This window comes from Pseudoalteromonas sp. AWH4_217 (genome assembly GCF_056161105.1).
The window spans coordinates 57672-173014 of the sequence record NZ_JBSWYM010000005.1 but is presented as its reverse complement, the minus strand read 5'-3'; the positions used below and the strand labels follow the sequence as shown (position 1 = coordinate 173014).

Here is a 115343-nt window from a genome sequence, read left to right as displayed (position 1 = left end):
TCTGAAGCATGGTTGCTGAACGGAAACCAGTACCGATTGAACCACGTAGTACCAGGTCATCAGTTGCGTTGTAACGTAAGCTCACCTTGTAAGTAACATCGCTTTCGTCATCGTTTTTGGTAATTTTCTGGACTGTCTGAGACTCGTCCTCTGGATCAATGTAGTGATTGTCATCAACACCACCAATCATATCGTAACGAATCGCTGCAGAAAGCATCAGATCTTCTAATACAGGTACCTGGAATTCAGTAAATGCACCGTATGTTGTACGCTCAAGGTCGAAAGTTGGATCGCCACCAGCACCCCAACGCTCATCTTTGGCGTTTTCAGCTGAAGGGATGTTTTCGTAACTATTTACGCGGTAATCAGCACCGTAACCGATGTACACTTCACCCGCTGGTAATTCAAATAGTGGTTGAGACGCGCGGAAATCCCAAGCAATTGAGCTGGTTTTCCAAGTCTGGTTAACATGACGCCATTTGCTTGCTTCAAGTGCAGCAAGACCTGCTTCACTCATTTTGTCTGGTGTTGCGAATACGTCGATAGTACCGTTAGCAATGTCGCCTACCCAGTTTGCATAGAAGTGACCGTCTGAGAAGCTCTCATCACGCTCTGCACCTGAGATAGCCAATGCTGTGCTGAAGTCAACGTTACCGAACAATACACCTTCAAGACCGAAAGATGAGTTGAACGTCGTCGTGTCATATGTTGATGTACGGTTGCCACCAGGCAGTGCACGCCAGCGCGCATATACTTCAGTAGCGTTCGCTTTTTGCTCATCAGTCAGGTGTGGCTCAACATACTTAGTATATGCTTCACCTGTAGTACCAATAGGGATTGGACCAGTTGGGTTTGGCGCGATACGAGCCGTCATTGTAAAGTCAGTGTAGCTCATTGTCGCGAAAGCTTTGATGTCTTCAGACAGGTCAAAGTTACCGTGAACCATGAATGAGGTACGCTCGCTCTCAGGAACGATTTCTAGCGTACTTGTGTAGTCAAACATACACTGGTCTGAACCTGGGTCCTTAGCATTATCTGCTGCACATGTACCGTGTTCAGACAAGTAAGGGTTGAAGAAGTAAGCAGGATCACCCTCACCAAACTCAACTTCAACGTTTGCTGGAATAGCGTTTGGAGAACCGTTGATAGAGAAATAGCTTTGACCTTCGTGAGCGAACTCTAACAGACCAGTTTTAGAAAAGTCACGGTCTTTTGAACGTAGCATTTCTTGAGTGTCATGAGAAACAGTGAATAGCAAGCTGTAGCCATCAGCGTCGTAATCGCCAAAGCCAGTTGTAAAGCTAACGTTGGTCGTCTCACCACCTTTACGAGGACGGTCAGTTCTTACAGAAACAGTTGACATGTCAACTTCGTCTTTCAGGATGAAGTTGATAACACCGGCGATAGCGTCAGAACCGTAGATAGCTGATGCACCGTCAGTCAGAACTTCAACGCGCTCAACGGCTGCAAGAGGGATACTGTTGATATCAACAGAGCTACCAGAGAATTGTGACGCAACACGACGACCGTTCAAAAGAACCAGCGTGTACTCTGAGCCCAGACCACGAAGTGACGCAGTTGCAGTACCTGCACCGCCACCACCAACAGATGAAGTAGGCGTAGTGAAGCCCTGCATCGAAGGAATTTGAGTAATCAAGTCAGGAACCGATGTTACACCAGTAGCCTTGATGTCTTCAGAGCTAATGATGTTTACAGGAAGTGCACCAGCAAGGTCAGTACCCTTGATGCTTGAACCTGTTACTTCGATTTTTTCAATCTTTTCTTCTGCTTCTTCAGCATTTACTGCAAAAGCTGTAGCAGAAGCCGCGCCGTACATCAGCGCTAAGCGGACCGCTTTCGTGATCTTGCTATTTAACATTTGTTTTCTCCCTGGCTTTAAATATTTCTTTAAAGCTTTGTTTTTATGTATTTTCTTACTTTTATATGGGTAACAAGTGAATGCACTTTTAGCCATATTGGTGAAACATACTAATCGCATGAAAAACAAAAGGTCAACAACCTTTTTCAAAATCGGAATAAAAACACCACGAAAAAAACAACAAAAACCTTAAATAACAAAAAGATACATTAAAAAAATTATCTTACACTTTATTTTACACTCAAACTGCCTCTTTTTTGAGCTAAAAGCAGCAGGATACATGGTGACAGGGTACCAATTTTATCTGCGTTTCGGGGTGTTCAGACTGAGGTTTTACGCCTTTTAACAAGTTAGCACTCAGAAACCTTGCACAGAGGACAATAGACCGCTCACTCGTCTCTTTGAAACAGTTAAATTATTGTTATAACTGCAATAGAAAATTTGTGCAATTCTACAAGTCCCTCGGTATTAGAAAGTGAACTGGCTATTTGTCACACAAATCCCACCTTCCATTCTCCCTGCATAAATCCGATTTTAGGTACGCTTTCATCAGATGCTTTCTCTTTTGTGCTCAGCACACATGAGCAAATTAGCCTTTCACTGTGACCTGTAACAACTCTTGCGCACAGAAAAATGATTGTTGCTTTAAGCGGTAACATTTCCTTGCTTCGATAGCACTTGTTGTTTAACGGCAAACTCTGTCGCCATTAAAAGCGAGACTTTGCTGAGTCAAATATCAATCTGAGGTACCAAGTCTGCCCTGGCGGGAGCAGGTTTTCAGAACCATCCACAGTGAAACTTTGTGGCCGTCATTAACTGGGTTTTCAAAGGGGTTAGTACATGAGTGTTGGTCGGTTGCGATATGGCTTTATACCACAAATCTGCTGACACACTTTCCGCCGGTATGGGTGTTTATTATCTGGGAACGACAGGCGACTGTCTTGATAAAATGCTCTGTGGTCAAACGTCGCAGTAATAAGCATTTTAACTACCCTAACTGTGCAGAAAAGAACATTTCGATGCATTTCGTGGTGTACAAAAAAATCCGACATCACTTCTGAAGTCGGATTTTTATATTTTAAGGCGCGCTTAAAACGCGCTCAGTTTCAATTCGCTGGTCAGCAAATTAGAAGCTGATGTTGTATCCTGCAAAGATTTCGCGACCAATGTGGCCTGCGTTGTATAGAGGATAATCTTCATAGAAGCCTTTGCTGTCATAAACAACGCCTTTGTCGAACAGGTTACGTGCGCCCAAAGTGAACGTACCGTATCCATCGCTGTAGTACTTCATGTTCAGGTTGTGCGTCACGTAAGTCGGTAATGTCCCCGAATATTCAACGATATGCTGCTTATCTGCACCAAGCACTTTAGTCTCGGTCGCATACGTGCTACCGATCACATCTGTTGTCCAGTTGATTGTATAGTTGTCAACGGCATAGTTTACTGTGAACTGAGAGCGGAACGCTGGCTGCTCAGGCGCTTTCTTAGCATCGCTTGTCGGACCAGAAAAATAGATATCCTCGCCCACTTCAGTCAGAATTGTTGTCACATTTCTGAATTTAAAGTCACCGTAAGCGGTTTCTAGCTTATAAGACACATCTACATCGAAGCCTTTACGCGACATATAGGCTCCATTATCGTATTGGGTATAGCCCTTTTCGATAGAACCGTCAGCGTTACGCACCAGTTTCACTTCAGGTCTGTCTGCAATAAACGCGTCGTAAGTACCCGCAGTCTGCAAGTCAACAAGGTCTTGAACTGTAACCAGGTCAATAACATTTTCAACTTCAAGCTCAAAGTAATCAACCTTAATTGATACATCTTCAAATCCAGAGTACACAACTCCCAAATTCATATAGCTTGACTCTTCAGGGCCCAGTTCCTTATTACCCTGGCGCAGCTCTTCATAGGCAGCTTCAGTACATTTAGCATCAGGCTTAATTTTCTTTTCGGCTTTCAGCTTGTCACAGAGTACATAGTCAATCGCACTTGGGTAACCAACAGAGTCTGCTGCGTTGATCTCTTTCAAAGAAGGGGCACGGAAGCCTTCTGAGTAAGAAGCTCGAAGTAAAAGATCATCAATTGGACGGTAGTCCAGCTTCACACTTGGGTTACCCTCGCCGCCAAAATCGCTGTAATCATCGTAGCGATATGCCGCGCTCAGAGTTAAGTTATCCAAGATTGGAAATGCCACTTCATAGAAAACTGCAGTGACATCACGCTCACCGGCACCTGAGCCACCAGCACTACCACCGATAAGACCAGCTTCGTTTTGTGCATCGTAACGAGAATTCAACGTCATATCGAAGAACTCACCACCAAAATAGTGAGCAATTGCGCCGCCTTCCAGTTCACCAAATTCGAAACCGATACCGGCAAACAGGTGGTCCAGCTCACTTTGGTTCTCTGTGTAAGTAGTGGCACGCATATTTGCGATACCTTTCTCAGAATCAAGTGGAATATTGTTTAACGTGTTATGAGACAAACCTGATTTACTCAGGTAGTAACGACCGGCATCACGATAGTCAAGCTTAGCCTTGTGATAAGACACTTCCCACTCAGCAGTGTCACCGAAAGAACCTTTCAGGCCCAACGTGTAGTCTTGCTGATAATCAGTGACTTCACCGTCACGGTTACCCAGCTGATACCAACGGAAGTAACCTTTTGTAACTTCGCCAGTCGGATTGTGCTCATTGTCAGCAGCCATGTCATTCCAGTTTGCAGCAGCTGGTGCATAGCGGCCAAATGAATCATTACGGCTGAACATAGCACGACCAAAAAGCTCAAGGTCATCAGTTAGTTCATATGTAATGCTCGCCATCGCAGAATCACGCTTTGTCGATGCCATGTTGGCAGAAACGTTAGCAAATGCATAACCACAAACCTGGCCGCCGCCAACACCACCTAATGCGCTACCTTGGTCAAGTACACCGACAAACCCATCGACATTTTTAGTCAGCTCATCACACTTAGGTGATGCAAGCATGCCATTAGGGCCTTTAATAGTGGCACCAGAATAGCTGATACCCACTGTCTCATCATAAATGGAGATCAGGCCATCGCCATTTGTATCTTCCATAGACGCCGCTGTGTAGCTACGGTCACGGTCAAAAATTGGGTTACGCTGCTGGTGGTCATAGACAAATGTAATGTTACCTCTGTCAGAACTTACGCCAAATGCCATTGACATTTGCTTAGAGTCTGCACCTTCTGCTTCAGGGCGGCCAACCTGGATATCAAAAGACACACCTTCAAAGTCTTTCTTCAGGATAACGTTGATAACGCCGGCAATCGCGTCAGAACCATAGATAGCTGAAGCGCCATCTTTGAGAATTTCGATACGCTCTACCGCCGCCATTGGGATTGAGCTCAGGTTAGCACCACCGCCATTTAGTGAAGGTGAACTACCCATACGCTTACCGTCGATCAGTACCAAAGTACGACCCGCGCCGGCACCCAGCAAGCTTACTGTTGACTGTGACTGACCGCTGCTACCAGAACTTGGGATAACAGAACCAAAGCTGTTAGAAGTCACGCTTTGCAGTGCTTCGGCAACAGAGACTCGGCCCTGACCTTCGAATTCAGCGGTAGAGATAACTTCAACCGGGCTTGCACCTTCCATGTCGACACGCTTGATACGCGAGCCTGTGATTTCAATGCGTTCTACTTTTTCGACACCGTCTTGTGCAGTGGCTGACTGTGCAATCACAGCCGTAGACGCAGCACCAAATGCCAGTGCTAAACGCACGGCCTTAGTTACTTTAGTGTTCAACATGTGTTTTCTCCCTGGGCTTACTCGTGGCGGTAAGCATGAGTATTGTTGGTATTTATAACGAGCTTGCTGAGTCTAATTTCAGCAGGCTCTGAATTTTCGCGACGGATACTAATCGCGACCTGTGTTAAGCGTCAAACCATCGCAACTTAACAGACAGGCACACCAAAAACACAATCAAAACCCAAGGATTTAACAGCCCTTTAAAGTTAATTACCACTCACTTCAAAATAAATGCATTTTTTAATTGAATTCACAAAAGGGTTGCTCACAAAAAATGCAAGGAGCAATGTCAGGAAATAAATGCAAGTCGCATTTTGGTTAATAAAAATATTTTAAAATTCAGTCTGTTCGCTGTTTTTTTATGCAAAAAATTTTAACCGAACAATCCATTTTCAAAAAAGTTAGTATGTGTTTACATTCAAATAAAGCTTTACCATTGGTGGGATTCTAACGGTGAGTGGCAAATAGACTGAAAAAAAGATTTGCTTACAAGCGGCTAAAGAACCGCTTGCACGCAATTACAAATCTGAGGACAGATCCAGCGTCCGCTGGCCATGTAACGTGATGGCCTCCAGATCGATATCCGGTAGCATTTGATAAATAGGTAAGATCTGTTTTTCTATATAATGACTGTAATCCGGGTTGACTAACGCTCCGCTTACCAGTTTAGGGCCAGACCTACTAATATAGTAAGCAACCTGGCTTCCTTTTGAGAGTGCCCTGTTGATACCCTGACTATGTGCCTCTTTTGCCGCCCTGACATGTGGCGGAATATTCTTAACGTAGGCATTAAGGGGCTTACCCAGACGTTTCTTATAGATGAGCTTGCTATCTGCCTGGCCACTGTTGATCAAGGCAATATACTGCTCCGTCACTGAAATCACATCCAGGCCATCAAACAGGGCCCTGATGACCGCCTGTTGGTACTCTTTCGCAATTTCAGTCCAGTCACTGCGCACCGTTTCCAGTCCTTTAAACACCAGTTCACTGCCCTGCTCTGTTTGAATTTGACCAACATAGCGTTTTTTAGACCCTGTTTCCTGACCCCGGATAGTTGGCATAAAGAAGGGGCTATAATGTGTTTCAAACTCAATTTCCAGATAATTTGGCAAATTGAAATGACACTCAATGTGTTTAGCCCAGCGCAGATTGATTTCCTTCATCAGACTTTTACCTAGTTGCTGACATTGGGCGGCAGACAAGCAGTCAGGCACACATACAAAGGTGGAATCCGTATCACCATAAATAACTTCATATCCCATCTCTTCAATCCAGCCTCGTGTGGTTTGCATAATCTCGTGACCACGCAGGGTAATAGAACTGGATAATCGAGGGTCGTAAAAACGGCAGCCCCGTGACCCCAGAACACCGTACAGGCTATTCATAATAATTTTGATGGCCTGCTGCAGCATTTTCTCGCCCCGGTCTTTGGCCTCCTGGCGTGCCTGCGCCAGCTGTGCGACTAATCTGGGTAGATGGTGCTGAGTGCGGGAAAAAGCCCCCTTATTAAAACCGGGGATAGCATCCTGAGGCGACTTGAGTCCTTCTATCAAACCCATAGGGTCGATATGAAAGGTGCGTATAATGGAGGGATAGAGGCTTTTGAAATCGAGTACCAATACATTTTGATACAACCCCGGCCGTGAATCCATCACATAGCCCCCAGGGCTGTCAAATGTCAGGCCATGCTCACCCAGATTAGGTGCAATGTACCCACTACGGTGCAATAGGGGCAGATATAAATTGGTGAATGCAGCCACTGATCCACCCATACGCTCCAGCTCCAAGCCCGTTAACTGTGTACGGGCGATAGCAAACTCCAGCAAAGACAGCTTAGTAAATATATCCCAGACCAGTACACAGTCCTGCAAGTTATAACTCGCCAGTGCCGGCTTATCCTTATGAAACAGGCGTATGATCGCGTCGAGCCTGTCGTCCTGTTCGATTAATTTACTTGTCCCCAGCACTTGCTGAGCGACATAAGCCAGCTTAAAGGTTTCAAAATGGTAGGTGGCATTTTTCATGGTATCTATACCATCCAGTACCACCCGACCTGCTATGAGTACCCGGGTAAAGTTCCCTTTCGATACTTGCATGGGGGTACCATCTCGCCCAAAACTCAGCGAGACACCCAACGCTTCAGCTCTTTCATTTAATACCGCACAGTCAAATTCAATGACGTTCCAACCGATGATCACATCCGGATCCATGCGGTTAACTTCCTCAACCAGAGCCTGCAATAATGACAACTCATCGGCAACCCAGCGCACATTTACTTCTGCGGTTTCTGGCTCGCCTATCATAATTACAAGTCGTTGTGACTCCGTGACCAGCCCAACAGAGAACAACACACCTTCCCCGCTGCATTCAATGTCCAGCGACAACATAGACAACTCAGGGACAAATTGCGGCGATGGTTTTAGCCGTGCTTGACGGATTTCTGTGTACCCTGCTTTTTTTACAGCATGGCCAGATATCCAGGCTCCTCCACGAATAAACCGCTCCATCAGGTACCTGTCGGCATGACGAATATCCGCCTCATACAGAATAATATGATCGGTCAGACTCTCTTTAATCTGATAGAAATCACTCAAAGTAGAGCAATATAAACCGGTAACCGGTGACTGGTCGAGGTGTTTGAGCGTTAACGGCTTAAATTCAACACCAGAGGTGACTGGGGCCAAACGGGAACGGGCTTTTTCAGCATCTGAAGTGCGGATAAACAACACCGCCTGCTGCGGCTCAGTGATCACTTTTAGCAAGCCTTGCGCAGATTTCAACCAGTAACATAAGTGCAATCGGTTGTTTAGATGGATCTGTTGCCGTGAAAGGATAAAGCCCTGATATACCGCTTGTGCCAAAGGGGATCCCCGCCTAGAATAGAATACCTGTAATTATATCCATACTTTTTTGCTTAAGCGATCCTACATGCTGTCAGATTCTCTAAAAAAAACCATACGTCAGGCGCACACCAACATTGCCGAACAACTCGAAGGCTTCCGCCCTCGCGCCGGACAAAACTATCTGGTTGCAGAAATCGCTAAAACATTGGGTGGTGACTATCACAAATCTCAACGTATCTGTGTGATTGAGGCAGGGACCGGTACGGGTAAGTCACTGGCATACTGCCTGGGGGCTCTGCCCATGGCACTGGCAAAAAAGAAAAAACTGATCATCTCAACTGCCACCGTTGCGCTACAGGAACAATTACTCAATAAAGAACTGCCCTTTTTTAAGGAACACTCCGGCCTCGATTTTAAATTTGATCTCGTTAAAGGTCGCCAGCGTTATATCTGTGTGCAAAAACTAATGGCTGCAGTGAGCGGTGAAGAAACGCAAATGTCTCTGATGCCGACAACCAGCTCACCTTTGTCAGCAATGGAACAGCGCTGCTTACAAGAACTGGCAAAAGCCTATCAGGATAAACGCTGGCAAGGTGACAGAGACAGTTGGGCCGATACCATCCCAGACAAAGTCTGGAACCTCATCGCCTGCGATAAACATGCTTGCCAACGACAGCTGAAGTCTCACAACTTATGTCCTTTTCACCTGGCCAGGCAGAAAATCGCACAAATGGATGTACTGGTGATCAACCATGCCCTTTTACTTGCCGATCTGGAACTCGGTGGCGGTACCATTTTGAGTGACCCGGAAGAGACCTTTTACGTTATCGATGAGGCCCACCATTTGCCGCATATTACCCGGGACTTCTCATCCGCAGCAGCAACAATTAAAGGTACGATAGAGTGGCTGGACAAACTGCTCAAGTTCAGCGGTAAAATGGCCAATGTCGTCGTGTCACAAAAAGCCATCGGGCAAAATTTCAAGCTCAATGACGCAGCCAATGATGCGGGCAAAGTACTCCGACAGGTCAGAGACATGCTGGATCAATCTGACTATAGCTACAACGATGATGATACCCATCGTTTTTTGCATGGCGAAGTGCCGGAGCAACTCAAAGAGCGCGCCAAAGACATCGCCGATGCCACTCAGGATGCACTGCGCGCACTGAGCAAAATGCATGATGCGTTGACCCTGGATGTTAACGACGGTGACGTCCAGAGCTTTATTGCCGATCCCATACTGGCAGAAAGCGGTCAGTATATTAATCGCCTCGAGCAGCTCAATAAATTATGGTTCAGCTATGCCACAAAAGGTGAAGGCACGCCGCATGCACGCTGGATAAAACGTCTGGACTACAAGCACCATCATGACTACCTATTGTGTGATTGTCCCATTGAAGTGGGGTTTTATCTAAAAGATAACCTTTGGCGCGAATGTGCCGGGGCCGTGTTATGTTCTGCCACGCTAAGTGCTATGGGTAACTTCGACCACTTTGCGCGAGAAAGCGGACTCAGCAACGAACCCGGTGTCAAATATATCAAAGCCGATTCTCCTTTTGATTATGCCAAACAAGCCAAGCTGCATATTCCACAGACCAAAACGGAACCTACAGACAAAGCCTTCAGTGATTATCTTGCAGAAGCGCTACCCGACTATCTGGACAAGGAAAAGGCTAACCTGGTGCTGTTTGCCTCCTACTGGCAAATGGATCACGTGGTTGCCAAGCTGCGCAAACAAAACTGGCAGATCCTGGTGCAGGGCGAACTGTCCAGAGAAGAGCTGCTCAAGCGCCACCGTGCCGCCATTGATTTAGGCGCGGGTAGTATTTTATTTGGTACTCAGAGTTTGTCTGAGGGGTTAGACTTGCCAGGCAAGTACCTGGAGAACCTGGTGATCACTAAGATCCCCTTTGCGGTTCCTACGTCACCAGTTGAAGAGGCACAGGCTGAATTCATTCAGTCTAAAGGAGGAAATCCATTTTTATCGATTACGGTGCCAGATGCTGCCAAGAAATTAGTCCAAAGCTGTGGTAGACTGCTGCGCAAAGAAACGGATTCTGGCCGCATCACCATACTCGACAGACGCCTGGTCACCAAACGATATGGCAAGGCGATGCTGGACACGCTGCCACCCTTTGCGAAACAAATAGACTGATCCATGCTCGAATTTGCTTTAGACCCAGCCACCTTGGCGTTGTTATGTACGGTTGCACTGGCCGCAGGATTCATTGATGCGATCGCCGGTGGTGGTGGTATGCTCACTGTACCCGCCCTGCTCACTGCGGGCCTGCCTCCACACATGGCATTGGGTACCAATAAGCTTGCAGCCAGCTTTGGTTCTTTGACAGCCAGCTTTACTTATTACAAAAAAAACCTCTTTAACCCGAGGTTTTGGGCAGCTTCCGTGCTTGCCACCGCCATTGGTGCTGCTCTGGGCACTTTATTGGTCGACTCACTCAGTATTGAGTTCCTGAATAAGCTTATTCCTGTCATTATTTTGCTGGTTGCTCTGTATAGCCTGTTTGGCAGAATGAGCCACAGTGATTCCATAGACTTACCCAAAAAAACCGCCGTACTCAAGGTCAAACAGTGGCTGCAAGGCCTGGCACTGGGATTTTTCGATGGCCTGGCGGGCCCAGGGACCGGCACTTTCTGGACCGCATCCAATGATATGCTTTATAAGATGAGCCTGCTGCTTAATTGCGGTCTTGCACGTTCGATGAATTTTGTTTCGAACTTTATTTCCCTGATCACTTTCGTTGCACTGGGTCATGTAAATTACCTACTGGGCCTGGCTATGGGTGCATTTTTAATGCTGGGTGCTTGGCTTGGGGCGCATTCAGCGATAAAGTTTGGTAGTCGGCTGATCAAACCCCTGTTTAATACTGTGGTGATTATTCTGACAGCAAAACTTATTTTTGAGGCCTATATGGTATGAGTCAGCCACTGGAGAAACTCAGGCTGCGCGTTGAAGAGTTGCAACATCACGCCCGGCAGTTTGATAACGCAAAATGGTTTGATAAAAACCGCTATATTCAGTCACAACCCAGCCTGTTTGACAGTCATGTGTTTCGTAGTAAAAGCCTCAAACTCAGCGACTATGTAGATGAAGTCAAAGAGGCACTGGCACATTTACCTCCGCAGTCGCAACGCCATGCGCTACAATATGCCGTAGAACACATAGGTGAACAGATTGAAGCCATCATTAAAGTGCTGAAATCAACCCCCGTGTGGGCGAAAGAAAACCGTTTCCAGCCCCATAAGAAGGCAAAAGTCTTTCGTCAGGCCGTCAAAAAGATCATGCAGCCTACCCATGAGCTGTATCAGGAATTGTCCCAAAACCATGAATTTGAAAGGCGCCTGCAAGAAATGATCTCGCTGCGTCAGGATCAGCTGATAAAAGCAACGCCAGAGCAGGCCAGTCAGCTTAATAAAGAAATTCTTGCGTTACATGGTCGGCTCGGGCGATGTCGCAAGGCCATCAGTGCCACTGAAGACAAAATCCAGCAAAAAGAAAAACAGACCCGCTTCTGATATGGAAAATTGCCTCTTTTATGTTGTTTTATCACCCTAGTTATAGTGACCTCTCTTTACCGCCAAGGCACAGGTTTCCGATTGAAAAATATCGTCTGCTTTATCAGCAGCTAACACAGACATCGTGTGCACAATGGCTTACGCAATCAAAGCGTATTGCCACACCTGAGCAACTCATGGTGTGTCATGATGCACATTACGTTGCACAGTTCCTCGATGGTACTTTATCGGCTAGTGCTATTAAACGCATGGGTTTTCCCTGGTCGCCGCAATTGGTTGAACGAACACTACGCTCCATCGGTACGACACTCGAAGCCACGGAGTTTGCGCTGAGCAGCGGATTTGCTGCCAACCTCAGCGGTGGCTATCATCATGCCTTCAGCGACAGAGCTGCCGGTTTTTGCATTTTCAACGATCTCGCCATTGCCGCCAGAACTCTTATCAAAAACGGACAGGCCGACACAGTATTACTGCTGGACTGTGACGTACACCAGGGTGATGGTAGTGCTGAGATCCTAAAATCAGACACGCAGATAATCACCTGCTCACTCCATTGTGAGCAGAACTTTCCCAAGCTGAAGCAAGCGTCCGACTACGACTTTGCCTTACCCACCGGCTGTTCAGATGACACTTACCTCACGACACTAGATGAAGCCCTGAATCTGTGTACTCGTCTTCATCAGCCAGACATCGTACTGTATAACGCAGGCGCAGACATTTACCATCGTGACGAGCTCGGGCATTTAGACATTAGTCTGGAAGGCGTATTGGCAAGGGATACTCAAGTATTGAACCATGCAAAGCAGCATCAAACTCCCCTGATGGCCGCACTTGGAGGTGGTTATCAGCGTAATATCAGCCGGCTTGTTGACGTTCACCAGCAACTCTTTATCGCGCTGCAGCACGTCTGGCCAGAACGCTTCAACACGCCCTCTGCACAATAAACTACCCACATAAAGTGGCATTTTGCAGGTTTTAAAATTGCTGGTAACATTAACCACAGAGGTGGTTTATGTTGTACAATTACAATAACTTCAAAATGGAGCACTACAATGAAACTTCATGATGATTTGCACAATTATTACGAGAAAATTGTGCTCGAAAACATTGAAGAACGAGGCCTTGACCATAAATACGATGAAGACGTGATGGCAGACCTGTGTTGTACCGCATTAAACCGTTTGCCAGCTCGTTACATTCGTTATGACGTAGACATGGAGTTTTACCTCCCAACCGACGAAAGAACGGAAATGGAAGCCAAAGTCAAAGAAGCCGTGGATTACGCACTGGCACAAATTGCGAAAAAGAAACAATTTCAACCATGACCCAAAAAACACTAGAAAGCGCACCTGAACACATCAAGCTCGCCGTAGACCTGATCATGTTACTCGAGCAAAACGAAGTACCCGCAGAGCAAGTGCTGGCGGCACTCGAGATAGTTCAGGCCGATTTCACAAAAAAACTGGATGCGGAAGTAAGTTAACTTTAAAAGAACAAAAAACTTCACATCACATTTACCCTTATGTCATATTGTCGCCTCACAATGACAACCCCTATGATGTAAGGAACGATTATGACAACAAACCATCCACGTGCTATTACCTTATTTGTCGCCACTACTTTATTAAGCGGTGGCGCGCTGGCCAATGATTTCGCCGCACTTGATCAAGCACTGCCTGACGGATATGTGATCAACGGTACAGAACCCGTGTTCGATTTTGACGGAGATGGCTGTCTGCCGAGCGCAGGGATAAGCCGGACCGGACAGCAAAATGCAGGACTTAAAACGTCGGGTAGTTTGGGTGGCAGTTGCAGAGACAGCCAGTTTTTAGCCACCTCAAATACCGTGCACCGTTATGCCTGCGCAGAGACGGGACAAGGTCGTTACTGTGGCCACTTTTATGCAATGTACTTCAAAAAGGATCAGGTGTTCCCTTATTTTGGAGGTGGCCACCGCCATGACTGGGAATATGCCGCAGTATGGACTAAAGACGGTCAGGTCACTCACGGCAGTTACAGTGCCCATGGTGATTTGTATACCAAACCGGCTAACGAATTACCCTTTGAAAATGGTCATCTGAAAATTGTCTACCACAAAGACGGCATTCTCACCCACGCATTTCGTTTTGCTAAATCAAATGAAGCGGCAGAGAATGGATATAATCGCTTTGTTACACCAGCAATCATCAGCTGGTACGAAATGTCCGGAGATGGCATAGATAATCAAGGATTGCGCGACAAGCTAAATCAATACGATTATGGCTCAGCGACCTTACCAGTAAAAGACAGTCGCTTTTTAACTAATCTTAACCGCTTCAAGCCCTCGGAATATCCTACTTTCACGACTGCAGACGTGTTAGCGGCACAGTAACCCTTTCTGTCAGCCCGCCTTAGTGCGGGCCTGCTCTGCTCAATTTTAAGCAGACTTCGCGAATGCCTCAGTGGATGTATGCAGCTTATACTGCGCAAAAAACCGACTATCTGATTCAGAGTCTTTCGGGCAAGCGAAATAAGCGACATCGTCGCGCACCGGCTCAGGCCGCTTATGTTGGCCATCTTCCCAGTACAGCACAGCGTGCTTCACCAGCTCTTCCAGATAAGTATGGTCCCAGCTATAGTGGCAGAATCCATGGTGATCAGATAAATAAGGGGCATAATCTGCACAACTCTCAATGCTAGTAATGCCGTTTTTATAATCAGCAAAGGCTTTTGCGTCTTCCTCAGCTGTGGCTGGATCAACAAAATAGGCGACATCACGCCGCGGTGGTAAGGCCTGTGGCAGACCAAACTTTTCTCTTACGGCCGAGCATTCAACCACAATCCAGGAAACAAAATGGGCACCAATCTGATGGTCCCACTTCAACGCAACAAACATCTCAACTCTCCTTCTAAGCTCAATTTATCTCGGTTAGATCGAAACCCTGCATGGCAAATGCGGGCATCCTCCAGAATGCGCGCGCAGCTTACCGGAAATTGTTGTCAAAAAGTAGTCAATTAATGAATTTTTTCATGACATTTTTTGCTGTGAACTGAGAAAAGAATGACCCAAACACCTGGGGTCCGGTGTACAGCTAGCTCGGTAATCAAATCACGGTCAATGACCTGATTGATGTCTAAAAAACAGCCAGGCTGTGACTTCAATTGGGTATTTAAACTGTGTCTGACTCTGTAAAATCGTTACAAGGTATTACAGCATGGTAAATCACCGCTAATATGTTGCTATTTGTCGTGATTTTCAAAAATACAGACTTACCTGCCGCTAGCAGTTTTTTGTCATTTCATTAAACTGCACAGTGAAGCTCAACACTTGGACGTTGTTATGAACCTGACACGCAATTCATTGAAAAACCCCGCTGCTGTCGTGGTGATCCTGGTGCTGTTAATACTGTTTGGCATTCTCAGTATTTTTAAGTTACCTATCCAGCTGACACCAGATATAGAACAACCACAAATAACCATATTTTCTGGCTGGCGGGAAGCGGCCCCCGAAGAGATAGAGTCGGTGATCATTGAACCACTCGAAAACGCAGTTAAAAATACCCCAGGCGCGCTGGAAGTTAACACCACCATAAATCGAGGTAACGGCTTTATCTCGTTAACTTTTGCCGTCGGAACCGATATGCAGCAAGCCATGCTGGATGTCCTGACCAACCTGAATCAGGCGCCGCCACTACCGCTGGATGCCATTGACCCTGTTGTCAGTGCCGGTGGCAATGGTGGTCCAGCCGGACCTAATGCCGCCTCTTTGCTCGTAACCCCGCTCAACGTTGGGGGAGATGGCTTAGACCTGGACATGGCTCAGTATCAAAAAACCATAGAAGAGCTGATTGAACCTCGCCTGGCCAGCATTCCCGGCGTGGCCCGAGTCAATTTGGCCAGTGAAAGACCGAAAGAATTACGGATAACCTTTGACCCTCATAAAGCCGCCGCATTAGGCATCTCACTGGGACAGATCAGACAAACGCTTGCCAGCTCCAGAGACACCTCAGGAGGTCTTGCGGACGTTGGCCGACGCCAGTATACCGTGCGCTTTACCGGCCAATATGACCTGCAAGATATGCTACAAATGCGTATTGGCTATTCTCAGGAGCGACCCATCTACCTGGGTGATGTCGCCACTGTTGCCGAAACCTACTCAGATCGACGAGCAATGAGCGGTCGAAATGGTAAACCGGCCTATTACATTACTGTGTCCAGAGCAAACGGGGCGAATACAGTTGCTCTGCTCGACGGCATCAATCAAGCCATCAATGATTTAAATGCAGGACCACTGCCTGAGGCCGGCATTTCGATTGAGCTGAGCTACGATGCGTCCGTCCATATCCGCAATGCATTACTGTTGGTCAAGAGTAACCTCGGACTCGGCGTATTACTCTCGCTGGCCATTTTATGGTTATTCTTCAGGGGCATAAAAACCACGCTGATTATTGCTGCGACTATCCCCGTTTCTCTGATGGTCGCGTTTCTTGCACTGAGCGCCTTCGAACGCAGTCTGAACGTTATTTCGCTGGCAGGCCTGGCGTTTGCCGTTGGTCTGGTATTAGATGCCGCAATTATCGTGCAGGAAAACATTACCCGATTGAAATCTAATGGGTTCGACAATTACAAAGCGGCGTTACGTGGTGCGGGGCAAGTAGCCGGTGCCTTATTTGCCTCTACCGCGACCAGTGTCGCTATCTTCCTCCCCATTCTCTTTATGGCGGGCATTGAAGGACAACTGTTTTCAGATCTGGCCCTGACACTCTCTATAGCCGTAGTTGCCTCCATGGTCTGTGCCTTAACCATTATCCCGGTTGCCAATCGATACCTGCCGGATAGCAAAACACAAACCGACCCATATAAGCATTACTGGCAGAAGCTGACAACCCTGATCATGCGTCTAACGAACAGCAAGGTCAAACAACTGGGCTGGGTCTGTGCGCTACTGGGTGGCTCCGCGATAGTGACCCTTACGATGTTGCCAAAAACCGATTTCATGCCTCGCGCACCTACCGACGGCTTCTTCTTCAATCTGATTACGCCGCCAGGCGGAAACATGGCCTATATGGAGGAGGAGTTACTCAAACGAGTCCGTGCGCGCCTAATGCCCTATTATCACGGCGAAAAGCAACCGAGTATTAAGGACTTCAATTTTTATATTTTTGGTGCGAACGCAGGGGGGTTTATCTATTCAGCCGACCCACAGCGTGTTGAAGAGCTCATGCAGGTCGCCAGAGAGGAGATCTTTGTCGATCTGCCCGATACTCAGGTGTTCTTTTTCCGCGGTTCGATGATTAACATTGCCAATGGCGGTGATGGTCGCGACATCAATATTGAGCTTACCGGACCAGATATGGACGACCTTATCGCTGGTGCTGAAGTGGCACTACAGGCAGTGCAAACTGCCATGCCTGAGGCCACAGCCCGACCGCAACCTCGCCTTGATATGGCGGAGCCCGAACTCAGACTACAGCCCAATGACCGGCGAATTACTCAAGCGGGGCTGACCCGTCAGGATGTCTCTCAGGCTGTTCAGGCCTTTACGGGTGGCCTGTTTATTAACGAGTATTTTAACGGTAACGAGCGCATGAACGTGATTTTACGTGCCCAAGCCTGGCAGACACCAGAAGAGCTCAAAGCATTGCCTTTATTCACACCAGATGCCGGGATCCAGACTTTAGGGGAACTTGCAGAAGTGACACGCACTGTCGGGCCCAGTCAGCTACAAAGGATCAACGGCCGTCGTACTGTCAGCATCATAGTGACGCCGCCCGCCGAAATGAGCCTGCAACAGGCGCAGGCGATTCTGGCTGAGCAGGTGATGCCCAAGATCAAAGCCCAGCTGCCCGAAACAGCCGGCGTCATTCTGGGTGGCAACGCCCAAAAAATGAATAGTGCAATCGAGGAAATGACACTTAACTTCTTCCTGGCGCTATTTATCTTGTTCTTACTGATGACGGCATTATTTAAATCGGTCCGCGACAGTGCTTTGGTATTACTGGTGATGCCATTGGCCATTGCCGGCGGTGTGCTGGCGCTCTATGTCCTGAATCTGTTTACCTTTCAGTCGTTAGATCTACTTACCATGATAGGCTTTATCATCTTGCTGGGTCTGGTCGTTAATAATGCCATTTTGCTTGTCGATCAAACACGTCATGCTCAGGCTCAGGGAATGGACCGTCGCGATGCCGTTGAACAGGCAGTATTGATGCGCGCGCGTCCAGTTTATTTAAGTACGCTGACCAGCCTCTTTGGCATGCTGCCGCTGATGTTAATGCCTGGCGTGGGGTCAGAAATTTATCGAGGCCTGGCGACCGTTATCGTCGGCGGCATGGCGATCAGTGCGTTGTTTACCCTGGTACTCATGCCCAGTCTGCTGCAGCTTGGCAGTGATAAAAAACCAACCCCTAAAGCTAATAACAATACTAAACCTCAGTTAAATCTGGTCGCGAATCAATAGGAGACCCTTATGTTTGCAAATCAATTTAAGTGCGCACTGGTCACCCTTATTGTCGCCGGTGCAGTAACCTTCAGTCAGCAGGCTGATGCCGCACAACCCGTCGCTGTAGAGCCTGTGTCTCAGGGTCAACTCACCAGTGAACTGGCCGTAAATGGTACCTTACACGGTAAGCGCGATATGGTGATCACCGCAGGAGTCACTGGCAGGTTGCAATATGTTGCCGAGCCTGGCCTTGAAGTTGCTGAGGGCGATGTACTCGTGCGCATGGATACGCTGCCTCTGGAACTTGAAAAAGCGCGTCAGCAAGAAATGCTCCAGCGTGCTCAAGTCAATTTGCGTTTTCAGCAACAGGAACTGACACGCCTCAAAGAGCTGGCCAAAACCAGTAGTGCTGCGGCCAGTCAGGTGGACAAGGTTCAAAATGCACATGATCTGGTGCGCTCTGATATTGCCCTTGCACAGGTTGAGCTCAAAGTGATAGAAGACAAGCTCAACCGCGCCACCGTGAAAGCCCCGTTTGCGGGGACCGTTAGCAAACGCTATCACCGTGCAGGTCGCGACGTGAGTCGGGCTGATGAATTACTCAACCTGGTAGATATACACCAGCTAGAAGCCCGCCTTTATGTGCCGGTCAAGTACCTCCGTTATCTGAGTGTGGGGCAGACACTTCCTGTCAGCGCAGGCAATCTGGATGCCCCGCAGACCACATCCGCGCGCATCAGTGCCGTGATCCCTGCCACCGATCCTCGTTCACAGACCTTTGAAGTACGTGCCATGCTAGAGCAACAAAATGTCCCAGCTAACAAACATCACTGGGCCGTCGGGCAACTTGTCGATGTCAAAGTACCACTCGCCGCCAGTGAGCAAGCATTATTGGTAAATCGCGATGCCCTAATCCTGCGTAAGCAGGGGGTCCATGTAGTCAAAATTGAAGACAATAACACCGCCACTCAGGTGCCAGTAACGGTTGGTAAAGGTCAGGGCAAACTGGTCGCCATTGCACCTAAACCGGACCACCAGCTGCTGGCAGGAGACAGAGTTGCGGTACGCGGAGCGGAACGACTGACCAATGGCCAGGAAGTCGACGTGCAAAATTAAAAGCTTACTAGCCCAATGAGCCTGCTTAAGGAAGAGCTAAGGCTCATTTTTTATAATCAATTCACTAAAATCAACAATTTAATATTTTTTAATATGCTTGGTAAACCAATTTAAACATTTTTAACTGGCTTATCTCGTGCCTGCAGTCAACGCTGTTCCTGTCCAATAACAACAAGGAATACGCGATGAAAAACCCCGTCTTTTTTTCTATGACCACCTTAGGTGCCAGTATGTTGGTAGCCTGTGCCAGTCAACCTCTGGGCGCGCAACCCACCCAGATCATGTTTGATGACTTCAGTTATACACGCTTTGCTGAGGCACAAAAGCATGGCTGGCAACTTCGCTCTGACATCGGCCACCCGGGGATCAAAAACGCCATCTGGTGGCACGAAGGTGTGAGCTTTCATGTCGATCCACACAACCCTGACAATCGGGTCATGCGCTTAACATCTAAAACGGATGGTAGCGCAGCAAATACCCGTCATGTACAGGTCTGCCACAAGCGGAAATATCTGGAAGGCACCTATGCTGCCCGGGTGTATTTCACTGACAAGCCACAGTACGGACCCGATGGAGATGGTGTGATCCAGACTTTCTATGCTATCAGCCCTTTGGCCGCACCTATGGATAAAAACTATAGTGAAATGGACTTTGAATACTTGCCCAATGGTGGCTGGGGTACCGACAGACACGCCCTGTTTGCTACCTCCTGGGAAACCTTTCAGCTTACGCCCTGGACCAAAGTGAATGCATACGATTACGACATAAACCCACTGGAGGGATGGAATACGCTGGTTTTGCACGTGGGCAATGAGACCTTAAAATACTATATCAACGGTAAGTTGTACGCAGAACATGGCAGCGATGTTTATCCGGAAGTCGCAATGTCGATAAACTTCAATCAGTGGTTTGACCCAAATAAAATCGTAAACTCCAGTGAAATGCGTCAGTATTATCAGGATGTTGACTGGGTTTATTTTGTTAAAGACAGCATTGTTTCGGTCAATGAAGTCAGCAAACAGGTTCAACAATTACGAAGCCGGAACATTAAACAAAATGACACCGTAGCCCCGTCTGAGTACGCGGACTATTGCAGCCTGTGAGCAGCCCATCTGAACCGTAAGGTATCAATTAACTGTATATATAGGCGCCCGGGCAAACCAGGCTTCAACCCGCTCAATCAACACAGGGTCATCGGCATCACGCGCCAATGCTCTGGCATGTGCCGCCAGCCGATGCGCCTGCTCAACCTGCTGTGACTGACGTAGCAGATCAGCCTGGGCCAGCCAAATCCAGATTTGATTGGGGATGGCGTTACTCGCCTTTGCCACCTGATGCGCCTGTTCAAACAGGCGTGCAGCCTCTTTCAGCTCTCCCAGTTCGGTTGCAATTCGAGCCAGCTCGATAAGTGCATTGGTCTGACCATAGATTGCGTCGAACCGCTGATGATAGCCTAATGCCGAGTGCAGCAAGCGAGACGCCTCGCTATATCTGCCCTGAATACGTTTAATCTTGCCCAGCTCTTCAAGTGCATACGCGATAAACAACTGGTCTGCATTGTCTGTGGCCTGTTCATGAGCGGTTGCAATATATTGCTGTGCACGTTCAAGCTCATGGGCACGATCATCTGCCTGCGGCCAGTTCACCAACAAATAACCGGTCATCAGATTAGCCCGCATACGCTCACGGCGGATGACCGGACCGGTGCCTTTTTCAGCGATATTTTGCTGTAACAACGCCAGAGCAGCCGAAACGTCTCCCTGATTTGCCAGGCTTGCGGCAAGGTAACGTCTGACAGTTAAAGGATCGTCAGAATGACTGAGCGCAGAGCGTAATAAAGCTATCGCATCCAGGTAATTACGTGACAGATATAACTGCACTCCTCTGGCAAATGCCTCATTGCTAAAATCCAAATTTCGCTGCGTTTGCAGTGTCTGCGATGATTCACCATAGCGAGCCGTCAATCGTGTTATCAGGGCCTGATAAGCACGCTTTGGGCTGGCAGCAAACACCACTCCCTGCTCTTCACTGTGTTTGAAATGCAAGGTATATTGCAATTGCATGTCTTGCGGAAAGCCACTCAGGCGCGTTTCGATCAGTAAATCAGCACCCAATCGCTCCAGTAGTTGCTGAACGTCTTGTCGCCGCGAGAGTCTGATCTGTCCCGTATCGTCAGAATACCAGGGACTATGAGATATAGTGGTCAGTACATGCTCCGCTGTTACAACAGGCAGCGCAGACTCTTGCTGGGTATGCTCACTGAGGTATGTCAGCCCTGTGAGGGGGACCGCAACATGCACATCGTCAAGTATAGCGTTGTCGACTGGCAAAAATGCCACGGTAGGGTAGCGTTCAGATGACAGGTCCGTTTCCCGCCATTGACTCAGCAGTACCCAGGCCATCGCCAATACCAAAACACTTAATAGCACCACGAGAGGGTATTTTTGAGCTTGTTTTGAAATACTTACCGGAACAGGTACCAGGGTTAGCTGGTAGCCAATACGCGGATGTGTTTTGATGGCGTCTGCCCCGAAGATCTCCCGGAGTTCGCGGACAGACTGCACCAATACCTGTTCCTGAACAACAACGCCTCGCCATACCGTATCAAGCAGCTGCGTCTTGGTTACAATCTCATCTGAATGTAGGATCAATACCTGCAGGACCGCCAGCGTCTTGGCTCTGATATCTTGTGACCCATCTTGGGTCGTTGCCGTGCCTTTAATCAGGTCTACCTCGACATTGTTGAGCAGATAACGCATAGATCCATCTCTCAGATTCACAGTACACACACCGTACAGGCCGGTGTTCCCGTCATGAGTGTGCAATATTTCCTCGCCTGGCTCAAGTCCCTGAAAAACAGACTTACTACAGAGGGTTAGAATGATGGAAAAATTTAACCTCAAAATATTCAATAACATAGTGTATTTAATGTGATTAATTGAATACAAAACGCATAAAAATTAACCCTTGTGCTACATTTGATATGGGTTATGTCTTTTTGGTGTCAGTATTGTAATAAGGCTTAAGTATTTGCGGCCGTCTCATGCTTTCACCCCTACCCAGTGAAAGGCAAATAAAACAAGTCCGCACAATTGAACAGAAGTCGTCGTACAGATTGTTGCCGTCGTTTGTGACAAAAACGGTAAATAACAAACTAAGGAACTACTATGACGCATTATTCTTTTGGCAATGAAATCGATGATAAAAGCCTCCCAAAACACCTTGAGGTCGCCATTGTCGGTGCTGGTATGGCCGGGCTATACAGTGCGTGGCGCCTGCAAAATGAGTCTGACTGTAAGAAACTTGCTATCTTTGAGCGTTCCAATCGTACCGGCGGCCGGCTTGACTCAGATTTAATTCAATTCAAAAATCAACACAGTAATACCCCACCCACCATTACGGTAAAAGAAGAGCAAGGGGGTATGCGCTTTTTATTTGATGGCATGGACGATTTAATGGCGCTATTTCTGAACCTGGACTTGCAGGATCAGATAGTTCCTTTCCCGATGAACAGTGGCGGTGACAACCGTCTGTTTTTCCGCGGCAAGAGCTTCAGTGTGAATACCGCTGCACAAGACAATTACAAGATTTGGTCAGAACTGTACAACCTGGCTCCGTCTGAGCAAGGGGTTAACCCAAAAGACATTGTCAATGTGGTGTTCAATCGGATTTTGCAAGCCAATCCACAATTTAAGGCACGCCCCGAAGTCAGAGGCCCAGAGTTCTGGCAAGCATTTCGCCTGGAATGTCAGTGGCAAGGAAAAACCCTCAATGAGTGGACCTTGTGGGATCTGTACACTGCGATGGGCTATTCTCAGGAATGTATTAACATGCTGTACCGGGTACTCGGCTTTAATGGTACCTTTTTGTCCCAGATGAATGCGGGGGTAGCCTATCAATTGTTGGAAGATTTCCCGGCGGGTGTCCAGTTCAAAACATTCAAAGACGGGTTCAGCACCCTGCCGAATGCGCTTGTAGATCAAATCGGCACTGACAACATTCACCTGCAAACCAGTATTGAGGAAATTTCTTATCTCGAGGCGGACAACCGCTATGAATTGCATTATCTGCACACCGATGACAGTGGGCGCAGCCATAAGGGCAAAGTAACAGCAGACAAAGTCATTTTGGCGCTCCCTCGCCTGGCACTGGAAAAACTGTTTGTTCGCTCAAATGCGTTTAATACTCTGGATAAGGAACGGTCTGAACACCTGTGGAACACCCTGCAAACCACCTCGAATCAACCCCTGCTCAAGATCAACCTTTATTACGACAATGCCTGGTGGGGACGCGGCACCACAGGGCGCCCGGCAGTTGAGTTTGGCCCGAACTTTGCGGATCTGCCCACCGGCTCTGTTTACCCCTTTTATGCGGTCAATGAGGAATTAGTCGCGGCCCTGATGTACCAGGAGCGTAAAACCGACCCGAGTGAGAGTACTCAGGCGAAACTGGATCATATTAGCAACGAAAAGTACGAGCGCCCTGCGGCTCTGACTATCTACTGTGACTACCTGAACATTAACTTCTGGAGTGCGCTGCAAAACATTGGTGAAACCTATCATCACCCACACCAGGACAAATATGTCACCGATATCCCGGGCGATATCTACCCGGCCTCAACCGCGGTGGTCGAGCAAGCCACCCGCTTTTTCAAAGATATTTTCAACACACATTATGTGCCAGAGCCAATTCTGACCAGCGCCCGAATTTGGCAAGGCGGTGTCCGCTTTGATGTGCCGCCCAGCCAGCAGTTTGGATTCGGTGTGCACCAATGGGCAGTCGGCGCTGATGATAAAAAAGTAATGGAAGAACTGGCAGAGCCGTTGCCGAATCTGTTTACCTGTGGTGAAGCCTTTTCTGATTATCAGGGGTGGGTAGAAGGCGCATTGCGCTCAACCGATCTAGCGCTTAAAAAAGGGTTTGGGCTACAACCGCTAAGCGAGGTCTATGAGCAGACAACGCACATCAGTTCGTCAGAAGCCATTAAAGTTGCCTATGAAGAAAATGCTTCCAAGCTGATTAACCAATACATTGAGCCCAACTTTTCAACGGGCAGCGCTCCAATGGAGAAACACTCGGAAGTTGAAAACGTTCTGGGTGTTAACCTCAGTTACTTTGATCTTAAGTAACTCAGCTCCGGGCGCCAATCCCGGTGCCTTACCTTCCAACGGCGGGGAAACCCGCCCAGCTTGTTCAGGAGAAAATTGATGACTCAAGCTACCCCAACCTTTAGTGTTGCCGATTATTTTAAAGCGCGACTGGAAGAAATTGGTGTTGAACACATGTTTGGTGTTGCAGGTAACTATACCGCGGCTTTGCTGGATACCATACTGGCTGATCAGCATTCCCCAATAACAATTAGTGGTAATGCCAATGAAATTTGTGCCGGTTTTGCTGCGGATGCCTATGCCCGACTCAAAGGCCCAAGCGCCCTGTACGTCACTTACAGTGTTGGTGCATTCAGTCTGCTCAATACCATTGCCGGCTCCTTCGTTGAACAAGTACCGGTGATCCTGATAAACGGCGCCCCCACCAACAAAGAAGATCAAATCTCAAAAAATGCCGGACTACTGTACTCGCACACCACTGGGTATGAGTTTGTCGACATTCATATGTTTCGCCCGATAACGGTTGCCGCAGAACGTATTGTGAATGCGAATCAAGCACCTCACCAGATTGATTCAGCATTGGCAGCATTATTGACGGAACGTCGCCCTGTGTATTTTGAGGTGAGTGAAGATGTCTGGCGGGCAGAATGTATTAAACCAATTCAGTCCCTGAAGCTTAACAATCCCGCCAGCGTCACGGTCAGTGAGGCGCAACAGGCAGCCAAAGCAACCGTCGAGCTGATGCTCAGTCAGCCCAAAAGTATCTTCTGGGCAGGCGTCGAGCTGCAGCGTTTTGGATTGCAGGATACCTTTTTAGAATTGCTTGAGGTCATAAACCGTAACCATACGCTGCCAGAAGGGCATATTCATTTTGTCACCTCCGCACTGAGCAAGTCGGTTATTGCAGAAACCCACCCTTGGTTTGAAGGCTGTGTCACCTTGACGCCTGCGGAAGTTGAGACGCTAGTTGGGGACGATGGTGTTTTGGTTGGCATTGGTGCCTGGACGACTGGTAAAGACACTGGCAATCAAGACATTCGCAGCAGCCGCACTGTTCTCGCTGCACAGGGAGGGGTTTACGTTGGCGCAACCTATTATGCGTCGGCCACATTAGCGGATTATCTGCAATGTCTGATCTGTGAGTTTACTGCTCTGGCACAGCAACAAAGCGCTAACTTAAAAGGCTTACGTATGCATAAGCCTGCACTAAAGAACCAATCTGCTGAGTCACAACTGGGCTATGACAGCTTTTTTGCCACCCTCAGTCAGTGGCTGGATGAAGATGATGTCCTGGCTGTAGATGCCGGGTTCCCACTGATTGGCGCACAAAGCGTTAAAATACCGACGCAGGATGGCTTTGTCGCCCAGGCGGCGTGGTTGTCCATAGGCTATTCAGTACCTGCAGGTACTGGCATTAAGTGTGCTTTCCCAGATAAACGGGCTATCGTGGTCGTGGGTGATGGCGCCTTTCATGAAACCTGTCAGGCTGTTGCGGACCAGCATGCTTATGGGCAAAACACGGTGGTTTTTGTGCTGGCGAACGGCATCTATGGCATAGAGCAATATCTGGTTAATCCAAACCCTTTCAGAACGCCTCCCGTCGACTATCAAGACAAGTTGCTCGATAAGGTCTATAGCTACAACGACCTGCCCGCCTGGAAAATCGCCAATATTACCGAGGCATTTGGCGGAGAAGGGCGCCGGATCACCACGGTGAGTGAGTTGATGGCGGTCATGGAAGAGATTAGAACCAACCCAAGTAGTAACTATGTGGTTGAAGTGACCATACCAAAAGAAGACACACCTCACTCCATTACCATAGAAGCGAACACCGCTGTTGGTGAAGATGAAATCGCCAATCCAAACTGGCCTCCGGCCAATAAATTCTAATCTTTATCAGGTATGTCAGCCTCCGTTAGTGAGGCTGACCGCACAATGGATGAATTTGATGGCTCTGCCGATAATCCCCTAAGAGGTACTTCAGGTACCTTGCTCACTCACGTTCCAAAATTGAACCAGAGACAAGCTGTGTCCCATAACATCTTTACCCAGTGCAATTACCTGAGCAAATTTTTCCACAACGCTCATAATTTGAACAATACTAATAGTAGGCAAAATCAGGCAGGGAAATGACATGGATATCCACTTACTGGATCTTCCACTACTGACCGTAAATGACCAGTGGCAGGTACTGGATTGCAATCAGGCAGCGGGCACTCTGCTTAGCCTGACTGGCAAAACCGACATACGTCGCAACTTTTTTGACTATTGTCAGCTCACTGACACAGACGAGCAAAACCGTACATTTTTGAGTCAAACACCTGGCAGCTCAGCACAGGCGCAGTTAGCTTGCGGAACACGGCTCAATTTGGCGATCAGTGGCAACCTGACAGCCGAGACCTGTTTAGTACTCAATTCGGTTAGACACCCACACCAGTCATATCTGAACGAACTGGCTGAATTGGCACTTCAATGCGGCAACATTGGTGTATGGCAGGTCAGCGCAGACTTTGAACAGCCCTACTTTTCGCGCACTTTCTGCGAGCTCCTGCACTGCCACTCTCTATCCAGTTGGCAAGACTTCATCGACCTGATTTACGAAGACGACAAGCCACTGGCGCTGAGCTTCATTGAAGAACACATTCAGTCAAATGTACGGCTGAAGTTTGAATTCAGGGTCATGCTCGATTCGGTGCCTCACTGGTTTGAACTCAGTGGTGACCAGCGCCGTAACAATGACACCCAGCTGAGTTTGTTTGGTATTTTGCGTGAGTGCACACAAGAAAAACAAATGCTGATCCACCTCAATAACGCACATGAAAGTCGTCGCATCGCACTGGAAGCCGGCAAAGTCGGTACCTGGCGAGTCAACCGACAAAATACCCATTGGCATTGGGACTGGGATCCTCAAACCAGTGCTATATTTGATCTGGCAGCCCAGGATACAGGCAGTTATGAAAAGTGGCTCGAACGAATTCACCCCGAGGACAGAAAGAGGGTGTCAAATGGACTAAAAGAGGCCCTTGAAACGGGGGAGGATTTCGAGCATGTATTTCGGGCCGTGCTGCCCAATAAAGAAGAGTTACATATCTTTGCTAAAGGGGTTGTCACAGATGACGGCTATGGTAATCATTGTCGCCTTGACGGTGTATGTGTAGATCAGTCCGAGGTTTATCGCGCTTATTCGAAATTATCCCAACTGAACGCGGAGTTAGAAACACGTGTTAAGAGCCGTACCTCCGATCTGAAATGTGCCGTCACTAAAGCAGAGCAAGCCAGCCGTGCCAAATCCGATTTCCTGGCTATGATCAGCCATGAGCTGAGGACGCCAATGAATGCCATTATAGGTTCACTCGAACTGCTTTCGTTGCAAAAGCACAACCCGGAAGAGATGGAGTTGCTTGAAACAGCTTCTGTCTCGGCTAAAAATCTGGTTGATATACTTAATGATATTCTGGATATCAATAAGATTGAAGCTGGTAAACTGGAGCTGGAGTTCAGAGAGTTCGATATTTCAAAAACGCTTCATAACGTGCTCCTGACTTTTGCGTCAAACGCGGAGAAGCGCCGTGTCAGCCTTAAAGTTATTGAATCTGAGCAACTTCCGACTATGCTCTATTGCGACGAAAACCGTATCAGGCAGGTGCTGTTCAACCTGTTAAGTAACGCCATCAAATTCAGCGGTCCTCCTGCCAAGGCCAGTGGTAATGTGGTGATCGAAGTGGACTGGCAAGTACAAAGTCATAGTCAGGGAGAACTCAGTATACTGGTGAAAGACAACGGCATAGGTATTGACGAAAAGACACAGAAAAAGCTCTTTCACCCTTTTACCCAGGCGGACAAATCTACCACTCGGGTGTACGGTGGAACGGGTCTGGGACTTGCCATTTCAAGGAAAATCGTTGACCTGATGGGAGGACGCATCGGACTGAAAAGCAAACTGGATCGCGGCAGCATTTTCCGCGTGTGTATTCCGTTACATAGGTTCTCACATCACACTGCGCCGTCTTTATTTCAACATGTTTATGTTATCCCGGCCCACAGTGCACAGGCTCAGCCGCACCTGCTGTCCGTACTTAATACACTCACCGATGACCTGCACCTGACAGAACTGGACGAGCTGGCTTCCCCATCAGTTTCAGGCACTTTGGTGTGCTGTTGTGTACAATCAGAACAGGATCTGGCACGTTTGAACGAGTACAAAGAGATACTTGCTGAGCATAAGGTACTTATATGTCATCAAACAGGTGTGGCCGAGAAACTCAGAACAATACTACCGGATGCAGCCCCGCTGAATATTGGCCTGGCAACGCGCTATGGTATTACTAGACAAGTCATGCACTTACTGACTCACACCACAGACAAACCGGCCAATCTAGATAATACTGAGGAAAACCCTTCGGGAGAAAGCCAGACAAAAACAGAGGAAGTACAGGCCAATATCTCAGGTTTACGCCCCGGCATATTATTGGTCGAAGATAATACCTTTAATCAGAACCTGATGGTTAAACAACTCGCAAAGCTCGGATACACCTGTACGCTGGCAGAAAATGGCGAACAAGGATATGAAAGCTGGCAACGAGATGAATACAAACTGATACTCACCGATTGTCATATGCCCGTTGTGGATGGCTACGAAATGGCCAAACGTATCCGCCAGACTGAAAAACAGTTGGCACGCAAAGCCATTCCGATAGTGGCAGTCACCGGAGCTGCGGTAAAAAATGAGCTGGAAAACTGCCATTTGTACGGCATAAATGATTGTATTGGCAAGCCTGTTCAACTCGAACGCTTCAAGTCAGTAATAGAGAAATGGTATGGCAAGTGATCACTCACAACTGGCAAGATTAAATGCGCAAACCCTCGTTGACTTGATTGGCGAAGACATGGACACCATTACCCGATTTCAGCGCGACTTTGTGACTCAGGCAGAATCCAGCTGCAAACTTTTTTTAGCCGCCTACAGCAATGCGGCTTATGCTGAGCTTAAAGAGCATGCCCATTTTTTAAAAACATCAGCGCGGGCCATTGGCGCTGAGCGTTGCAGTGAATACCTGGCTGAGTTAGAAGACGCCGCCTTGTCTGGTGACCGCCAGGATTGTCGCGCTGTGCTTATCAACATAGCTCAGGAGATCAAAGCACTTAACGCGCTTATCAATCACGGCGAATAATCAGCACTTCACCTGTTGTATGTAATTAAATCAGACACATTCAGTGCCTAGCAGCTTGTTTACGGCGTCCAAAATACTGCGCTTAGTGGAGGGCTTAACAATATAGCCTCCGAGCCCCAGCGTAGCCCATTTCCGGATGAGATCTTTATTTCGATTGCTGGTTAAGGCGACAATGGGAATACCGCGACAATGCTCAATGGCACGTACATTTTTAGTCGTATTGTAACCATCCAGACCTGGCATAAAGAGGTCCATAAATATCATATCGTAGCGATGCTTGCGCAGCTCCTTGATAGCAGCCAGCCCGTTTTCCATACCGTCAACAGAGAACCCCTGCTCCCGCAATATCCCTGAAATCATCTCTCGATAAATTTCATTGTCCTCAACTATCATTATCCGTTTATCTCTGGCCATAACGGGCTCAGGGACATCGTTGCTGTCAAAGGCGTGCGTCGACTCATCACTATGAGCGTGGTCAGTATGCGGGTCTTCATGCGCGTGAAAGTCTGCATGCTGGGATGGCGCCTCATGTTCGCGTACATCGTGATCGGGCTCATCATGATGTACCTCTTCCTTATGTTCACCAGCGTGTTCAAGTACGGAGGTAAAAGCGGACGCTTGTGAATTACTGAATAAATCGGCCAGTTCATTCAAAGTAAAGTGGCTGTCATTAAGTTGCTTGGTGATCTGTTGAATATCTTTCACCAGTTGTTGCTGCAACTTATCCAGCAAAGGCAAGACATGCTTTTCTTTAAGCTGTTGTAATAACTGCGCGTTTACTTCATCTTCTTCCTGAACTTCGCTAAGTGACTCTCTGACTTGCTGGAAAGATTGCTCAGTGTTGACCCGGTAGCTGGCAGCCTGATCAATCAGCTGTTTTAGTCCGTTATCGATACGCCCAAAATGCTCTTCTTTTAGCTCAGTGATTTGCTGGGTGTCCTCCGCCTGTTGCAAGATATTATGCAAAATCATCCTGAGTCGGTAATTTTCGTACATGGGCTTAAAAACGAAATAATCGTTAAAGATGCCTTTGATACAGCAACGAAAAGCAACCCCGGATTCCTTGTTTTCACATAACAAAATACTCTTGTGGGGGTAGCCCAGCAGCCCGCGCTGCGCAAGTGAATTGTAGGTCTCTATGCTCGCCTTAACATGCAACATAGCAAAAATCAGCACGGGGGGCTTTCCCTCGCGGATCACCTTATGTGCATCCCGGGCTCCCTCTTGTGTTCTAAAGGCAGTAACCTGTGAACTGATCACTTTACATACGCCCACCATTTCATGAGCGTCATCACAGATCATCAATACCTTCGGATGTCGTTCTCCGTAATCCACTTCACCTTTATGCATACCTTTCTCCTGCGCCTTAGGTGGTAATCAACTCACTGACTCCCCCTTAAGAATAGCGCAAGCGCAAGTTTTTGTAGCAACACCACCATCACTTTTCCGTGTTAGTCCACCTTGTTTAGCTGCGAACAGGAGAGGGGATTGGCGCTTCATTGCTATGCACCAACTTTTTATTCATCTCACGGCGCAGCAACAAATAACTGATCATCGCCTGACAATAGACCGTGGCAACAGAAAACACCCAGATCTGCTCGATTTCAAAGTCACTTTGTCCCGCTAACCAGATTACAGGAACCGCAAACAATACCAACCGACTGGCCGTGCTATACAAGGCAGGCCAGGTATTTCCCAAAGCCTGAAACATGCCAGAAGCGGCAAATGTAAAACCTGCAGGTACAAAGTTCAGACAAACATACCCCAAAAACGTTGCCGCAACCAAAATGACGTGTGGCTCATCGCTGAAAGGCGCAAAAAACCAGCTGGAATTTACCAGACATATCAAGGTCAACATGGCCATCAGCATACAGGTAAGTAAATTGGTATATCGGTAGGTTTCGTGCACCCTGTCGTACCTTCCCGCAGCATAGTTTTGAGCCGCGATTGCAGGAGCAGCAAACGCGACAGCCATAACGGGCAGAAAAAGCACTTGCATGATCCTGACCCCTAATCCAAATCCAGCCTGAGCACTTGCAGCAAACTGGCTGAGCGCCCAGTAAATTATCGACATGTACATAAATGTAAGTAAAAACTCTCCACCTGATGGCAAGCCCAGGTTAATCACTTTCAGCATAACTTTACGCTCAGGTGCCAGCGTCTTTGCGGGCATAGTCAGATAATCCACTTTACGAACAAAGTACCAAACCGTCATCACCATAGCGCATATCGCGGATAAAGAGCTGGCGAGGCCAGCCCCTGACACACCAAGCGCAACTCCACTCCCCCATCCAGAGATCAAAACAGGTGACAGAATAATATTCAGGACCACTGCCAAAACAGAAATCAACATGACTGGTTTGACAACGCCCGCTCCACGCAGCGCTGCGGCCATGACGGTCAGCCCAAATTGCAACACTAATGCTGGCAGAAACCAGTAAAAGTAGTCTACAGCGGCTTGTCGAGTCATAGTATCAGGCGTCATAAACTCGAAGAAAACGTGGCCAAACGCATAACCCAGTACAACCAACAAGACAGAGCAAATCACAGCAATCAGCATACTTTGATGAAATAGTGTGTTGGCCTGTACACGGTCTTTCCTGCCAACAGCGTGGGCAACCAAAGTGCCACAACCAATATTCAGAACCTGGGTCAGCGCCATTATAAAAAAGAACACACTACCCGCATTACTAACCCCCGCAAGCGCATGCGCTCCCAGTGCTCCGACAAAATACAGGTCAACCAGAAAGTACAAGGTTTGGATAAACATCCCAACCGCCATTGGAGCGGCCATCGTAATAAGGTGAGTGAGGATTTTTCCCTGAGTAAGGTCCTTCATTAATAATTGTCCTGAATGAATAATTTCTCTATTGTACCTTTTATCCTTAACACGTCATGGAGTATTTTCCCCAAACCAAGGATCTTAAACCACAGCCAGATTTTATCTTTCTGACTGGATACGTGTTCGTGCCATTGGGTATAATACGTACAAAGGCTAATTAAATGCAGCAGACCTCTCAGCCTGCTATTTCGGGTAAACGGATATGGTTACAAAAACAACGAACTCTCAGACTGCACCGGATACCACGCAGGCAGTCACAGATATGATCCAGGCGATACACAGTCATAGCCTCGCACGTATCTTAACCTGTTATGAACAAGCAACACCGACAGAGCGCTCTGCACAGCTCAGGCACTGCTTTGATGTAGCCAGTAATCACACGGCAAATTACGAACATTATCAAAATATCACTGCCCACTGTGTAGCGCACCATGGCCTGCCATCAAGTGTCATTGCGGGGATCAATAACAGCGAACGGCTGGACTTTTTTATGCCGGCACTTCAGGCCGCCAATGCGTTTAATGTCACCAACCATCAGGGTAATACATTTTTGCACTGTCTGTTTGCCAACCCACAAAACCCGCTTCCTCCCTTTAACTACATTCGTTCCTTGCTACTGTTTGAACGTAACGAGTCTCTGGCCGACGCGCTCGTTGTACGTAATCATCAAGGGTTAAACGCGCTGGAAGTATACCTGGGCTTTAACCCGCATTATTGTGAACTTCCCCAGCATGAACTTGCTGCCTGGCTTGCCTTGTGTGAAGCACAAAGAAAATTGTCCGGCGTGAACAGAGATAATCTCGAGAAAGTAATGTCACAGCTAAGCGCCGATCCTCAGCGCAAAGGTCGCCTTATACTGATCGCAAGCTATTATCAGGTGTCTGTCAGTTCACTCTCATAGCGGCATCTGCGTGCAGCGGTGTACACAGCCAAAGCGCCCTTTCGTTGTGTTTGTAGGTCATGACCGATCCGCCACTGGATTTGTCCCGCAGGCACGCATACTCAACGGCCTCAAATGCAGAGCGACCGAAATCCATCGCGGCAATCGCCCAGTTTGCGCCACTACCAATGGCCCAGTTTAGCGACAGAGGCTCTAAAAAGCGTCGACCATGGCGAATTTCACCGAAGAAGACATGGCCTCCATCATCCACAAAAAAGAATGAACAAGTAATGTCGCCAAATTGATTATCACGCCATTGAGTAATGAGATGATGAATTTCGGCGCAGTTGCCAGAAGCAAATAGATAGCCGTCTTCAACACGTTGGCATTTACGCGTTGCCCAGGACACAATAGTCTGGCTGGTCGAGGTCAGGCTATCTGTACAGATAGTTTTGGAATTGTGATGGTAGGCAATAGTAGTCAAAAGCACTCCTTGGTGATGATCCCTTCTGTTGCAAGTTAACCCAGATTTTTCGGGAAAGTCGGCCAAATTTGACCTGAAATTCACAATAAACGGCTTATCTTACGGTTTGAACACCAGTATACGGAGTAAAAATTAATATAAAGTTAACAACGCTGTCAACAAACCTCCCTTGAGGTAAGACCAATAAATAGTCTGAAAATCGACATCAAGGGAAGTAGGTCGTGTTGGTCATCGAAATCTCAACATATGAAAGTCATTATGGCAGAAGCGGTAACATGGCAAACGACCACCGTGTTTTCTCCCTGCTTTACACCACCAAGGCAACAACACCTGCACCAATGACCAAGGCTGCCAGTGGCGCTAACCATTTCCAGGGTAAACGCTGAAGCGATTGTTGTTGTTGCCCGGAACTCTGTGGCTGGGGCATTGAAACAGGCTGCTCAGTTGCCTCATCATGCTGAATCAATTCCTCGGCGGGCTCAGCTGGTTCTACTGGCAGTTGCCATTGATAACCCTTCTTGGAAAAGGTCTTAATTGCGTCATCACCAAATAGCGCACGTAAGTGACCAATATTCTGAAATACAACTTGCTCCGTCACCGTCCTGCCAGGCCAGACATGCTCAAGAATCTCAGCCTTGCTGTAGATCTTTTGGGGATCCGATAAAAACAACCCTAACAGCGTGGCAGGCTTTTCTTTTATACTGATTTTTCTACCTTGTTTTGACAAAGCCAGGTTTTGGCAGTCAAACTCGAAATCTTGGAATGTTAACTTCATCGTCCTTCAGCTTTATAATTATAATAGTTGTTCAATGGTAAGAGTGCGTCCAGCACTGACACCCAGTTACGCACTTTCTACCGGTCAGTTCGACAAGCTTACCATGTTCCCAACCTCGGATCAGTAGCCCAATGTAACGATTTATAACAATTGCTTTTTCATCCTGTTCGCCACAGCTGACCAGCCGTTTTCACCAAACTGGAATACCGCAAGGCTTACCATAATAATGGATGCGCCAGTCAGTAAAGTCAGAGTGATCCGCTCATTGTTGATCCAGGCCCCCAGCAGCATGGCAAACCCTGGTGTGATCAAGGTCGTTAATGCAACCGTACTCGCTTTGAGTTTTTGTAACACATGGAAATAAGCGATAAACCCGATCAAAGAGCCGAACACACCTAAGTACACCGTAGCCAGCACAGAGCTTTGCTGCCAGCTCTGCATGTTGAGTTGCCCATCACTCACCCACCACACCAGACCAAACATTGGGGTCACCAGCAGGAGCGAACCAAAGGTGGTGGCTAACGGGTGAATAACCAAACGAACACGCTTAACCATCACACCGCAGAGACTAAAGCAGGTGACCGCACCCAGTACATAAATCAATCCGCGGGGTGCAAGATCCAGCTCTGTGAGTTGTGACATAACAACTAGGTACAAGCCGACTAAGGACAAAGCCAAAGCCAGCCATTTGATTACACTAAAGCGAGTCTCGTGCAACAAATGCTGGGCAAACAGGCCCGACAACACTGGAGCAAGGCCAAATACCAATGATATCACCCCGGAAGGCACAGTCTGTGCGGCCAGGTAACTGAGCAACATACCACCAAAAATCCCTAAACCGGAGTAACAATACAAGGTCCAGGCCCGGCGGGACACAGGAACCCGATAACGGCCAATCAGTATGATAAAAAAGCACAGCACTAGCGCAATAGCCATACGTAAAAACACACTTAATGTTGGTGACATACCCGCGCTACTGATAACGATCCCCAGCGGGGTCGTTGACCAAATCATGATAACCAAAATGTAAGATGCCTGGACTGGCATAATAAGCTCCCGAAAGCGGGGCAGTATGAGAGGCTAAAGTAAAGAAACATCACTAACCGCTGATACTGCCGCGGTTAGTAATTGACGTTTACAAACCGCTGACAATACGCCACACACTGGCCGAATTGAGCAGCCAGGTATTATGCATTGTAAGGGCGGTTGAAAAAGTCATGAATTTCTTCTTGTTGTTTATTGAATGTCCGTTTTATCACGTCAGGCTTCAATGTCAATGGCTTATATCCAGAATCGATGAGCATGATGCGCTCTTTGCTGAGCCTGACAACGACAAACTCATTCACTTTTGCCAGCACGATTGAGAAGGCTTCTACCCAATTCGGGCGTACACATCATGATAAAAAAATATAAAGTTAATAATAATTTAACAATAAAAATCCAGAATGCGTTCACTCCCTGTCATAAAAAAGCCACAATAGGAAATAGAAAAGCCCTTTAAAAACATATTATTGAATCAAGTACCATAAAATAGTGTAGAGAATGTGAATCACAAAAATAAAACCCAAATAAAACATTTAAAAAACACAGGTTAACAGGATTGACAGGTACATTAACAAGTCTCCATAATAGCAATTAATGCAAAAGCAGTATTTCAACCAACTCAAAGTGCAATATTATGGATTTTCAACTTTCCGACTATCAGACCGAGTTATACGATTCCGCGCTTCGCTTTGCTTCTGAAGTGTTGAACAAGGATGCACACCAGCGTCAACGAGATCATCACTTTTCCCCGGAGCTTTGGCGTCAGGCTGCTCAGTTTGGCTTTACCGGACTGGCTGTGGAAGAAGCCCATGGCGGTGCTAACCTTGGGGCACTCAACACCATGTTAATGGTAGAAGCCCTGGGCAAAGGCAGTCAGGATCTGGGCTTGTCATTCTCTTTATGTGCGCACCTGTTCGCCTGTGTGATGCCGGTTGCACGGTTTGCGAGCGATGAGCTCAAACGTGATTTTCTGGAGCCTTTAGTCGCTGGCAAATTGATTGCTGCCAATGCGGCAACTGAGCCGGGCGCAGGATCAGATATCTATAGCATGAAGACAACAGCCAGCAAAGAAGCGGGTGGTTATCGTCTGAATGGCCAGAAAACTTATATAACCAATGCACCTGTCGCGGATGTGTTCGTTGCCTACGCAAGGACCAACCCGAGTCATGGGTTTATGGGCGTTTCAGCTTTCATCGTTGCAAAAGACACCCCCGGCCTGTCAACCGGCGCGAGCCAATCAAAGGATTGCCTGGCCAGTTGCCCGATGGGCGACGTATTTTTTGACAATGTGTTTGTTCCCGAGTCGCAACGTATTGGGTTTGAGGGAGCCGGAGGGGCCATTTTCCATGACTCAATGATTTGGGAAAAAGGATGTCTGTTTGCCCTGTTTGTTGGTGCACTGGACCGGCTGCTTGAAACCACGCTGGCCTACGCGCAGGAGCGCAAGCAGTTTGGCAAGAAAATAGGCCACTTCCAGTCAGTATCAAACCGCATCATCGACATTAAATTACGCCTGGAACAGTGCCGCCTGATGCTATATCGCGCGGGCTGGAAATACGATCAGGGTCAAGATGCTGAAATTGACATTGCGATGAGCAAGTTACTGATTTCAGAGTATGCAGTACAGTCCGCTTTGGATGCCATTGCCACTTTTGGTGGCGCAGCGATCGATGCCGATATGGGGATTGTACAGGTTCTGCTGGATACGCTGCCCAGCCGTATTTTCTCAGGCACCAACGATATCCAACGTGAAATCATTGCCCGAAAACTTGGCTTAAGAGGAGCATGAACATGCTAGTTCAACGGATCTTTGCCGTACTTTATATGCTGGCCGGACTGGCCAAAGCATTTCCACAGTTAGAAAATGTGCCTGATATTCTGCGCCAGGCTGCCGCAGCCAATCAGGGTACCTGGTATAGTGGGCTCAGTGAACTATTGGCCAATAACGGAGATATTGCGAATATTCTGGTCGCTGTCGCACTATTCGGCTCGGGCCTGGTACTGTGGCTAAATCCACGCTGGACCCGTTTTGTTATTTACGGTCAGCTGGCAATGATGGCGGTGTTTATCACCATTTTGCACCGCTCTCAGCCGCAGGTTATTCCGCTGGATGCCATTTTTATTATCGCGGCGCTCTATATGTTGCGTCAGCAGTTCCGCCGCACCGGTGCAAAACGCGTTTTTGCCAGTCAGGATTTTGCCAAGCCAAAGGCGCTGGCAAAATCTCCTGACAAGCCTAAGCTGGCTGAGGAGTACGACGTGATCATTATCGGTGGTGGCGTATCGGGACTGACGGCAGCCAGCGAATTTGATACAGAGCGCGTGCTGGTGCTGGAAAAAAGCCCAACGTTTGGCGGTAATGCACGCTGTAACAGTCACCGCTCGTTGCCCCACCCCATTGCCGGCGTATGTTTTCAACAACCCGTAGCAGGCTCGGATATGGATCAGTTACTGACCAAACTGGGGTTGCAAGATAAATTTAAAACCAACGCACAAGACACATTGGTTTTCTTCGATACGATTCTACTGCTCAAGTGCCTAAATGAGATCACTTTAGGTTTTATAAAATTTCCCAGTTATTTGCTCAAACCTGCGGTATGGGGGTTAACGGGCCAATTGTTGCTCAACGCCTTAATTGGTAAACCCTATGTTGTCGCAGCAAAACAACTGGGCGACCCGATATTTGCCGATCTGTACCACTTTCTGGACGGTTTTGCTCCGGGTACCAAGCGCTTTCCTCAGGTGCCCTGGCACGAGCAAAGTGGCTGGAGCAAAGAAGCAATGGCACAGCTGGACAACATCTCACTCTACAGCTACCTGTTTGAACCAGAAAAAACCGCGTCGTTCCCGGACGATTTGCAACCACCTCGCAATCTGGGCAAGCTGGTTGAAAATGCAGTCACTACCACGCTCAGAGTAGAATGTCTCGATATTCATGAGGTCTCTGCCTATGTCGGCCTGCACTTTTTGGTCGGCTACCTCAGGGGCAATTTAGTGACGCTTCCGGGGGGCAACGGACATATCAGTGAAGCCCTAGTCGCACATCTTAATCAGCAAACGAATGTCACACTGCAAAGCGATGTTAACCTGGTCAATCTGAACAACGCTGAGGCTGGCGTTCAGTTAACAGCAAAAGTACAGCATCATAATATTTCAGTAAAAGCTAAAAAGCTCATCTGGGCAGCCCCTAAGCACCAGCTTTCACAGTGGCTGCCCTCACTGCCTGAAGTCCAGCTTAATGCCATTAAAGAAATCCGCCATGAGGATTACTATCTGGCCAATGCACTATTGTCACGCCCTGTGCTCAGTCACTCTTTTGGCGGCTATATGATCGAACCAGATCGCCCTGAGCAACCCTACGCCTGGTGTAAAGCCGGAACCTGCTTAGTAGCTAACTGGATGGACAGCACTAACCAAAGTGAAGGCGGTGTACTTACCCTGCTAAAACCAACGACACGTCCGGAGCGCCAGGGACGTACCGCAGAGCATGATTTCACAGGCTTGCAGCAGCAAACCTATCAGGAAATTTCGCTGATGCTTAATAACTTAGGGATAGACCCACGCATTGTCGAAGACATTCAGATCTGGTACTGGCCCGGGGCACTGATCACCTCGGTCATAGGCCAGCAGGCCAACGGTGTATTCCAGCAGGCCTCACAACCACATATCAGCGTTTATTTTGCCAATCAGGACAGTGTTGGGATAGGCAACCTGGAAAGTGCCATTTTTGCAGGTAAACAGGCTTCAGCACAGGTTAAAGACGCATTACTACACACGGATAAAACTGCCATACCGCGCAGCAAGGAGACGGTATCATGAGCCAATCACTCGTCGTCGCCCTCAGTGGCAACGAACAACTGGAACTCGGTCATTTGGGCGGCAAGGGCCACTCACTGAATCATCTGATCCGTGCGGGCTTGCCCGTACCACCCGCCTTTTGCATTACCGCTGAGGCCTATCAGACCTTTGTTAACACGGCACTGCCAGACGACTTACTTAGCGAATCAGAGCTGGATAAAGTACGTGAAACGATTCTCAGTGCTGATATCCCTGAGCAGCTACGCACAGCTATTGCGTCTGCTTATCAGGGATTAGGTGATAATGCACAAATCGCGGTGCGCTCTTCCGCACTGGATGAAGACGGTCAAAGCCAGAGCTTTGCGGGTCAATATGAAACCTACCTGCATGTTCAGGGCAGTGACAGCGTGATGGAAAAAGTACGCGCATGCTGGGCCTCATTGTGGGCCGAACGAGCCGCAGGATATCGTAACAGCAGTGCAGCTGATACCGCCATTGCCGTTGTTTTGCAAACTATGGTCGATGCCGATGCAGCTGGGGTAATGTTCACTCAGGATCCACTCAGTGGCGATACCAACAAAGTGGTTATTGACAGCTGTTGGGGTCTGGGCGAAGGCGTCGTATCGGGTCAGGTCAGTACCGACAGCTTTATTCTGGACAAAGAAAACGGTGCACTGTTGCAACAGGAAATCCGGGTCAAGCCTCAGTATTGTCAACGCAATGCTCAGGGTCAGGTCACTTTACTGAATACCCCACCAGCGCAACAACAAACCGCCAGTCTGAATGACTCGCAACTGGCACAATTACTGACGCTGGCAAAGCAGGCTCAGGCCCTCTATCAAACCGAGCTGGATATCGAATGGGCACTAAAAGACGACAAGATCTGGCTGCTACAGGCTCGCCCGGTCACGACCCAGGCCAGTAAAGCCGAGCCCATTTATGCCAACCCCTGGGAGCAAGATCAGAGCATCAAAGACGGCGCCTTCTTTTCTCGCATGGATACCGGAGAGATAGTCACCGGATTGATGACGCCGCTTGGTTTATCATTTTGTGAATTCTATCAAAAGCACATCCATGGTCCCGCTATCAAGACGATGGGATTGGCAGATATTAGTGACTGGCAAGTTTACATGGGCTATATCCAGGGCCAGGTATATCTGAATATCTCCGGCTCCGCACACATGTTGCGTCAGTGTCCGCCCACCCGGGACGAGATGAAGTTCACCACCCGTTATGCGACCTCAGACATAGATTTCAGCAACTACCGCAACCCCTATGGTCGTGGTGTTGAGGGCTGGGACTACGCCAAAAGTGCCTGGCACTGGCTAAAACAACAAGTGCACAATATGCGTAATGCAGGCAAAATTGTTGAGGACATGATTGCCCTGCGAGAAAACGAGACTAAGCGTTTTCTGGCACTGGACTTGTCCAGCATGTCACTCAGTGAGTTAGATACTGAGCTGACTCGCATCGACCAGTACTTCCTCGACTCTTGTGCCGCCTATATGCCGTTTTTCCTGCAGTCATTTGCTTTATACGATGCACTGGCGGAAACCTGTGAAGAACACTTTAAAGATCAAGGTGAGGGGCTGCAAAATCGCATCAAAGCCTCTATGAACAACCTGCGTACTATCGAAGTCACACGTGGGATCCTGGATCTGGTTGAACATGTACAGAAGAACAATGAACTAAAAGCCGTATTTGAGCGTTTTGAAGCCGAAGAGCTGGTTAAAATACTCCCAGCTCACCCGCTTGGACAGCCATTCTGGCAGGGCCCGTTTGAAGCCTTCTTACTTGAATTTGGCGCCCGTGGCCGTCAGGAATTTGAGCTGAGTATCCCGCGCTGGCGTGATGACCCAAGTTACCTGCTACAGGTCATGAAAATGTACCTTAAACACCCGGTTGATCTGGAGAAAAAGCTCAAAGAAACCGAGAGCCTGCGCGAAGCCGACAGCGAGCAGCTGTTTAAAGCCTTACCTGCAGGTGCACGATTTAAACTCAAAACCATCATTAAATTGTATGGTGTGATGGCAGAGCGCCGTGAAGCAACACGTCCGACGTTTATCACCGAAACCTGGTTCTACCGCTGCATCATTCTGGAGGTGCTGTCACGTCTGGAGCGAGACAACCTGGCTAAAGTTGAAGACTTGCCCTACATCGACTTCAATCGACTGCGTGACTATGTCGCCGGACGTATGGGCGCCGCCGAAGCATTCAGCGAGACGCTACTCAATGCCAATCGTCACAGTCATTTATTTAACCTCCATGCCGAAGAGCCCCCAATGGCCATCATTGGGCCTTATACGCCTAAGATGAAAACCTCCTCGCAAGAGCACAGCGATTCGATGAGTGGCCTGGCAGCAAGCCCCGGCAAGATAGTTGCTAAGGCCCGCGTTATCACCGACCTGCAGACCCAGGCTGGTGAACTGGAGCCGGGAGAAATTCTGGTCGCGCGCTTTACCGATGCCAGCTGGACCCCCTTATTCGCGCTTGCCAGTGGCGTTGTTACGGACATCGGCTCGACCCTGTCACACAGCTGTATCGTGGCCCGAGAGTTCGGCATTCCAGCGGTGGTGAATTTACACAGTGCCACTGCGGCCATCAAAAGTGGCGACACGCTGATCCTTGATGGTGACCAGGGCACAGTGATCATCCAAAGAGAATAGCGAAACCCATTGCGGGTCACTGACCCGCACTCACAACATTTAACTTAAAAGTACAACGGCAAGTGGCGTGCTGCCGCCGTTGCGGGTCGTTGCGTGCAATTTTCCAGCGAACCGAGTTATTAACAGGCAGCAGAAGGAATAAATTATGACAAGCATTACAGGATTAAGCACTCAGTCGAGCGCATCCGGCTTCGAGCATATATGGCAAGCCGAGACGCAGCGCAGTGGTGCAAAACAAGACACCATCACCGTTGGGGTAATCGTAGTCACCCGTGACGAGCAGTTTTTCCACACCGGATTAAGCGTCCTGAGCGACATCCGCGATTATGTGTTTAACCGGGTACATATTCAATCGGAGTTGGCGTTGAAAAACCCTTCGCTAGTCCCCTGCTCGCTATACGACGAAGTGAGAAGCAAAGCGATCCAGTTCTTGAAAGGACAGAAAAAAGCGATCAATATTCAGGTCATTCAATGCGCCAGTCTGGCTGAAGCAACCGGTAAGATTATTCACAGCAATGCCCTGAATGATCAGCCGGATTTTCAGGTTGGCATGCTGTTTTATGATCAAACCTCAATGGGGTTTCAGGACGACAGCATAGATCAGGTTGACCGCGATCTGGATGCCTTTTACCGTGCGATGCAGAAAATCGGCATTCCGGCTTTCTACACCAGCTTCTCGACTGTAACCTTTATTCGCGCACTGCGTACGCCCTACAGCTATTTACCGCAGCAATATCGTGAAATCGTGCGCAGCACCGATCCGGCCACTTTCCAGACCGAGCTATTGCGACTGTGGATGGACTTTTTCGAAATGAATTATGCCAACCGCCGGGTCAAACCTGTTGGCTCTTTGGAGCTGCACAATACTCTGGGCGATCAGCTGATCAACTTCTTTGCCCGAACTGCGCCCGAGCACTGGCTGGTGTCGTACTACACCGGCTCTGTGGTTTCCAACCTCATCGGTCATCTCGACCGTCACGCCGAAAAGCAAGGCGCATTGGTGCTAAGGGGCCCGAATGAGCACGCCATTGCCTGTGGCGCGATTGCCAACTGGCAGCTCTACCGCATGCCGTTTTTAGCGGTGGTCACATCCGGCATGATGGATGAATTTAAAGGTACCCTGGCCAACCTGAAAGAAACGGCAGCTCAGGGAATCATCGTTGTTGCCGAAAACCGCCTGAGTCAGTGGTACAGCTTCCAGGGCACCATCACTGCCAGTGAAGACATGCGCGAGGTACTGGCAGCTAAGCGCATTCCCTATGTATACATGGATGAAATTGAACAGATAGGTGAAAACCTGGCAGAAGTTTACCGACTCTATCATCAGGGTCAGGGACCGGTTGTGGTATTGGCCACTCAGAATGTTCTGGAGTCTTCTTTGGAACTGGATTTACCTGCACTCGAAGCCCTGCCTGCGAATCCAAGTGATGAGCCCGTTGAAATCATGACCGACGAGCTCCGTCAGGCCATCGAGCTTATCAATAACGGACCAGAAAAGCTGGTCTGGCAGCTTGGTCCGGTCAGTGAAGACGAGTATGCCCTGATCCATGATATCGCCCAGCAGGCAGGTATTGCGCTGGTAGACAGCCTCGCTCACCCTGGCACTGCACCTAAATACTATCAGGGCCAACGCAACGACAATTACCTGGGTACACTGGCCATTTACGGTTATACGCCGCGGGTTTACAACTACTTTCATACCAAAGACAAGCTCAACAGTACTGATGAGCAGTGTCTGTTTATGATTAAAAGCCGGGTTGCTCAGATTGCGACGCCATTTTCCGATGGCCGCCTGGAGCGCAAGGTCCACCTGGTGCAACTGACCCAGGAAGAAACCCATCTGTCGCCGTTTGCCGATCTGCATTTACATATGCGCTGTCGTGATTTCCTGCAGGCCGTGAAAAAGCACCTCAATGTCAGCGAGTCGTTGCGTGCCAAGCGTATGGCGCGGATCATGGCTTACCCGGATACCCAGTCTGACGTGCTCAGCAAGCTACCCAGTCTGCCAATGTCACCGAACTATTTCTTCTGCCAGCTCAATCGTGTCATTGAAGATTTAATTGAGCAAGAGAACTTTGACTATACCGGTGTCTACGATGTTGGTCGCTGTGGCATTTCCGCCGTACGTAACGTGGCCAAAACACGCCGCGGCTTTTCGGGCTGGTATGGTCGTGCCCTGATGGGCGACGCCCTGCTTGCCAGTGGCTATCTCGCCTACACCAGCCCTACCAATGTTATCGCCTTTATCGGCGACGGGGCCAAAGGGATTGTGCCCGATATTTTACCGGCATTTATCGACAATATCCTGACTCACCCTCAGCTGCTCGATAAGAGCATCAGCGTGTTCTATTTTTGCAATGGCGGTCTGTCAGTGATCAACACCTATCAGGAACGGATCTTATTCAACCGCACCTCACGTCAGATGCGTCTGGTCAACATAGAGCAGCCCCAATTTGAGCAACAAATCGGTGATTTTGACATTTCCGCCCAGACCCTGACTCAGTTTGATGAAACGGCAGTTCGCACAGCACTGACAGCGAGCAAACGTTTGACGCTGTTCTCCGTGGTACTGGGCCACAACAATGAAGGGGATGGCATTTCACTGGCCACCGCCAAAGGCTGGCAGCGCGACAGCGCAGAGCCTGTTACCCCCGACACCGATTCAGATACGCCATCAGCACAGGAAATTAACTCATGAAGTTTGGATTTATCGCCCACCCGACCTCAGTCGGCCTGAAACGCTACGTTAAAATGCTCGATCTGCTGCAACGCAACACTCAGGATCAACATACCGGCTACAACCGTGAACTGTGGGGCAAAGCCAACCTGGTTCCGTTTATGAACTTTGCCAAAATCACCTCAGCCAGCGGCGCGACCTGTGAAGGCATGATCAAATACATGCCACTGATAGCCGAAGAGATGATTGCCGATCCCAGAGGCATTGCCGAGCGTGTGGTCGCTGGCGTGGAAGAGTTTGTGGCTGACGGCGCAGAGCTGGTTGGCCTGGGTGGCTTTACCTCTATTGTCGGTCGCCGCGGCGAAGCCACCGCCGCCAAATCCCCGATCCCGATTACCTCGGGCAACTCGCTGACCACCTATGCCGGCTACAAAGCCCTGATGCAAATCAAAGAGTGGCTGGACATCAACCCGGAAAAAGAAACTGTGGCCATTGTCGGGTACCCGGGTTCTATCTGCCTGGCACTGAGTCGTTTGTTACTGGCAGAAGGGTTTAATCTGAAACTGCTGCACCGCGCTGGCCATAAAGACAAAGCTGAAATGCTCAGCCACCTGCCGGAGCAATACCACAATCGGGTGAGCCTGACTGGTAACCCGGACGACTTGTATGGCGAATGCAAGCTGTTTGCCGGGGCCACCTCAGCTGGTGACGTGATTGATGTAGCGAAACTGCAACCCGGTTCCATCTTCATTGATGTGGCGCTGCCGCGGGACGTCAATGTCGATGCCCGCCCGGCCCGCGATGACATTTTAATCATCGATGGCGGCTGCGTCACAGCAACCGACGCCGTCAAACTCGGAGGTGAATCACTGAATGTCACCATCAAACAACAGCTCAATGGCTGTATGGCTGAAACGATAGTGCTGGCCCTGGAGCAACGCCGTGAGAACTACTCACTGGGTCGTTACCTGGAGCCGGTCAAGGTGTTGGAAATCGGCGAGCTGGCCGAAAAACATGGCTTTTATGCCTATCCGCTGGCCTCATTTGGTGAGCGTATTGACCGCCAGCATGTCACCAACCTGAAGCGCTACTATCACCAGGACATTTATGCCATCGACAAAGGCGACACCAGTCAGAGACTGACCTTTATCGATAACATCCTGGCCCAGGACCCAGCCAAAGAAGACACCCTGGACCGCCACCATCAGTTTATTAACCCTATGATGGTGGAGTTTTTAAAACAACAGCGCTGCGACAATGTATTCCGTAAAGCCGAAGGCACTATGTTGTATGACAATGAAGGTACCGGCTATCTCGATATGGTGGCAGGCTATGGCTGTCTGAATCTGGGTCATAACCCAACCGCCGTCAGCGAAGCTGTGAAGACTTTTCTGGATGAGCAAGGCCCTAACTTTATTCAGTATATTTCTGTACCGGAGCATACCGCCAAGCTGGCGGAAGTGCTGTGTCATTTAGCCCCGGGCGATATGGGCCGGGTGTTTTTCAGTAACTCAGGCACCGAAGCCGTTGAGGCGGCGATTAAGCTGGCCAAGGCCGCGACCGGTAAGCCGGGTATTGCCTATCTGAAAAACAGCTACCACGGAAAAACCCTGGGTGCCCTGTCTATTACCGGGCGGGAAAAACACCGTAAATACTTCCAGCCGCTGATCCAGGCCATGGTTGAAGTGCCTTTTGCTGACTTAGATGCACTGCGTGACGCCCTGCAACGTGATGATGTGGGTGCTCTGATGATAGAACCTATTCAGGGTGAAGGCGGCGTCCATGTGCCACCAGCCGGATATCTGAGTGCCGTTCAGCAAATCTGTCGCGACACAGACACTTTGCTGATGGTCGATGAGATCCAGACCGGTCTGGCACGTACCGGTAAACTGTTTGCCTGTGAGTGGGAAGGCATCGAACCCGATGTGCTGATGCTCTCTAAGTCTCTGTCCGGCGGACTTATGCCCATCGGCGCGACTTTGTGTCGCAGCGATGTCTGGCAACGTGCCTATGGCACCTCAGATCGCTTCTTAGTACATACCTCCACCTTTGGCGGCGGCAACCTCGCATCAGTGGCTGCATTGACCGCACTGCGTGAAATCGTTGCGCAGGATCTGGCCTCTCGCTCTGACGAGCTGGGCAGCTATTTTAAAACTGAGCTACAGGCCATTGCCGATAAATATCCCTTTGTGGCCGAAATTCGCGGTAAAGGCCTGATGCTGGGGATCCAGTTCGAACAAACCTTTGACGGAGCGGTTGCCGCCTCGGCCAGAGAGTTCGCCACGCGTCTGCCCGGCGACTGGCACAGCACCTGGAAGTTCCTGCCCGATCCGGTCCGGGAGCACCTGCAAGCAGCCATGGAACGCATGGAGCAGACACTGGGTGAAATGTTCTGCCTCAAATTTGTCACCAAGTTCTGTCTGGACCACCAAATCCTGACCTTTGTCACCGCCAACAGCTCGACGGTGATCCGGATCCAGCCACCTCTGGTGATCACAAAAGCTGAGATTGATCGCTTTGTCAGCGCTTTCTCTTGTGTCTGTGAAGAACTGTCGACTTTTTTAGACTAATGAAATCTGGGTCGCACTGCCACACACAGTTGCGACCCACACCGTAACAAATGACTGATTGATAAGGATTACTTATGACTCTCAACAAACAAGACGTTGTCAACCATATGATGGGCTTTTTCCAGGCCAAAGCCGTGACCGCTGCATTATCGCTGAAGCTGTTTGACCATTTTCGCGACACGGATCTAAGCGCCCAGCAACTGGCTGACAAAATCGACGCACCGCTGCGTTCTGCTGAGCAAATGCTTATCGCGCTGCATGCAATGGGGTATCTGACCAAGCAAGATAACCGGTACCAGCTACCCTCAGAGCATCACGCGTTTTTATTAAGTGATGAACCTATGTGGCTGGGCTGGCTGGGCCGCCATATCGATACTTTCTTATATCCCTTGTGGGGAGAGCTGAGCAGCGCGGTAAAAAGCGATACTAACCAGCGAGAAGCAGTATTTGGTGACAACCGCAGCTGGTTCGACATTCTGTATCAAAACCCAGACGACGTAGCAGATTTCCAGGAGTTCCTGGGCAAATTTGCCGCCCCCTTCATCGAAGGCTTCGTCAAAGATTACGATTTCTCACAGCACCACTCCTTTTTGGATATCGGTAGCGGCATTGGCACCTTACCAATAGCCGTGGCCAATGCCCATCCGGGTGTGTCGCTGGCCATCTGTGAATTGCCTCAGGCGTCGGCATTTTTGCGCGACAAGCTGGGTGAGCAAGGCTATGGCGATCGCATCGAAGTCGTGGAAGGCGATGTCATCGCAGGTAACCTGCCCATTGGTGACTATGACCTTATTCACCTGGGCTGGATGCTGCACGACTATGCACCAGAAACCCAGGTCACCATCTTAAAAAATATCTACAACGCCATGCCAGCCGGTGGCCGCTTTATTGCCTCAGAAACGCCGCTTAATGATGATAAGTCCGGTCCTGAGTTCACCGCCCTGCTGTCACTGAATATGTTGGTATCCACAGACGGTGGTATTGAAAGTAGCAGCGAAGAATATCTGGCACGCTTCCACGAAGCCGGATTCAATAATGCCCGTATCCTTGAGATCCCCGGGCCACGGACCCTGATCGTCGGCGAAAAAGCGTGATCAGGCAATAACAGAAGGAGTAGCAGGATGTTAGCCACTAAATTACTAGACCATATCGCCGAGCAGTTTCTGGACGGCGAAAAAGACGGCCTTGAGCCGCAAACCCCCTTGTTTGAATTAAATATCGTTGACTCGGCGGCCATTTTTGACCTGGTCGATTACCTCAAACAAGAAACCCAGTTAAACATAGGTATGCAGGAGATCCACCCAGGCAACTTTGCATCAGTCGATGCCATGGTGACCCTGGTTGAACGCCTTCAGACAGAGCAAGCATAAGGAGGCTTGAAAATGAGTGCAACGAATCCAAAAGTAAATCCGGACATTATGGAAACCCTGCAACAGCAAGTCCTGAAAACATTTGCTGAACTGACTGAGTATCCTGCTAATACTCTGGACCTGACCAGTCATCTTGAAAACGACTTTGGCATAGACTCTATTGCGCTGGCCGAAGTAACCGCAGCACTGACTAAACAGCTACAGCTTAAAAACCCGCTGTCCATCCAGAATATTCACTGCATTGCCGATGCGGTTGAACAAATCGCCGCACAGGAATTTCACCTCAGTGAGGCCAAGGCGACAGTGAATACCGATGGCGCACAAGATGCACACAGCTGGCTGCGTGAGCAAGTGCTTTCTGTGGTTGCCAGCTTCAGTGGCTATAACGCCAATGAACTGAGTATGGATGCCGAGATCGAGAGCGATCTGGGTATAGATTCAGTCACTGTGGTCTCAGCACAGGGTGAACTACTGAAAACGCTGGGATTGAGAGACAATTTAAAAATTCCTGGCTGTAAAACCCTGGCTGAGCTGGAGCAGGCGTTTGCCAGCCTGCTGGTAGAAGAAAAAGGCGCGCAATGGGCCGCTGAGCTGGTTAGCAAAAACCCCTTGATTGATGAACTGCTCAATCCGGCTGCGAAAAGTGACGAAGTACAGCACCAGATAGATAGCGACGACGGTGATAACAGGACAATGCGTGACTTTGTGGGGATCCAGCATCCGGATCTGTTCCACAAAGCCAGTGAGTTCAAATCTTTCTACGACAAGAAAAAAGCGCAGCAACTTTACTGGTACGGTATGCCACTGGAAACCCCCTGTAAAAACCGTGCGGTCATGTTTGATGAAGTCACCGGCACCAGTCGTGAGTTTCTGATGTTTGGTTCTAACAGTTATCTGGGCCTGTCGAATCACCCTGAGGTGATCCAGGCGATACAGGATGCCGCTGGCCAATATGGCGCCACCAACACGGGTTGCCGGATTATTGCGGGCAGTAACGTCCTGCATCTGGAGTTGGAGCGTAAACTGGCCAAACTGAAAGGCCGCGAAGCCTGTATTGTTTACCCGTCCGGTTACTCGGCAAATCTGGGCTGTATTTCCGCCCTGACGTCTAAACATGACCTGATCTTTACTGATGCCATTAACCATATGAGTATCACAGACGGCTGTAAGCTGGCGGGTGCGCAACGTAAGATCTACAACCACTCACTGAACAGCCTGGAAAAATCTCTGGCCAAATACGCCGACCATCCGGGTGGCAAACTGATTGTGACCGACGGCGTGTTCAGTATGCATGGGGATATTGTCGACCTGCCGCGTCTGATGAAACTGGCGAAGCGCTACGGCGCCCGTGTACTAGTTGATGATGCCCATTCAACCGGCGTACTGGGTAAAACAGGTTCAGGGACTACCGAGCACTTCAATATGAAAGGCGAAGTCGACCTGGAACTGGGTACTATGAGTAAAGCACTCTCCGGCCTGGGCGGGTTTGTCTGTGGCGATGGCGACGTGGTGGAGTTCCTGCGCTTTTACTCCAACTCATATGTATTCGCCGCCACAATTCCGGCCCACGTTGCAGCTGGTGTTATTGCATCGATCGATGTGATGCTGCGCGAGCCTGAGCGTCTGACCAAGCTTTGGGATAACATTTATTACTTCCGCAACTTGTTATTGCAGGCAGGCTTTGACCTGGAAAACTCCGACTCGGCCATAGTTCCTGTTGTGGTTGGCGATGATGCAAAAACGTTGGCACTGGGACGCGCCGTACGTGCCCGAGGCCTGTATTGTCAGACCGTGGTCTTCCCCGGCGTGGCGGTTGGCGACGCACGTTTGCGCCTGAGTATCACCAGTGAGCACACCCAGGCAGACCTGGATGAAGCCTATCGTATTCTGGTAGAAGGTGCACTGGAAGTGGGCGTACCACTCAATCAGGATGTTAAAGCGGGACTGGCGGAGGCCTGAGTATGACGAAAATTCCGTCATCGGCCCGTTTTGCGCTGAATCTGCTGAGCCATGCTCAGCAGACACCGCATAAAACGGCGCTGATTTGTGCCGAGCAACAGTGGGATTATGCTCAGCTCGCGGCCCGCGCCTGCCAGATAGCCAATGCGCTATGCGCTTTGGGTTTAAGTCAGGCACCGGTGCTGCTTAACCTGCCAAAACAGCCAGATACGGTAGCAGCCATCTATGCCTGCTGGCTCAGTGGCAATCATTACATTCCCATAGATTACAGTCAGCCTGATGCCCGGGTTGAGCGGATCATCACCGCGGCAAAACCGGCACTGGTGCTGGATCAGGACTGGCTGAATACACTCGACAGCCTGGCGCATCACAGCGACTATGAGCAAGACCTTACGGCCTATATGTCGCGGTTACGCCAGCACAGGGATGTCACCATTGCCGCCATACTTTACACCTCAGGTTCAACCGGCACACCCAAAGGCGTGCAGATAAGCCATGATATGCTGGATTTTTTCATTGACTGGGCCGTGCAAACCACCGCGGCTGACAGCGAAGATACATTTGCCAATCACGCCAGCTTTGCGTTTGATTTAAGCACCTTTGATCTTTTTGCAGCCGTGCGCACGGGCGCCTGTGTGTGGCTTATCACCGAACAGGAACAAAAAGATCCACTGGCGCTGATCAGGGGAATAAGAAAGCATCAGATCAGTATCTGGTACAGTGTGCCATCGATCCTCTCAATGATGGTTCGCAGTGGTGAGCTCAATAGCAGCCATACAGCGACATTAAAACAAGTGATTTTTGCCGGGGAGCCTTACCCTGTCGCAGCATTACAACGCTTGATCAGCTGCCTGAGTGCTGATACCCAGTTACACAACTGGTATGGTCCGACCGAAACCAATGTCTGCGTCGCCTGGCAGGTTGATAAAACACAACTGAGCCACCTTCGCCACCTGCCAATAGGTAAATTGTTGCCTGAACTGGACGGCTGGCTGGAAGATGAGTCTGGTGCACGTTGGCCTCTCTCACAGTGCCTGGGAAAAAGTGGTGAATTGCTGATTGGCGGTCGCTGCGTCACGCCTGGTTATGCCAATGTGGACTTGCCACGTGCTACCGAGCTACATCAACAGCACTGCCATGCAACTGGCGATCTGGTTGAGCTGACCGAGGACGGACTGGTTTATCGCGGTCGTATCGACGATATGGTTAAGCTCAACGGTTACCGGGTTGAATTGGGAGAGATAGAGTCATTGCTGCATCAGCATGAGGCCATCGAGCAGGCCGCGTTGCACCTTGCTCTGGGCGAACAACAGCATAAGCTGATTGCCGTGATCACCCTCAAAGACGATGCTGCAAAACCTTCTTTACTGGCGCTGAAACAGTTCTTGCAACAACACCTGCCCGCCTACATGTTGCCACACAAGGTAGTGGTAGCAGCGCAACTGCCGCATAACGCCAACGGCAAAGTGGATCGTAAACGACTGGCGGAGTTGGTGGTATGAGCAAAGATACAACGACTCCCTTAGCCATCGTCGGGATCGGCTGCGCGCTGCCTGAGGGGATTAACTTTGCGGCCTTAAAGCAACGGGGCACGCTGAACCCGGGTCAGTTTACTCACCCCTTTGGCTGGTCAGTCGCATCTGAGCCGCTCAAAGGCGGACAGGTAAACACAGATGACTTTGATTACAAAAAGTTTTCTATTCCGCCACTATTTCGTAAGGCCGTCAGTCGTGAGACCCGCATGGCGATGCTCGCTGCCGAAGAAGCACTGAGCCAGCTCACCCTCGATGCATCACTGCGCGATCATTGCGACCAACTGTGTGCAACCCATATGGCAAGTGACTCCGCCTACCGCAATGCCACTAAAGTAGCCGCGCTGCGCACTCTGGCCGAGCAGCTGGGTGAGCAGGATAATGCACAGGCATGCATAGATGAGTACAAACAAACACTGGCGAGCACTTTTGGGGCCACATCCCACGATCGGGTCGGTGAAATGGCGTCAACGATCCCGGCCCGGATAGCACATTTTGCACACACCCGGGGAAAGTGTCAGACACTCGATGGCGGTGATTTAGGTGGACTGAGACTGCTTCAGGCTGCACAGGATAACTTTCGCTATCAGGACAGTAAGCTTGCTGTACTAACCAGCATTCAGTGCTTTCATCACCAGCCGCAGAGCGAGATTCTGCATCAACAGGGGATCTCAATACAGCAGCCCTGGCTCGAAGGCGCAATAAGCCTGGTTATCTGCCCGCTAGCGTTGGCCCAGCAACAAAACTGGCCAATACTTATGGAGCTCAGCACCTTTGTTACCTCCGAATCACAGCAGCCACAGGCAGGCTATTTTGCTGGTGCAAGTCAGGTGTTTTATCAGATACTCGAGATGCATCTGAATGGTCAGGCTGAGTGCAACGGTGCAGCGGCCCTTGGGCAGAACTGGCAAATCTCTGCTGCAGGCCAACACAGTTATGTCCCGGCCAGCGACGATCAGGTCGCGATCACGGATTATCGGCCCATTACCGCGCTGGGTAATGACAAAGACCGTTTCTGGCAAACTCTGGCTGACGGACAGGATGTATTACGTCCGCAGTCTGCACAGCAGCTCAATGCACAGGCCTTCGTGCGAGAAACACCGCAAAAGCTCAGCACCTATATAGACAAAGCCATGAGTTTTGACAGTCATAATGCGCTTGATGTCGCCCTGAGTAAGCCTATGATGCCCGCCAAAAAAACTCGTCTGGATGTCTCACAATTGCAGCTGCTCAAAGGCGCTGAATCTCTGACGCTGGGTGAATTTAAACGACCTGCCGTGATCCTGGCCTGTAACCTGGCACTCAGCGCAGACAGACAGTCAGGCGCACAAGCACTGTGGGCACAACTGCCTGACGCACCCTGCTATCTGCCACAACCCGATGCACCTGAAATTAACCGCTGGAGCTGGTACGGTGCGACAGGTCTGGGTGGCGCAAAGTTATTGGCACAACAACTGGGACTCCCTCACGCCGACTGCATCGCCGTCGAGGCTGCCTGTGCCAGTTCAATGGCCGCGCTGCATAACGCAGTCAGGGGGCTGCAGTCCGGACGCTACGATGGCGTGGTTGTGGGCGGTATTGAAACCGCCACACTGGAGCGGGATCTGGTGCTATGTGGTGCACAAATGATGCTCTCAGCAACCCGCATTCGGCCCTTTGCCAAAGGTGCCGACGGCTTTACCCCGGGTGATGGTGGTGGCCTGTTCGTACTGCAGACTAAATCCGACGCACCACACGCCATCGCCCAAATAGACGCCATTTCCGGGTCCTGCGACAGCCGTTCTATGACAGCGCCAGACCCTCAGGGCCAGGCACTGGCAATGTACAAGACTCTTCAGCTGGCGTCGGTTAATCCCGAGCAGGTGCAGTATCTCGAAACCCATGGTACTGGCACTACGCTGGGTGATCAGGCTGAACTGGAGTCACTCAGTGCGGCATACAGCCGCGAGCACGACCAGCCGCTCTATCTGGGGTCAGGCAAATACAACTTTGGTCACTGTTTTGCGGGAGCCGGTGCCATCAGTTTGGCAAAAATGCTGGCAGCACTGGAGCAAAGCTTTATGCCGCCTACCCCAATCCTGGGTGAACTCAATGATGCATTGCCATTTGACAGTATTCCGGCGCAAGTCCCGCAAACAGCCTTGCCCTGGCCGGCACTGTCAAACCAACAACGGATAGGTGCAATTAACGCCTTTGGCACCGGTGGCATCAATTATCACCTGACTTTATTACACTCTCATTCACAGGAATCAGTATGAAACTCATTGTTCACAAAATTCGCCTAAAAGACATCAAACACCTGGGAGCCTTTCGCGACTGGGTAGAAACGACGGACTATAAAGCATGCGAAAAACTGGATTCAGTTAAAGCGTTCGCTGTTTTTGAAGCTTCCAGTCAGGCTGATGCAGCATTTCACTTTGTTGAAACTATCTATCTGGAGTCTGAACAAGCCTTTGAACAGGACATGACAACGCCTTTATTTCAAAGCCTGGTTAGCCGCTTTGAGGAAATGGCCGAAGTGGTTGAAGAGTTTAAGGGTGAACGGATTGCACAAGGCTATCAACAGTGATCTCCCAGCACACCTGTACATCAGTGGGAGAGACTCATGTCTCACCCGCTGTGTATATCGGTCACAGCGTCGATAATGCGATACGCTCGGCACCACGCCTGACTCAGGGACTTATCGTCAAACAGCTCGGCAGAACCCTGGCAACTTTGGCCTTACAAGATGCCAGTCACAGCTCATCAATCCGGCTTGCTCACGCTGCAAGCGGTCAGCCATATGGTGAGCAAGGCAAGGGTCAACCTAAGGTGCCTTTGTCCATCAGCCATAGCGGTCCCTGGGCTGCTGTTGCGTGTGCAGCACATCCTGTTGGTATCGACCTTCAGGTTTATCGAGGTTTCTCTGCTGGCGCTCAGCAACATATCTTTTGTGATAAAACCAAGCCAATCAGCTTGGTCGCGCAAACAGCTCGGTGGTCAGTGCGCGAAGCCTATCTAAAATCCTTCGGCCGCGGCCTGCCGTTTGATTTACCTGACATCGCAATCCAAAAACACAGCACCAGTGGAACAACAGAATATGGCCGCGTGTATACCCACAGCGCCTCCCTAGCCCCGGCCAGCTACTGGCTCTGGCACACGTTGTATTTTTGCTGCGCAGTCTGTATTGCAGGCGACAGGGAGATCACCCCAACACTCTCTCTTCACATCGGAAAATGACAATGACACATACAGCATTTGAACAGACATTGACTGAAGCGGTGAAGCTGGCGAGGCTTGCGCCTTCATCGCACAACTGTCAGCCCTGGGCGATTCATTTTGACCCCGTCATACACTGTGGTTATCTGGCCATAGATAACCGCCGCAAACTCACAGGTCTGCCCTCATTGGAGCGAGAAATGTTGCTCAGCTGCGGGATCTTTTTTTACATACTGGAAGCGCTGATCCGCAGCCGAGGCTACGAGCTACACTGGCGTTGGTGTGATGAGCAAGAACAACAAAAGTTAGCAGGCAACGACCGGGCGCTGATACGTTTTATGCCGGGACCTGAGCAAGACTATCAGAGCGATGCGTTTGCCAGCCTGTCTGAACAGCTCGAGCAACGCCATACCGTACGCTCGCCCTATCTCAGGACCGCCCTGAGCGAGCAACAGCGCGATGAGCTACAGGCCTTACTCAAACCTTACCCAGTCTCCCTTGGGATTTTTTATCAGCAAACCCATGGGCAGGCTCTGGCCACACTGACTCAAACCTTTGCAGGACAAGACTTTGCCAACAAAGCAGCCTGGCGCGAAACCTATAGCTATATCCGCTTCGACGAGCGTCGCCAATATGAAGATGGCTTTTACCTGCACAACCTGTTTGGTCCGGTTTCAGCTGGATTTAAGCACTTTTTTAAAATGGCTTTCCATCCCAGCCTCAATAGCCTGACTAACTTACTCCGCCTGCCTGATAAAATGGCAAAAGGCCTGGCTGAATTAGTCGCTTGCGGACCTCACTATCTGTCGTTGAATGTCAGAAAAGAAGGGGATGAAGCGATGTTTCGTGCCGGGATTGGCTTAGGCGCATTGTGGTTAAGACTACAACAATGGGGGTGGGCCATGCACCCAATTAGCGTACTGGTTCAACATGACAATGCCAGGCAGGCACTGGCAGAGTGTCTCAGTCAGGCAGAACTGCCGGTGTTTTTCGCGCGATTCGGAGAGCCGGAAATAGCAGGCAGCCCGGCACCGCGGAGGCATTGGCAAAGTATTCTGCTCAGTGATACCCAAAGTTTCGCCGAGCCCAAACCCACTCCACGAGAGTAAAAGCCCAGGTAAGAGCAAAAAATAAACTATTGATTAGTTGTAAATTATAAGATAAAACAAAAAGGTACACATTGAGATAATTTATACAATAAGGAAAATAAAATGAAGCTCATCAAAAAACAAATCAAAATGCTGTCTAAAGACGCGACTCGTTTACCGGTGCTGATGACCGCAAATGTTGCAGGTGGCATAGATACCCACAACGGAGGTGGTGACAACGCAGGACAAACCATGCGCACCACAGCCCTCGCCGCGGCAGATGAAATCAAAAATTCTGCTGAGAGCATTTGTACGGCCTAATCGCATCTTGTCACGTCATGCGCGGCACAAAGACGTCAACATAAGCAGGTTTTGTGCACGGTATAAAAAGCAGTTGACAAACAAGATTTTTATAAAGTAGTTTGTAACTGACCAATATGTATAACAAAAACAATTCAACAGGACATGAAAATGAAACTAGCACTTAAGAAAAAACAACTAAAACAACTAGACAACACTATGCTGCTGGACAACCAGGCCACACCTCAGGTTGGTGGTGCCGGCGAGAGCTCACCACCACGAGCTTGCCTGCCAACCGGCCACATTTGTGATCGTCTGAGCGGCAAAAGTGACCACACCTGCTGGTGCTAATTAAATCGCGGCAGCACTGCTGCCGCACTCAAACCACGTCGCCTGATTCAAATTACGTTAAACACAGCTCACCCTAAAACTTTCTGTTCTTATTTTTCATTTCTGTTGCCCAGGCAATAAAAAATTTCGCTTTCCGGCGCTTTGTCCTGTCTTTTTCTCCATGCTTCCCTACAATACCCGCCATAAGGAGACAGCATGCAGCAAAAAACCAGCAAACTATTGATTTTTATACTCGCTCTACTGGTGGTGTTTTGTCCACTGGGGATCGATCTGTATTTACCCGCATTCGTCAATATGCAACAAGACTTAGCCGTCAGCGAAGCACAAATCCAGCAAACCGTCGGGGTTTATATGCTGGCTGTTGGTCTGGGCCAGTTACTCGCAGGGCCACTGGCCGATAAGTATGGCCGACGCCCGGTCGCCCTGTCCGGGATCTTACTTTTTGGCAGTGGCGCGCTACTGGCCACTTTGCTGGATGAGTGGCACTGGATCATGATTGCCCGTGTTTTGCAAGGTTTGGGTGCCTGTGCCACCTTCGTCAGCGCCTTTGCCATTGTCCGGGATAGCTTTGGTCATAAAGGCAGTGGCCAGATGATCACCTATCTCAACGGTATAGTCTGCTTTATTCCGGCCCTTGCGCCGATTTTGGGCGCCTGGCTGACCTTAGAGTTCGGCTGGCGTAGTAATTTTACTTTTCTGAGCGGGTTTGCTGCCATCGGCCTCATCCTGGTGCTGGCGCTGTATCGGGAAACCAAACCAGACAGCACTGTATACTCAGGCCACCTGCTGGATTTACGTCGCTTCCGGCCCATGCTGAGCAGTCCCCAGTTTATGTTCAACGCGTGTATTACTATGGTAGGTATGGCCGCCATGTTGGTGTTTGTGGTGGGTGCACCGGGTTGGCTTATGACCGAGCTGAATCGGCCCGTCGAAGAATTTACCATGTGGTTTACTATCAATGCTGCCATCAGCATTGCGGCCAGCTTTATCGCACCACATTTCATCAAGCGTAACTCACAACAGGCACTGCGGTTTGGCCTGAGCTTGTTTACCCTCGGCGGTGTGTTACTGATGATGGCGCCGCAAAACCATCCGCTTGCCTATCTGTTACCTATGTATCTGGCATCCGTGGGCTTTGCTTTTACACTTGGCGCAGCCGCAGGCAATGCCCTGGCTCCATTCGCCAATCAGGCAGGCACGGCATCAGCGCTGATAGGGGTGATGCAAATGAGTGGCGCCGGGCTACTGGCTATGCTCAGCCAGCCACTGGCATTACCTGCCCCGCAACAATTAGCTGTACACCTGCTGCTTGGGCTGCCTTTCCTGTGTCTGCTATTTAGCCGCTGCAAAGACAACCTGCATAGTCCAGCCTGATAATCAAAACACATCAATTGGTATCATTATCCTAAAAAAAGGCACTGCACAGATAATGATACCGATTTTCATTTGTTTTAAAGAATAAATTTTCTATATATCCAGACTTCTCCTAATACTTTTTTATTCTAACTAGCGAATAATTAATTCCCAAACGTTCCATTTAAATAGAAAAATTCTTCTTTACGTTAGCGCAATATTACGTCTATCTTAACAAGCGTTAACCAGCGGTTAGCAATGTAACCAAGTTAAAATAATTATAAATTGTGAGATAATAATAATGACATTCAACAAGTTTACGACTTCACTCCTACTTGCCGGCCTGTGTGCCGCCACCACCGCACAAGCAAACGACGACAGATTCATCATCCAGGTAGACAACAGTAAAAAAGGGGTCGTTAAAGCACTAGCCAAGAAAATGGGCGCAGAGCTACACATTGACGGCGAGGGCTTCCTGGCTGCCACATTTAGCGGCAAAGAGCTCAGTGAAGTTAAGGGGCTCCTTAATAATCCGCACATCAAACTGATTGAAGTCGACCAGAAGCGTCAACTGATGGGTTTGTATAACGACGATGCTGGCGACCCAATGCAGCAACAAGTTGCTCCTTACGCATATTATCAGTCGCAAGCCAACCAGGTTACCTTTGATGCCAACGCCGGTATGAAAGTCTGTGTCATCGACTCAGGTCTGGACATGTCCAACCCGGACTTCATCTGGGGCAACATCACGGGAGACAACGATTCGGGTACTGGTAACTGGTTCGAGCATGGCGGTCCGCATGGTACACACGTAGCAGGCACAGTGGGTGCTGCGGACAATAACATAGGTGTAATTGGCATGGCACCTGGTGTGGACATGCACATTATTAAAGTATTCAATGCAGAAGGCTGGGGTTATTCATCGGATCTGGCCCACGCAGCAAATCTGTGTAGTCAGGCAGGTGCCAACATCATCAGCATGAGCCTGGGCGGTGGCGGCGCAAACAGCACCGAAGAAAATGCCTTTGAAAGCTTCAATAATGCTGGCGGTCTGGTGGTTGCAGCCGCAGGTAATGACGGTAACAATGTACGCTCCTACCCAGCCGGTTACCCGTCAGTCATGATGGTCGGTGCGAATGATGCCGACAATAACATTGCTGATTTTTCTCAGTTTCCAAGCTGTCAAAGTGGCAAAGGCAAAAATGCCAGTGAAGATGAAACCATTTGTGTTGAAGTAACAGCCGGTGGCGTTGATACCTTGTCTACTTACCCGGCAGGCCTGGCAACATCGTCCAGTCTGAGCGTTGATGGCGCAGCATTCGCTTCATCTGCGATGGAAAACAGCGGCAGCGTCTCTTCATCAGTTTACTTTATGGGCACGGCGGAAGCCACTGATGCCAACGCCAGTGGTAAAGTCTGTCTGATTGACCGGGGCAACATCTCTTTCCATGACAAAGTCGCCAACTGCGAAAATTCGGGCGGTGTTGGCGCAATCATTATCAATAATGAAGCGGGTATGCTATACGGCACACTGGGTGATACCAATACCACCAGCATCCCGGCGATTGGTGCTGCAATGGAAGATCGCTCAGCCCTGCTGGCAGCTTCTACTGCAAATATTGTAATTGGTACATCTGACTATGGTCTGATGAGCGGCACATCAATGGCAACGCCGGCCGTGTCTGGTATTGCAGCCCTGGTTTGGTCAAACCACCCTGAGTGTACCGGTCAGGAAATCCGTGCCGCACTTAAAGCAACGGCACAAGATAGCGGGGCGACTGGTAAAGATGTGTACTTTGGCTACGGTATTGTTAAAGCGGCAGACGCAAATGCTTACCTGACGGCCAATGGCTGTGCTGGTGGCGGTAATGGTGGCGACCTGCAACTAACGGCTAATGGGTACAAGTCAAAAGGCAGCAAATATGTTGACCTGAACTGGCAAGGCGCCTCAACATCTCAGGTAGATATTTTCCGTAACGGTAGCAAGATTGTCACAACCAGCAACGATAATAGCTACACAGATAGCATCAGTGGTAAAGGTGGCGGCAGCTACACTTATCAGGTTTGTGAGCAAGGCAGCACATCGACTTGTTCTGCGAGTCAGACTGTTGTGTTCTGATACTGAGCGACTTAACGGATTAACTGCCGTAGCGCGACCTTCCTGTAAAAGGATGAACACGCATTAAGTCAGTTGAGTATCCCAACCAATTTTATATGCGGGCTTATGCCCGCATTTTTTATAGGCTTTTTATTTCAAGCTGGGTAAACTAAACGCAATCTTGTCTATCAGAGCACATCATGCTGAACCCAGAATTACTCGCCTCTTTTTTATTTGCCAGCTTTATCATTGCCATTGCACCAGGTCCTTCAAATGCTTTTTTAATGGCTCAGACCTTTACCAATGGCCGAGCAGCAGGCATGCAAAGTGCCTTTGGTTTTGCCCTCGGTGGTGTGGTCCACACTCTGTTTGCTGTGATTGGCTTGTCGGCCATTCTCAAAGCCTCAGAAACCGCCTACACCACAGTGCAGTATTTAGGTGCGGCATACCTTGCCTATCTGGGTATACGTACTTTTAAAGACACGCTCTCAAAGTCGAATGAGTGCGATGAAGAAAAACCCCATGTAAGCAATAAGAAACGCCAAAATGTCATGTTTCAGGCAATGATGACCGAGGTACTTAACCCTAAAGTAGCGCTATTCTTTATTGCTTTTATTCCCCAGTTTGTTGATCAGAGTCTCACAACATCAACCACAGTACAGCTGGCCATGTTCGGTTTACTTTACCCGATCCTAGCCTTTCCCCTTGATTGTGTGTATGTTTACAGCGGCGATAAAATCGCCGGTTATTTTCGCGCTCACCCCAGTGCGCCAATTTGGATAGACAGGATCTCTGCATTTATCTTCGTCGCACTGGCAATTAACTTATTATTATGAGGTAAGTATGGACACCAAGTCGCAGGTTATTCCGGCTAAAAAACGCATCGCACTGGTTGCACATGATGGTAAAAAACAAGCTATGGTAAACTGGTGCCAGTCACACCTTGATAAGCTCGCTATGCATCAGCTGTATGCCACGGGAACGACCGGTAACCTTATTGAAAAGACATCAGGCCTGCCCGTCCATAAACTCCTGAGCGGCCCAATGGGGGGAGATCAACAGCTTGGTGCAAAGATTGCCGAGAATGAAATTCATATGCTTATTTTTTTCTGGGATCCTATGGCCTCACAGCCACATGATCCAGATGTAAAAGCGCTGCTCAGGCTCGCAGCTGTATGGAATATTCCGGTCGCCTGTAATGAGACCACCGCAGATATGTTACTCTCCTCCATGATGATGACCACCCCGATAGAGCGTCAGTTACCTGACTATGAGCAGTATCTGGCAGAGCGTCTGGAGCGCTAATGCTTGACTGAGCTAAATCGACGCCAGCCAGATTATACCTAACTTCTGTAAAGCAGTTAAGCCGCGCAACTTTGCTGTGGTTATCGCGCAGCTTTTGCCCCGTTGGTAGGGAGTGACATTAGCCTGTTTGGTAAAGCCTGTTCGCCCATTTAGTCAGGCCGGCTGTAACACTCCCAAAGTTGTCACCATTGACCATAGGTATATCACCCAGGCGCTGCTGTAATGCCAACTTTAACAGCGGAGATTGGGCGCTGCCTCCGGTCAGATAAATCACATCAGGCTGTGTTTTAGCTTCAACGATCGCCTGCTCTGCCAGTGCCGCAGCTTGCTCCAGACAGCTGGCTACCGATTCAGCCATAGTCTGCGCACTCACCTTGACATTCAACGTCTTGTCCAGAAAGTCCAGTGGCACAGCATGTTCTTCTTGCTCCGACAGGGCGATTTTAGCCAACTCCCCCTGACGTACAAACTGGTGGGTCATTTTGTTTTCTTGTATTTTTAACAAACGCTGCAATTTTTCAGGCTCGCATACATCTCTTAACATGCCAGTCAACTCACGTTGCATCTGCTCGCTGTAGAAGTCACTTTGCATTTGAATGTCGTTAATTTTGCACGCCTGCCAGAACAGCGGATTTGGCAAAGGTAACCCTGATGTGAACTGACCACCCAAGCCGCACACCGGCATAAGGGTATGAAAAGCGAGCGCAATATCAAGATCATTGCCTCCGATCCGCTTACCACTGTGAGCTAAAAAGTCGGCACTACGGTCGGCTTTATCACGAAAGCCCGGGCCCATTTGCACAAAGGAGCAATCACTGGTACCGCCCCCAATATCAACCACCAGTACTTTCTGATCTTCAGTCAGGCGCGACTCGTAATCAATGCCAGCCGCCAACGGCTCATAGAGAAACTCAACGTCTTTAAAGCCTGCTCTCTTTGCGGCAACAGTCAGGATATCGATTGCCTGACGGTTGCTTTGCTCTCCACCAATCGCCTGGAAGTTCACAGGACGCCCAATGACAGTATGATTCAGGGAATATCCCAGATGATGCTCTGCACGGCTTTTTATTTCCATAATCATGGCCGTGGCAATATCTTCAAAAAACGCAAGCTGCGCTGGTTTCAGACCAACTGCACCAAAGAAGGACTTAGGGGATTTCACAAAGTATCCTTCTTCCGGGAACGCAATATACTCATCTATTGCCTGCTGACCGACAAACAGACCCTGCTCTGTCGGTTGTAAGTCCAGTTCGCGTCTCGCCATTGCTGCACTACTGAGCAGAGGTTTACGTGCACTTTGGTAGTCAGTAGCGAGCGCAGATCCTGCCAGTTTGTGGGCCACAAATTCACTCACCAGGCTATTGTGTAAAGCGTAAAGTGTCGATGGCAGATAGTGCTTACCCTGCTCCAGCGGAACCAGTGTCACGTCACCTTCACGCATCACACCGATTGCGCAATTGGAACTACCGTAATCAAATCCTGCTATCATTTTTCACCTCACGACCATAAAAAGGTCGCGCACTGTATCACAGCAAGGTGGTAAGTAAAAGTCTCAACCCAGTGGGGTTCACACCTTACAGTGGCTGCCTTGTTCGCAAAAAGCGAGCAAATCGCGGTTTACCGAACTTGGTGATCCCGTGGAATCTGTATGTCACAACACTGCCAACCGGGGGCGGATTTCGTCGCTGTGCATCAGTAAACCCGCTGCCAATCTTAAATACCTTTCCTTCGGAGGTTTTCACCCTAATCGCCCCCATCATCCCCTGATACTTCCCTTTGCCTGGTAAATGGGCAATCACCTCGGCTTCGGCATCAAAATAGGGTTTATACTTCAGAATTGCCGATGTCCTGCCCTGTTGATGAAGTGCCTGACGCTCGTGCAACATCACCCCTTCCCCACCACGCGCTAAAACCTGTGCAAAAAAGTCATCGAGCTCGGCCTTAGTTGAAAAGTGATGCTGTGTTATCGCACGAATATGCGGCTGTGCCAGCCGATTGATCAGCTGACTATATGCCTGAAAGCGTTGCGTAAAGGGGGAAGCTATATCCGGTGCATCAAAGATCAGGTATTGAACCTGCCGCCAGTCTTGATCCGAAGCCTGATGGCGGCGTACCACCGCACTGACAAACTCAAAGTTCTCATATCCAGCCCACAGCTCCCCGTCGAGTGCCATATCTGGTAACGCAGAGGTAAACCAATGTGGAGCATGGATCTGCTGGCCACTGCGGGTTAACAGTTGCCTGCCATTCCAGATGGCTCTGACACCATCAAACTTCTCGCTCACCAGATAGTGAATAACCGGACGTTGTGCCTGGTATACTTTGGCGAGTTGTACAGCAGGTGTGGGATTACAATAGGCGGGCTGCAATTGGCACAGACAGGCCAGCAGCAACCACCCAAACAGTTTGGTGTGCATGCTACGCTCCTTGTAGAGTTAGAATCCTATTCCTTTCACTATCAGAGCATAGCGTGGGTTAACAGAAATGCCAGCCGATGGCCTTAAAGTGACGTGGCAAAGGTCATCAGCAAAACTGCCACCTAATCTTGCCCGATAAGGCGCTCAATTAAGGACTGAGCCGACTGCAACGAGCTTTCCTGCCAGGCTGCGCGCGAAAAATCCTGTTTAGCTGAATGCTGATTAGGGATCACCAACACCTGAAGACCCGCAGTACAACCCGAGGTGAGCCCGGTTGTTGTATCCTCAATCGCGATGGCTTGCTCGGGTGAAATTTGTAATGACACCAAAGCTTGAATATAAGGTTCAGGGTGCGGTTTTGGATGTTTTACATCGTCTTTGGTAACGATACACTCAAAGAAGTGCAACAGGTCATAGTGTTCCAGTACCGGAATGGCCTCAGCTCGGGTGCTGCCAGTCACCAGCGCCAGTTTGCAATGTTGTGCCGTATAGCTCAGGATCTCTCGCGCATAGGGCATGAGTCTGGGCCTGATGGTAGCCGAGGTGTCGACAAACAGACGGTTTTTTTCTTCACACAATGCCTGTGCATCACGGGGCAACTGGTGCCGCGCGCGCAGTATCTCTGCCGTTTTCAGGGTAGGCACACCAGAAAACTCATCACAAAAAGCCAGCTCGCTGTAAGTGACATCAAATGGGGCCAGTACGCGCTGCCAGCTGTGATAATGGAGCGCTTCCGAATCCGCCAGCGTCCCATCAAAATCAAACAAGATTGCCTTTAAACTCATCAACGCTCCTTCATTATCGGTTATGGGTATTACTCAGCCTTGGCAGGTGGCTCTGCGTGTGCAACATCACCCGTATCTTTTTCTACCAGCTCGTAACCGCGAGGCTTGCGGATTACTTTCAGTACCGGTTTGTCGAATGCCGTTTGCAATCGAGTAAAATCGGCTTTCAGGTCATCAATGCTCTGGCCATAAGGTGATTCACCCGTTTCCGACCAGTTGACCGCCTTACCATTTTCATTGTACTCAACCGCATGTACCTGATACTGCTCTGGCGCATCTTTGCTAGCTTCACAATAGATAACGCGGTAATTCCAAAATGCGGACATCTTCTCTTCCTCTAAAATTCTGTCTAGACCAGCTGTACTTTACCAGTACTGGGGCCGAGTTGCATGACAGTATTAATAAAAAAACCCGTGAATGCCAAGCATTCACGGGTTTTCACTTCAAATTAGCGTGAAATTAAAAGAATTTCACTTTGAACTCAGCACCAATAAAGCGCTCTTCGTTCAACATACCTGTGTTGTTGTTGAAATCAACACCACCGATAACCACCTGTTCATCGAACAGGTTACGAACGAACGCCGATACTTCGTAGTCGTTGTCGCCCGAGTTCCACGCGTAGCCCGCACGTACACCGGCTTCAAATAACGCTTCGCCTTTAAACTCAACCGACTCGTACAAGAAGAAGTCGATTTCACTGCGGTAAGACAAGTCGGTGTATACAAAGAATTCACCGTCTTCCAGTTCTTTGGTGTAACGCAAAGTCGCGTTTGAAATCCACTCTGGCGCATGTGGCAGGCTGTTGCCGTCTAACAAGTAACGACCTTGCTCGTTTTGTGGATCAAGTACCGTACATTGTGCACACCCTTCTACAGCCAAGGTTGGATCGTCAATCTCGGTTTTGTTGTAGCTCACATTGAAGGTTGCATTCAACTCGTCTGTCAACACCCATTCACTGTCTACTTCGAAACCATAACCTGTGGTTGTATCAGCATTGATCAAACGGTTAAAGTTAGCGCCGCCACCTACTGCGGTCAATTGCTGGTCATCCATCTGGAAATAGAATACGGTTGCATTCACGCGACCCTGGCCATCCAGTACGTCTGACTTCACACCAAACTCAATTGAGTTCACAGTCTCAGATTCTGCCACTGTCACATCATTACCGAACAAGATACGGCCCTGTACACTCGGTGCACGGAAACCATTTGCAATACGACCAAACAGATTGACGTCATCCGTCAACTTATAGGTTGCACTCAAATCCCAGCTGACATGGCTGTCGCTTGGATTAGCAGCCACTTCAAGAGTACCCGGGATACCAAACGGGCTTTGTGTACGTTTAGCAGAAAAATCTTTTTCGTCGTCTGAGTAACGAAGACCTAAGGTCACTTCCAGATCGTCAGATACTGTGTAATCAAATGAACCGAACAAAGCCCAAGCTGACGTGTCCTGATACTGAACCGCATAACCATTTTGCAGACCATAGTTTTGCGCAGCGGCATCATAAGCTGACGTATCGAAGCTGAAGCTTTCAATGGTCAAGTCTTCCTCAAACAGGAATAAACCAACCTGGTAATTGAAGTCACCTGAGAAGTTGCTGGATAAACGCAGCTCCTGCGTGTACTGGTCGTGATCAGGGATAGCATCCGCCGTTTCGGAGGCGAAGAAGATCACACCTGGGCCCTGGGCAACAGGTACATCGTTTGCATCAGCCCAGCCACCGTAACCGCCATCAACGTCTGCACGCGAATAAATTTCAGCGCTCTCCCAGCCAGTGATTGAAGTAATGGTGTGCTCTTTTAGATCCCATTCCAGTTTCAGGCTCAGACCTTGAGTGTCAACTTTCTGAGTCGCACGAGACGCCGCATCCTGGTAAACCACATCGTTATCATACAATGGATTAATGTTGTTAGAGCCTTTTTCGATCAGGTTAGCACGGAACGCGATAGGACGGCCTTCCAGATCACGGACGTGATAGTTCAACAGGCCAGTGAAATCGTCACCTTCATACAAAAACTGTACGCGCGCAGCCTTCTCGTTGTAACCACCCAGAGAATCTTCTTTTTCGAAACCCGGTGCTTTCACATCGATATAGTCAGGCTTGTCCTGAACCAAGACAGAGACACGGGTAGAGATTTTATCGGTCAAACCTGTACCGGCGGCACCTTCAAAGTCAATTGAGCTGTTGCTGCCATAAGAAACCGCAGCATAGCCGTCGAATTCCTGACTTGGTTTAACGCTGTCGAATTTAACCAGACCTGCTGGCGTGTTACGACCAAACAGTGTTCCCTGTGGGCCACGCAATACTTCGATGCGGGCAATATCGAATACAGGGAAGCCTTTTAGGATTGGGTTTTCCTGAACAACTTCGTCAACCACCAAAGAAACAGGCTGCGAGGCATTCAGATCGAAGTCGGTGTTACCCAGACCACGAACATAAAAGCGTGGGAATGTACGTCCGAATGAAGATTCAACCGACAGACTCGGGATCTTCGCATTCATAAAGCGGATATCCATACCAGCTGAGCTGTATGCATCTAAGTTGTCGCCTTGTAAAGCAGACACAGAAACTGGCACTTCTTGTGCGTTCTCAACACGCTTACGCGCGGTGATTTGGATCACTTCCAGTTGATTGCTTTTGGCTTGCGCTTCTTCTGCAAGCGTAGAGAATGAAGTACCTGCTACAGCAGAGAACAACGTCGCATTGATTAAAGTTGCTAACGTAGATCTTTTCATTGCTTTCATGTTGGGATTTAACCTTTTATATGCACTCTTGAGTTCAACGGTTTTGATTTGGGCGCCGTATCACAATGGCTGGTTCGCTCAATTTTACGCGCAAATGACGAGCAGCGCGGACCTCACTAGCGAGAGTGCAAAGCGACTATGTGAGGCTGAACGAGACGGCCGTAATTATAGCAGCAAATTTTCAAATTGCTGCAATTATGCATATAAATTTTCCACATTTTTGTAAATATCGTGAAAGTTAGCTAAGAGTTAACAACTTTTCGCAACAAAAAGCCTCAAAATAAGGACAATTGTCCTTACCAAACTCTTGCCTGTATGGTGGCAGGAAACGGATTTACCGAATTGAAATACAGATGTCACTGTCTCGTTCTACTCAACAACATATTGCAGGATACCGCTAACGGAAACACGCAGGGTTAAATAAACCTGCTACGCACACCTGTCCGTTTAATTACAAAACAGCAGTGTTCTTTAACGGCTTATTCAGTGACGAAATATAATACAACCGGGCACCATCCGCCCAAAGATGGTAACCGGTGTCATGAAAGCGACGCCATTGTAATAAAGCGCCGTAACGAAAAGGAGGACATTAGACCGCACAAAGTCAACTTATTTACAGTCTGTGCTGGCCTAGTTCGGTGGTGTGGCCAGCTGGAGTAACTCGCTTTTAAGCGTATCGGGGTTATATTGGATCACAGCGACCGCAGCCGTTGGAAATATTGGCATTTCACCCGGTACCAGTTGATCAACCAGATAACTGACAATAGGCATATGTGCCACGACCAGCCAGGTATCCAGCGTGTCATGCATACTGATCAAAGTTTCCAGGTAATCGACAGCCACTGCAGCATTACCACTGGGCACAATATCATGGCACGTTTGTTCAAAAGACACAGAGTTGTACTGCAACACTCCCTGTGCTGTCTGTTGTGCCCTGACATAGGGGCTAACCAGGGCAGCCTGGGGAGGAAAGTGCTCACTTAGCCACTGTCCCATCGCTGCAGACTGAGTCATTCCGCGTGGTGTCAGCGTTCTGGCTGCATCATTGGCCTGCATAGGGCCCGCTTCGCCATGGCGCATGATCAGAATTGTTTTCATAGCACTCCGAAAGTTGGCAAGAAAATTAAAGACAACCAGTAGCTATTGCCCCAAATTGTCCGCTATATTAAAACAAAAGCACCTAAACCTTAAGTTTAAAATACAGGCTAATTCAGAGGTGACCGGCTATCGCAACGACCCAGAGTGTCTGTTGCCAGCATTCAGCCCGGAAACAGCAGCCACGTCTCTAACCACTATATCGGCGGCACACAATTGAAACTGAGTAATAATGATAAAAGAAATTATCGTCACCTGACACTGGACAATGGTCTTAAAATACTCCTGGTAGAAGATACATCAAGCACCAAAGCCGCTGCATCATTGGCCATTAATGTTGGTCACTTTGACGACCCCCAAAGCCGTCAAGGCATGGCACACTTCGTTGAGCACATGTTATTTTTGGGAACTCAAACCTTTCCAGCCAGGGGAGAATTCTCCCAGTTTGTCAGCCAGGCAGGTGGACAGAGCAATGCATGGACAGGCACAGAGCACAGCTGTTACTTCTTCGATTGCCGCTCAGCCATGTTTGAACAGGCATTACATCGATTTAGTGAATTCTTTTACGCTCCACTGTTCACAGAAGATGCCTTGCAGGATGAACGCAATGCCATCGACTCTGAGTTCAATCTGAAAGTCAAAGACGACAACCGCCGGATCATTCAGGTACACAAGGAGACGGTCAACCCAGCTCACCCATTTGCCAAGTTCTCTGTGGGGAATCACAACACGTTGGCTGACCACAGTGGTGACTTCAAACGAGAGATTGAATCCTTTTTCACTGCGCATTATCAGGCACAATGGATGACTCTGGTACTGGCAGGCCCTCAGTCTCTGGATGAGCTGGCGCGACTGGCCAAGCTCTACTTTAGCCCGTTAGAGGGCTGTGACACGCCCAAACCAGAAATTGACGTGCCACTGTATCGCCAGCAAGATCTTGGTCTGTTGCTCCACATTGAGCCACGTAAGCACATGCAAAAACTGATTGTCAGTTTCGCGATGCCGGATGTAGAAAGGCTGTATAAATTTAAGAGCCTGAGCTTCCTGGCTCACTTACTGGGCTACGAAGGGGATGGCTCGCTGTACGCCATTTTAAAGAAAAATGGCTGGATCAATGCTTTGTCCGCCGGTGGCGGCGTAGATGGCAGCAACTTCAAAGATTTTAATATCAGCTTTGCACTGACGGATAATGGCATTGAATACTATGAAGACATCGTTGAGATGTTGTTCGAGTATATCAGCCTTATTCGCGAACAAATCGCGCTACTTCCGGCACTATACGAAGACAAAAAACGCCTGCTTGAACTGGCTTTTGAAAACCAGGAACAAAGTAAACTACTTGACTGGGTCAGTGCACTCAGTATCAACATGCATCATTATGAAGAAGAAGACATTCTGTACGGCGATTACTGCATGAGTGCATTTAATCATGCGCTGCATGAAGAACTCATGGATTTACTCTCTCCTTATAATATGCGCTTGATCCTGATCCACCCCGATATTACCTGTGAAAATGATGTCACCCGCAAGGTTGCCCAGTGGTACAATACGCCCTATCAGGTCGAGCGAATTAACATTGAGTGGCTCCAAACACTTGAGCAAATTACCACCCCGCTACCCGAAATGCGCTTGCCTGCTGCAAATCCATATCTGGCTTTTGAGAACCGCCTGTATGATATTGAACCCGGTCGGAAAACTCCGACACTGCTAACGGACAGGCCAGGATTTGCCTTCTGGTTTAAGCAAGATACGCGCTTTCGTGTGACGAAAGGGCATTTTTATCTAGAAATTGATTCCCAATGTTCGGTTGAAAGCCACAAGAGTATGGCGATGACCCGACTGTTCGCCGATTTGTTTATGGACAGTGTAGCAGAGCAGTTTTATGCCGCCGAATTGGCAGGTCTGAGCTATCACCTGAGCTCTCACCAGGGTGGTCTGACACTGCAAACGGCAGGTCTGTCAGCCAGTCAGCTCAAGCTTGTGCTGCAACTGGTCGAGGCATTACTCAAACAGCCAATCAGTGCTACCCGTTTTGCAGAGTATAAAAAGCAACTGATCCGGCACTGGAAAAACCACAACAAAAGTAAACCTGTCAGCGAGCTATTTAGCCTGCTCGGTGCCCAACTGATGCCCTGGAATCCAACCCCAGAGCAATTAGCCAAAGCCCTGAAAAATATCAGCTTCAATGAGTTTTGCCTGTTTCGAGATAATTTTTTCAAGGCTATTCATATAAAGGCCTTTATGCATGGTAACTGGCAATTGGATCATGCACTGGATATGCAGAAGCAACTCCATGCCCTGTTTGCCTACAGTGAAATCCTGGACGACCTGAAAAAACCACTCAACCTGATCTCGTCTCATCAGCAAGTAGAAATCGAGAAGTCTGGCACTGAGCACGCATTTGTTGAGTATATTCAGGCTCCCACCAGCAGTGTCGATGACAAGGTCAAAATTATGGCCTTCAATCAGCTAGTCAGCCAGGATTACTTTGAGTCACTGCGCACCCAGCAACAGCTTGGCTACTTGGTTGGTGCGGGTTATGCGCCGTTTAATACCCGTGCAGGGATCGCGTTTTATGTGCAATCCTCCAATTATGACAGCGACACGCTGCTACAGCGCCATCATCACTATCTGACTGACCTGGTGTCACAACTGGATAACTATGAAGACACGCAATGGATACAAATAAAAGCGGCATTACATGCCCAAATCGCTGAGAAAGATAAAAATCTGAGGTTACGCTCACAGCGGTTATGGATAGCCATCGGCACTGATGATCATACCTTCTCTATGCAAGACAAACTCATCGAAGCACTTGATAACCTGACCTTTGAGGCACTGAAACAATACATAGTAAAGCTGGTGTCCGGCGATTTTGCAAAAATCACGCTCAGATGTAACTAATAAATAGCGGCGTCCATCGTTAAGGTGGCGCCCCTGAAACACGGGCCAATCCAGATCTTTGCTACTATCAAATTAGCGGCCTATACACTGTGCCTAAAACACATATTCCCGCATAGATTTTATACAAGCAGAGACATAAGGTCCCAAATTAGGGATTTTTCTGACATTCTTTTTGACTCTACTCAGGGCTTAGATTAGATTAGCAATTGTAATTGACTCTTTAAGCCTTATGAAAAAAACAACAATTATAAAAACAATTACATCTATTTTGTTGCTTCAGACCTGGCCGACTTTGAGTGCGCCCGTGTCTTTAGAGGTAATGCAAAATTCACAGATGACGCTAACGATTGTGGTAGGACTCATCACCGCGGTCACTTTGTGCTATCTGGTGATTGCAAATCGCAAAGCAAAACGCTCCCTTAGTGCGCTTAAGCATTCAGAGCAACGCCTGAAAAGCACCGTAGAAGGCAGCGGTGATACCCTATGGGACTGGAACATCAACAGCGGTGAAATTGTGCGTATCAATGACAAATTCATGATGGACACCGCAACAGGCAAAAACTTCATTCCAAACGCCAGTCTGATACACCCTCTCGACCTGCCTCTGGTAGAAAAACAACTTAAGCTGCATTTTGCTGAAAAAACGGCGTTTTTTGAAGCCACTTACCGAGTCAGAAACAGCCTGGATCAGTATCACTGGGTACTGGATAAAGGCAAGATCATTGAAAAAGATGATAACTTAAACCCGCTGCGTATGACTGGCACAATTCGCGACATCAACCACCTAAAGAGCACAGAAGAACGACTAAACCTGTTTGCCAAATGCGTCGAGTCTCTGACCGATGCGATTGCCATCTACGATCATCACTTCCGCCTGGTTGATTTGAACCCAAGCTACATTCGGGTGTTTGGTGGTGTTCGTGAACAATACATAAATACAGAATTTAAATTGCCCGGTTACGACGGCCAGTTTATCAGCCAAATAAAAGCGGCACTAAAAAAGAGCGAACACTGGCAAGAAGAACTTAAGCTCTACGACCAGACTGGTACTATGCTACCAATTGAAATTTCGATTGACGAGATTAAAAATAACCACGGCCACATTACCAATTACGTTGTTGTATTTTCAGATTTAACTGAACGGAAGAAAGCTGAATCACAGCTGCATAATCTGTCTAACCGGGATCGCACCACCGGACTGCCAAACAGGAACTTATTTTTCACCAACCTAAAGAAACTGGTTGATCAGAAACGCGACCACGCCCTGCTGGTATTTGACCTGGATAACTTTAAAAAGATAAACGACTCTCTTGGCCATCAGCTGGGAGACAGCTTGCTTGCTAAGCTCGCCATGCGACTCAATAAGCTATGTCGTCAGCAAGATACATTTTACCGTCTTGGCGGCGATGAGTTTGCCCTGGTGATGTCGGGTACTAACGACATTCATACCATTACCAAAGCCGCGAAACAGTTTCTCGCGGTCATTGCAACACCATTTAAAATGGCTAACCATGAGCTGGTGATCACCTCCTCGGTTGGCATTGTGCTGTTTCCAGAAGATGGTAGCACCCCGGAAATCTTGCTGAAAAACGCCGATACAGCTATGTATCACGCAAAACAAAAAGGTAATCACTACCTGTTCTTTAATGATTCTATGAATGAGCAGGCCGTTAAGCGGCTGCAAATAGAGAACCTGATGCGTTTTGGATTAAAAGAGGATCATTTTGTGGTGTATTATCAGCCCAAAATGGACATTGCTACCGGCGCACTCGTGGGCATGGAAGCATTGGTGCGCTTCATTACCCCCAAAAAAGGCGTAATCAGCCCGGGGTTATTCATTCCAATTGCCGAGGAAACTGGTCAGATTGTCGAGATTGGTGAAGTGGTGTTGGACAAGGCCTGTAAAGATGTGAAACGTTGGGTGGACCAGGGGCTGTTTAATGGCCGGGTTGCCGTCAATTTATCCGCCAGACAGTTTAGCTTGCCTGACCTGACGGCACGCATAGATCTTATCTTGCAAAAGAATCAACTTCCTTCTTATTTTCTTGAGCTAGAAATTACGGAAGGTACGGTTATGGACGATCCACAAGAAGCAATTTCAATTATGCGCTCATTGAGTTCACGTGGCATCCACCTGGCAATGGACGACTTTGGCACTGGCTATTCCTCTTTGGCCTATTTGAAACAGTTTCCACTCAATACCCTGAAAGTCGACAAAGCCTTTGTAGATGATATGAACACAGAGCGTGGCTGTAACATGGTCGATTCGATTGTCACCATTGCCCACAACCTGGGACTGCATGTGGTCGCCGAAGGTGTTGAGCATGAACAGCAGCTTCAGCAATTACAACGCCTCAATTGCCAGACCATTCAGGGCTACTATTACGCTAAGCCTTTATCAGCAACAGAGTTCGAACAATTTCTTAAGTCCCAGCTCACCGATAAACCTGCTCTGCAACTTGTGAACTAACACAACGGATAAGGCTGCATCGCATACTCCGTAGGGTCAGGCTCTCAATACCGCGTACATCCTTCCCACTTGTTTAAGCCATGCAAAGCGATAATGCGTGCGAAACAGGATCCATACTACAGGCCCCCCAAATGCAGCCAGAAATACCCAGGAACGCCTTGTAACCCCAGTACAGCGCAATTCATTGAGCATCAGCAGTGTCCCAAGACACATCATTAAAGGATACAGCTCCAGCACACAGCCTCCCGATACGGTGATTCATAAGAAATCCGTGAAACACAGCGTTCCACGTTAAGTAAATGGGTAAATTTTTTCCCGCGCAGTGTATCCTAAGTTTAAAAAACACGCAAAAACACTGAAATTGTTGCAAAATATTGCATTATTTAATTTAATACGTCCCCAGAAACCAGTGGTTTCTAACTTAGGGGCATGTTACAACACGCCCCTAAACTCGCAAATAATTGCTAACTTATTATTTTAAAAAGGTATTATTTGCGGCGACACGGATATAAGTCTTGCCGGGTGACGCGTCGGGTTATTGGCAGACCTGATGACCTGTCACTTTCGCTGGCGATCCGGTTTGATTTTCCTACACTTAGGTTAAGCCGAACGGGATTGGAAGCTTATACGTGCCAATTTGATTGCACTTTCGCCGTGTTTTGGGGGGGCTGATTCTCTCGCCTAAACTGGGTGAATGTTTAATGAAGTGGGCATTTGTCATTTTGGTCATGGTGTGGTTAGCAGTCAAAGAGCGGGAGAAAACTTCTCCTTGAGCAGATTTGAAATTGGAACTGTAAAGATAAATGGACTGGTTAACCTCTGTGCGGTTTAAGACGTATTTTTCTCGTTAGAGTGAAATATACTGATATTGTTGCGCAGCTTAGATAAGGTTATTCAGGTATATTCTTATTTGGTCTTAACTGACTGATAGTTTTTACTTATTCCTAATTACAGAAATCTCACAAAAGCTGCTAAAATCAGCCCCATGTTGTGTTAATTTAATTTGTTATTTCAAGGACACGGGCTATGGATCAGAAATTCGTACATGAGTATTTACAGGCTAAGCCTGGGACCTTTATCACAAAACCGTTTGCACAGGACGTGGACGTTTACAAGGTGCAACACAAGATGTTTGCCACCTTATATGAAGGGAAAGAAGGTCAAATGGGTGAGAATGGTGAGCCAGTGTGGTGGCTTAACCTAAAGTGTGATCCAGACGAAGCGCTATTGTTGCGAGACAAATACGCATCAATCGTTCCTGGTTATCACATGAATAAACGATTATGGAACACCATCGTACTAGATGGCAGCATCCCGGAAGAAGAAATCAAACGCATGATTGATGATTCGTATCAGATTGTGGTTGATAACTTACCCAGCGCACAACGCGCAGAGCTAGATCGTCTCACTAACTCCTAAAGAGACCGTCTTGATTGGCTTCCCTCGCACTGAGTGCGAGGGCCATTTTACACGCCCTTCCCCAAAATCACACCATTGTCATTCTGATGTCAATTATCCCTGATTTAATTACAGTGATTTTCTCAACTCAGAATAAAGACAATGAAAAAAACACTGATCTCTTTAACTCTGCTTGGCTTGCTAAGCGGATGTAGCCTGGATGGCGATGACGGACAAGCAGGAACGCAAGGCGAACAAGGTATACAGGGCGAAGCCGGTAAAACAGGAGAGACCGGAGAAAAAGGCGCACAAGGCGAAACCGGTTCTCAGGGTCAGCAAGGAGAGACTGGCGTGACGATGACTGGTACGCTGTCTGCCCAATTAGTGGGCCGTGCCGTGCTCAATGTAGAGAGCCCTGAAGGGGCAGCAGAAATTGTCGCCTATCATGCCCCCAGCCAGCGTATCTTTGCATTGGACAGCTCTGGCGATAGCCCGAAAATCGCGGTGATCCCGACCACACAAATTGATGCTGCGAAACTTATTCAGGATAATGAGGGGGTCATCACAAACACCAATCTGGATGTCACTCAGACCATTGCAGTTAATGAGGTCGTCGCTGCAGACGCTAACAGCCTGGCAATCCATGGGGATATGCTCGCCGTAGCAATGGCTCGCGCCACCGGACAAACCGGTTTTGTGCTTGTTTATAATATCGCTGCTGAACAACCAAAGTTGCTGAAAACCGTTGAGGTAGGTTACCTGCCAGATATGGTTACCTTCAACCAGGATGGCAGCAAGATACTCGTCGCGAACGAAGGTGAACCAGCCGGAGACTATAGTGTGGACCCTCAAGGCAGCATCGCCATTATTGATATTAATGATGGTCAGGTTGCCGATCAGGCCACACTACTGGGTTTCGAAGCATATAATGACAAACAAGCTCAGTTACAGACACAAGGCGTAGTATTTGCCAACCCAACCGGACGCACCATCAAAGGGCAAGCAATCAATACCAGTGTTGCGATGGATCTGGAGCCAGAGTACGTTACCGTCAGCAAAGACAACCGCTATGCCTATGTCTCGCTACAAGAAAATAATGCGCTCGCCATTGTTGACCTAAGTGACAACTCACTAACTATAAAGGGTTTAGGTTACAAAGATTGGGGCAACTGGAGCATGGATGCATCGGATAAAGACGGAGGCATCAATCTGCGTAAATACCCGGGGCTCTACGGTATGTACCAGCCTGACTCCATCGCCGCCTACGATTGGCTGGGTGCCAACTTCATCGTGACCGCAAACGAAGGTGACGGGCGAGAGTACTTCTTCCCGGCAGCCAATGAAGCTGAATGTACAGCTAACGGTGGATTAGACTTTGATGAGGACGATGGTTGCCTGGCTTATACGGATGAAATTCGCGCCAAAGACCTCACCTTGGCCGGGAACTTTACCGGTGTAAACAACGACAACGATGACCTAGGTCGTCTCAAAGTGACCACAGTGATGGGCGACGAGGACAATGATGGTCAGTATGAGCGTCTGTATACCTACGGCGCTCGTTCTTTCTCAATCTGGGATCATCGCGGTACTCGCGTATTCGACTCGGGAGACGAGATAGTACGGATCACCACCGCATTACATGGTGAGCAGTTTAATAACGATGAAGATACCAATGAAGGCGACACTCGCTCAGATGCTAAGGGCGCAGAGCCCGAAGCACTGGCTTTAGGACAGATAGGTGAGCGCACTTATGCCTTTGTTGGACTAGAGCGTATGGGCAGTATTTTAGTCTATGACATCACCAATCCGTTTAATGTCACCTTTACCACCTACCTGATCAACCGGGGACTGGAAGAAGGCGCTGACATCTCGGGCGATCTGGCACCAGAAGGCATGGTCTTTGTCAGTGCTGAACACAGCCCGACAAATACACCTTTACTGATTGTTGGTAATGAAATTTCGGGCAGCATTGCCATCTGGTCACTCACCCAGAAATAAGTGCCTTATCTTGTACTGTGACTGCACAGTGCTGTACATTAATCTATGTGTATAGTTCAGTCACAGTACAAGGATCTTAATGACCAAAATTGCGTTACTCACCAGCGGGGGCGATGCACCCGGTATGAACGCCGCTGTCCGTGCCATAGTACATAGTTGCCAGCACCATCAATATGAGTGCATCGGTTTTTTCCATGGCTACAATGGCCTGCTAAACGATGAGTGGCAAACCCTGACACATCGTGATGTTAGCAACGTACTGCAGTTTGGTGGCACCCTGTTAAAAAGTGCGCGCTGTCCCGCAATGTGTACCCCAGACGGCCCAAAACAAGCGGCTAATACTCTCAGAAAACATCAAGTCGATGCACTGATAGTGATTGGTGGAGATGGCTCCTTCCGTGGGCTCGAAGCGATTAAAGCACACTGGCAAGGACTGGTAATCGGACTACCCGGCACCATAGATAACGACCTGGCAGGCTCAGATAACACAATCGGCTTTGCCACAGCGGTCACAACGGCCACTCATGCAATCGACAAGATCCGCGATACCGCGAACGCGTTTGAACGCGTGTTTATTGTCGAAGTAATGGGCAGGCACAGCGGACATATTGCTTTCAATGTCGGACTGGCGACGGGGGCTGAAGCCATTTTGTCGTTCGAGAATTGTGATCCCACACATACCGCACCACAACTGGCACAATTGATTGCTCAAATTCGGATTCAGCAGCAACACAACCATGAGAGTTTTGTCATAGTGTTAGCAGAAAATCTCTGGCCGGGCGGGCCTGAAGCCCTGAAAACACGGCTGTCCGAGCAAGCGGGTATTGATAGCGCAGTCTGTGTGCTTGGTCATATCCAGCGTGGTGGCAGCCCTGCCCCTGAAGACAGGCTGCTTGCTACCGAGTTAGGGTTAGCGGCCGTCAATGCCGTCGCCAATAACCGAGATCGGGTTATGATAGGGAAACAAGGAAACCAGATACAGGAGGTCCCCTTGTCGTATGCAATCAGCGCCGCCAAACCGGTTGATGGCCGCTGGGTTGAGGCACACAGTGATATCTTAACGGAGTATCTAATCAAACACCGTGAATAGCTCAGCATTGAGCCACAAGTGAACTAAAATACTCGCAGCGTATCCCAGTGCAATGACGGGCGTCCATTTCAGATGGCCAAAAAAGGTATAGTAGCCTCGCGCCTGTCCCATTAACGCCACACCCGCCGCGGAGCCGATGGAAAGCAAACTGCCGCCAACCCCGGCAGTTAGCGTGATGAGTAACCACTGACCATGCGACATGTCAGGCTGCATGGATAACACGGCAAACATCACAGGGATATTATCAACAACCGCAGACACAACACCTAAAAAGACATTGGCTGCCGTGGCAGACCATCCCCCATAGAGCAGCTCCGACATCAGGCTCAGATAGCCCAGAAAGCCCAGTCCACCAACACACATCACAATGCCATAGAAAAACAGCAAGGTATCCCATTCAGCCCGTGACACCTTCGCGAATACATCGAATGGCACCACATTACCCAGCGCCTTGAGACGCTCCTGATCACCGGCCTGCTCTGCTTCGGCCCGCTTGCGGTCGAGTGAGTTAGGCAAGGTAGTCCGCAAAAAATAGCCAAAAAACTGCAGATATCCAAGTCCCATCATCATGCCCAGCACGGGCGGCAGATGTAACAGGCTATGACAGGAGACCGCGGTGGCGATGGTGATCAGGAAAAGTACCATGATGCGCCGCGCGCCGCGCTTCAGCTCTACCACTTCATCACTGGCGGCTGGCTTTTTATTTTTTACAAATAAACTCATAATGAGCGCCGGCACCAGATAGTTTGCCAGCGCAGGGAAGAACAATGAGAAGAATTCAGCAAAATGGACAATACCAGCTTGCCAGACCATCAAGGTGGTAATGTCTCCAAACGGGCTGAAAGCGCCTCCTGCATTTGCCGCCACTACGATATTAATACAACTAAGGTTAATAAACTCCTTGTCACCCTGCCCCACTTTCATTGCCACTGCACACATTAATAAAGCTGTTGTCAGGTTGTCTGCAATCGGTGATATCACAAAGGCAAGAAACCCACTGAGCCAGAATAATGTGCGAAAGTTAAAGCCCCGGCGCACCATCCACACGCGCAAGGCATCGAATAGTCGCCGCTCTTCCATCGCATTGATGTAAGTCATTGCAACTAACAGAAACAACATTAACTCAGAGAACTCAAGTAGATTATGCCGAAAGGCATGCTCTGTCAGTTCGGGGATATCATTCATGACGTAGTAACCGCCAATCATCATCCAGATCAATCCGGCCGCCACCAGCACGGGCTTAGACTTACGCATGTGGAGCTTTTCTTCCAGCATGACCAGGATATACGCCAATACAAAAATGGCGATGCAGAACCAGCCCAGCATGGCTGAGGTAAGATCAACAGGTGTTGCAACGTGATTCGCCGCAGCCGCCATGGCTGCAGGATGGCAGAGCAGAGTAGCTAAGGCGAGCAGAACATAAAGCGAGTTTTTCATTAGTTATCAGGTCCGAAACGAGGTTAAAACGTGGTTAATTTTAGCGCGGCTACTTGATAGCATATTTTTCACACGATCTACATTCGACACAAGTCTAGACCCCACGTCTGATTGAGTTAATTAACGCCCGGCAGACAACAAAAACGGGTGTATGAACAGCGTCACACACCCGTATGATACGATGATGAAATTTTATCAGTTGACCAAAAAAACAGGTCGACTATGCGTCTCGGTTACTGATCCACTCAATGGCAAGGATCAGCACTAAGCCGGCAACGGCGAGCAACACACACCCCAGGACGTAAGGATCCTGCCCTGATATTTGGGCGAACTCAGCCGGCAATATATTTTGTTGAGTCAGAGGTTTTTCAATCCCTTTTGAATTGGTATACGTCGTCAGCACCTGTTTCCAGGGCCAAAGTAGATTCAAAGATCCCAGTAAAAAGCCACACAACAGCGCAAACGTCACTTGCTCAAAACGGCTTAGCAGCCAAGATAAGAGACGCGAAAACGCCATCAAACCAACCACACATCCACTCAGGAACAAGGCAATCAATAGTACCTCAACCTCATTGACCGCACTCAGTACATGACCATACATACCCAGCAGCAACAGAATAAAACTCCCTGAAATGCCTGGCAAAATCATCGCACAAATGGCTATGGCGCCTGCAGCAAAATAGTACCAGGTTTGTGGCACCGCTTCCGCGGGCGCCATAGAAGTTATAGCATACGCAATGGCTGCACCGGCGAGGCAGGCTGTCACCGTACGCCAGTCCCAACGGGAAACCTGCTTACCAACATGAATAAAAGACGCAATGATAAGACCAAAAAAGAATGACCAGACAAATAATTGGTGATGCTCGAGCAAGTAAGTAATGAGCTTAGCCAAAGAAGCGGCACTGGTTAGCAGGCCCGCAAATAACACCAGTAAAAAGGTACCGTCGATATGTCGCCACGCTGCCTGCAACCCGTCCGAGCGAAGCGTTTTGATGGCGTCCAGGTTGACACTTTTAATGGCGCCAAGCAAACGCGCATAAATACCGGTTATAAATGCGATGGTTCCGCCAGACACACCCGGCACCACATCGGCGGCCCCCATGCCAGCCCCTTTAAAAAACAACCAAATAAAATCACGTTTGGTTTCAGTCTTATTGCTCAAAGCCTTCTCCATTGTTTTTTTCCGGCACGAGTTTACCGAAATTTTATGACGCTGCACATAGCAGCAAACAGATTAAACTCAAGCTTTACAATAAATAGCCGATACAGATGCAATAGAGTCTTAAAGTGCATAAGCTATGTTTAAATATTCCCTGTTGTCACTCATAATCAGCCTCATAGCAGGCATTTGTTTTAGCGCTTTCAGCACGTTTTCACTGGCTGCAGAACTCCAGCCACCTCCCAGCAAATCGTCCTTATTTGATAGCGACTTGCGCTACTGGCTGAGCAGTGAAAAACTGCTGACTATCAAAGATGAAGAACAAGAAATAGCCGTGTTGTTTTCGGAATATATGGCCGCGCCAAAACGCGGTATTATCGTATTACTGCCGGGACTAGAACAAAGCCCTTTATACAATAACGGCTTAAGCTACTTACACCAGACACTCACGGACGATGGGTACGATACTTACACACTGCCAGTTCCAGACCTTACCGAGGGCAATGATATTACACAGGGCATGATGGACGGTGAACCCAATGAAGTTAAAAGCACTGCAATCCCGGTACTCAGTGAATTTGCACTGGACAATTACAAAGCCGCGCTAGTCGCCCGTTTTGAGGCACTCTATAAAACACTGGCACTGCGTCAGCAAGAACATATTGCGATTGTGGCATTTGGCAACAGTGCAGGACTTTTTGCGGAATATCTGGCGACCCTGCCCAGTATTCGCGTTGACGCCCTGATCACGGTCAGCGCGCAATTAGCCAATGCACAGCGCAACAGCCATTTACCTGCCAGTTTGTCTTTGGTTGCTCCCGCACTGCTGGATGTGTTCTATACCTTTGACAGTCCACTGGTGCTGGATACCATTGACGAGCGTAAACGCTGGGCCAGACGTAACAGTAAACTCGACTATCGTCAAAGAGAGCTGTTCGGTGAGCAGCACCAGCCAATGCAACATCAGCGACTACGCAAAGAACTTACGGGCTTTTTACGCCGTCTATAATCCGATGCTGAGCAGCTGCGTTTTTGTTTCAGTAGCTTATAAGCTGTGGCTGGTAATATTACTTTGGCTCTTTCGCCTAACAAGCGTATTTAGCTGCTGCGTTTTTGTTTCAGTAGCTCATAAGCTGATTGAATACTCTGACTCTTGCGCTTGGCAATTTCCATCATATGCTCAGGCAGGCCCTGAGAAACCAGTTTGTCAGGGTGATGTTGTGCCATCAGCTTGCGATAGGCACGCTTGATATCTTTGTCCGAAGCGCCATCACCCAGTCCCAATACTGCCAGCGCCTCACTGCGAGACACCATCGACTGCTGAGTTGCCCCGGAGGAGCTGCGTTGTTGTCTTTGCTGCCCCTGACTCTGCCGTTGCTGAGACTGCCACTGAGCACGCTGCTGTCGAAACCGGAATTCGGCCTGATAACGCTTAAGTAAAAAGCTAAACTGAGTCTGGGAAATCCCCAGATATTTACTCACCTCACGTAACAGAACCTGCTCCTGCTCCGAGACATGCCCGTCAGAAAAGGCCATTTGAATTTGGATTTCCAGAAACAACTGCAACAGGTCATAGCGTCTGGCAAAGGCTTCTCTGACCTCGCGGACCGAGTCTTTGATAGAAAAGTCGCTTTCCTTTCCTGCACGAAAAGCATGCTGTGCCTCGCGCCGGTCATCGCCGGCCAACCCCATCTCATCCATGAAGGCTGTCGCGGCACGGATATGGACCTCGCTGACTCTGCCATTTGATTTAGCAATATGTCCCATCACAGAAAAGCAGCTCGAAAAAAACAAAGCCTGGCGCTCACTGAGATCATCACCGTTCAAAAAGCCCTGAAACCCGCCTACCTTGTCGAAATCCTGTCTGAGGCTTTTATCGAATAAATGGCCCAGATAAAAGCCCAGTACCGCACCCAGCCATTTGCCAAATAAAAAACCAAACCCTGTGCCTAATAACTTACCCCACATGCACCTGCCCCACTGCTTTGTTGATCTGCTTTAAGCGCTCTGGAGTTCCTATGTCATGCCACTGTCCCAAAAAGAGCTCCGTTGAGACCTGCCCCTGCGCCAGCCCTTCTTTGAGCAATGGCCCCAGTGCTAAAAACTGTTCATTGACAGCGCTGAAAAAGTCTTTGTGATACAACCCAATACCAGCAAACGTATACGCCTGTGTGTCGGCGTTTAGGTGGGCAAGAGGAAAGTCTCCTTGTGGGTTGTGAGGTGGGTTTTCTACCAACACAAGGTGCGCCTCGCCTGGTAATAAATGCAGACGAGACAAATCATGCACAGCATAGTCTGTAAAAATATCACCATTAATCACGAGAAATACATCTTCGTCTTCACATAACAGAGGCAAGGCCCGAACGATCCCCCCTGCGGTTTCCAACCCGCCTTCAGGCTCTTCGGAATATTGAATGGACACGCCATACGCGCTGCCATCACCAAAATATTCACGTATCTTGTCACCCTGCCAGGCCAGATTGATCACAACACGGGTGATCCCAGCCTGCACCAGACGTATCAGATGGTGCTCCAGTAAGGGCTTTCCCGCTACTTCCAGCATAGGCTTTGGCATCATCGCCGTCAGTGGCATCATACGCTTGCCCCGGCCAGCGGCCAAAATCATTGCTTTCATTTACATTGTTCCAGCTTTGCTTTTACCAGAGGTATTATCTCGGATTGTACACAAGTTGCAAGCCACTGAAATGTATCAACACATTTTGCCGCGTCATAAATATATTGTAGTGTCGGCAGGATATTCTGTAAGTAACCAGGTTTGCCATCACGGAGATACAAGCGCGCAAATATCCCGGCCGCCTTGAGGTGTCGCTGTAACCCAGTCAGCGCGAATTGCTGCTGATAGTCTGTATAGCAGTTACTGGCAAGCAGCCCGGCCTTGTTGAGTACATCAAAACTGTACCGTTGCAGATGCTCAAACTGATCTTCTGGCAAGGTGTGATAACAATCCTTCAGTAACGAAACCGCATCGTAGCAAGCGGGCCCCTGAACAGCATCCTGATAGTCTATGACTACCCATTGCTGTTTGTGCCACATAATGTTTCGGCTGTGAAAGTCCCGGTGCATAGTCACTTGAGTCTGCTCAAGCATGGCAGAAGTCAGTGTTTCTTTCAAAGCGCACCACTGCTCCAGCCAAATCTCAGTAGTTTCATAACCCAGCCAATGAGTAAGTAGCCACTCACTAAAAATATCCAGTTCCATATCAATAAAAGCTGCATCATAAGGCTTCATATGGGGACTTTCTGGAAGACGAGCGATGTCAGGTAGCATCTCTATTAACGTCTCATAGTACCCTAGTGCGTCCTGATACGCGTTCAACCTGTCAGCCAAATGCTCAGTGCCCAAATCCTCTAACAGCACAAAACCAAGTGCACAATCTGCTGCCATGATTTGCGGTACACGCACAGCACCTTTACTGAACAACGCATTCAATTCCACAAATGCCTGAACGTTGCCAACCTCAGGCGCGACATCTAATAAAATTAATCTACTTTGCTCATGGGTGATGCGAAAATAGCGGCGAAAACTGGCATCTCCATCAAGGGCAGAAACCAGCTCCGGGACAGCATTATAATACTGATGCAAAAAGGCCGCTCTGGCTTGCGCGCGCAGCACAGCCTTGGGTGACAGGTTTTGGGTCATTTTTCTTACTATTTCCTATTCTTAACTACTGTAATTAACACGCTTTTCATTTATTATGTCTGGCTTGAAAATGAATTTCGGCAAACAAGGTTGATAAATGAGCAAAGCTTGGGGCCTTTTCGTGCTTCCCCTAATCAGTACAGCGACTTTTGCTAATTCGAACATTGATGGCCTTCAGTGTAAAGACTACTTTCAGCCTAAAAACTGGCAACCTGTCACTGACCTGCCTGGTGGCGCAATCGACATTAAGTCTGATAATGTTGAGTTGCAGGGAGTCGAGAGCGCTGAGTTTAGCGGAAACGTTGTGATCAGCTCCAATGTCATGAGCTTGTCCGCTCAGGCAGCATTGATAGACAAGCAGCAAGGGCTACTCAATGCTACCGGTCCACTTGTATTTCAGGATGAGTATACGCTGGTCAACAGTACGGGCATGTTTGCCAATTTAAAAGAGTATGAGTTCAGCCTGCTGGGCGCCGATTACTGGCTTACCCAGCAAAACGGCCACGGCAGTGCCGAAAAACTGCATGCGACCAGCACCCAGGTTGACCTGCTTAATTCCAGCTTTACCACCTGTCCGGGAGAAACCCCGTTCTGGTCAATAGAAGCCAGTAGTATTGTTATGAATCGTGACAGCGGCTGGGGTGAAACGCACAACACAATCCTGAAAATACTGGATACGCCGATAGTCTATGTGCCTTATTTTACTTTCCCCATTGATAATCGCAGAAAATCGGGGGTACTCGCTCCGACTATCAGCAGCTCAAGTCAACGCGGCTTAGGGATTGCTATTCCCTACTACATAAATCTGGCACCAAACTACGACGCAACCATCACGCCCAGATATATGTCTAAAAAAGGCACACAGCTCATTTCTGAGTTCCGTTATCTAACCAGACAACATCAAGGTCAGCTTGCCATCGAGTTTTTAGAGCAGGATGATTCAGCAAAACAGCTTGATGAGAGATATTTAGTCAACTGGACGCAAAATAGCTATTTTGACGAAAACTGGCGCGCCAGTGTCGACATTACTAACGTCAGTGATGATGCCTATATTTCAGATTTAGATTCTAAATATGCCAATGAAACAGACACCCAACTTTATCGCACCGGGCAACTCAGTTATCTCGGAGACGAATGGGCCATTGATCTAAAAGTACAAAACTTTGAGGTATTGGGTAATCACACAGAATCATATGCGGTGCTGCCACAGCTCACCATTAACAATGTCTCGCGTAATTTTCAGGGCTTCAACTGGGGGCTGACGGGTCAAATTAGTCACTTTACAAACGATGAATTAACCGTCACCGATGCAACCCGCATACACCTGGAACCCAGTGTGTCTTATGACTACAGCGCCTATGCTTGGTCATTTGCGTCGAACTTAAGCCTGATGCACACCTATTATGAGCAGGACGGTGGCGATGCTTTTTCACAATCACAGTACAAAAAGTCAGTATCTCGTACTTTACCTAAACTACGCCTGCACGGTCAGTTAAATCTGGAGCGTCAAACAAACTTCGTTCTCGAACAAGGTACCCAAACATTGGAGCCTCAAATCCAGTATTTGTATACCCCGAAAAAGGACCAATCAGGTATTGCATTGTATGACACAATCAAAATGCAGGATGACTTTTTTGGACTATTCCGTGAACAACGTTTTTCTGGTGTAGATTTTATCGCTCAGGCAAACCAATTTACCCTTGGGGCAACCACTCGCTTGTTCGATAGCAATAATAGTGAACGTTTCAATTTTAGCATGGGACAAATCATCTATTTAAGTGACTCAGCTAAACCGACTGAACAATCACTGGAAACCAATGCGCTCGCTCAGGATAGCCAAGAATTTGGCAGTAAGAATTATAATGCCTTGTTTGCCGCAGAGAGTATGCTGCACTGGCATCGCCGTTGGTATTTTTCCGCGGGTCTGCAGTATGATGCGGATGAAAAAGAGCTGATCCAGTCTCACATGACGCTAGACTACCGCGGCAGTAACAAAAAATTAGTTCAATTGAACCATCACTATGCCAGTGATGTCTCAGGATATGAAATCGATCAAATCGGCCTGTTTAGCAGTTTACCCATAGATGAAAACTGGCAACTGGTTGCCAGCTATCACCGTGATCTGACGGCAAGCCGAAGCGTTGAAGTGTTTGCCGGGCTGCAGTACGAATCGTGCTGCTGGGCTATCCGCATCACAGGAAAACGCCAAATACAAACGGATCTCAATCAAACGATATCACGTGATGACGCTATTTTTGACACAAGCTTTGGTATCAATTTTGTGTTAAAAGGGTTAGGCAGCAAATCAAGATATGATGCTAGCCAGTTACTACGTTCGGGTATCTTTGGTTACCGCAGACCGTTCTTTTTAAATAATTAACAACAAAGACTCTTATGAATTTAAAAAAGCTGTTATTAGTTCCAATATTAAGTATGACGCTGGCACAGCCGGTATGGGCTGAGCGTATCCAGTTGGACAAAGTAGTCGCGACGGTTAACGACGGCGTGGTGTTAAAAAGTGAAGTAGACAAAATACTCAAGCGTGTGAAAGAACAAGCTGAACAACAAAATACAGAGCTCCCCTCTGATAAGGTTTTGCGTATTCAGGCCGTTGAAAAACTGATTGATCAAGTGCTAATGCAGCAAATGGCAGACCGCATGGGAATGGAAATCTCTGACGCCCAGCTAGATCAAACACTGGCCAGCATGGCCAAAGACCAGGGTGGCACAATTTCAGATCTGCGTAATTCAATCGAGGCCGCAGGTGAAAGCTTCCAGGCGTATCGAGAAGAGATCCGTACCGAAATCATGGTTTCTCAGGTACAGCGTGCCGCCGTAGATCGCCGTATTTATATCAGCCCGCAGGAAATTGCTAACCTGCAGAAAATTTTAGCGGAGCAAACGGGTCAGTCAGAAGAGTATGATATAGGCCACATACTGATAAAAATTGACAGTAAAGCAAACCCGGAAGACATAGAAGATGCCCGTGAACGCGCTGAAAAGGTAATTGAATTCCTTGGTGAAGGTAAAGAATTCAAGCGCATTGCCATTGCTTCATCTAGTGGCGCAAAAGCACTCGATGGCGGACAACTTGGCTGGATGGGCATCAATGAAATGCCAACCTTGTTTGCTGAGGCGGTAAAAGGCAAGAAGAAAGATGACATCATCGGTCCGCTACGCTCTGGTGCTGGTTTCCATATCCTGAAAGTTCAGGATATCCGTGGTCGTCAGGTAGTTGAACGGGTTGAGGTGCGCTCTCGCCACATCCTGATCAAGCCATCCATTATTCTCAGTGAAGAAAAAGCGCGTGATACACTCGCTGGATTTGCCGCCGACCTCCGTGAAGGCAAAGCCGATTTTGCCGCGCTTGCAAAAGAACACTCTGAAGATCCAGGTTCAGCGCTGAAAGGCGGTGAGTACGACTGGACGGATCCGACGACCTATGCCCCTGCGTTTCGCGACACTTTGCTATCTCTGGAACAAAATGAGATAAGTGAACCATTCAGAAGTAGTTTTGGCTGGCACATTGTACAGTTGCTTGACAAACGCGTTGCTGATAAAACAGAGCAAGCAAAGGCAAATCGTGCCCACCAACTTCTGTTTCGTCGTAAGTTTAAAGAAGAGAGCTTTAAGTGGATGCGCGAAATGCGCGAACAGGCACACGTAGAAGTAATCGACTAATAGAAGAACTAAGATGAGTTTAAGAATCGCAATCACCCCTGGTGAACCGGCAGGGATAGGACCAGATCTGGTCATCAAACTTGCGCAACACGACTGGCCAGCTCAGCTGGTCGCCGTTGTTGATAAAGACATCATGCTACAGCGTGCCCGGGAGCTAGATACGACCATTAAGCTCATTCCGTTTGATCCCACAGCCCCAGCTACACCAGCACCAGCTGGCAGCATCTATTACCTTCAGGTAGACAAAGGCTGCGCTGTCACCGCCGGGGAGCTGGACGAACGCAATGGCCAGTATGTGTTGGATACCCTCAGAATTGCCTCTGAAAAAAATATGGATGGCACGTTTGATGCGGTCGTCACCGGGCCCGTTCACAAAGGGATCATTAATCGCGCTGGTATTTCTTTTAGTGGTCATACTGAGTATTTTGCTCAGCAATCTAACACGCCTGATGTGGTCATGATGTTGGCTACTGAGGGACTACGTGTGGCGCTTGTTACGACCCATATTCCCCTTGCTTATGTTTCTAAAGCCATTACCCATGACAGACTTACTAAGGTTGCACACATTCTCTACCAAGACTTGCAAACCAAGTTTGGGATTGAGCAACCACATGTGCTGGTGTGCGGATTAAACCCGCACGCGGGTGAAGGTGGCCACCTGGGCAATGAAGAAATTGATACCATAGAGCCGGTCCTGGCTGAACTCAATGCGCAGGGGATGCATTTTGTTGGTCCATTGCCCGCAGATACTCTGTTTCAGGCGAAATACCTCGAAAATACCGATGCAGTACTGGCAATGTATCACGATCAGGGCTTACCTGTGTTAAAATACAAAGGATTTGGCAATTCGGTAAATATTACCCTTGGATTGCCCTTTATCCGCACTTCTGTTGATCACGGCACGGCACTTGATCTTGCCGCCAGCGGCAACGCAGAAGTCGGTAGTTTCGAATTAGCGATCCGCGAAGCAATTAAGCTCGCCACCGAGAAAACACAGAGTTCATGACAGATAAAGTACATTTGGGCCATCGAGCCCGTAAACGCTTCGGCCAAAACTTCCTTAACGACAGCAATATCATCGATAAGATTGTCACAGCCATCGATCCAAAGCCCGGAGACAATCTGGTAGAGATAGGCCCGGGCTTGGGCGCCATCACTGAGCCCGTTGTTGAACTGAGTGACCAGCTAACTGTTGTGGAACTAGATCGCGATCTGGCCGAGCGCCTGATCCATCACCCTTTTATGGGCCCTAAACTGACTGTGCATCAGGGCGATGCCATGAAGTTTGATTTTTCTTCGCTGCTAAAAGGCGACGAGAAATTAAAGATTTTTGGTAACCTCCCCTATAACGTTTCTACCCCACTGCTTTTTCATTTATTTGAATTTGCAGATCAGGTTGAGCACATGCATTTCATGCTGCAAAAAGAAGTTGTGAATCGCATGGTTGCCGGCCCGGGCTCAAAAGCCTACGGCCGTTTGAGTGTCATGACGCAATACTATTGCCACGCAATTCCTGTGATCCAAGTACCACCAACGTGCTTTAAACCTGCGCCTAAAGTGGATTCTGCTGTAGTAAGACTGATCCCTAAAGAGGCACAACAGCGTAGTGCAAAAAGCACCAAAGTGCTTAATACCGTGTGTCTGGAAGCTTTTAACCAAAGACGCAAGACGCTACGCAACAGCTTGTCTAACCTGATGACAGCCGAGCAACTGAGTGATCTAGGGATCGACCCGGGCTTGCGTGCCGAGAATATTTCCCTTTCGCAATTTATTGAGATAGCAAACTGGATCTATGACAACAAAGAGTGAGATCGGCTCACCGATCAAAGTAGCTGTAGAGACCTTCTATGTTGAAGGTCAATCTCAGCCAGAAAAAGACAAATACGTCTTTGCTTATACCATTACCATTAAAAATCACAGCTTGTGCAATGCTAAACTGGAAAGCCGTTACTGGCTGATCACCGACGCCAATGGCAAAGAAACCGAGGTCGAAGGTGATGGTGTAGTCGGCGAACAACCAACTATCCGTCCGGGAGAGAGCTACCAATACACCAGCGGTGCGGTGTTGGATACGCCCGTTGGTACCATGGAAGGCTACTATGTCATGCGCAACGAATTTGGTACCGAGTTTCGCGCACCTATTCAGGTTTTCAGGCTCAGCCGTCCGGATATCCTGCACTAATGGCCAATTATGTGGTCGGTGACCTGCAAGGCTGCTTTGCACCATTAAAGCAGCTATTACAGGAGGTGGCCTTTAATCCCGCCCGTGATCACCTTTATCTGGTTGGTGACATCGTTGCCCGGGGTCCCGATTCTCTCGGCTGCCTTGACTTTGTATTTCGCCATCAGGATTGCATGACAGTTACGCTTGGCAACCACGACTTACACCTCATCTGCAATGTATTACTTGGTAACACCCCAAACCCTAAAGACAAACTTGATGACTTATATAAGCACAGCAAATTGCCAGAATACCTGCGCTTTTTAAGCAGTCAGCCATTGTGTGTCTACCTGGAAAGATATCGTACCTTTATCTCCCATGCCGGTATTCATCCCGATTGGCAGATTGAGCACGCTCTGGCACTAGGGCAATGGGCACAACAAAAGTATATGGGCAGTGAGGCCAGCCAATTTCTGCCCGCCATGTATGGGAAAGAATCGCGTCTGGTATTAGAAAAAGATGAACAAAGCCGTTTTAATACCATAGTCAATGTGTTTACCAGAATGCGCTTTCTGACTGCTCAGTGGCATCTTGATTTTGACAATAAAGGCACACTGGATGATGCCGGAGATCTGCGTCCCTGGTTTACTCATCCTCGCTTTCAAAGCGACCCGCATCGTTATGTGTTTGGTCACTGGGCTGCCTTACAAGGCATCACCCATACCCCAAATGTCACCGCTTTAGATACAGGGTGTGTATGGGGTGGACCGATGACTTTGCTTGATTTAGACAGAAATGAGCAAATTTCGAGCAATTAACTGTTTCTCAGCCGATTTTACTGAATTTTGAATTCACATCTGCTATAAAATACTTAACTATCGCGCAATAAATCCGATAAGCATTCATTCAGCTTTAATTTGATGGTACCCGTATGAATTTGACTGTAAGCCAACGTATCTGGGGTGGTTTTATTATAATCACTCTGCTCCTGTTGATGATCGGAGGTAACTCGCTGCTAAGGATCGCCAATATTGATAATTCCACAAGACTGGTTAATTCGCTGTCATTGCCCGCACTAGACAGCAGTGCAGCCTTACAGATCGAATTTACTCAAATGAGTAAACTTGCTCAGGGCAGTTACTTTACCCAGTCACCCGACGAACTTAATTCACTCAAGGCAAAATTTAATGAGCGCCAGCAAGCGTTCAATAAAACCTTTTCAGAATTAGGCGCTGTGGTTGATCAAGACCCGGGTCTGGCACAAAGCAAACGCGAGGTCGAAACAAGCTTTAAGCAATTCTCGGCCTCAGTACAGGACTTACTCAGCAATAAAGCGCGTGAGCTCATGCTGGTAAAAACCCTTAAGCAACAACTCGAAGACACTGAAATGGCAGCGGAAGATGCCACTACAGTAGTACTGGACATCCTTGACTTGGATGGCTTGCAGGAAAATGATAACCGCGCTTATCAGGCCGCAACTAAACTGGAAAACTTGTTTAGCTCGGCAGTCACCACCAGTACAGATATGATGACTATCAAAGAGCGCAACACGCTGGACATCGTAGAGAAAGAACAAGCCTATGTACTGGAAGAGCTGGAGCGTAATATGGCGCTGATGACGTCGACCGTCGAGCGACTTGACAGCACCCTGGCTGACGACTTACAGCAGTATTATAGCGACCTCCTTGCTCAGTTAAAAGGTTCAAGCGGCATTGCTGGCAACGTTGGTCAGCTGATCACCGCAAGACAAAAGACCCGCACGGAGCTGGATGCCGCAGAGAGGACCACTAATGCAGCGTTAAAACAGCTTGGCGAGTTGGTTGCACAATCTAAACAACTGGCGTTTGATATTCAGGACGAAGTGCGTGCAGACGTAACCTCTGCAAATATGTGGACCTGGGTAGGCATGATCATGGCAGCCCTGCTAGCCATTGTGATTGCTTATTTGACTGTCAGCCGAATTACTAAACCACTGGCAGAAGTGAACAGAGTACTCAATATTGTCGCGCGTGGTGACATGACTCAGACACTGGATGATTCTGCAAAAGATGAATTCGGTGAACTGGCACGCAGCTGTAATAGCCTTATCGCCAGCCTGCGTGAACTGATCACAGGTATTGTGTCGCGTTCAACCCAGCTGGCAGCAGCCTCGGAAGAGACCTCAGCCATCACCATAGAGTCTAGCCAGGCAATTAAGAGCCAGCAGTCTCAGGTTGAACAAGCAGCCACGGCTACCACAGAAATGAGTAGTACTGCCCATGGGGTGAGCAACAGTGCTCACCAGGCATTGCAGGAAATCAAGAACGCCGATAAAGAAGCTGAGCGTGTGAAAGGTATTTCTCAGGACAACAAACACACCATTGAGCAATTGGCTCATGAGGTGGAAGCCGTCTCTGAGGTAATCAACAAACTGCATCAGGACAGCTCGGCCATCGGCGGGATCCTGGATGTTATCCGCGGTATTGCAGAGCAAACCAACCTGCTGGCGCTCAATGCCGCTATCGAAGCAGCACGTGCTGGTGAACAGGGTCGTGGCTTTGCCGTTGTTGCAGATGAAGTTCGCTCTCTTGCCAGCAAGACGCAAGAGTCAACCCAAGAGATCCAGGCTATGATCGAGTCACTGCAAAGCGGTGCAGAAGAAGCCGTTAGCGCCATGTCGAAAGGCCAGCAACAGGCAGAGTCATGTGTTCATCAAAGTGATGTGGCCAATGAGGCACTGAACTCTATCACTGATGCGGTTTCACGCGCACACGATGTCAGTGAAGAAATTGCCAACGCAGCCAATGAGCAGCAGCAAGTGTCTCAGGAGATCAGTGAACGTCTTGAGTCTATTGTAACCATCGCCGAGCAAACAGCTGAAGGCGCAAACCAGACGTCTATTTCGAGCTCAGAAGTGGCCAAGCTGGCCGAAGAGTTGAGACAGTCTGTCGACCAGTTCAGGGTCTAACTTCAGACTTTACCCAATCAAAAAGGCCCGCTCATAGAGCGGGCCTTTTCTTTTTAATATCGTCAGAATGACTCATGTAGTACCACCAGTGCACTAAGCTTACTGGCACCAAAAGAGGCCATTCTTTCAAAGTCTTCCCGTGCAATTGGCACCTGCTGACAGTCAATTGCCTCCTGCTCATCTTCCACATCCGGGTCATTGACATACAAGCACAGTGCATCGATGCCTGTGATTAAAACCCAGTGCGGTGCTTTCTTACCGTTTAACCGGTATGTGCTGATCAAGGCCAAGATCGAACTTCCCTGAGACAACCAGTGCTCCACCTGTTCGAGTTGAAGACTCGCGCAATGAACTGGAATATCCCGATATTCACACTCTTGCTTAAACTGCTCATGTACCAGCGTCATCACCTGCTTTTTCTGCTCGTTGCGCACTCCATCAATAAACAAAGGCTGCGCCGTATTCACCACCACTTCGGTGGCAAAGCCACGCCTTTCAGCAGCAAGTGCCAAACCAAACGGATGGCAGCCACCATGGCCAGAGGTCATAAAAATGGTTGTTGCTTCGCGCCAAATCTCCAGTTCAAGGCTCTGATCTCCCATGCAACTTGCGTCAATGCTGGCCATCGCCATCATCAAAGACGCCGGCCCACAGGTGAACTCTGTTGTCTGCTGATACCAGGGGGCAACCTGCAAAGTCGCCTGCTCAGTGCGTTTGCGAATACACTTTTGCATTCTCAGCGCATCATCGTGATCTTCGTAATAATTATGATATTCACCAAACACCCGATATCCCAGCTTCTTGTACAGAGCGATTGCTGCCGTATTGCGTTTTGCTACTTCCAGTCGCATGTAAAACCAGCCAAGCAGGGCCGCCTGAGACTCCAGCTCAGTCATCAACTGACTGGCAATGCCTTTACCCTGCTGCTGTTGCGATACAGCCAGTGAATATAAGCGAGCAAGTCGTGTTCCCTGATGCAACCACAGCAGTCCATAACCCACCAGCTCTCCTGCCAGTCGGGCAGTCAGCAGCAGGCTGTGCTCGAACCCGATATGATGCTTAAACTGACGACGACTGAGCCTGTCACTGCTAAAGCAACGCGCTTCCAGCTCAACCAGTTCGGCCAAGTCCTCAGGCTGGGCTTTTTCTACCACCATGCAGGCCTGCAACATTACTTTTTACCTCTCGCTTCAAGACGACGCAAAAATTCCGACATGATCTGCATGTAAAGCTCATCGCCCAGATACTTATCTTCCACACCCTGATCAATGCTGGGGTTATCGTTCACTTCCAACACATAAGCCTTGCCTTCATGCTCCTTGATGTCGATGCCATACAGACCATTGCCCACCACAGCCGCGGCCTTCAGTGCGGCCCCCAATACCACTTTGGGTACTTCAAAGGTCGGCAAAGTATCAAACCCACCCGAAAAATTGCGTTTTGAACTGTGGTTATAGATCTGCCAATGATTGCGTGCCATATGATAACGACACGCATAGATGGCACGTCCATTCAGTACCCCAATACGCCAGTCATAATCGGTATACAGATATGCCTGGGCCAGCACAATGGCCGACTCTCCCAGTAAGAGATTCAACCGGAATTGTAGTTCCTCTTTGGTTTTTACCTTGTACACGCCCTTAGAAAACGCACTTTCCGGCATCTTAAGCACCATAGGCAATGACAACTGTGCAACCAGCTCTTCTATTACCGCTTCAGAGCACTGGCTGACGAAGCACGTTTCCAGTGACGGTACTTTTTTATAGTTAAACGCATCGTGTAAAAACACTTTATTACAGCAACGTAAAATAGAGCTTGGGTCGTCAATCACCACTAAGTCTTTTTGCTCTGCTTCCTGGGCAAGGCGATAAGTATGGTGGTCAATCGCTGTGGTCTCGCGGATAAACAACCCATCGAACTGACTCAAGTTATATAACTCATCCGCCTCGACCAGATGCACTTTGATACCCAGTTTAGCGCCGGCCTTAACAAAGCGATTCACGGCGTTTTTGTTACTCGGTGGCAACTGCTCCTGGTGATCAACCAGCATAGCCAAGTCCCAGCGGTGTTTTTTACTGCTTTTGCGCTTTTTCCATTGCATTGCGTGGACTCTGCTGAGCACCTGAGCACAAAATGTCAGTTCGTCCTGCTCAATTGAGGAAAAGTCGCTGCGCAGTACCTGCACCTGTAACCCGTTGCCCTGAGGCTGCACATGCACCGTCAGTAACGGCGCCTGAAACTGCGCAAACAAGTGCGCTGCGAGCTTGGTATATTCCGCCTGTTGCGTTTCACCCATACAGATCAGCAATGACAAGGCCTGTGACACCGCAATACCCTGCTGCGTGCACCAGGCCTGAGACAAATACACAGTGCAGCCTTCATCACCCAGCTCATTGATCACTTTAACACTCGGCAGCGCCTGGTGATTACGCGCTTCTGCCAGCAAGGAGCAATAGTAGCCCTGACTGAGGTATCGACGGCAGTCACACAGGTTAATGACCCTTAGCTTAGATTCGCCGAGTTTGGGGTACTCTTGCAGGTATGTTTCGAAAGTCACCACATTGTCATTCAGTGGCAAGATATCTGCATTTTGATCAACAACAAAAAGCGTAGACAACATTTTAGTCCTTAGTGTGGCCTGACCTTTTATGCTTTTAACATAGTGCAACAGGCCACCTGTTTATGATGGTTTTTTCAACCGGTATAACGCTATTTTTATGTAAAAATCAGGTCAGAGACAAACGATCAATTTTGATGCTCAAGATGAGTAATTCTTTTCTCATGTTCGTTACAAAAGCCACGATAGTCCTTGTATTACAACCAAAAGTTGCAATTTAAGGGACAATGTTGCACACTTGCGCCATTTTTAACGGAATAGAATTAATCGCATGAAAAAAATAATATTAATACCCATGGCACTGACCGTACTGGCTGGATGCTATTCCACACCCAAAGCACACAATGATATGGTCAGATTGAACAGCTCAGAGGTCAACGAAGAGGCGCTCAAGCTGGAGCTTGCTTTTGGCAAGGCAAGCACACACGTAATGCCTCATGAAGGTGGAATGGACGCGGATAGCGAGTCGAAAGGACTGAATTCTGCCAAACTTTCGTTGGGTTTCGGGCTTGAGCTCGATGCCATCATTGCAAGCGATACCAGTTTTGGGATCAAATACCAATTTTATGGTAAACATCGTGAACATGCGCAAAGCGGTGACTGGAGTCATGCAATGCGGTTTGGGTTTGTCACGAACAAAGACGACGGTACCACCAACAGAGAGACTACCTACCGACACTGGGGACTTGATAAGCAACTGCTGGATGTGTCCTTTATAAGTGGGTACAGGATTTCACCACAGCTTCTAGCCTATGGCAGCGTCTTTTATCAAACTGGTGATATGGAAATTATTTACTGTGCGGAGCGAGAGGGCTGCAATGCAGATGTGGCCAATAAAGTGCTAGACTATGATGGATATAACTACGGCCTGAGCTTAGCCATAGAACATGCCTTTTCGCCCAGTTGGCATGGTACATTAGAGACAGTCTACCACCATTCCAGCTGGTTTGACCGTAGCAACACCGAAATGGGTATCAATGTGAGCCTCGCCTATCGGTTCTAAACAAACCCTGTGTGCTTATATTAAAGTGCATACAGATAAATTCAGCGTGATAAGGTTGTGTTGCCTGGTTTCGCTGAATGACCCCGATTTTTCAAAACTCCTTCTTGCTTTATCCTAAAAAGCTCATCCACATAGACGCCTTGTCGGCAGATAGCTTTGCCATTAACGTGTTCAAAAGTAGGCTCCGGAAACACTTCCTTTGCATACGTCTCATTGTACATCACTGTGCTATATTCGATTACCGGGCTGAATTTTATATTTTTCAATGACTTAGGTTTCACAGCTTCTTCGTATTCATAAGGAGTACCGCAATAGGCCCAGCCCCCCGACTGTGTCTTATAAACATCAAAATACTGGTACTTTTCGTGGTATATTTTCCCGGCATGCTCTGAGACAAATAACAGTACATACTTATATTTTGCAAACGCAGGAGTGCCGTAGTGATCGTAGGCTTCAAACGAGATTACGTCGGAATTAAACTCCCCATGGACTTGCTCCAGGACTTTGTATTTCGCTATGAATGCGCCATCCATGTGGATCACATCATCGCTCACATTGGGCTCAAACTGATAGAAGTCCACCTGCTCCCCAACAAATGCAAATATGCCGCTTTCACTCTTTATGCTCGCTGTGGCAAACACGTTAAGAGAAATCAGCATTAGGGAAGTAAATAGTATTCTCAACCTATGACTCCTGATGACCAGTAATCGTTTAATGATAAGAGCACGAGATTCAGGCCATACCCGAAGCAGTCGCCCCCTCACTCCAAAACATTTAATTATCACAAAGAACAATAACCTATCACCAGCTCATCAAAGGCTCAAGCATATTCAGAGCACAAAAAAGCCGTTTAGGTTTCCCTAAACGGCTTTTTCAATGCAAACTTTAAGCTTAGTTGAACAGGGCAGTCGCCTTGGCAACCACGTTCTCAACTGTGAAGCCGAAGTGTTTGAACAGCTCAGCCGCTGGTGCCGACTCACCAAAGGTGCTCATGCCAACTACCGCACCGTTCAGACCAACATACTTGTACCAGTAGTCTTCGATACCCGCTTCAATCGCAACACGACGTGTTACCGCAGCTGGCAATACAGACTCTTTATACTCAGCAGACTGTGCATCAAATACATCGGTAGATGGCATAGACACTACTCGAACACGCTTGCCGCTGTCACGAAGTTGTGCAGCTGCTTCCACAGCCAGTTGAACTTCTGAACCGGTTGCGATCAGGATAAGCTCTGGCTCACCGTCACAGCTCAGTACATAACCACCTTGCTTAATGGCTGCAACCTGCTCGTCACTGCGCGCCTGTTGCTCAAGTCCCTGGCGGGTAAATACCAGCGACGTAGGACCGTCTTTACGCTCAATAGCCTGTTGCCAGGCAACCGCTGATTCAACCTGATCGCACGGGCGCCAGTTGACCAGATTTGGTGTCATGCGCATGCTTGCCAGCTGTTCAACCGGCTGGTGGGTCGGGCCATCTTCACCCAGACCAATTGAATCGTGGGTATAAACAAAGATGCTAGGTTGCTTCATCAGTGCAGCCATACGTACTGCGTTGCGCGCGTATTCCATGAACATCAGGAAGGTGGCACCGTAAGGAATAAAGCCTTTGTGCAAAGCAATACCATTCATAATGGCCGACATACCGAATTCACGCACACCGTAGAAAATGTAGTTGCCTGAGGCGTCGTCTGCTGTCAGGCCTTTAGAACCATCCCATAGTGTCAGGTTAGAGCCTGCCAGGTCTGCAGAGCCGCCCATAAACTCAGGCAACAGCGGGCCAAATGCATTCAGTGCATTTTGTGATGCTTTACGGGTTGCAGGGTTGGCTGGATTAGCCTGGAGCTGTGCAATGTACTCAGCACTTTTCTGTGCCCAGTCAGCAGGTAACTCACCTTTAGTACGACGCTCAAATTCCGCTGCCAGTTCAGGATAATGCATCTGGTATTCTGTGAACTTAACCAGCCACTCACTCTGAATTTGCTGACCATGTGCAGAAGCATCCCATTTTGCGTAAACAGACTCAGGAATTTCAAACGCCTCATGCTCCCAGCCAAGGAATTCACGAGCTGCTTTGATTTCGTCATCACCCAGAGGTGCACCATGGCAATCATGGCTGCCCGACTTGTTTGGTGAGCCGTATCCAATGACTGTTTTACAACAGATAAGCGTTGGCTTGTCTGATTCTGCACGTGCAGCCTCGATAGCCGCTGTGATTGCGTCACTATCATGGCCGTCGACACCCGCAATTACGTGCCAACCATATGCTTCAAAACGCTTCGGCGTGTCGTCGCTGAACCAGCCTTCAACTTCACCGTCGATTGAGATGCCATTGTCATCCCAAAATGCAATCAGTTTACCCAGACCCAACGTGCCAGCCAGTGAACAGGCTTCGTGAGAAATACCTTCCATTAAACAGCCATCGCCCAGGAAAGCATACGTGTAGTGGTTTACAATATCGTACTCGTCGCGGTTAAACTGAGCTGCCAGCGCCTTTTCCGCAATTGCCATGCCTACGGCATTGGTGATGCCCTGCCCCAACGGACCTGTGGTCGTTTCAATACCAGGAGCATAGCCATACTCTGGGTGACCTGGCGTTTTGGAATGCATTTGGCGGAAGTTTTTCAGTTCATCAATAGATAGATCATAGCCAGACAAATGCAACAGAGAATAAATGAGCATGGAGCCATGGCCATTTGATAAAACAAAGCGGTCACGATCAACCCAGTCAGGATTATTGGGGTTGTGCTTTAAATAATCGCGCCACAATACCTCTGCGATATCGGCCATACCCATTGGGGCACCCGGGTGACCGGATTTGGCCTTTTGAACTGCGTCCATGGACAGAACGCGTATGGCATTTGCAAGTTCTTTGCGAGATGGCATGAAGTCTCCTACCTTTTATGTCTTTTGAGTGGCAAATCTGTACCTATAATACCCGTGTAGCGACGTTGTCATGTATGCCGGATGTGAGGCAACTTAAAGTGTGACACGTCAAAGCTGCAGGTAACTCGATTAGAAAATTGGTCCCCATTCTTACCTATTAGGGTAACCACTGCAATTAAAAATCAATGAAATCTCGGGCTACTCGCGGACTTTTTTACTGCGTTTTTTGCAAAGGTTTAAAATTAGACGTCTAGGCGTAAAAAAGCTATGCAGCCGAGCGTGTTTTCGATAATATATCGCTCTGATTTTTTCGCGCTATTCCTGTAGTTTGTGAAGCGCAATATTTGTGAGCATAAATACAATGGCAAAACATTTATTTACTTCTGAATCTGTTTCTGAGGGTCATCCGGATAAAATCGCCGATCAGATCTCTGATGCGGTACTAGATGCTATCCTTGAGCAAGATCCAAAAGCACGTGTTGCGTGTGAAACTTACGTTAAAACCGGTATGGTCATGGTCGGTGGTGAAATCACTACCAGCGCCTGGGTTGATATCGAAGAATTAACGCGTAAAACGGTACGTGAAATCGGCTACACCCACTCAGACATGGGTTTTGACGCGGACTCGTGTGCAATCCTGAACACCATTGGTAAGCAGTCTCCTGATATCAATCAGGGTGTTGACCGTACTCGCCCAGAAGAACAAGGTGCGGGTGACCAGGGTCTGATGTTTGGTTACGCCTGTAACGAAACAGACGTTTTAATGCCTGCACCAATTACCTATTCACACCGTCTGGTTCAACGCCAGGCACAAGTACGTAAAGATGGCACTTTGCCTTGGTTACGTCCTGATGCTAAGTCTCAGGTTACTTTTGCCTATGAAAATGGTAAAGCGGTTGGTATTGATGCCGTGGTTCTGTCAACTCAACACTGTGACTCTGTGTCTCAGGATGATCTGGTAGAAGCAGTGATGGAAACCATCATCAAGCCGGTACTGCCAGCAGAGCTTATCACTGAAGCAACTAAGTTCTTCATCAACCCAACTGGCCGTTTCGTTATCGGTGGCCCTATGGGTGACTGTGGTCTGACTGGTCGTAAGATTATCGTAGATACTTACGGTGGTATGGCTCGTCACGGTGGTGGTGCGTTCTCTGGTAAAGATCCATCAAAGGTTGACCGTTCAGCCGCGTATGCAGCACGCTATGTTGCTAAGAACATTGTTGCAGCAGGTCTTGCCGACAAATGTGAGATCCAGGTGTCTTATGCCATTGGTGTTGCAGAGCCAACCTCTATCAGTGTAGAAACCTTCGGCACGGGTAAACTGGAAGAAGCTCGCCTGATCGACTTGATCCGCGAACATTTTGATCTGCGCCCGTACGGTCTGATCACAATGCTGGACCTTGAGCGTCCAATCTACCAGCCTACTGCGGCTTATGGCCACTTCGGTCGTAACGAGTTCCCTTGGGAAGCAACAGACAAAGCTGAAGCACTTAAAGCTGCGGCTGGTTTATAATTGTAAATCATTATTTACAGAAAAGGCGCCTGAAGGCGCCTTTTGTTTAGAAATTCAAAATAATTAATTCCCTGAGATCAAAAACTCTTCAATATCTTCTTTGATATCCACATATTCATCGTCATGAATATTTAATACAATCATCACCTTATCTTTAAAAGCGTGCCAGTCCGCACAGTTACGAAAGTACTTCCCTTCAAAGGCGAGGTTTTCAGCCAATTTTAGAATAGCAAACGCTTGCTGCTCACTATCTTCGTGTTCTTCGTCCAGATATTGAGGATCATGGTGACGCAAAATGATCTGACACATTGCCTTTGGAATATTCCATGAGCTGGCCAGATAGTAACCCACCACCGCGTGGTTAGTCGGATATAGCTGCTCCTCATAACAAGCTAATGTATATTCAGGTCGCTGTATCGCACGAGTCATGACTTCCTTATAATTGTCATAGCGCATGGCCATCGCGGGTATACCTGCATCATGAAACAAGCCGAGCAGCTGTAAGTTTTCTACCGGAACATTGGCGCGTACCCGCTTGCCGATTAGCATGGCTATCTGAGAGATATCAATGGCATTGTCCCAGAATCGTTCTAACGAGATACAACACAGGCTTTGGTCAAATGCTTCTTTAAGCAAATAGCCAGTCACAATCTGGGTGATGCTATTAAGGCCCAAAAACATCACAGCCTGTTTGATGTCTGACACCGTTCTGGACATGCCGTAGGCAGGAGAATTAATGACTTTTAAGACGGCGGCAGAGGTTGCGACATCCTGTGAAATAATATTAGCAACGCGATTGAGCTCGGGCTCCTCACTGTTAAGTTCATTCTGGATATGCTCCAGAATTTCAGGCTTTGCTGGCAGGTTGAACCCGGAGCGTAACTCCGCCAGTGTTTTTTCATCGATATTGAGCATAACAGCAAACACATCAGGCTAGTTTGATTTTAGTGTAGACGATATATACACGATGATCATTCGAACGGGCAGGTATTTCCGGGTGTAAGGGCCCAGGGTTCCATGCTACCCGGATGCGTCTTCAATAAATTATATAGCGCATTAAACGAAGCCCGGGTATTACGTAGTGCAACTTTATCAGTAAACCATTGCGGTGCCTCGCCCTGAATGTCAGCTGAGATGTGGTAATCGATATAAACTGCGTTGTCTTGCTCCGTCAGTACCCATTGCACCATGACAGGCTGAATACGAATAACACCCTGCTCAGTTGGGTAATCTGAGACAGAACGTATCTTTAATACATAGCTTTCTTTGGACAATTGCAGCAAACAGGCATGTGTCACCATGTCTCGTTTACGAAGCGGCCAGGGTAAATCAAAGTGCGTCAGAACCCGTGTCTGATTAGGTGCAGGGCGCGACAAAATCGTCACTGTGCTGACATGTTTCACCCATAAAGGAACGCGCTCGGTGTCGTGTAGCAAGTTGATCACAGACTTAGCATTAAGCCCAGGCCACTTACCGGTTACACGTATCTTCAGAGGTTGCCCAGAAGGCTTATGGTAGCTTATCGACAGCAAAGTTGATTGGTACCAGGGCAGCCAGAGCTCGGGGGCTTGCCGACTGTAGCCAGGCATCGCATAAGCGGCCAGCCACAGTAGCAAACACAAACAGGCTAAACCTTGCTTATCACCAGTAGGGTTCACTGTTTAACGATGCCTGACGACTTTGCTCCATTGCACTGACGAGAAAATCGGCTTTTTGTTGCAACCAGACTAAAATGTCCTGCAGCGCTTCATTGGGCTGACCCTCGCACAGCTGGCGCAAATAGAACAAGGTTTCTAGCTCATATATACCGTAGACAATATCGACCCATGGGGCTCTGAATGCCTGACGGGTTTCTTTATCGTACAGTTTGCCCAAACAATGACCACTCAGTAGCATGTTTTCCAGCGGCTGACGACACGCCAGATACTCTTTGACTGTCATAGCACTGTCTGGGGGGAATAGCGTTGTTAGTTTATTCCAGTCATGGTCATAAGCTCGCTTAGCCAACGCCTCAACCGGGCTTTGCGCAGCCGTGATGGCATTCTGATCCCAGTTTTTACGCCAGGATTTGTCCAGTAACCAACGGGTCAGCGCCAAAATCAAGCGGTTATATCGCGAACAATGAAACAAGTCTTCAATGTCTGTCACCGTTGGCTGAACGTCTTTCATGTCCGTGATCACCTGAGCCAGTTCAGGCGCATTGGAGATCCGCTTATAATAGGCGTGCCGCTTCGACGTATAGGTTTTCAGGTGGATGGCATTCTCCACCCAGCCCAATTCTGATAAAAGCCACTTAAGCTCTTTACGCAAAAACTCTGTTGAAGACTTATCGACAAACTCTTCAAAGAGCCAAAATGCGTGCCGGATCAGACTGATCCCATCTATCACACGCTTGAGCGTTTTAAGACTTGGTGCGTCCAGGTAACACTGCTCATGCTTTTGGACAAACTGAATACCATGGTTGACCGTTGCTATCAGCGCCTGCTCCTGTGAGCAGCCCCTGGGCAATTTGATGACACCCAGTGTTTTATTGGCCTTCAGTGGTTTATCGTCGGCGAGACGATAACCTCTGGCCGCTTTGGAATACAATCCAAGACGCAAACCTATGTGCTGCAACAAGTGATCAGCCAGCAGGAACAGGTCATTTTTATCGCCTTCCACAAGCTCGATCTCAAGCTCAGAAATAGGCTCTACCGAACCTTGCGCACTGATCTCGCCTTTATCAAGAACGACTTCAATTTCGCTGCCTGCTTCGGTTTCAATCAACCAGGTACGGCGGATAAAGTTAGTACTGAAGATCGGGAATAAATTACTGGCAATCGATTCAAGCTGCACACCCATAGGCCAAATATTGCTATCAAAGGCATGAATATCAGGTCGACTGCCCTTGATTGGTAAATTGTATTCAGGACGTTGATGTAACCCACCCACCACTTCACCGGCCAGCTTTATCGTCTGCTCACATTCGTCATCGTTACAGCGTGTTCGCAAACCTATATCTAATGCACGTAACTCCCGACTGGGTGTGTCAAAATAAGCATTTTTCAGGTTTTTAGCAGGTTTGTTGCTGACTTTTTTAGCAAACTGGGTGATTAGGGCTGGGATCAGCGGAACTTCATTGTCTGAAACCAAAAATTTCAGTTCTATCTCAGTGTCCATCAGGAGTGTGATTTACCTATGTAATTTTAGAACCCACAAAATATACAAAGGGTCCGCACTTTGCAAACCTTTTAGTAATTATTAGCGCATTATCACCACCATTACCAACCGGTTCCGTGAATTACAGGTGTAAACGAGCGCGCACACGACGTCACGCCTCGACACGTTTATCCGCAAAAAAACGACCTGCAAGCGGATTATGGACAAAACCTGCCCCTTGCCTTTGTGTTGGGAAATCCCTACTATTTTGGTAACTTTATAAAGATATCAATATTTAAGGCCTGCGAATGCTGAAAAATATCGCTTTGCCGCTGCTGCTGTCTGTGCTGTCTCTGAGCGCAATGGCGGAGCAAACCGACCTGCAAGATGAGCCCACGGTGGCGCAGTCAGCAACCGACAATAACGGTTATATTGTCGACGACTTATACCTATTCATGCACACCGGTCCCGGCAAGAATTATCGAATCCTGGGCTCGGTCGAAGCGGGTACCCCGATCACTATCCTCAACTCAGAGCAAGACGACTTTGTTCAGATAAAAGATGACAAAGACCGCGAAGGCTGGGTACAAAGTCAGTTTGTCACCTCTGAACCAGGGTTACGCCAGAGACTAGAAAGTGCTAACCAGGCCCTGAGTGATAATAACGCGCAGCTCAATACCTTACAGAGCAGAATTCCACAGCTTGAGCAGGCCAACTTACAGCTACAGCAAGACAACACAGCACTGAAAAGTAACATCACCGAACTGGAGCAGGCCCTGGAAGCTCAGGTACAGGCGAGCCTGAACAAAGCGCAAACAGAGCAACATATGTTGCTAAGTTATGGTGGCGGAATTGGTATCGCGGGTATTTTAATTGGCGTGATACTCACCCTGGTACTTTCAAGGCGTAAGCGCTACGACGGCTGGGCGTAAAAGGTCCGATAAAATATACGCGTAAAAAAAGGCCTTCCGGCCTTTTTTTTATACCAATTTGCTTAATTAAGTGTTCTATTTTGAGGCGAGAAAATAGGGTCGATAACCAGGCGAAAACTTTGCTATTTAGTTATTCTAAATGAGAAGTTTTCAACGCCGTTAGCGCCATATTTGCTCCTTCAAATTGAACAGGCATTAAGTGAAATTGGTATTACTTGCCTTCTATGGCAAGTAGCTCAACTTCAAATATCAATAGCGACCCGGGGGCAATCTTTCCTGCTGCTCTGTCCCCGTAGCCCAGATCCGGCCCGATAAAAAAGCGAAACTTATCGCCGACCGTCATCAATTGTACGCCCTCCGTCCAACCTGCAATAACCTGATTCAGACCAAAACTGATTGACTCACCACGTACCACTGAGCTGTCAAATACGGTACCGTCCAGCAAGGTGCCATGGTAATGAACTGTCACCTTATCTGTTGGCCCTGGATGAACTTCCCCGTCACTTTTGGTTAATATCTCATACTGCAAGCCTGAGTCGGTCGTGGATACTCCTGATTTCTGGCCATTTTGCGCCAGAAATTCAGCCGCTTCAATACGGTTACCTGCCGCCGCCTGTTTTTGCTGTTTACCATTTTTAAAAATGAGCCAGCCCAGCACGACGATGACCAGCACGAGAATAATATTGGTTGTTGACATAGTGACTACCTAAAAATTATGAAAGATCTTTTTCTTGTTCGCTGGCCGCTTCGCCCTCGGCGTCTTTATCGTCGCCATTCACCACATCGGCGATTTGCTGCAAGCGCGCCAATGCCAGCGCATTAATACTCTGATCCGGATACTGACCATTGGCAAGCGCCCCGGCTTCACGTTGCATCAGCAACGACAGCGCCTCATCCACGGTTGCCACGGCATAAATATGGAATCGGCCTTGCTGGGCTGCAGCCAGCACCTCGTCATCCAGTACCAGGTTGATCAGATTTGAGCGAGGGATGATCACCCCCTGACGCCCCGTCAGGCCGCGCATTTTACACAGCTTAAAGAAACCTTCGATTTTCTCATTCACTCCGCCGACAGCCTGCACCTCACCGTGCTGGTTAATGGAGCCCGTCAGCGCCAGTGACTGGTCGATAGGAAGCTGAGTTATGGCAGAAATAAGGCCACACAGCTCCGCCAACGACGCGCTGTCTCCGTCAATAAAACCATAACTTTGTTCGATGGCAATGTTGGCGCTCAGCGTCAGGCTAAAGTTTTGCGCATATTTATTGCCCAGGTAACCGGTCAGTAGCATAACCCCTTTAGAGTGGATCGACTTGCCTAATTCGGCTTCTCGTTCCACGTCTATCACCCCATCGGCACCGGCATACACAGTCGCGGTGATCCGCGCCGGCGTACCAAACGCGGTATCGCCGATGTGTAGTACCGTCAGACCGTTGACTTTACCGACTGCCTCGCCTTCTGTGGCGATCAAAGTATGGCCTTCTTCAATGTCACTGAGCATGTTCTCACTGAGCTGGCCGGTGCGGTATTGCTTACCTACTATGGCTTCGTCGATATGCGGTGCATCGATTTCGCTAAGGCCGTCCTGCTTGGCGTAATAACTGGCTTCTGCCACCAGCTCAAGCACATCCGCAAAACGTGCCGAGAGTTTGTTCTGGTGCTCAGCCTGGCGATAACTAAATTTCAGTAACCGCGCCAGTGCTTCTCCCGTTAAGGTACACTTAAGTGTCTGCTCGCAGTACTCCTGCACTTTAGTGACAAACTGATATTGCAGCCGATCGCTATCGGGCAAATAGTAATCAAAATCCGCCAGCACCCGGAATAGTTCGCCAAATTCTTCGTCGTACTCCCCTATGGTGTAATACAAATCACGCGAACCCAGCAGGATGATCTTCACATCCAGCGGGATCAGCTGAGGTTTCAGGGTAAAACTGCTGCCCACCGAGCTGTCCTGATAGGGCAAATCATTTTTAATCTGGTGCGTTTTTAAAGACAGTTTAAGCCCATCCCAGACCTGAGCATTGGCCAGCACTTTGTCGGCGTCCATGATCAGGTAACCGCCGTTGGCGCGGTGCAGGGCACCCGGCTGAATAGAGCGATAACTGGTGATCAGGGTGCCGTGCGCATTGGCATACTCAATTTTGCCGAAGATGTTACCAAAAGTCGGGTTAGGCTCGTACACCACAGGCGCCGCCTGCCCTTCTTTGAACTCGACCAGGATATTAGGGGCAAAGAAATCGCTCAGCATGCCCTTGGCATCAAAGTCATCTTTATTTTCGTCTCCTGCTGCACTGTCATCGTCCAGCCAGTCGAGCACGGCATCGACGATTTCGACCCGCAGATCTTTAAGATAACGAATGACACCAATGTGACTGGCATACTTATGTTCCAGTGCCTTTAGCAGTGGTTTGGTTGCTAATTCAATGGTGGTTTTTTTCAGTTCCCGAAGCTTTTCAGAAGATTCCCGCTTCCAGCGCGGCAACTCGATCAGCGCTTCTATCAAACAGTCTTCAAGTTTTTCAATGGCATCAAAAAAGTGTTCCTGTACAGCTTCTTCCAGTGCCATAAATTCTGCGTCATCAAGCGCTTTGCCATCCACTACAGGCGCAAAACTCACGACCCCTTTTTCTTCCATCATGGCAACGCTTTTCTTAGCCGCAAGCTCTTCCACCGCGCTCAGTGCAGCGTTGTATTTATTGTCAAAGTCTCTGTCCAGCGATTTCTTCTTGCGCTGATAACCCGGGTTATCAAATGCCGCAGGAAACGTGTCCACCACTTCATCTAAGAAGGAATCAATGTCATCAGCCAGTACTTTGCTCTCACCGGCCTGCATAAACAAGGCAATGGGCTCTCTGTGGTCGTCGTAGTTATTGACGTACAACCACTCTTTGGGGGTCGGACGGGTTTTGCAATGTGCCTCGAGTTTATCTTTGACCATAGTAAAACGACCTGTTGCCGCTTCACCCATCACAAACACGTTATAACCCGGCAGTTCCATACCTAGCGCAAAATCCAACGCACTTTGCGCCCGATTTTGACCTATGAAAGGCAAAGGGTCCGGATAAGGATTCTGCATGCAAGTGGAGATGTGTGGCAAAGACACACTGGGAGCCAGCTGTTCGCTGCTCAAAGGCTTAATGGTTTTCGTCATTCCTAACTTCTTTCTCTTGGCCGGCCGCACAACTGTCTCATGCGGGGCTGTGATTAAGGGGTAAGTGCCTTACGAGCAAACTCACCGTGCCCACATTCGCTGCACGACGGAATTTCCAACGCATAATAGACATTCGTTTTATGGCCACAATTTTTACATACTAATTGCCCCAATGCTATCCATTCCCCTTGTTTGTAGATGCCATCGTGTTGAAAGTCCTGCACTAATGCCTGCCACTCAAGCTGAGTTCGATCCTCCAACTGAGCCAGTTCATACATCACACTGGCCTTAAGCTCTTCCCAGGCCACATCATCATAGTGGTCTTTGTGTTCACTCAGGTGAGCCAGGTCGCGCTTCAGATAATAGCGATAATCCGCCAGTTTATCTTTTGAGAGCTGCTTAATTGCCGCCTGTGCGTCCATAAACTCTTGCACCCATTTTTTTAGCTCATGCTCTTTGACATCTTTCAGCCACACCGAAAAGTCATCCAGCCAGCGCTTGTAATCCGCCATGTTTACCTCCCGAGTCACGCAATTTCACAACACTTTTAACTTACCTCTTCTTCAGTATAGTTCAGCTGACGTCACAGTCCTGAAACAAATCACTGCGATAGCGCCAATTTGCTGTAATAATTCCGTTGTGAAGCGCTGTGATCAGCGCGTTTTTTCGGGTATGCTATCGGCAATTTTCAAATTAGTTTGCAAGAAGTCTGGAAACGTCAATGCAAGAGCAATATAACCCGCAAGAAATCGAACCCAAAGTTCAATCCCATTGGGAACAAAACAACAGCTTCAAAGTTGTTGAAGACGAATCAAAAGAAAAATACTACTGTCTGTCTATGTTCCCATATCCAAGTGGTCGCCTCCACATGGGTCATGTTCGTAACTACACCATAGGTGATGTGGTCTCCCGTTTCCAACGACTCCAGGGCAAAAACGTGATGCAACCTATGGGTTGGGACGCATTTGGCCTGCCTGCAGAAAATGCTGCGATCAAGAACAATACGGCACCAGCAAAGTGGACCTACGAAAACATAGATTACATGCGTAACCAGCTTAAACTGCTAGGTTTTGGATATGACTGGGATCGTGAAATCGCGACCTGTCACCCGGATTACTACAAGTGGGAGCAATGGTTCTTCACTAAGCTGTACGAAAAGGGCCTGGTCTACAAAAAAATGTCAACGGTAAACTGGGATCCGGTTGACCAGACGGTACTGGCCAACGAGCAGGTCATTGACGGCCGTGGCTGGCGTTCAGGTGCCATCGTTGAGCAAAAAGAAATTCCACAGTGGTTTATTAAGATCACTGACTACGCGCAGGAGCTGCTGGACGATCTGGACCAGCTTGAGCACTGGCCTGAGCAGGTGAAAACCATGCAGCGTAACTGGATCGGTCGTTCAGAAGGTCTGGAAATCGACTTTAAGCGCGCCGACAACGATGAGCAGTTCACTGTTTATACAACGCGCCCGGATACCTTTATGGGTGTGACTTACGTGGCTGTGGCAGCGGGGCACCCGATTGCTCAGGAAGCGGCAAAAAACAATGCAGACATCGCTGCGTTTGTTGAAGAGTGTAAAAACACCAAAGTAGCCGAAGCCGACATGGCTACCATGGACAAAAAAGGCATCGCGACTGGCTTTTACGCTATCCATCCGCTAACCGGTAAGCAGGTTCCTATCTGGGTTGCTAACTTTGTCCTGATGGATTACGGCTCAGGTGCTGTCATGGCCGTACCAGGTCACGACCAGCGCGACTACGAATTTGCCAGCGCTTATGGCCTGGAAATCAAACAGGTTATTGCTCCGGCTGCCGACAGCGAACTACAAGCTGATTTAAGTGAAGCGGCGTTTACCGAAAAAGGCGTATTAATCAACTCAGGTGAGTTTGATGGTCTGGATTTTGAAGGTGCCTTCAACGCCATTGCCGACAAACTGGAAGGCATCAATGCCGGTAAGCGCAAGGTCAATTTCCGCCTGCGTGACTGGGGTGTAAGCCGTCAGCGTTACTGGGGCTCGCCAATTCCAATGCTGAACAAAGCAGACGGTAGTGAACTTGCTGCGAGCGAAGACATGTTACCGGTCCGTCTGCCAGAAGACGTAGTAATGGATGGCGTGACCTCACCAATTAAATCAGACCCTGAGTGGGCCAAAGCAACCGTCAATGGCGAGCAGGTTTTCCACGAAACAGATACCTTTGACACCTTTATGGAGTCATCCTGGTACTATGCGCGCTACTGTAGCCCACGTTACGATGAAGGCATGCTGGAGCCGGGCGCAGCAAATTACTGGCTGCCGGTTAACCAGTACATTGGTGGTATTGAGCACGCTATCCTGCACCTGTTGTACGCGCGTTTCTTCCACAAACTGCTGCGCGATTTTGGCTTGGTTAATTCCAGTGAGCCGTTCGAGCGCCTGCTGTGTCAGGGCATGGTACTGGCAGAGACTTACTACCGCAAAGATGAAAAAGGCGGTGATATCTGGATCTCACCTACCGACGTAGAAACCGAGACCGACGACAAAGGCCGCATCACTAAGGCGTGGCACAAAGACGACGGTGAGCCGGTATTCTCTGCGGGCATGAGCAAGATGTCTAAGTCAAAGAACAACGGTATCGACCCACAAGTCGTTATCAAGCAATACGGTGCCGACACCGTGCGCTTGTTTATGATGTTTACTGCACCACCAGAGCAAACGCTGGAATGGTCTGATTCGGGCGTAGAAGGCGCACACCGTTTCTTACGTCGTGTCTGGAAATTTGCTGTCGATGTGAAAGCCGCCGGCACCGCCGAACTGGACCTGAGCGCACTGAACAGCGCGCAAAAGACACTGCGCCGTGAAATCCACAAAACCATCGCTAAAGTGACTGATGATGTTGAACGTCGTCAAACCTTCAACACCGCCATTGCCGCGATTATGGAGCTGTCGAACAAACTGGCCAAAGCGTCACTGAAAGACACGCAAGACATCGCACTGGCCAATGAAGCGTTGGAAGCCATGATCATCATGCTGGCCCCTATCACGCCGCACTTGTCTCACGAGCTGTGGGAACAACTTGGTAAGCAAGGCGATGTGTTGGATGCACGCTGGCCACAGGTTGACGCGGCAGCCCTGGTTGAAGACGAAAAACTGATCGTTGTTCAGGTCAACGGTAAATTGCGTACTAAGTTAACTGTAGCAGCAGACGCAACTCAGGAGCAGATTGAAGCGCTGGCCTTTGCCGATGAGAACGTACTGAAGTTTACCGACGGTAAAACCATACGTAAGAAAATCTACGTACCGGGTAAACTGTTCAATGTGGTAGCCAACTAATGGCTACCCTGCTGAATACACCTTTATTCAGTATGACAAGACGCTGGCATGTTATCATGCTGGCGTTGTTTGCCTGTGTGGCCTTGTCAGGCTGTGGGTTTCAGTTAAAGAAAGCCTCTTATTTACCTGAAGATCTCAGAACCTTGTATCTGAGTGGTAATGACAGCAAGTCGGCTTTGTATACCAGCCTTAAGCAAGAACTCAGACGTGCTCAGATCACACTCTTGCCGTCACCGAAGCTCGGCAATGGCCAGGATGCAGTAGAGCTGCACCTTTACCAGGACTCGCTCGAACGTCAGACACTCAGCCTGTTCAAAAATGGTCAGGTAGCGCAGTATGAGTTGGCCTATAGCGTCCGATATCGCCTCACTCGCCCGGGTTCAGAGCCTGTCGAGCAGGAATTTGAGCTTTACCGCACCTATCAGGATGACCCGGACAATGCACTGGGCAAATCTCAGGAGCGAGAGATCATTCTCAGTGAGCTGCGTCAGCTGGCCAGCCGCCGTATTATTCGCGAATTATCTCAACTCTAATGCGTTGTTATGCAAACCAATTAGCAGGCCAGCTAAAACAGGGCCTGCACCCGTTCTATCTGATTTTTGGTGAGGAGCCTTTTCAGGAAGCCCAGTGTGTTACCTCAGTGCGCCAGGTTGCCAAAAATCAGGGATTCGATGAAGTCATAAAATTCAGCCTGCTACCCGGGTTTGACTGGCAGGAGCTGGTGAATCAATACAACAGCATGTCACTGTTCAGTGCCAAAACACTCATCGAATTTGATCTCAACCAGCAAAAGCCGCCGACGCAGGGCGTAACCATTCTGAAAGAACTGGCTGCGCATCCAAATCCAGACGTGATCCTCATTCTCAAAGGCGCTAAGGCCGCTCAGGAGATTCAGCGCAGTGCCTGGTTCAAAGCACTGGACAAGCAAGGTTTGTTTGTGCCCTGCTATGCACTGACCGGATATCATTTACAGCGCTGGCTGGATGATGAGTGTAAACGGCTTAAGCTGAACTTGCATAATGATGCAAAACGCAGCCTGCTGCAGGCAACCGAAGGGAACCTGCTCGCAACTTATCAGGAGCTGGAAAAACTATCGCTGCTGTATAAGAACGCGCCCATCGATCAAGAAAAGTTGCTCAGCGGCCTGCTTAATCAGGCAAAATTTGACATCTTTGACCTCAATGATGGATTACTGCGCGGTAACCCTCGTACGTTGATCAAGGTATTAAACAAACTGGCACACGATAACGTAGAACCCGCAAGTATTGCCTGGACGCTACACAATCAAGCCCAGTTGCTGTTAAACCTCAAACACCTGATCCAGGCTGGTACACCAACGCCCGATGCGTTCAAAAAGCACAACGTCTGGAAAAATCAGCAACAAAACACTCAACAGGCACTCGACAGACTCAATACCGCTCAGCTTGAGCAACTACTGGTGCTGCTGGCTGAATTCGACTCTGCCTACAAGCGTAATATTCTGGTTGCGCCTTACCAGGCGCTGGCACACATCGCATTGAGCTTTTGTCAGTCGTTACCGTTTTCTCTGCCCTATCAGGAGCAGCTATGATAGCGCTGTTTGGTGGCACCTTCGACCCGGTCCATCTGGGTCACATCAATATGGCCACACAGTGTGCCAACACGCTGGGTTTGTCTGAGTTACGTTTTCTGCCCAATGCCCTGCCGGTGCATAAACAGGGTCCGGACGTCAGCACAGAAGACAGGCTGGCCATGTTGCAGTTGGCCACAGCTCATGACCCAAGATTTACCATAGACCGTCGTGAACTGGAACGCGATACGCCTTCATACTCTCTGCTCACACTGCAGGAGATAAAAGCCGAATATCCGCAACGTGCCATCGTGTTTCTGATGGGAATGGACTCATTCAATAGCCTGGATAAATGGTATCGCTGGCAGGAAATCGTCACACTGTGCCATATTGTGGTATATCAAAGGCCGGGGGATGCCTTTGCACCGTCAGAGGCATTACAGGATTACCTCAGAGGCGCGCGTTGCACAGAGCCTGCCCAACTTAGCGCTCAATTAAGCGGCCTGTGCTATTTTTTACCGGGCCAGCCATTTAATGCTGCGTCCAGTACCATCAGAAACGCGATAAAACACCGCCAAGTGGTTGAACCTTGGCTGAATAATACAGTCCTAGAGTATATTCAGGCACATCAATTGTACCTAAGCAATCGCGACAACACATAAACCCGGCAGAGATGGACGTGTAACCCCAGTTACAGACTTGAGTTTCCCCCCGCTAACCGTGTTACAATTGCCGCTTATTTGTAGCAAAGAGACAGAGATTTGGATTCAAAACAATTACTAGATTTTGCCTTAGACAAAGTCGATGACATGAAAGCCCGCGATATTGTTCACCTTGATGTAAGAAATACCTCTTCCGTCACTGATTACATGGTTATCTGCTCTGGTAACTCCAAACGCCACGTGCAATCAATTGCCGATCATGTCGCAAAAGAAGCGCGCCATGCCGGTGAAACACCGCTGGGCCAGGAAGGTCAGGACACAGGCGAGTGGGTGTTGGTCGATCTGGGCGATGTGGTTGTCCACGTCATGCAAGATCAGACGCGTGACTTCTATGACCTAGAAAAACTCTGGGGTTAATGTGAAGATCCAGCTCATTGCAGTCGGTACTAAAATGCCTGGCTGGGTCGAGACCGGCTTTAAGGAATACCAACGGCGCT

General features: G+C 48.7%; 89 protein-coding genes (2 of these 89 cut by a window edge). 57 read left to right on the top strand and 32 right to left on the bottom strand.

Annotated elements, in window-relative coordinates; all coding sequences use genetic code 11:
- A protein-coding gene (locus ACXAH1_RS07580; protein ID WP_475195422.1) for a TonB-dependent receptor domain-containing protein crosses the window boundary here: on the bottom strand, window positions 1-1657 show its 5' portion. It extends 950 nt beyond the left edge of the window; 1657 of the gene's 2607 nt are visible here — the first part of the coding sequence; the start codon lies at window positions 1655-1657; its stop codon lies off the left edge, out of view.
- A 31-nt stretch (window positions 1658-1688) separates the two neighbouring features.
- Here ACXAH1_RS07580 and ACXAH1_RS07575 point away from each other — a divergent pair, with 31 nt between their 5' ends.
- Complete coding sequence (locus tag ACXAH1_RS07575; RefSeq protein WP_475195420.1) at window positions 1689-1952, top strand: hypothetical protein; 264 nt, start codon at window positions 1689-1691, stop codon at window positions 1950-1952.
- A gap of 1053 nt (window positions 1953-3005) precedes the next feature.
- Here ACXAH1_RS07575 and ACXAH1_RS07570 read toward each other — a convergent pair.
- Together ACXAH1_RS07570 and ACXAH1_RS07565 are read right to left on the bottom strand one after the other, a co-directional pair.
- The gene (locus ACXAH1_RS07570; RefSeq protein ID WP_475195419.1) at window positions 3006-5654 is read right to left on the bottom strand and encodes a TonB-dependent receptor plug domain-containing protein; all 2649 of its coding nucleotides are present in this window, start codon (window positions 5652-5654) and stop codon (window positions 3006-3008) included.
- A 518-nt stretch (window positions 5655-6172) separates the two neighbouring features.
- Window positions 6173-8515: a DNA polymerase II gene (locus tag ACXAH1_RS07565; RefSeq protein ID WP_475195416.1), complete on the bottom strand. Its 2343-nt coding sequence runs from the start codon at window positions 8513-8515 to the stop codon at window positions 6173-6175.
- A 67-nt stretch (window positions 8516-8582) separates the two neighbouring features.
- Here ACXAH1_RS07565 and dinG point away from each other — a divergent pair, with 67 nt between their 5' ends.
- From dinG to ACXAH1_RS07530, 7 genes are all read left to right on the top strand, one after another.
- The gene (gene dinG / locus ACXAH1_RS07560) at window positions 8583-10652 is read left to right on the top strand and encodes an ATP-dependent DNA helicase DinG (protein WP_475195414.1); all 2070 of its coding nucleotides are present in this window, start codon (window positions 8583-8585) and stop codon (window positions 10650-10652) included.
- A gap of 3 nt (window positions 10653-10655) precedes the next feature.
- Window positions 10656-11435, top strand: a complete 780-nt coding sequence (locus tag ACXAH1_RS07555; RefSeq protein WP_475195413.1) for a TSUP family transporter — start codon at window positions 10656-10658, stop codon at window positions 11433-11435.
- A complete protein-coding gene (locus tag ACXAH1_RS07550) occupies window positions 11432-12031 on the top strand; it encodes a primosomal replication protein (protein ID WP_475195409.1) in 600 nt (199 codons plus the stop codon). Before ACXAH1_RS07555 ends, ACXAH1_RS07550 begins: the two co-directional genes overlap by 4 nt.
- A gap of 20 nt (window positions 12032-12051) precedes the next feature.
- Window positions 12052-12975 carry a histone deacetylase family protein gene (locus tag ACXAH1_RS07545; protein ID WP_475195405.1) on the top strand — a complete coding sequence of 308 codons (924 nt, stop codon included), beginning with the start codon at window positions 12052-12054 and terminating at the stop codon, window positions 12973-12975.
- A 108-nt stretch (window positions 12976-13083) separates the two neighbouring features.
- Window positions 13084-13356, top strand: coding sequence for a late competence development ComFB family protein (locus ACXAH1_RS07540; protein ID WP_054014142.1), 273 nt, complete (start codon window positions 13084-13086; stop codon window positions 13354-13356).
- Window positions 13353-13514 carry a YbaM family protein gene (locus tag ACXAH1_RS07535; RefSeq protein ID WP_475195402.1) on the top strand — a complete coding sequence of 54 codons (162 nt, stop codon included), beginning with the start codon at window positions 13353-13355 and terminating at the stop codon, window positions 13512-13514. Before ACXAH1_RS07540 ends, ACXAH1_RS07535 begins: the two co-directional genes overlap by 4 nt.
- 90 nt (window positions 13515-13604) lie before the next feature.
- Window positions 13605-14402, top strand: a complete 798-nt coding sequence (locus ACXAH1_RS07530; protein ID WP_475195399.1) for an NPP1 family protein — start codon at window positions 13605-13607, stop codon at window positions 14400-14402.
- Window positions 14403-14447: 45 nt separating this feature from the next.
- Here the strand turns inward: ACXAH1_RS07530 and ACXAH1_RS07525 are convergent, their stop codons facing one another.
- On the bottom strand, window positions 14448-14906 hold the full coding sequence (locus ACXAH1_RS07525; RefSeq protein WP_253043886.1) for a hypothetical protein: 459 nt from the start codon (window positions 14904-14906) through the stop codon (window positions 14448-14450).
- Window positions 14907-15350: 444 nt separating this feature from the next.
- Between ACXAH1_RS07525 and ACXAH1_RS07520 the strand changes: the two genes are divergently transcribed.
- The 3 genes from ACXAH1_RS07520 to ACXAH1_RS07510 all read left to right on the top strand — a co-directional run bounded on the left by ACXAH1_RS07520 (window position 15351) and on the right by ACXAH1_RS07510 (window position 20671).
- Window positions 15351-18470, top strand: a complete 3120-nt coding sequence (locus ACXAH1_RS07520) for an efflux RND transporter permease subunit (RefSeq protein WP_475195396.1) — start codon at window positions 15351-15353, stop codon at window positions 18468-18470.
- Window positions 18471-18479: 9 nt separating this feature from the next.
- The gene (locus tag ACXAH1_RS07515) at window positions 18480-19568 is read left to right on the top strand and encodes an efflux RND transporter periplasmic adaptor subunit (protein WP_475195394.1); all 1089 of its coding nucleotides are present in this window, start codon (window positions 18480-18482) and stop codon (window positions 19566-19568) included.
- 185 nt (window positions 19569-19753) lie between these two features.
- On the top strand, window positions 19754-20671 hold the full coding sequence (locus ACXAH1_RS07510; RefSeq protein WP_475195392.1) for a glycoside hydrolase family 16 protein: 918 nt from the start codon (window positions 19754-19756) through the stop codon (window positions 20669-20671).
- Window positions 20672-20695: 24 nt separating this feature from the next.
- On the opposite strand, the gene ACXAH1_RS07505 is transcribed toward ACXAH1_RS07510, so the two are convergent.
- Window positions 20696-22348, bottom strand: a complete 1653-nt coding sequence (locus ACXAH1_RS07505) for a winged helix-turn-helix domain-containing protein (protein ID WP_475195390.1) — start codon at window positions 22346-22348, stop codon at window positions 20696-20698.
- A gap of 387 nt (window positions 22349-22735) precedes the next feature.
- Here ACXAH1_RS07505 and ACXAH1_RS07500 point away from each other — a divergent pair, with 387 nt between their 5' ends.
- From ACXAH1_RS07500 to ACXAH1_RS07485, 4 genes are all read left to right on the top strand, one after another.
- On the top strand, window positions 22736-24697 hold the full coding sequence (locus ACXAH1_RS07500; protein ID WP_475195388.1) for an FAD-dependent L-amino acid oxidase: 1962 nt from the start codon (window positions 22736-22738) through the stop codon (window positions 24695-24697).
- Window positions 24698-24775: 78 nt separating this feature from the next.
- Window positions 24776-26566 carry an alpha-keto acid decarboxylase family protein gene (locus ACXAH1_RS07495; protein ID WP_475195387.1) on the top strand — a complete coding sequence of 597 codons (1791 nt, stop codon included), beginning with the start codon at window positions 24776-24778 and terminating at the stop codon, window positions 26564-26566.
- 244 nt (window positions 26567-26810) lie between these two features.
- Window positions 26811-29504 carry an ATP-binding protein gene (locus ACXAH1_RS07490; RefSeq protein WP_475195385.1) on the top strand — a complete coding sequence of 898 codons (2694 nt, stop codon included), beginning with the start codon at window positions 26811-26813 and terminating at the stop codon, window positions 29502-29504.
- Window positions 29494-29847, top strand: coding sequence for an Hpt domain-containing protein (locus ACXAH1_RS07485; RefSeq protein ID WP_475195383.1), 354 nt, complete (start codon window positions 29494-29496; stop codon window positions 29845-29847). The genes ACXAH1_RS07490 and ACXAH1_RS07485 overlap by 11 nt, the downstream gene beginning before the upstream one ends.
- Before the next feature lie 30 nt (window positions 29848-29877).
- On the opposite strand, the gene ACXAH1_RS07480 is transcribed toward ACXAH1_RS07485, so the two are convergent.
- Together ACXAH1_RS07480 and ACXAH1_RS07475 are read right to left on the bottom strand one after the other, a co-directional pair.
- The gene (locus ACXAH1_RS07480) at window positions 29878-31197 is read right to left on the bottom strand and encodes a response regulator (protein ID WP_475195379.1); all 1320 of its coding nucleotides are present in this window, start codon (window positions 31195-31197) and stop codon (window positions 29878-29880) included.
- 115 nt (window positions 31198-31312) lie between these two features.
- Entirely contained in the window at window positions 31313-32686 is a 1374-nt protein-coding gene (locus tag ACXAH1_RS07475; protein WP_475195374.1) for an MATE family efflux transporter, read from the bottom strand.
- 205 nt (window positions 32687-32891) lie between these two features.
- Here ACXAH1_RS07475 and ACXAH1_RS07470 point away from each other — a divergent pair, with 205 nt between their 5' ends.
- Complete coding sequence (locus ACXAH1_RS07470; protein WP_475195371.1) at window positions 32892-33590, top strand: hypothetical protein; 699 nt, start codon at window positions 32892-32894, stop codon at window positions 33588-33590.
- Here ACXAH1_RS07470 and ACXAH1_RS07465 read toward each other — a convergent pair.
- The 4 genes from ACXAH1_RS07465 to ACXAH1_RS07450 all read right to left on the bottom strand — a co-directional run bounded on the left by ACXAH1_RS07465 (window position 33574) and on the right by ACXAH1_RS07450 (window position 36186).
- Window positions 33574-34059 (bottom strand): proteasome subunit alpha, encoded by a 486-nt coding sequence (locus ACXAH1_RS07465; RefSeq protein WP_475195369.1) that lies wholly within the window; start codon window positions 34057-34059, stop codon window positions 33574-33576. The genes ACXAH1_RS07470 and ACXAH1_RS07465 overlap by 17 nt on opposite strands.
- Window positions 34060-34360: 301 nt before the next feature.
- Window positions 34361-34828, bottom strand: coding sequence for a winged helix-turn-helix domain-containing protein (locus ACXAH1_RS07460; RefSeq protein ID WP_475195367.1), 468 nt, complete (start codon window positions 34826-34828; stop codon window positions 34361-34363).
- 141 nt (window positions 34829-34969) lie between these two features.
- Complete coding sequence (locus ACXAH1_RS07455; RefSeq protein ID WP_475195365.1) at window positions 34970-35875, bottom strand: DMT family transporter; 906 nt, start codon at window positions 35873-35875, stop codon at window positions 34970-34972.
- Window positions 35876-36015: 140 nt separating this feature from the next.
- Window positions 36016-36186 (bottom strand): hypothetical protein, encoded by a 171-nt coding sequence (locus ACXAH1_RS07450; protein ID WP_253043821.1) that lies wholly within the window; start codon window positions 36184-36186, stop codon window positions 36016-36018.
- A 320-nt stretch (window positions 36187-36506) separates the two neighbouring features.
- On the opposite strand from ACXAH1_RS07450, the gene pigA reads away from it, so the two are divergent.
- The 19 genes from pigA to ACXAH1_RS07355 all read left to right on the top strand — a co-directional run bounded on the left by pigA (window position 36507) and on the right by ACXAH1_RS07355 (window position 62137).
- On the top strand, window positions 36507-37661 hold the full coding sequence (gene pigA, locus ACXAH1_RS07445) for a prodigiosin MBC biosynthesis dehydrogenase PigA (RefSeq protein ID WP_253043818.1): 1155 nt from the start codon (window positions 36507-36509) through the stop codon (window positions 37659-37661).
- A gap of 2 nt (window positions 37662-37663) precedes the next feature.
- Window positions 37664-39691 carry a prodigiosin MAP biosynthesis oxidoreductase PigB gene (pigB, locus tag ACXAH1_RS07440; protein ID WP_475195364.1) on the top strand — a complete coding sequence of 676 codons (2028 nt, stop codon included), beginning with the start codon at window positions 37664-37666 and terminating at the stop codon, window positions 39689-39691.
- Window positions 39688-42336 carry a prodigiosin ligase PigC gene (gene pigC / locus ACXAH1_RS07435; protein WP_475195361.1) on the top strand — a complete coding sequence of 883 codons (2649 nt, stop codon included), beginning with the start codon at window positions 39688-39690 and terminating at the stop codon, window positions 42334-42336. The genes pigB and pigC overlap by 4 nt, the downstream gene beginning before the upstream one ends.
- A 145-nt stretch (window positions 42337-42481) precedes the next feature.
- Window positions 42482-45034 (top strand): prodigiosin MAP biosynthesis protein PigD, encoded by a 2553-nt coding sequence (gene pigD / locus ACXAH1_RS07430; RefSeq protein WP_475195360.1) that lies wholly within the window; start codon window positions 42482-42484, stop codon window positions 45032-45034.
- On the top strand, window positions 45031-47583 hold the full coding sequence (gene pigE, locus ACXAH1_RS07425) for a prodigiosin MAP biosynthesis aminotransferase PigE (protein ID WP_475195359.1): 2553 nt from the start codon (window positions 45031-45033) through the stop codon (window positions 47581-47583). Before pigD ends, pigE begins: the two co-directional genes overlap by 4 nt.
- Window positions 47584-47657: 74 nt before the next feature.
- Window positions 47658-48677 (top strand): acetylserotonin O-methyltransferase, encoded by a 1020-nt coding sequence (locus ACXAH1_RS07420; protein ID WP_253043806.1) that lies wholly within the window; start codon window positions 47658-47660, stop codon window positions 48675-48677.
- Between the two features lie 27 nt (window positions 48678-48704).
- Window positions 48705-48953 (top strand): acyl carrier protein, encoded by a 249-nt coding sequence (locus tag ACXAH1_RS07415; RefSeq protein WP_253043803.1) that lies wholly within the window; start codon window positions 48705-48707, stop codon window positions 48951-48953.
- Between the two features lie 12 nt (window positions 48954-48965).
- Window positions 48966-50912 (top strand): aminotransferase class I/II-fold pyridoxal phosphate-dependent enzyme, encoded by a 1947-nt coding sequence (locus ACXAH1_RS07410; protein ID WP_253043798.1) that lies wholly within the window; start codon window positions 48966-48968, stop codon window positions 50910-50912.
- Between the two features lie 2 nt (window positions 50913-50914).
- Window positions 50915-52414: an AMP-binding protein gene (locus ACXAH1_RS07405; RefSeq protein ID WP_475195355.1), complete on the top strand. Its 1500-nt coding sequence runs from the start codon at window positions 50915-50917 to the stop codon at window positions 52412-52414.
- A complete protein-coding gene (gene pigJ, locus ACXAH1_RS07400) occupies window positions 52411-54702 on the top strand; it encodes a prodigiosin MBC biosynthesis protein PigJ (RefSeq protein ID WP_475195353.1) in 2292 nt (763 codons plus the stop codon). Before ACXAH1_RS07405 ends, pigJ begins: the two co-directional genes overlap by 4 nt.
- Window positions 54699-55013: a RedY gene (locus ACXAH1_RS07395; protein WP_475195350.1), complete on the top strand. Its 315-nt coding sequence runs from the start codon at window positions 54699-54701 to the stop codon at window positions 55011-55013. The genes pigJ and ACXAH1_RS07395 overlap by 4 nt, the downstream gene beginning before the upstream one ends.
- The gene (locus tag ACXAH1_RS07390; RefSeq protein ID WP_475195349.1) at window positions 55010-55663 is read left to right on the top strand and encodes a 4'-phosphopantetheinyl transferase family protein; all 654 of its coding nucleotides are present in this window, start codon (window positions 55010-55012) and stop codon (window positions 55661-55663) included. Before ACXAH1_RS07395 ends, ACXAH1_RS07390 begins: the two co-directional genes overlap by 4 nt.
- 2 nt (window positions 55664-55665) lie before the next feature.
- On the top strand, window positions 55666-56751 hold the full coding sequence (locus ACXAH1_RS07385; protein ID WP_475195347.1) for a hypothetical protein: 1086 nt from the start codon (window positions 55666-55668) through the stop codon (window positions 56749-56751).
- A gap of 102 nt (window positions 56752-56853) precedes the next feature.
- Window positions 56854-57051, top strand: coding sequence for a hypothetical protein (locus tag ACXAH1_RS07380; RefSeq protein WP_475195344.1), 198 nt, complete (start codon window positions 56854-56856; stop codon window positions 57049-57051).
- A 150-nt stretch (window positions 57052-57201) separates the two neighbouring features.
- The gene (locus ACXAH1_RS07375; RefSeq protein ID WP_054014171.1) at window positions 57202-57381 is read left to right on the top strand and encodes a hypothetical protein; all 180 of its coding nucleotides are present in this window, start codon (window positions 57202-57204) and stop codon (window positions 57379-57381) included.
- Window positions 57382-57576: 195 nt separating this feature from the next.
- Window positions 57577-58755, top strand: coding sequence for a multidrug effflux MFS transporter (locus tag ACXAH1_RS07370; RefSeq protein ID WP_475195341.1), 1179 nt, complete (start codon window positions 57577-57579; stop codon window positions 58753-58755).
- A 280-nt stretch (window positions 58756-59035) separates the two neighbouring features.
- Window positions 59036-60853, top strand: a complete 1818-nt coding sequence (locus tag ACXAH1_RS07365) for a S8 family serine peptidase (RefSeq protein WP_475195340.1) — start codon at window positions 59036-59038, stop codon at window positions 60851-60853.
- Window positions 60854-61032: 179 nt separating this feature from the next.
- Entirely contained in the window at window positions 61033-61668 is a 636-nt protein-coding gene (locus ACXAH1_RS07360; protein WP_475195338.1) for a LysE family translocator, read from the top strand.
- A gap of 7 nt (window positions 61669-61675) precedes the next feature.
- On the top strand, window positions 61676-62137 hold the full coding sequence (locus tag ACXAH1_RS07355) for a methylglyoxal synthase (protein WP_475195337.1): 462 nt from the start codon (window positions 61676-61678) through the stop codon (window positions 62135-62137).
- 118 nt (window positions 62138-62255) lie between these two features.
- Here ACXAH1_RS07355 and yegD read toward each other — a convergent pair whose 3' ends face one another.
- From yegD to sixA, 6 genes are all read right to left on the bottom strand, one after another.
- Complete coding sequence (yegD, locus tag ACXAH1_RS07350) at window positions 62256-63626, bottom strand: molecular chaperone (RefSeq protein ID WP_475195334.1); 1371 nt, start codon at window positions 63624-63626, stop codon at window positions 62256-62258.
- A gap of 85 nt (window positions 63627-63711) precedes the next feature.
- Window positions 63712-64554, bottom strand: coding sequence for a DNA ligase (locus tag ACXAH1_RS07345; protein WP_475195331.1), 843 nt, complete (start codon window positions 64552-64554; stop codon window positions 63712-63714).
- Window positions 64555-64676: 122 nt separating this feature from the next.
- Complete coding sequence (locus ACXAH1_RS07340) at window positions 64677-65339, bottom strand: HAD family hydrolase (RefSeq protein WP_475195330.1); 663 nt, start codon at window positions 65337-65339, stop codon at window positions 64677-64679.
- A 29-nt stretch (window positions 65340-65368) separates the two neighbouring features.
- Window positions 65369-65665 carry a hypothetical protein gene (locus ACXAH1_RS07335; RefSeq protein ID WP_054014179.1) on the bottom strand — a complete coding sequence of 99 codons (297 nt, stop codon included), beginning with the start codon at window positions 65663-65665 and terminating at the stop codon, window positions 65369-65371.
- A gap of 133 nt (window positions 65666-65798) precedes the next feature.
- Window positions 65799-68087, bottom strand: a complete 2289-nt coding sequence (locus tag ACXAH1_RS07330) for a TonB-dependent receptor (protein WP_475195326.1) — start codon at window positions 68085-68087, stop codon at window positions 65799-65801.
- Between the two features lie 630 nt (window positions 68088-68717).
- Entirely contained in the window at window positions 68718-69185 is a 468-nt protein-coding gene (sixA, locus tag ACXAH1_RS07325; protein ID WP_253043761.1) for a phosphohistidine phosphatase SixA, read from the bottom strand.
- Window positions 69186-69398: 213 nt separating this feature from the next.
- Between sixA and ACXAH1_RS07320 the strand changes: the two genes are divergently transcribed.
- From ACXAH1_RS07320 to ACXAH1_RS07300, 5 genes are all read left to right on the top strand, one after another.
- The gene (locus tag ACXAH1_RS07320) at window positions 69399-72086 is read left to right on the top strand and encodes an insulinase family protein (RefSeq protein ID WP_475195810.1); all 2688 of its coding nucleotides are present in this window, start codon (window positions 69399-69401) and stop codon (window positions 72084-72086) included.
- A gap of 319 nt (window positions 72087-72405) precedes the next feature.
- Window positions 72406-74556: a sensor domain-containing protein gene (locus tag ACXAH1_RS07315; protein WP_475195807.1), complete on the top strand. Its 2151-nt coding sequence runs from the start codon at window positions 72406-72408 to the stop codon at window positions 74554-74556.
- 1026 nt (window positions 74557-75582) lie between these two features.
- Window positions 75583-75975, top strand: coding sequence for an MmcQ/YjbR family DNA-binding protein (locus ACXAH1_RS07310; RefSeq protein ID WP_054014183.1), 393 nt, complete (start codon window positions 75583-75585; stop codon window positions 75973-75975).
- A 141-nt stretch (window positions 75976-76116) separates the two neighbouring features.
- Window positions 76117-77952 carry a choice-of-anchor I family protein gene (locus ACXAH1_RS07305; RefSeq protein ID WP_475195323.1) on the top strand — a complete coding sequence of 612 codons (1836 nt, stop codon included), beginning with the start codon at window positions 76117-76119 and terminating at the stop codon, window positions 77950-77952.
- A 79-nt stretch (window positions 77953-78031) separates the two neighbouring features.
- Window positions 78032-79042 carry an ATP-dependent 6-phosphofructokinase gene (locus tag ACXAH1_RS07300; protein WP_475195321.1) on the top strand — a complete coding sequence of 337 codons (1011 nt, stop codon included), beginning with the start codon at window positions 78032-78034 and terminating at the stop codon, window positions 79040-79042.
- Here the strand turns inward: ACXAH1_RS07300 and nhaD are convergent.
- Both nhaD and ACXAH1_RS07290 read right to left on the bottom strand, forming a co-directional pair.
- Window positions 79022-80479, bottom strand: coding sequence for a sodium:proton antiporter NhaD (nhaD, locus tag ACXAH1_RS07295; RefSeq protein WP_475195317.1), 1458 nt, complete (start codon window positions 80477-80479; stop codon window positions 79022-79024). The two genes, ACXAH1_RS07300 and nhaD, sit on opposite strands and share 21 nt — an antisense overlap.
- Before the next feature lie 220 nt (window positions 80480-80699).
- Entirely contained in the window at window positions 80700-81641 is a 942-nt protein-coding gene (locus ACXAH1_RS07290; RefSeq protein WP_475195315.1) for a polyprenyl-phosphate transporter, read from the bottom strand.
- 136 nt (window positions 81642-81777) lie between these two features.
- Here ACXAH1_RS07290 and ACXAH1_RS07285 point away from each other — a divergent pair, with 136 nt between their 5' ends.
- Window positions 81778-82647 (top strand): DUF3530 family protein, encoded by an 870-nt coding sequence (locus ACXAH1_RS07285; RefSeq protein WP_253043747.1) that lies wholly within the window; start codon window positions 81778-81780, stop codon window positions 82645-82647.
- 89 nt (window positions 82648-82736) lie between these two features.
- On the opposite strand, the gene djlA is transcribed toward ACXAH1_RS07285, so the two are convergent.
- Genes djlA through ACXAH1_RS07270 form a run of 3 tightly spaced genes read right to left on the bottom strand, consistent with a single transcriptional unit; the run spans window position 82737 to window position 85298 of the window.
- Entirely contained in the window at window positions 82737-83606 is an 870-nt protein-coding gene (djlA, locus tag ACXAH1_RS07280; protein ID WP_253043744.1) for a co-chaperone DjlA, read from the bottom strand.
- Window positions 83596-84273, bottom strand: a complete 678-nt coding sequence (murU, locus tag ACXAH1_RS07275) for an N-acetylmuramate alpha-1-phosphate uridylyltransferase MurU (protein WP_475195312.1) — start codon at window positions 84271-84273, stop codon at window positions 83596-83598. Before murU ends, djlA begins: the two co-directional genes overlap by 11 nt.
- On the bottom strand, window positions 84270-85298 hold the full coding sequence (locus ACXAH1_RS07270) for an aminoglycoside phosphotransferase family protein (protein ID WP_475195309.1): 1029 nt from the start codon (window positions 85296-85298) through the stop codon (window positions 84270-84272). The genes murU and ACXAH1_RS07270 overlap by 4 nt, the downstream gene beginning before the upstream one ends.
- Window positions 85299-85395: 97 nt before the next feature.
- On the opposite strand from ACXAH1_RS07270, the gene lptD reads away from it, so the two are divergent.
- The 7 genes from lptD (at window position 85396) to ACXAH1_RS07235 (ending at window position 94087) form a co-directional block, all read left to right on the top strand.
- Window positions 85396-87678 carry an LPS assembly protein LptD gene (gene lptD / locus ACXAH1_RS07265; protein ID WP_475195307.1) on the top strand — a complete coding sequence of 761 codons (2283 nt, stop codon included), beginning with the start codon at window positions 85396-85398 and terminating at the stop codon, window positions 87676-87678.
- 14 nt (window positions 87679-87692) lie between these two features.
- Entirely contained in the window at window positions 87693-88979 is a 1287-nt protein-coding gene (surA, locus tag ACXAH1_RS07260) for a peptidylprolyl isomerase SurA (RefSeq protein ID WP_475195305.1), read from the top strand.
- A 13-nt stretch (window positions 88980-88992) separates the two neighbouring features.
- Window positions 88993-89985, top strand: coding sequence for a 4-hydroxythreonine-4-phosphate dehydrogenase PdxA (gene pdxA / locus ACXAH1_RS07255; RefSeq protein ID WP_253043732.1), 993 nt, complete (start codon window positions 88993-88995; stop codon window positions 89983-89985).
- Entirely contained in the window at window positions 89982-90788 is an 807-nt protein-coding gene (gene rsmA, locus ACXAH1_RS07250) for a 16S rRNA (adenine(1518)-N(6)/adenine(1519)-N(6))-dimethyltransferase RsmA (protein WP_475195301.1), read from the top strand. Before pdxA ends, rsmA begins: the two co-directional genes overlap by 4 nt.
- A complete protein-coding gene (apaG, locus tag ACXAH1_RS07245) occupies window positions 90772-91161 on the top strand; it encodes a Co2+/Mg2+ efflux protein ApaG (RefSeq protein ID WP_054014194.1) in 390 nt (129 codons plus the stop codon). The genes rsmA and apaG overlap by 17 nt, the downstream gene beginning before the upstream one ends.
- Entirely contained in the window at window positions 91161-91958 is a 798-nt protein-coding gene (locus tag ACXAH1_RS07240; protein ID WP_475195299.1) for a symmetrical bis(5'-nucleosyl)-tetraphosphatase, read from the top strand. Before apaG ends, ACXAH1_RS07240 begins: the two co-directional genes overlap by 1 nt.
- A gap of 113 nt (window positions 91959-92071) precedes the next feature.
- Window positions 92072-94087: a methyl-accepting chemotaxis protein gene (locus tag ACXAH1_RS07235; protein WP_475195296.1), complete on the top strand. Its 2016-nt coding sequence runs from the start codon at window positions 92072-92074 to the stop codon at window positions 94085-94087.
- 62 nt (window positions 94088-94149) lie between these two features.
- Here ACXAH1_RS07235 and ACXAH1_RS07230 read toward each other — a convergent pair whose 3' ends face one another.
- The gene (locus ACXAH1_RS07230) at window positions 94150-95259 is read right to left on the bottom strand and encodes a GNAT family N-acetyltransferase/peptidase C39 family protein (protein WP_475195294.1); all 1110 of its coding nucleotides are present in this window, start codon (window positions 95257-95259) and stop codon (window positions 94150-94152) included.
- Window positions 95259-96707 (bottom strand): RimK family protein, encoded by a 1449-nt coding sequence (locus ACXAH1_RS07225; protein WP_475195292.1) that lies wholly within the window; start codon window positions 96705-96707, stop codon window positions 95259-95261. The genes ACXAH1_RS07230 and ACXAH1_RS07225 overlap by 1 nt, the downstream gene beginning before the upstream one ends.
- Before the next feature lie 268 nt (window positions 96708-96975).
- On the opposite strand from ACXAH1_RS07225, the gene ACXAH1_RS07220 reads away from it, so the two are divergent.
- Window positions 96976-97707, top strand: coding sequence for a hypothetical protein (locus ACXAH1_RS07220; protein ID WP_475195290.1), 732 nt, complete (start codon window positions 96976-96978; stop codon window positions 97705-97707).
- 41 nt (window positions 97708-97748) lie between these two features.
- Here ACXAH1_RS07220 and ACXAH1_RS07215 read toward each other — a convergent pair whose 3' ends face one another.
- Window positions 97749-98390 (bottom strand): hypothetical protein, encoded by a 642-nt coding sequence (locus ACXAH1_RS07215; RefSeq protein WP_475195288.1) that lies wholly within the window; start codon window positions 98388-98390, stop codon window positions 97749-97751.
- Window positions 98391-98598: 208 nt separating this feature from the next.
- On the bottom strand, window positions 98599-100593 hold the full coding sequence (tkt, locus tag ACXAH1_RS07210; RefSeq protein WP_475195287.1) for a transketolase: 1995 nt from the start codon (window positions 100591-100593) through the stop codon (window positions 98599-98601).
- Window positions 100594-100954: 361 nt separating this feature from the next.
- On the opposite strand from tkt, the gene metK reads away from it, so the two are divergent.
- A complete protein-coding gene (gene metK, locus ACXAH1_RS07205) occupies window positions 100955-102106 on the top strand; it encodes a methionine adenosyltransferase (protein ID WP_125716201.1) in 1152 nt (383 codons plus the stop codon).
- A gap of 63 nt (window positions 102107-102169) precedes the next feature.
- Here the strand turns inward: metK and ACXAH1_RS07200 are convergent, their stop codons facing one another.
- The 3 genes from ACXAH1_RS07200 to ACXAH1_RS07190 are packed head-to-tail and all read right to left on the bottom strand — an operon-like array spanning window position 102170 to window position 105265.
- Window positions 102170-103021, bottom strand: a complete 852-nt coding sequence (locus ACXAH1_RS07200; protein ID WP_475195280.1) for an HDOD domain-containing protein — start codon at window positions 103019-103021, stop codon at window positions 102170-102172.
- Window positions 103022-103077: 56 nt separating this feature from the next.
- Window positions 103078-103764: an START domain-containing protein gene (locus ACXAH1_RS07195; RefSeq protein ID WP_475195276.1), complete on the bottom strand. Its 687-nt coding sequence runs from the start codon at window positions 103762-103764 to the stop codon at window positions 103078-103080.
- Complete coding sequence (locus ACXAH1_RS07190) at window positions 103748-105265, bottom strand: CYTH and CHAD domain-containing protein (RefSeq protein WP_475195273.1); 1518 nt, start codon at window positions 105263-105265, stop codon at window positions 103748-103750. The genes ACXAH1_RS07195 and ACXAH1_RS07190 overlap by 17 nt, the downstream gene beginning before the upstream one ends.
- Before the next feature lie 287 nt (window positions 105266-105552).
- On the opposite strand from ACXAH1_RS07190, the gene ACXAH1_RS07185 reads away from it, so the two are divergent.
- Window positions 105553-106176 carry a TIGR04211 family SH3 domain-containing protein gene (locus tag ACXAH1_RS07185; RefSeq protein WP_475195270.1) on the top strand — a complete coding sequence of 208 codons (624 nt, stop codon included), beginning with the start codon at window positions 105553-105555 and terminating at the stop codon, window positions 106174-106176.
- 211 nt (window positions 106177-106387) lie between these two features.
- Here ACXAH1_RS07185 and ACXAH1_RS07180 read toward each other — a convergent pair whose 3' ends face one another.
- From ACXAH1_RS07180 to ACXAH1_RS07170, 3 genes are read right to left on the bottom strand one after another with little or no spacing between them, the layout of a single operon-like run.
- Complete coding sequence (locus ACXAH1_RS07180; RefSeq protein WP_475195268.1) at window positions 106388-106873, bottom strand: FKBP-type peptidyl-prolyl cis-trans isomerase; 486 nt, start codon at window positions 106871-106873, stop codon at window positions 106388-106390.
- A gap of 16 nt (window positions 106874-106889) precedes the next feature.
- Complete coding sequence (locus ACXAH1_RS07175) at window positions 106890-109325, bottom strand: Lon protease family protein (protein ID WP_475195266.1); 2436 nt, start codon at window positions 109323-109325, stop codon at window positions 106890-106892.
- Window positions 109326-109378: 53 nt separating this feature from the next.
- A complete protein-coding gene (locus ACXAH1_RS07170) occupies window positions 109379-109837 on the bottom strand; it encodes a zinc ribbon-containing protein (RefSeq protein WP_138552175.1) in 459 nt (152 codons plus the stop codon).
- 209 nt (window positions 109838-110046) lie between these two features.
- Here ACXAH1_RS07170 and leuS point away from each other — a divergent pair, with 209 nt between their 5' ends.
- The 6 genes from leuS to rlmH all read left to right on the top strand — a co-directional run.
- A complete protein-coding gene (gene leuS / locus ACXAH1_RS07165) occupies window positions 110047-112635 on the top strand; it encodes a leucine--tRNA ligase (protein ID WP_475195262.1) in 2589 nt (862 codons plus the stop codon).
- Window positions 112636-112667: 32 nt separating this feature from the next.
- Window positions 112668-113168, top strand: coding sequence for an LPS-assembly lipoprotein LptE (locus tag ACXAH1_RS07160; RefSeq protein ID WP_138552190.1), 501 nt, complete (start codon window positions 112668-112670; stop codon window positions 113166-113168).
- On the top strand, window positions 113168-114205 hold the full coding sequence (gene holA, locus ACXAH1_RS07155) for a DNA polymerase III subunit delta (RefSeq protein WP_253043687.1): 1038 nt from the start codon (window positions 113168-113170) through the stop codon (window positions 114203-114205). The genes ACXAH1_RS07160 and holA overlap by 1 nt, the downstream gene beginning before the upstream one ends.
- Complete coding sequence (gene nadD, locus ACXAH1_RS07150; RefSeq protein ID WP_475195257.1) at window positions 114202-114846, top strand: nicotinate-nucleotide adenylyltransferase; 645 nt, start codon at window positions 114202-114204, stop codon at window positions 114844-114846. Before holA ends, nadD begins: the two co-directional genes overlap by 4 nt.
- Window positions 114847-114945: 99 nt before the next feature.
- A complete protein-coding gene (gene rsfS / locus ACXAH1_RS07145; RefSeq protein ID WP_054014211.1) occupies window positions 114946-115263 on the top strand; it encodes a ribosome silencing factor in 318 nt (105 codons plus the stop codon).
- A gap of 1 nt (window position 115264) precedes the next feature.
- Window positions 115265-115343, top strand: the beginning of a protein-coding gene (rlmH, locus tag ACXAH1_RS07140; RefSeq protein WP_138552171.1) for a 23S rRNA (pseudouridine(1915)-N(3))-methyltransferase RlmH. The gene runs 392 nt beyond the window's last position; 79 of the gene's 471 nt are visible here — the first part of the coding sequence; it begins with the start codon at window positions 115265-115267; the stop codon falls past the right edge of the window.

What these genes read in the sequence shown, in the direction of transcription:
- pdxA (WP_253043732.1), top strand. Translation starts at nt 88,993, where the DNA reads ATGAGTTTAAGAATCGCAATCACCCCTGGTGAACCGGCAGGGATAGGA.
- lptD (WP_475195307.1), top strand. Translation starts at nt 85,396, where the DNA reads ATGAGCAAAGCTTGGGGCCTTTTCGTGCTTCCCCTAATCAGTACAGCG.
- ACXAH1_RS07285 (WP_253043747.1), top strand. Translation starts at nt 81,778, where the DNA reads ATGTTTAAATATTCCCTGTTGTCACTCATAATCAGCCTCATAGCAGGC.
- ACXAH1_RS07340 (WP_475195330.1), bottom strand. Translation starts at nt 65,339, where the DNA reads ATGAGTTTAAAGGCAATCTTGTTTGATTTTGATGGGACGCTGGCGGAT.
- nhaD (WP_475195317.1), bottom strand. Translation starts at nt 80,479, where the DNA reads ATGAAAAACTCGCTTTATGTTCTGCTCGCCTTAGCTACTCTGCTCTGC.
- pigD (WP_475195360.1), top strand. Translation starts at nt 42,482, where the DNA reads ATGACAAGCATTACAGGATTAAGCACTCAGTCGAGCGCATCCGGCTTC.
- ACXAH1_RS07375 (WP_054014171.1), top strand. Translation starts at nt 57,202, where the DNA reads ATGAAACTAGCACTTAAGAAAAAACAACTAAAACAACTAGACAACACT.
- ACXAH1_RS07220 (WP_475195290.1), top strand. Translation starts at nt 96,976, where the DNA reads ATGAAAAAAATAATATTAATACCCATGGCACTGACCGTACTGGCTGGA.
- pigJ (WP_475195353.1), top strand. Translation starts at nt 52,411, where the DNA reads ATGAGCAAAGATACAACGACTCCCTTAGCCATCGTCGGGATCGGCTGC.
- ACXAH1_RS07240 (WP_475195299.1), top strand. Translation starts at nt 91,161, where the DNA reads ATGGCCAATTATGTGGTCGGTGACCTGCAAGGCTGCTTTGCACCATTA.
- ACXAH1_RS07545 (WP_475195405.1), top strand. Translation starts at nt 12,052, where the DNA reads ATGTTGTTTTATCACCCTAGTTATAGTGACCTCTCTTTACCGCCAAGG.
- ACXAH1_RS07540 (WP_054014142.1), top strand. Translation starts at nt 13,084, where the DNA reads ATGAAACTTCATGATGATTTGCACAATTATTACGAGAAAATTGTGCTC.
- ACXAH1_RS07345 (WP_475195331.1), bottom strand. Translation starts at nt 64,554, where the DNA reads ATGCACACCAAACTGTTTGGGTGGTTGCTGCTGGCCTGTCTGTGCCAA.
- ACXAH1_RS07535 (WP_475195402.1), top strand. Translation starts at nt 13,353, where the DNA reads ATGACCCAAAAAACACTAGAAAGCGCACCTGAACACATCAAGCTCGCC.
- ACXAH1_RS07315 (WP_475195807.1), top strand. Translation starts at nt 72,406, where the DNA reads ATGCAAAATTCACAGATGACGCTAACGATTGTGGTAGGACTCATCACC.
- pigB (WP_475195364.1), top strand. Translation starts at nt 37,664, where the DNA reads ATGCTAGTTCAACGGATCTTTGCCGTACTTTATATGCTGGCCGGACTG.
- rsmA (WP_475195301.1), top strand. Translation starts at nt 89,982, where the DNA reads ATGACAGATAAAGTACATTTGGGCCATCGAGCCCGTAAACGCTTCGGC.
- apaG (WP_054014194.1), top strand. Translation starts at nt 90,772, where the DNA reads ATGACAACAAAGAGTGAGATCGGCTCACCGATCAAAGTAGCTGTAGAG.
- ACXAH1_RS07420 (WP_253043806.1), top strand. Translation starts at nt 47,658, where the DNA reads ATGACTCTCAACAAACAAGACGTTGTCAACCATATGATGGGCTTTTTC.
- pigA (WP_253043818.1), top strand. Translation starts at nt 36,507, where the DNA reads ATGGATTTTCAACTTTCCGACTATCAGACCGAGTTATACGATTCCGCG.
- pigE (WP_475195359.1), top strand. Translation starts at nt 45,031, where the DNA reads ATGAAGTTTGGATTTATCGCCCACCCGACCTCAGTCGGCCTGAAACGC.
- ACXAH1_RS07485 (WP_475195383.1), top strand. Translation starts at nt 29,494, where the DNA reads ATGGCAAGTGATCACTCACAACTGGCAAGATTAAATGCGCAAACCCTC.
- dinG (WP_475195414.1), top strand. Translation starts at nt 8,583, where the DNA reads ATGCTGTCAGATTCTCTAAAAAAAACCATACGTCAGGCGCACACCAAC.
- yegD (WP_475195334.1), bottom strand. Translation starts at nt 63,626, where the DNA reads ATGATAGCAGGATTTGATTACGGTAGTTCCAATTGCGCAATCGGTGTG.
- ACXAH1_RS07395 (WP_475195350.1), top strand. Translation starts at nt 54,699, where the DNA reads ATGAAACTCATTGTTCACAAAATTCGCCTAAAAGACATCAAACACCTG.
- ACXAH1_RS07490 (WP_475195385.1), top strand. Translation starts at nt 26,811, where the DNA reads ATGGATATCCACTTACTGGATCTTCCACTACTGACCGTAAATGACCAG.
- ACXAH1_RS07510 (WP_475195392.1), top strand. Translation starts at nt 19,754, where the DNA reads ATGAAAAACCCCGTCTTTTTTTCTATGACCACCTTAGGTGCCAGTATG.
- ACXAH1_RS07555 (WP_475195413.1), top strand. Translation starts at nt 10,656, where the DNA reads ATGCTCGAATTTGCTTTAGACCCAGCCACCTTGGCGTTGTTATGTACG.
- ACXAH1_RS07480 (WP_475195379.1), bottom strand. Translation starts at nt 31,197, where the DNA reads ATGCATAAAGGTGAAGTGGATTACGGAGAACGACATCCGAAGGTATTG.
- ACXAH1_RS07475 (WP_475195374.1), bottom strand. Translation starts at nt 32,686, where the DNA reads ATGAAGGACCTTACTCAGGGAAAAATCCTCACTCACCTTATTACGATG.
- ACXAH1_RS07330 (WP_475195326.1), bottom strand. Translation starts at nt 68,087, where the DNA reads ATGAAAGCAATGAAAAGATCTACGTTAGCAACTTTAATCAATGCGACG.
- leuS (WP_475195262.1), top strand. Translation starts at nt 110,047, where the DNA reads ATGCAAGAGCAATATAACCCGCAAGAAATCGAACCCAAAGTTCAATCC.
- ACXAH1_RS07300 (WP_475195321.1), top strand. Translation starts at nt 78,032, where the DNA reads ATGACCAAAATTGCGTTACTCACCAGCGGGGGCGATGCACCCGGTATG.
- ACXAH1_RS07305 (WP_475195323.1), top strand. Translation starts at nt 76,117, where the DNA reads ATGAAAAAAACACTGATCTCTTTAACTCTGCTTGGCTTGCTAAGCGGA.
- ACXAH1_RS07575 (WP_475195420.1), top strand. Translation starts at nt 1,689, where the DNA reads ATGTCTTCAGAGCTAATGATGTTTACAGGAAGTGCACCAGCAAGGTCA.
- djlA (WP_253043744.1), bottom strand. Translation starts at nt 83,606, where the DNA reads ATGTGGGGTAAGTTATTAGGCACAGGGTTTGGTTTTTTATTTGGCAAA.
- ACXAH1_RS07410 (WP_253043798.1), top strand. Translation starts at nt 48,966, where the DNA reads ATGAGTGCAACGAATCCAAAAGTAAATCCGGACATTATGGAAACCCTG.
- sixA (WP_253043761.1), bottom strand. Translation starts at nt 69,185, where the DNA reads ATGAAAACAATTCTGATCATGCGCCATGGCGAAGCGGGCCCTATGCAG.
- ACXAH1_RS07230 (WP_475195294.1), bottom strand. Translation starts at nt 95,259, where the DNA reads ATGTTGCAGGCCTGCATGGTGGTAGAAAAAGCCCAGCCTGAGGACTTG.
- ACXAH1_RS07175 (WP_475195266.1), bottom strand. Translation starts at nt 109,325, where the DNA reads ATGACGAAAACCATTAAGCCTTTGAGCAGCGAACAGCTGGCTCCCAGT.
- ACXAH1_RS07550 (WP_475195409.1), top strand. Translation starts at nt 11,432, where the DNA reads ATGAGTCAGCCACTGGAGAAACTCAGGCTGCGCGTTGAAGAGTTGCAA.
- ACXAH1_RS07235 (WP_475195296.1), top strand. Translation starts at nt 92,072, where the DNA reads ATGAATTTGACTGTAAGCCAACGTATCTGGGGTGGTTTTATTATAATC.
- ACXAH1_RS07500 (WP_475195388.1), top strand. Translation starts at nt 22,736, where the DNA reads ATGACGCATTATTCTTTTGGCAATGAAATCGATGATAAAAGCCTCCCA.
- ACXAH1_RS07455 (WP_475195365.1), bottom strand. Translation starts at nt 35,875, where the DNA reads ATGCCAGTCCAGGCATCTTACATTTTGGTTATCATGATTTGGTCAACG.
- tkt (WP_475195287.1), bottom strand. Translation starts at nt 100,593, where the DNA reads ATGCCATCTCGCAAAGAACTTGCAAATGCCATACGCGTTCTGTCCATG.
- ACXAH1_RS07185 (WP_475195270.1), top strand. Translation starts at nt 105,553, where the DNA reads ATGCTGAAAAATATCGCTTTGCCGCTGCTGCTGTCTGTGCTGTCTCTG.
- ACXAH1_RS07365 (WP_475195340.1), top strand. Translation starts at nt 59,036, where the DNA reads ATGACATTCAACAAGTTTACGACTTCACTCCTACTTGCCGGCCTGTGT.
- ACXAH1_RS07530 (WP_475195399.1), top strand. Translation starts at nt 13,605, where the DNA reads ATGACAACAAACCATCCACGTGCTATTACCTTATTTGTCGCCACTACT.
- holA (WP_253043687.1), top strand. Translation starts at nt 113,168, where the DNA reads ATGCGTTGTTATGCAAACCAATTAGCAGGCCAGCTAAAACAGGGCCTG.
- ACXAH1_RS07380 (WP_475195344.1), top strand. Translation starts at nt 56,854, where the DNA reads ATGAAGCTCATCAAAAAACAAATCAAAATGCTGTCTAAAGACGCGACT.
- ACXAH1_RS07415 (WP_253043803.1), top strand. Translation starts at nt 48,705, where the DNA reads ATGTTAGCCACTAAATTACTAGACCATATCGCCGAGCAGTTTCTGGAC.
- ACXAH1_RS07470 (WP_475195371.1), top strand. Translation starts at nt 32,892, where the DNA reads ATGGTTACAAAAACAACGAACTCTCAGACTGCACCGGATACCACGCAG.
- ACXAH1_RS07335 (WP_054014179.1), bottom strand. Translation starts at nt 65,665, where the DNA reads ATGTCCGCATTTTGGAATTACCGCGTTATCTATTGTGAAGCTAGCAAA.
- ACXAH1_RS07570 (WP_475195419.1), bottom strand. Translation starts at nt 5,654, where the DNA reads ATGTTGAACACTAAAGTAACTAAGGCCGTGCGTTTAGCACTGGCATTT.
- ACXAH1_RS07310 (WP_054014183.1), top strand. Translation starts at nt 75,583, where the DNA reads ATGGATCAGAAATTCGTACATGAGTATTTACAGGCTAAGCCTGGGACC.
- ACXAH1_RS07370 (WP_475195341.1), top strand. Translation starts at nt 57,577, where the DNA reads ATGCAGCAAAAAACCAGCAAACTATTGATTTTTATACTCGCTCTACTG.
- ACXAH1_RS07355 (WP_475195337.1), top strand. Translation starts at nt 61,676, where the DNA reads ATGGACACCAAGTCGCAGGTTATTCCGGCTAAAAAACGCATCGCACTG.
- ACXAH1_RS07180 (WP_475195268.1), bottom strand. Translation starts at nt 106,873, where the DNA reads ATGTCAACAACCAATATTATTCTCGTGCTGGTCATCGTCGTGCTGGGC.
- ACXAH1_RS07495 (WP_475195387.1), top strand. Translation starts at nt 24,776, where the DNA reads ATGACTCAAGCTACCCCAACCTTTAGTGTTGCCGATTATTTTAAAGCG.
- nadD (WP_475195257.1), top strand. Translation starts at nt 114,202, where the DNA reads ATGATAGCGCTGTTTGGTGGCACCTTCGACCCGGTCCATCTGGGTCAC.
- pigC (WP_475195361.1), top strand. Translation starts at nt 39,688, where the DNA reads ATGAGCCAATCACTCGTCGTCGCCCTCAGTGGCAACGAACAACTGGAA.
- murU (WP_475195312.1), bottom strand. Translation starts at nt 84,273, where the DNA reads ATGAAAGCAATGATTTTGGCCGCTGGCCGGGGCAAGCGTATGATGCCA.
- ACXAH1_RS07360 (WP_475195338.1), top strand. Translation starts at nt 61,033, where the DNA reads ATGCTGAACCCAGAATTACTCGCCTCTTTTTTATTTGCCAGCTTTATC.
- ACXAH1_RS07200 (WP_475195280.1), bottom strand. Translation starts at nt 103,021, where the DNA reads ATGCTCAATATCGATGAAAAAACACTGGCGGAGTTACGCTCCGGGTTC.
- ACXAH1_RS07520 (WP_475195396.1), top strand. Translation starts at nt 15,351, where the DNA reads ATGAACCTGACACGCAATTCATTGAAAAACCCCGCTGCTGTCGTGGTG.
- surA (WP_475195305.1), top strand. Translation starts at nt 87,693, where the DNA reads ATGAATTTAAAAAAGCTGTTATTAGTTCCAATATTAAGTATGACGCTG.
- ACXAH1_RS07515 (WP_475195394.1), top strand. Translation starts at nt 18,480, where the DNA reads ATGTTTGCAAATCAATTTAAGTGCGCACTGGTCACCCTTATTGTCGCC.
- ACXAH1_RS07160 (WP_138552190.1), top strand. Translation starts at nt 112,668, where the DNA reads ATGACAAGACGCTGGCATGTTATCATGCTGGCGTTGTTTGCCTGTGTG.
- ACXAH1_RS07460 (WP_475195367.1), bottom strand. Translation starts at nt 34,828, where the DNA reads ATGAAGTTAACATTCCAAGATTTCGAGTTTGACTGCCAAAACCTGGCT.
- ACXAH1_RS07385 (WP_475195347.1), top strand. Translation starts at nt 55,666, where the DNA reads ATGACACATACAGCATTTGAACAGACATTGACTGAAGCGGTGAAGCTG.
- metK (WP_125716201.1), top strand. Translation starts at nt 100,955, where the DNA reads ATGGCAAAACATTTATTTACTTCTGAATCTGTTTCTGAGGGTCATCCG.
- ACXAH1_RS07270 (WP_475195309.1), bottom strand. Translation starts at nt 85,298, where the DNA reads ATGACCCAAAACCTGTCACCCAAGGCTGTGCTGCGCGCGCAAGCCAGA.
- ACXAH1_RS07405 (WP_475195355.1), top strand. Translation starts at nt 50,915, where the DNA reads ATGACGAAAATTCCGTCATCGGCCCGTTTTGCGCTGAATCTGCTGAGC.
- ACXAH1_RS07190 (WP_475195273.1), bottom strand. Translation starts at nt 105,265, where the DNA reads ATGGACACTGAGATAGAACTGAAATTTTTGGTTTCAGACAATGAAGTT.
- ACXAH1_RS07170 (WP_138552175.1), bottom strand. Translation starts at nt 109,837, where the DNA reads ATGGCGGATTACAAGCGCTGGCTGGATGACTTTTCGGTGTGGCTGAAA.
- ACXAH1_RS07525 (WP_253043886.1), bottom strand. Translation starts at nt 14,906, where the DNA reads ATGTTTGTTGCGTTGAAGTGGGACCATCAGATTGGTGCCCATTTTGTT.
- ACXAH1_RS07225 (WP_475195292.1), bottom strand. Translation starts at nt 96,707, where the DNA reads ATGTTGTCTACGCTTTTTGTTGTTGATCAAAATGCAGATATCTTGCCA.